Raw genomic sequence first — 115,343 nt, 5'->3', positions numbered from 1 at the left:
CAGCGAGTCGAGCGCGTACTCGATCGTGGGGCGCCCGTCGAGGGTGATCCGGCCCTCCTGCGGGTCGTGGTGGCGCAGGAGCAGGGCCAGCAGTGTGGATTTGCCCGCGCCGGACGGGCCGACGATCGCGGTCGTCCGTCCCGCCTGCGCGGTGAACGAGACGCCGTCCAGGGCCGAGGACGGCGCGCCGTCGTAGGCGAACCGCACGTGCTGGAAGCGCAGTTCGGGCGGCGCTTGCCGGGGCGCGGGGGCCGTTCCGGTGTCGGGGACCGCCGGCTCGGTCGTGCGCAGGGCCGCGAGCCCGTCGGCGGCCGAGACTCCGAGGTATCCGGCGTGCCACTCGCGGGCGAGGTCGCGGACGGGGCGGAAGCACTCCGAGGCCAGCAGTAGCACCAGATACGTGCCGGTCGCCGTGGTGGATCCGCTGACGGCCGACCAGCACGCCAGGAGGGCTGCGGCGGCGGTGCCGCCCTGGATGGCGAGGTCGGTGATGCCGGTGTCGACCAGGGACACCCGCAGTTTGGCGACGGTCGCCCGGTGCAGCGCCGCGGACCGCTCCTCCAGGCGCGAACGGGTACGGCCGACCGCACCGGCGGCACGCAGCGCCGGCATGCCCTGGAGCGCCTCCAGGTAGTCGGCGCCCAGTCCTTCGTAGGTGTCCCAGTGCTCCTTGCCGCGGGCGGCGAGGAGCCGGTCCCAGGCGCGCGGCCCGGCCAGGGCGAGGAGCAGGGCGGGGACGAGGCCGAGCAGGGCCCACGGTTCGACCACGGCCAGGGCGGCCAGGACGAGGGGCGGCACGGTGAGGGTGATCAGGAGCTGGGGCAGGTAGCGGGAGACGTAGGCGTCGACGCCCTCCACCCCGTCGACGAGAGTGGTGCGGACGGCTCCGGCGCGTGCGGTGGTCAGGTGAGCGGGCCCCAGCCGGCCCAGGTGGGCCAGGAGTTCGTCCCGCACGGCGACCCTGACCCGGGCTCCGGCACGGGTGGCGGTGCGTCGCTGCCACAGGGTGAGACCGGCGCGGGCGGTGACGACGGCGAGCACGGCGGCCAGCAGCCACGGGAGCCGGCCGGTGTCTCCGCGGGCCAGGCCGGCGAGGGCGAGGGCCAGCAGTGCGGCCTGTGCCAGGTGGGTGAGGGTGACGGCGCCCTGCAGGAGGGTGGCCGTGAGCAGGGGGCGCCGTGCCCGCCGGGCGGCGCGGCGCAGCTCGGGGTGGACGATCACGTGGTGTTCTCCTCGTCGGCGTGACGGATACCGAGGGCCAGGGCGTGGACGACCCAGTCCCGGTCCGGCGCGGCTCCGAGGGCGGCCCCGAGGTCCGCCTGCTGCCAGGAGCCGACGGGCCGGGCCGCCAGCCCGTGGCGTCGGGCGGTGACCTGGGCCAGGTGGACGGCGAAGCCCGCCCGCAGGTGGGCGCGGCGGATGTGTGCGGCGTCGGCGTCCGTGGGGCAGCCGTGGCCGAGCAGAACGGCGCCCGCGTCCGCGATCCACGCCTGGCCCGCGGCCCAGGCGGCGAGCGTCTGGCGGGCCTCCCCTGCCGCGTACCGCCGCAGGGTCGTGCCGTCGGGTGCCAGTTCCATGAGGCCGGGTCGGGGCGGGCCGACCGCGGCGCACCAGCGCAACAGGTCGCCGTTGCCGGCCCGTTCGGCGGTGGCCAGGACTGCCCGCAGTGCGCCGTGGGAGGGGGCGCCCGGCAACGGCGGTGGGGTACTGCGGCGGGCCAGTAGTTCGGCCGGGGTGGGCGTACCCCCGGACGGTTCCGGGACGTGGGGACTGTCTGCCGGGTGCATCGGGCTCCGCCCGTCGGGCGGCGGGATGCGCACGACGGCCAAGGGATTCTCGGTGAGTCCGTCCAGCCGTGCCTCGGGCTCGCCCGCGCCCAGTGCGCGGGCCGCCAGGAACAGCGCCGCGGCGGCGTGCCCGGTGTCCAGCAACAGAAGGGGCCAGGCTCGGTGGCCGTAGTGGGAGGCCGTGCGCCGTGCGGTGACGGAGAGTTCGGCCGTCACGCCTGGCGGCGTGTCGTCGGAAGGCAGACCAACGCGGTGGACGCGGTGGCGCAGCGGGTCGTAGCCGTAGCGGCCGGGCGGCAGGGAGCAGCCGGCGCCCACGACCAGTTCGGCGTCCACCGGGTGCAGCGCACCCGCGGAGGGCGCGGGCCTGAGGCGTCCGGAGGCGTCCGAGGCCGCCAGGGACAGACGCAGCAGGGCCTGCAGATCGAGGTCCGCCGGGCCTGCCTCCGGAATCGGAAGCGGCGGCCCCGGCCAGGGCCGGACGGCTGTCCCGGCGGGCGTGTCGGGGCCGGGACGCTCCGGGGAGCGGGCGCGGGCGAGGGCGGCGGCGAGTTCCACAGGGCGGTCCTCGCGGAGGTCTTCCACGGCGGCCCTCACATGTGCGGCGGAGGCGCCAGCGTGAAGTCCTCCGGCGCGCTCGGCGCGGTCGTGCGCCATCCGCGCGCGACGGCGGCCTCGGCGAGGCGCGGACAGCCGAAGTAGCCGAAGGCGGCGGGGGCGTTGGGCAGGAGCCCGGAGACGAGGATCCGGGCGACGCGCAGCGATGTCTCGGTCACGTCCTCGGTGGTGAGGTCGAAGGTCATGACGCGGTGACCGCCTGCGCGCAGCGTGCTCTCCAGCCGCTCCCGGCTGCCGGGCTCGACCGCGTCGACGGACACGGTCCCGAGCGCGGGCGCGGTGAAGCGCCGGGCCTCGGCCGCCATCCGTTCGTCCAGCCACACCTGCACGTGCGCACCCAGGTCCCGCACGTGCTCGAACTGCTCGCCGCACACATCGAGATAGCGGCCGTCGGCCCGGTGCTCCAGGTACAGCCCGCGCGCCAGCAGCCCGGCCTCGACGGCCTGGAACACCCAGCCGTCGGAGGCGGTCAGGCCCTGGGTGAAGACCCAGGTGTGGACGGCTTCCAGGACGGCCTTGCGGGCGGCCTCGGCCGGGTCGTACTTGCAGGCGAACCCGGCGGCGTACAGGCCGAGGCGCGGGTCGTGCACGAGCGCGGCCATGCAGGGGGCGAACTCCGAGCGCATCTCCACTATGTGGACGTCGAGCGCGGAGCCGGCGAGGTCGTCGGCGAGGCCGGGCACGCTCGCCGGGTCGATGCCCCGGGTCGGGCCGTCCAGATGCCACCACAGTTCCAGGGCGTCGCGTTCGACGATCTCCAGCAGGCCGCGTTCGACGGCGTCGTCGAGGCCCTGTCCGGTGGCGATGCCCGCGTAGTTGAGGTGATGGGTGCGGGGCAGCTCGCGCAATGCGCCCTGGCGCCAGTTGAGGTGGGTGAGCGCGATGGGCGCCCAGACCTCCGCCGTCCGTCCGCCGGGCAGCTGCTCGGTTCCGCGCGTCCACAGGGCCGGGGTCTGGGGGGTGAGGGGTCGGTAGGGGAACTTCTCGCGGGCGTACTGCCAGTCGGCGTACGTGGGCAGGTCGCCGGGGCCGTAGAGCCGCAGGCCCTTCTCGGTCAGTTCGGCGGCGGTGGCGCGCACGGGGGCGTCGGGGTGGCCGGGGGGCGGCACGCGGTTGCCGCAGTACCGCTCTATCCCCTCGGCTATCGCGGCGACGCGGGCTTGCTCGGGGTCGCCGAAGGTGGTGCCGAGGGAGACGCGGTCGGCGGGCCACAGGCCGTGTCTGCGGGCGTCGGATATCTCGGCCGTGAGCGCGGTGTAGCGGGGTGGGGCGCCCGCGGGGTGTTCGACGGGCTTGACCTTGCGGACGATGCCGCAGACGGGGTCGACGAGTGCTTCCAGCGGCAGCGTCGTCATCTCAGGATCTCCTCGGCGGGATCGACGGGGGTGGGGCGGGACGGGAGCACGGGCAGTCTCAGCACCACGCTGTCCGCATCGACCTCCCGTCGGGAGGCGTGCAGCCGGCCGGCCGTCACGGGGTCTTCCCCGGTGTGGGGGTTGCGGGCGTGGGCCGGGAAATGGTGCCCGGCGATCTCCAGGCGCAGCCGAGTGCCGGCCCGCAGCCGACGCGCGACCCGGCCGAGGCCGATGGTGAACTCGGCCTCACTACCGGCCGGTTCGGCATGTCGGACGACGCCGACGGCGAGCCGCTCGGCGCTCCCTTCCGGCGTGAGCGCGACGAGCCGGGCGGCCCAGTCGGCGGACGGGCTGTGAGCCGTGGCCCGCAGGTGCACGCTCACGGGGCCGACCACGTCGAGCGGACGCGGCAGCGGCGGCGTGACCAGCAGGCAGCGGTCGGGCGGGCCGTCGGTGGGGACGGTCAGGTCGTCGGAACGGACGGGCCTGCCGGGGTCGGCGGTGAAGACGGAGCCGCGCAACAGTCGCGTGCGTGGTGTGCGCGGTTCGCCCTCGGTGCGGGCGGACAGCCACAGGTCGGCGCCGCCCAGCCCCTGGGCGCCATGGTGGCCGGGGGCGAGTTCGCCGGTCAGGGCGCGGCGGGCCCAGCGCACGTACAGCTCGCCGAGGTTCAGCCGGTGGGCCGGGCCGGAGTCGGGACCGGGCGCGGTGACGAGACCGTGCCTCCAGGGGCCCAGCAGCATCCGGGCCGAGGGTCCGCCCCAGGAATGCCACAGCGCGACGGTCTCCTCGGTGAAGTGGTCATGGTGGCCGCCCACCGCGAGCAGGGGCACGGCGGCGTGCGCCGCCCGCGATACGAGACGGCCGCGGTCGCGGTGCCGCCACAGGCCCGCCCAGGAGGGCAGGCCGCGGCCCAGCCGCTCGGGGAGGGCGCTCAGTGGCAGGTGGGTGAGCAGTCCCGGGTCAGCGGAGAGGGCCTTGTCCAGCGCGCTCTCGTCGGAGTCTCGCCGGTCACCGTGGGCGGCCCACCATCCGGCGCGGGACAGCAGCCGCTCCACTCCGGACGCCTCGCGCGCGGTCTCCGCGGACCCGAGGGCGGGCACGGCCGCGATGACGGCATCGGGCCGGACGTCCTCGGGCACGTCGAGGGCGAGGACGAGGGCACAGTGGGCCGCGTATGAGGCTCCGACGGCCACCAGCCTTCCGTCGCTCCAAGGCTGCCGCCGGATCCAGCGCACGGTCGCCGCTCCGTCGGCGGCCTCGTCCGCGTACGGGTGCCACTCCCCCGGCGACGCGAACCGGCCCCGTACGTCCTGGACAACGGCGGCGAACCCGCGACGGGCCCAGCCGCGCGCCTCGGCACTGTGCCGGGTCCGGTCGTAAGGGGTGCGCACCAGGACGGCCGGAAAGGGGCCTTCGCCGGCCGGGAGTCGGACGTCCGTGGCGAGTTCCCCCACAGCCGTACTGAACGCCGTCATCCGTCCTTCTTCGGCATCGGTGCGACGTCGGGCACCGGGAGGACGGGGTGCTCGGTGACGGTCAGCGTGCGCAGGTCCACCCGTCGGAGGCGGCGCCGCGCCGGGAGGCCGGCCGCAGCGGGGGCGTCGGTGGCCCACCGGCTGAGATCGTCCGAGAGCAGTGCCGTGAGCAGCGTTGCGGCGGGCACGGCGAGCCGGACCGGTGCACCGGAGGTACGCGGTCCGCTCCAGTACGCGGCCAGTTCGCGGTGAGCGGGCGTGGCGGCGAGCCGACGGGACCGGACGTGCGCCGAGGTGACGTCTCCAGGAGCGGCGGCCACCGGCTCGACATACGCCTGCCAGCCCTCGCGGTGGCAGCGCAGCCACGCGACGCCGTGCTCGGGCAAACGGTCGGCGGCGTCCCACAACCCGTCCGGCACGGGCCCGTCCAGGCACCACACGACCGCGGAGGGGTTTCCGTCGAGCAGGTCCTCGATACCCACCGGTGATCTGTCGGAGGCGGTCACGGCCGAAGTCGTGCGCGGCCGCGCGCCCAGGGCGGCCAGTTGCACGGCGAGCGGTTCGGTCAGCACCGGGTCGCCGAGGATCCGGATGTCCCGGCGAGCGGCGGGCCACGGCGAGTGCCGCGGCCCTTCCGCCAGATAGCCGGCCGCCTCGAACGCCCGCACCACGCGCTCCAGTCCCCCGTCCACCGGGGCTGTGGTCCCGCCCGTGAGAAGGGAGAGCAGGGCGTCCTCGTCCGCGTCTGCTGTCCTGACGCTGAAGAACTCCCCTTCCGGGGTGCGGACGGCGAGCCCTCGCCCGGGCACAGCGACGACCTCGGCACCGGGGACTAGTCGGCTGCGGGACACGGCGTTCCTCCTGTCGGCGGGACCTGGGACGGGCGTGGGCCCGCCCGGAAGGCATCGGGCGGGCCCACGGTCGAGGGCGGTGAGGCCCTTGCTTACTCCTCGGTGTCCTCGAAGGGGTTCTCGACGAGCGCGTTGGAGTGGGAGGCCGAGTCGTGAGCCAGCTGTCCCGGGTCGGCGATCGGCGCGAAGACCTGCTCGTTGTCCATGAACTCTCCTTCATCAGCAGGGAGATACGGCGTTCGGATGAGCGCCGTGACCACAATCTAATGAATCTGATTTTCATATTCTAGAGCGGAGAGAGGGTGATCTGGATAACACACCGGCCAGCCCCCCTCGGGGTCCCGGCCGACCCGGCCGGCCACCTTCAGCACGTCCGCCAGCAACCCCGGTGTCACGACCTCCTTCGGCGTTCCGTCGGCCACCACACGGCCATCGCGCAGGGCGACGACGCGTTCGGCGAACCGGGCCGCGTGGGCCAGGTCGTGCAGCACCATCACCACGGTGAGCCCGCGTTCCTCGCGCAGGCGCACCACGGTCTGCAGCACGTCGAGCTGGTGGTGCAAATCCAGGTAGGTGGTCGGCTCGTCGAGCAGCAGCACGCGCGTGTCCTGGGCGAGCGCCATCGCGAGCCGCACCCGCTGCCGCTCGCCCCCGGACAGCGCGTCGACGTCGCGGTCGGCCCAGTCCTCCACCCCGACGTCCTTCAGCGCCCGGTGCACGACGGGGTCGTCGCCCTCGCGCAGCATGCCCAGAGGGCCGCGTGCCGCGTAGCGCCCCTGCCGGACGAGGTGACTCACCGTCATGCCCGGGACGGCCGGAGCGGACTGGTGCAGCAGCGCCACTCTCCGGGCCGTGGCGCGCCTCGAGAGCCGGGCGAGGTCGTCCCCGCCGAGCCGAACGCTCCCCTCATCCGGTTGCAGCAGCCCGGCGGCCAGCCGCAGCAGGGTCGACTTGCCGCAGCCGTTCAGGCCGATGAGGGCGGTCAGTTCGCCCGGCCGGACGGTCAGGTCGACGCCCCGCAGCACGGGTCGTCCGGGGTAGCCGAAGTGGACCCCCTCGACGTGGATCCCCACGGACTCGGTCATGCTCTGTCCTCAATTCGACGTCAGAACGTACGGCTCGGCGTGCGGCGCACGACGACCAGCAGCAACGCGGCGCCGAGGCACGCGGTGAGCGCCCCGACCGGCAGCGTGAGCCGTCCCGAGTCGAGCGCCGCCGCCACCAGCCGTGAGGACAACTGCGCGGCCGCGTCCGCCCCGCACACCACGACCGCGCCCGTCAGGGCGGCGCCGGGAAGGCTCCGGCGCAGGTCCGCGCCGAAGACGGCCACAGCCAGATGCGGGACGAGCAACCCGATGAAGCCCAGCGCCCCGACGGCTGCCACCGCGCCCGCCGTCAGCGCCACCGCGCACAGCAGGGCCAGGGTCCGGGTCCGGCGGGCGGCCAGGCCGGCGGCCAGGGCGATGTCGTCCCCGCAGCGCAGCAGGGTCAACGGCCCGGCCAGCAGCCAGGCCGCGACCCCCCAGACGAGCGCCCAGGGCCACAGCAGGTGCCAGTGCTGCCACACCCGGCCCTCCGTGGTGCCCACCAGCCACTGCACCACGCTGCCGAGTTCACCCGGCTCCACCAGCAGCACCATGGCGGTGAGCCCGCCGAGCACCGCCGACACCAGCACCCCGTGCACGGCGGTCTGCGCGGGATCACCGCGCCCGCGGCCGGCGAGCAGCCACAGGAGCGCCGCTCCGGCACACCCACCCGTGCACGCGGCGAGGACCACGGCCAGGGGCGAATCCCACCCGGCGAGTCCCAGGGCGGTCGCGGTGACGGCACCGAGCACCGCCCCCGGGGTCACGCCCGTCACCTCCGGCCCGGCCAGGGGATTACGCAGGGCAGACTGCAGGACCAGCCCAGCCACGGCCAGGCAGGCGCCCGCGCCGAGGGCCACCAGCAGCCTCGGCAGGCGCAGTTCGAACAGGATGTGGCGTTCCGTCGCGTCACCGCCCCCGTTGAGGACGTCCCAGACCACACCGGGGGACATGCCGCGCCCGGCCACCACTTCCACTCCGGCGCAGACGACGGCCAGTGCCGCGAGCGCCGCGAAACGCCGGGTCACCGTACGTCCTCCGCACTGGTTGTCCTGAGAGGTGGCGAGGAGGTATCGCCGGGCCCGCCGCACCCGGGGTCGTCCCGGCGAAGGTGATGCGATGCCCTGGCGTGAGGGACTTCGTCCGCCGGACCGGAAGCCGTCTTCCGCGGTCCGGGCAGCGGTTCGCGCGGCGCGGCCGGAGCGGCCGGTCCCCGCCGGACCGCACGGCGACGGCCACCCGACCGCATCAGCGCGACGCCGGCCGGCACCCCCAGCAGAGCCGTCCAAGCACCGGCAGGCGTCTCCACGGGTGCCAGTGCCAGTCTGGCCGGGACATCGGCGACCACCACGACGACAGCGCCCCACGCCGCGGACCATGGGAGCCAGCGCACCGCTCCGGCCGCGGGATCGAACCAGCGGCTCAGGTGTGGGGCGAGGAACCCCACCCATGCGACGGGCCCGCACACGGCCGTCACCGGGGCGATCAGCACCACGGCGATGGCCAGCGCGGCCAGCCGGGCGCGCTGAGCTCGCACACCCAGCGCCTCGGCGTCCTCATCTCCCAGCCGCAGCACCGACAGCACCGGCGCGCACAGCACGAGGGCGGGCACGGCGACGAGCAGCCACGGCCACAGGCCCGTCACGTCGTCCCACGTCCGGGCGGAGAGGGAACCGAGCAGATAGCGGTAGATCAGCTGGAGGTCGAGCTGGTCGGCCATGACCATCAGGACGAGCAGCGCGGCCTGCAGCGCGGCCGCCACCGCTGCGCCGGTCAGCAGCACCGCGGACGGACTGCGGCCGAGCCCGGCGACGAGCAGCGTGAGCCCGCCGCCGAGCGCGGCCCCGCCGATGGCCAGCAGCGGCTGGACGGCGGCGGGCAGCGAGAGGGTCAGCACCAGCGGCGCGGCCACCCCGAGCGCGGCCCCGGACGACACGCCCAGCATCTCCGGCACCGCCAGGGGATTGCGCAGCGCCTCCTGGAGCACCAGTCCGGCCGCCCCCAGACAGGCTCCGGCGACCAACGCCAGCAGCAGGCGGGGCACGCGGAGTTCGCTCACGACGATCCCGGCGAGGGTGGTGTCCCCGCCCATCACCGCGGCGAACAGCCGGTGCGGGGGGACGTTGGGCGTGCCGAGACTGAGCGCGCAGACCGAGGAGACGGCCAGCAACACGACCACCAGAAGCGGTTGCCACCTCCGCGCACCGCGCGACGGCCGCTCTCCGCCCGCCGCGGCGCGATCGGCCGCGGCGGGCACCGGGAGGGGCTTCCTCACCGCAGCGCGGCCGTGGCCTCGTCGAGGACGATGCCCAGCGAGCGGGTGCCGCGCCCCTTGGCCCACACCTCTGAGTTCACCTCGTGGACGTCACCGTTCTTCACGGCCGGGATCTTGCCCCAGAGCGGGTTCTCGGCCAGCTTCTCCGACAGCTTTCCGTCCGCGTCGCCGAAGCTCAGCGTCTCGACGAACAGCACGTCGACGTCCTGGGCGAGGATCTCTTCGAGGCTGTAACTGCCCTCCACACCGCGGGACTTCCACGGGTAGTCGGCGATCTTGGGGAACAGGCTGGCGGCCACGTCACCTTCCGGCGTCGCCACGCCGAAGTTCTCATCACTGCCGTAGATGATGAGCGCGGTCTTCTCGCTCGGGGCCTTCTCGGCCTCGGCGAGCTTCGTCCGGAAGGACTTTTCCGCCTTCTCCCCCTGGGCGGTGCGGCCGGTGAGCGCGGCGGTGTCGCGCAGGTAGCCCACGCTGTCCTGCCACGTCTCGGGCTGCATGGCCCAGAACGTGGTCGCTCCCTTGAGCGCCGGAGCGAGCTTGCCGTGGGTGTCCCCGAGGCCGATCACGAGATCGGGCTTGTGGGAAAGGATCGCTTCCACCTCGGGGGCGATGAATCCGCCCGGGATGACGTCCACCTCCTTGGCCTTCTGCTCCCCCAGGAAGTCCGGGTGGGCGAGCAACGCGCTGTTGCTGGCCGTCGGCACGATGCCCAGTTCCGTCAGGATGTCGTCGCACAGGGCGAAGAGGCAGACGATCCGCTCGGGCTCCTTCTTCAAGGAGACCTTGACGCCGTTGGTGTCGGTCAACTCCGTCGACGCCTTGATGGGTTCGACGGTCACCTCCGTCTTCGCCGCGGGCTTGGCCTTGTCGCCCGCGGGTTCTTCGGAGGACGAACCGCAGCCGACCAGGACGGAACCCACCGCCGCTGCGGCGATCCAACTGCGAACAAATCTCGACGATGAGCGCAGCATCGATGCCCTCGCTTCTTTTCAGGTACCGGGAACGCACCGAAGATACATGATAATCGTTTTCACCAGACCGGTTTCTGGAGGACTCATGCCTGCTGCCACACCCGTCCTGCTCGTCTCCGACCATGTGGCCGGAGCCGTACACCTGCTGACCGTGCCGGACGGCGCCGCAGTAGGACGCCTCACCGGCCGTCATCTCTCCGAGCACGCCGGGTTCCTGGCACTCCCGGGAGGGCGGGTGGCCTGCGTCGACGACCGTCGCGGGGAACTGCTGGTGCTCGATCCCTTCGCCGAGAAGCTCGTGGAGCGTGCGATCTCGGTCGCAGTGCCGGCCGAGCACCTCGCCTGCGACCCGTCCGGCCACCGACTGGCCGTCACCACCGGCCTCGGCAAGAACAGCGAACCGTGGACGGACCTGCTGACGGTCCTCGACCTGGCCACCGGGGAAGCCGCGCGGGTACGCACGCGCGTCGGCGAACCGGGCGTGACGGTCCTGGGCGAAGGCGACCCGCTGGTCGTACTGCGGCACCGGGAGCCCGGTGCGCTGGCGGTTCACCGGTTCATGGATCTCCTCGCGGCTCCGCCCGGCTGCCCTCCGGTCACACCTCACGCGCTCCTGCCGCTGCCGGACGACGGACACGGGGACGCACAAGCACCCGGCTCGGAGCGCGTGTTCGCAGCCACGAGCGAAGGAGTGCACCGGGCCCGGAGGAAGGGCGGCGCGCTCGCCGCCGAGGCGATCATCCCCTGGGGATCGCCGGCCCGGGGCTGGTACCTCCGGCTCGACACCCGCCGACAGGCGCTGTGGACCACACTGCGCGGCGGCGACCCGGACCCGCTGCGATGGCCGGATTGGACCAACCAGGCATGGCACCACGACCTGACAACCGGCCGCACCGTACTCACGGACCTCGGTCCCGGGCTCGTCTTCCGGCTGGCCCTCGCCCGGCGCCACACCGCCTTCACCCGTGTCCACCCCGACGGCGACGAACTGATCCTTGTCGGCGCCGACGGCGTCGTGCGCCGCTGTCCCCTGCCGGCCATGGACGGCGCTCCGCGTCGCGGTGGCACCCCTTGGGAAGGCGTCCAACGCCGAGCGGTGGCCGCCTCACCGGGCTCCGACTGGATCGCCGTCACCCGGGGCGGCCACGGCGAGGTGCACATCATCGACGCGGAGACAGGCCACGAGGCGACCCGTCCGCGGCTGACCACACCTCTGCATCACGGCGGCCACATGACACTGCGCGTCCGGAACGACGGTGCCGACGGCGATCCCGTGGGGCGGTGACGGCCTGTGCGGGCCGGCACACTCCGGGCGGCGGGAACGGCCGCCGCCCGCAGGGGCGTTGCCCGTTGCCCGATACCGCGCCACACGTACGTCCGTACGCCGCTTCTCCTGTCGTGGCCGGCTGCCGAGTCCGGTCCCGCGGGGCGGGTGTTAGCGGTGTGCCCTCGCCGCCGCGGCGCGAAGGCCACGGCTGCGAGGGGACGTGGCGGAGTCAGTGTCCGGCGACGACGCCCGACAGCTCGTTGGTGCTCTCCGGCAGGGTGACAGAGGTGATCTTCTTCCCCTTCTCCAGGTCGATCGCGTGCAGCACCTTCTTGCTGGGCTCGGAGACGTACGCGACGTGCCCGCGGACGAACAAGGTGGGCCGGGGCTGCTGCCAGTCCAGCGGCTCCTGCCACTTGCCCACGGCGGGGATCTTCTTCTCGATCTTGCCGGTGTTCTGGTCGATGACGTGGAGGGCGCCGTCGGTGCCGAGGACCAGGGCCTCGCCGTGCGGGCCGCGAGCCAGCGAACGGAAGGAGTAGCTGACGCCCAGGTCGACCAGACGCAGCTTCTTCTTGTCGGTGTCGATGAGCGAGATGCGGGTGGGCCGCTCCAGCTCGGCCTCGGGGTCGGTCTTGTAGTCACCCAGCAGGATCGGTGAGGCGTCGCTGCCGGCCTGGTTGCCGATGCGGCCGTAGTCGTCGGGGGCGTCGATCTTGGTGAACTTGCCGTCCTTGTAGATCAGGATGCCGTCCTCGCAGCCGATGCCGATGGCCTCGTTCTTGGCGGCGGCCTCGCCGTGGACACCGGGGCAGTCCTCGTTGCGCCCGATCTCCTTGTTGTTCTTGTCCAGCACCAGCGCGCCGGTGCGCTTCTCCTCGGTACCCAGGGTGCTCACGAGTGTGCCGTCGGCCAGTTCGATGGCTACACCGTGATGCGGCTCGGCAGAGGTGTAGGTGCGCCCTTCCGGCTTCTTGCCCGTGCTCAGGGCGGTGGGATCGAAGACGTTGACCTCTCCGGTGCCGTCGGTGAAGAGCACGGTCTGTCCGGCGTGACGGACTACGTGGCCAGGCTTGGCGCCCTTGTACTCGATGTCGGTGAGGGTCTGGTCGGTGGCGTCCAGGACACGGAATCCACTGTCGGTGGAGACGACGACGTGGTCCTCGTCGCCTGCGGGGTTGACCCGGTTGAAGCCGGGCAGGTCGATCGTCTTGGCGAGCTTCAGGCTCTCGCCGTCGAGGATGTACAGGCCGCCGTCGAAGGTGGCGACCAGCGGATCCTTGACCGCCACGGCGGGCGTGGCGCTCGTGGTTCCGTCGGACTTGGTATCGGTGGAGGAAGAGCCCTCTCCGCCGCAGGCGGTCAGAACCGAGGAGACCGCCAAGGCCAGTGCCGCGCCGGTAAGGGCTCTGCCGCGTATCGACTTGTTCATCAGTGTGTTCCTTTCTGCACCGCGCGGTGGCGGTATGAGGGGTATGGCGTGTGGCGCCCGATGACCGGTGTGCCGGGAGGCTCGAAGGGTCAGTCGCCGGTCAGGCCGGTGACCATGGCGGTGGTGTTGGCGTGCATCATCCGCAGGTAGGTGTCGGCGCCCTCGCCCTTCGCCGTCAGGGACTCCGAGTAGAGCTCGACGACGCGAACACCGCCGCCCATCTCCGTCCGCAGTACCTCGGCGAGCCGCTGGGGCTGGGAGGAGTCGGCGAAGACGGTGCGTACGCCTGCTCTCTTCATCGCCTCGGTGAGGGAGCGCAGATCCGAGGAGCTGGGAGAGGCCAGCGTGGTGCCGCTGGGAATGACCGCTCCGATCACCTGGAAGCCGAAGCGGTCGGCGAGGTAGCCGAAGACGTGGTGGTTGGTGACCAGGGCCCGCTTGTCTGAGGGAACGCGGCCGAAGGACTTCTCCATCCAGGTGGTGAGGCCGGTGAGTTGCTTCGCGTAGCGGTCGGCGTTGGCGCGTATCGTTCCGGACTCCACGCCGTCGACGTGCTCGATGACCTGGTCGGCTATCAGGCCGGTGACCTTGCGCATCCGGTCGGGGTCTGTCCAGAAGTGCGGGTCGGGTTGCCCTTTCTCGCCCTCGGGGCCGCCGTCGTCGGCCGCGTGGAAGGTGAGCGGGTCGGCCGCCTCGCCGGCCGCGAAGGTGGCGACACCGGACTCGCGGGCGGCGTCCACGTGCCGCAGTACGTTCTCCTCCAGCCCCAGGCCGTTGTAGACGACCAGGTCGGCCTGCTCCAGCTCGGCGGCCTGCACCGCCGACAGACCGAAGGAGTGCGGGTCGGCGTTGGGCTTCATCAGGACGGTGACGTCGGCCTCGTCGCCGACGATCTCGCGGGTGACGTCGCCGAGGATGTTGGTCGTGACGACGATGCTGGTCCGGTCATCGCCGGTGGTGCATGCGGTGGCGGTCGCGGCTGTCACGAGGGCGAGCAGGCCCGCGATCAGGTGCCGCAGGCGTGCGATGCCCACCGTCGCGCGCTGCTTCACCTGGGTTCGGCTCATCGTCCGGTCTCCGCCATGAGGACGGGCTTGACGTCCAGGTCGAAGGAGCGCGCGATGCGCAGTCCGTCGTTGTAGTCGATCTCGAACACCTTCTTGCCCTCAGGGTCGTTGACGTAGGCGCGGCTGCGGTCGACCTCGATGAGGGGGGACCTGCCGCCTGCGCCGGCCCGTTTCCCTTCCGTCAGCAGCGACTTGGTCCGTGCAGTCTGCTTTCCGGTTGCGATGTCATAGCCGTGCACCGAGCCGTCGTTCTCCAGAACGAGCAGCGGGGAGCCCTCTCCGGCTGTGTTGGCCGCGACGACCGGTCCGGTGTCCACCCGCTTCCAGGTCCGCTCGGCGACGTCGAGGACCCAGACCGCGTCGTCTCCGGCCGGGGCGGTGAGGGTGTCGCTGCCGGGTCGATGGCGGAAGGCGGTGGCTCGTTCCTGCGCCGGGACGTCCCGCCCGTAGGGGATCTCCTCGGCGGTGAAGGCGCCGTCCTGCGCCCGGACGAGCAGGGCGCCGCCGACGCAGCCGAGGATCACGCCGCGTCGGGTGACGGCGTCTCCTCGCGGCTCTTCGCACGTCACGTCCGGGGAGGCGACGCGCTCGCCCTTGCGGTCGAGGACGACGAGTTCGGTGGTGCCACCCTTGTTCTCGAAGGCGAGCAGGTGTTCCTCGTACGGCACGACGGCACCGGTGTAAGTGCCCGGCAGCGTCTGGGGAGATGTGATCTCCCCCTTCTCCAGCCTGCTGCGGTCGTACAGGACGGTGCGGCCGTTCTCGTCGGTCACCGCGGTCACGGCGACGTCACTGCGTACCTGGGCTCGGCTGCTCGCAGGGAGTTCACCCACGTCCCGTGTCGCCGCGCTGTAGTAGTGGACGTGATCTCCGTGGTCCACCATCCAGGCGCCGCTGTCGAGCACATGCGTGCCGCCGGGCGCCTGGAGGTAGCCGAACCTGCCGTCCGTACCCAGCCGAACGGCGCCCTTCACCTGGGCCGTCCTGTGGACCTTGCCGGTGACGAGGTCGAGAATCCTGGTGCTTCCGCTGTCGGGGTCGTTGAGGAGGAGCCGGGCTTGCTGCTCGGCGGCCTCCTGGGCGCCCTCGACGTACCCGTGCGGAACGGCGGACGGGGAACTCGCGGCGGGTCGTGCGGCGTTGCTCTTCTCCCCCGCGCAACTCGTGGTGAGCAGCGCGGTGAGCACCAGTGCGGCCGATGCCCACGGAGAGACGTTTCTGCGGACGGTCATGACGATCGCCTCTGGCTTCTTTCAGTTGACTTCGAGTACAGGGGCTGGGGCGTGGGCGTGGCGCGTACGGCGGTCACGCAGCCCGGACAGCACGTGGGAGAGGAAGAAGAGGCTCACCGCGAGGGCCGAGACGGTCGCTCCGGCTGCGGTGCTCAGATGCCAGGACACCAGCAAGCCGCCGAATGTGGCCAAGGCGCCGAGCAGGGCGGCGAGCACCATGACCCCGCGCACGGAGCGGGCCCAGGGCAGGGCGGCCGCCGGCGGTGCGATGAGCAGTCCGAGGACGAGCAGCGTTCCGACGATGTGGAACGAGGCGACGATCGCCAGACCGAGCAGGCCGAGGAGCACGGCGTGGGCCACGCGCGGGCGCAGCCCCAGGGTGTGGGCCTTGCGCGAGTCGAACGCCAGGGCCAGGAAGGCACGGTGACCGAGCACCGACACCACCAGCGCGGCGAGCAACGCCGCCGCGAGCACCAGGAGGTCCTGCTGCCTGACAGCGAGGACGTCACCGAAGAGAAAGCCGGTCAGGTCGACCGCGAAGGACTGCGAGCGCGACACGATGATCACGCCGAGCGAGAGCATGCCGACGAACAGCAGCCCGATGCCGGTGTCCTGCGACAGCCTCGGCGTACGGCCGAGCGCGGTGACACCGGCCGTCAGGACGGCGGCACTGACCACCGCGCCCACCATCAGGTTCCCCCCGAGGAGCGCGGCCACCGCGACGCCCGGAAGCAGCCCGTGGGACATGGCGTCACCGAGGAAGGCCATCCCCCTCAGCACCACCCAGGTGCCCGCCAGCGCACAGATCGCGGACACGAGCATCCCGCCCCAGAGAGCCCGCTGCACGAAGGTCACCTCGAACGGGACCGTCAACCACTCCATGAGGCAGGACACTACAATGAAAACCATGTTCAAAAAACCGTGCCCCTCTCCCGCCCCTCCCCTCGAGCGGACTGCTCACCTCCGCTTCTCGGGGCTGTGCGCCGGCTATCCAGGGCGCCCAGTACTCCATCAAGTCAGTGCGGAAATAACCGAGTTGACCACGACGGCGCTAGTCGGCCCGAACGGCAGCGGCAAGTCGACCCTGCTCGGTGTGCTCGCCGGTGTGATCAAGCCGACATCCGGCGATCTCCTCCGCACCGGCGATCGACCGCCCGCCTTCGTACCGCAGCGCGGAGCAGTCGGCGACACCCTCCCGCTCACCGTTCGGCAAACCGTGGAGATGGGGCGCTGGGGCGAGCGCGGGCCGTGGCGCCGGCTGACCGCACGGGACCACGCGACCGTGGACGCGGCGCTCGACCGGCTCGGCATCGGCGACCTCGCCTCACGTCAACTGGGCGAACTGTCGGGCGGGCAGCGTCAACGTGCGCTCATCGCCCAGGGTCTGGCACAGGAGTCGGACCTGCTGCTCCTCGACGAGCCGACCACCGGCCTGGACCCGGAGGCGAGGGAGCGGATCGGGGCGCTGCTGACGGCGCTCGTCGCCGACGGCGTGACGGTCGTCCAGGCAACGCACGACCTGGAGGTCGCGCGCGCGGCGCACACCTGCCTCCTGCTCCAGGACGGCCGCCTCGTCGGGCAGGGACGTCCGGACCAGGTCCTGACCACGTCGGCGCTGGCCCAGGTCTGGCAAGCGCTCTGAGGAGCACAGCACAGCAACCGCGAAGGCCCTGCCACGATGGCCAACCGGCGCCTGGGAGGCCGAGGTGTTCGCCTGGCGCAGCATGCCCGGCCCTGAGCGACCGCCTGCCCGGCAGGCGCCACGCAGCGCGAACCGATCTGCCTTCACAGGCAGTCGGATGGGCCGTCGAGGAGTTCCCCCAGAGCGCGAAGCAGGAGCGCGGCCTGCGACTGCCAGGTCCGCCGCGATCCGGGCGGCACCGCCACATGCCCTCGGTCGTGGCCGTCCACGCCCGCCTGACCGTGAACAGCCCGCGCACGGGAACCTGGTGCAGCCCTCTCCGCCTTCCGGACCGGAACCAGGCATTGCTTCAGACCCCCACCAAGGAGGTCGCCAGGCCATCAACCCGGGACGCCCCGCGTCCGATGCTGACCGTTTGCTGACCCGCTGCGCCCGATCAAACCTCCGTCCTGCACAAACGCCCAGGTACTAGATCTTGGACTTGAACATGGTGCGCAGCATGGTGGACTCCTGGAAGACGGCTCCCTGCCTGCTTTTTGCAGGTCAAGGGCGGTCTTGACTCTACAACTGGCACGCGCCGGACTCGAAGATTGTGAGGAACATCGCTTCACTCTGACGCGAAGGCTCCCTGCCTGGGCTTCCGCGCCACCCGCGTCACTGTGATGCCACCACCCCCGGCGCCTGTTCGGACGACCGCCTCGGAATGCTCGGGGACTCATGCTGATCATATGCTGATTTAACTGACGGATCGTGAGGCTCATGCAGGTACGGCGCCCCATGCGGTTCCACCCGCTCGCCAGCACGGCCTCCAGGGCGAGCGCCGACCGACCCTGTCGGGCCAGGCGCTTCGAGAGAGCGTCCAGGAAACCCGGACGCCCGCGGGTTTCACGTTGCCAAAGGCGCTGGGTGGTCGAGCGGAGTATCGGTTGGATCGTGATGCACCGTCGTCTCGCCCGCGACTACGAGACCCTCACCGCCCGCTCCGAAGCCATGATCCACATTGCCATGACTGACCTGATGGCCCGCCGCCTCGCCGGCGAGACCACCCTCTCCTGGCGCGACCCGACGTCACGTGATGAGCAACGGGAGAACACGACTCTAAGGCGTCCAAGTTGGATTTAGGGTGGTTTGGCCTGCTGGGGCCATGCGGCCGCTCGACGTCTTCGGGGGTGCGGGGTTCGTAGAAGGTACCGTCGCGGAGCATGGCGAACAGGACGCTGATGCGTTAGCGAGCGAGGCGGAGGAGGGCTTGGGGGGGGGCTTTGCCGCGGGCGCGTAGCTCGTCGTAGTAGGCGCAGGAGGCCGGGTCGGCGTTCATGCAGGCGAAGGCGGACAGGAATATGGCCCGTTTAAGCTGCCGGTTGCCGCCTCGGGTGCGTGTTCACCATGGATCGAGGTTCCCGACGACCTCATGGTGGGGGCGAGTCCGGCGTAGGAGGCGAGGTGGACGGCAGTAGTGAAGCTGGTGCCGTCGCAGACGGTGACCAGCAGGACTGCGGCGGTCCTGACGCCGACGCCGGGCATCGATGTCAGGACCGAGGGAAGAGGGTGGGCACGACCCGGGCGAGCGCGGCTTCGCCAGCGACAACTACGCGGGGGCGCACCCCGAGATCCTTGCGGCGATCGCCCTGGCCAACGGCGGCCACCAGGTCAGCTACGGCGCCGACGTCTACACCGAGCGCCTCCAGGAAGTGGTGCGCGGCCACTTCGGCCCCACCGCGCACACGTACCCGGTCTTCAACGGCACCGGCGCGAACGTGGTCGCGCTGCAGACCATGCTCGACCGCTGGGACGCCGTGGTCTGCGCCGAGTCGGCCCACATCAACGTCGACGAGGGTGGGGCGCCCGAGAAGGTCGCCGGGATCAAACTCCTTACGGTGCCCGCATGGGACGGCAAGCTCACCCCTGAGCTGATCGACCGCCAGGCATGGGGCTTCGAGGACGAGCACCGGGCCCGGCCCAAGGTCGTCTCGATCGCCCAGTCCACCGAGCTCGGTACCTGCTACAGGCCGGACGAGATCCGTGCGATCTGCGACCACGCGCACGACCTCGGCATGCTCGTCTACCTGGATGGCGCCCGGCTCGCCAACGCCGCCGCCACCCTCGGCGTGTCCCTGCGTGAGATGACCACCGACGCCGGCGTGGACGTCCTCTCGCTGGACGGCACCAAGAACGGGCTGCTCTTCGGCGAGGCGGTGATCGTGCTCAACGAGGACGCGGTGCGCGGCATGGCCCACTTGCGCAAGACGAGCATGCAGCTGGGGTCCAAGATGCGTTTCATGTCGGTGCAGTTCGAGGCACTGCTGGGCGGCGACCTCTGGCTGCGCTCGGCGGCCCGCTCCAACGCGATGACCCAGCGGCTGTACGAGGCGGTGCGCGAGCTGCCGGGCCTGGAGATCTCTCGCCCGGTGCAGGCCAACCAGATCTTCGCCGTCCTGCCGCCGGCCGTCACCGAGCGTCTCCAGAAGCGTTTCCGCTTCTACACCTGGGACGAGCAGGCCGGCGAGGTCCGCTGGATGACCTCCTTCGACACCACCGAGGGCGACGTGGACGCGTTCGCGGCGGCGATCGCGGAGGAGCTGGCGGCGGAGCGAGGCCAAGGGACGGCGGGCGCGCTGACCATGGCCGAGCGCGAGGAACTGGTGCAACTGCGCCGTAAGGTCCGCGAGATGGAAGAGACGATCGAAGTGCTGGGGAAAGAGCCTGCCTTCTCCGCGAACCGCAAGACGAAGTAGCCGGCGGCGGAGCCTGGGAGGTCAGGCGAGCGCCCTGACCTCCGGGCAGGAGAGCACGAAGAGGTCGTCCAGTACGAGGTCCCACTGCTCGGCAGCATGCACGTACTCGCCCCTCGGCACAGACGGTGATCGGCTCGACGTGTTCAACGTCGTTGTTGCCCTTGCCCTTTGACCAAGAGGGCCGGGCGGGCGCCGAGCACCCACCCGGCAGGGACCGCCCCGGGGTAGGCCATCGGCGCGCTCATGGGTGCCCGCGTCGAAGATGGGCCCCTCCGGACCGGCGAGGACGAGGGTCGAGAAGTCCGGCGGGTCGTCGGCGCTGCCGGCGCCCTGCCACCAGACCGCTGGCCATTCGCCGTCCGCGTTCGTCGGTGCATCGAAGAGACGGTGCCAAGGGGGTCTCCTCCTGATTCCTGTCGGCGCCCGCTCCGTGGGCCACCTGCACTGCATCGTCCCCTTGTACGTGACCCCCGCCTCCCGGCCCGTTCGGGGCGGGAGGCGGGACGGCGGCCGACGGCGCGGCGGCGTGCCGTTGCCCGTCCCCGTCGCGCCGGCATGGCGACCTCGGCGCGGATTCCGTGGCCCAGAGGATCGCCCGAGGCGCCTACGCGCCCACGGCCCTCATGACACGTCGTCCTTCTGTCCGTGACGGGCGGGTCAGCCGTGCGCGACGACGGCGACGGGGGCGACGGCGTGATGCATGACCGCGTGAGCGACGGACCCGATGTGCACGCCCAGCGGATTGCGGCGACGACGCCTGCCGACAACGACGAGGGAGGCGTCGCGGGAGGCGTCGACGAGGAGGTTCGCGGCGCTGCCGGGGCGGGAGACCTCGGTGACCTCGACGTCCGGGTACTTCTGGCGCCAGGGCCGCAGCGCCTCGGTGAGCGCGGTGGCCTCGGCTCGGGCGAACTCCTCGTGCGTCTCGAAGCCCGCTCCCATGGTGTAGACGGCGTAGGGCGACAGGTCCCAGCCGTGTACCGCGGTCAGCGGGGCCTGGCGGCACCTGGCCTCCTCGAAGGCGAAGTCGAGCACGGTCTCGTCGGGACTGTCGGCGTCCAGGCCCAGGACCACGGGCCGGAACGCGGTGGCGGCGGACGGGATGCCGGCGGAATCCCTGACGTGTTCGTCCACGGCCTGCTCCCCGGCGCGCACGAGCACCACGGCCGTCTCGGTGCGGGCGACCACGCTCTGCCCTATGGACCCCACCAGGAAGCCTCCGAGGCCGCTCAGGGCACGGGAGCCGAGGACCAGCAGTTCCGCGTCGCCCGCCGCCTCCACGAGGGCGTCGGTCCGCGAGCCGGTCAGCTGCTCGATGCCCACTTCGACATCCGGGTGGCGCAGCCGCAGGCCCTCGGCGGCCTCTCGCGGAATCCGCTCGGTCCAGTGCTGGTGAGTCTCCGCGCCGAGGAGCGGAGCCTGCGCCATGCGTGCGGGTACCGGTTGCCACACGTGAACCAGCTTCACCGCCAGCCCTCGCAGGGCGGCCTCGCGGGCGGCCCAATCGGCTGCGGCCCGGCTCTCCAGCGAGCCATCCAGTCCCACGATGATCGTACCGGGCATGTAGCCCACCTCCTGTGTCGGGTATCTGCTATGACCTTGTCGTTCAGCGGCTTCCGGGGGCAGGGGCCGATGGGCTCGAACGGGGGCCGAACGGCCCCATCGGCAGGTCGGCTCCAGGGCGGGGAGGACAACTCCCGTGAGTACGGCGCCCCTCGGCGTCCGCGTCCCGAGGTGGCTGGCCTCGGTGGCGGTAACCGTGCCCTTACGGCACAGTCCCGACATCTCCTCGAACAGGCGAGTCGCCGCTTTCGGGTGACGGGGCCGCCGTGGCCCGCGGGCTTCGGCCCATCGGCCCGACGGGGCTCGAGAGCGGGGCCGTCCGGTCGACCGCGCGTGTCCGAGACCGTCACGTTCTCACCGACGGGCAGGGCACATCCCACTCGAGGGAGGGTGAGGACGGCGGCCAGACAGATCCACAGGGTGCGGTTGTGCAACTGGTGGCGTCCGAGGACGGGGCCGTCCTCGCTGCGCGCGGCCAGGGCGTTGCAGAGTTGGAAGAGGACGAACGTGGTGAAGGCCATGGTGGCGGCGGTCGCGGTGTCGGTGAGGTGGTGGGCGCCGGCGAAGACGGCAAGGGTGCCGGCGGCCATGACCGCGCCGGAGCGGGTGATGGCGGCCAGGCGGCGGGTGGAGCTCAGACGGACTTGCCGCTCCATCCCCCAGCCGGTTCGTGCGGTGCTCCGGGGCTGGTGCAGGTCGTGGCCGTCGGCCGCCCGGATGCCGGTGCCTCTGGAGAGGGCGTCGGTGGGGATGCCGTTCCCGGCGAGGATCACGCGGGCGTTCTCGGAGCGGAGCCGGAGGCCCACACCATCAGGACGTCGCCGCGGTCGGCGGGTGCCCGGATGTCAGGCAGGGCCCGCCGGATCAGGTCGGGGGATGTTGAACGCCCCGGGCAGGTGGTCCCCGGCGCATTCTCCCCGTGCGTCGGCGGTCGCGAGTGTCGTGGGCGTGGTCATGGCGGGTGTCATCCTTGTCGCGGTCGGCGGGCTCTCTCACGGGATCGACCCTCCGGTCCTGCTCGGCTGTTCCGCCTCCAAGTCGAGTTCGAGTGCCGGACGGTGACGGGGCCCGGTGAGCTCGCAGCGAACGTCGACCACGCCCTCGACCGAGCGCACCAGCCGCTCGGCCAGCGGGACGACCGACGTGTCGCGGACCCGACCGACGAGTCTGTCCGGATGCTCGACGTACGCGCCACCGGTGTCGCACCGGACCGCCCAGCGCCGCGTCCGGAGCCTGAGCCAGGGTGTTCGTCACCGTGCAGAACGGCCAGCCGTTCCGTGGGCAGGGTGGAGAAGCAGTGGCGTCTGCGTACCGCGTGACCGGGATCCACGAGAAGTGGTTCTCCTTCCCTCCCTTCCGCCTCTTCACCACCTGACCCTCGCGGTGCATGAGCGCTGTGCGGTGCCGTCTCCGTAGTCCGGGTCCGCGCGATGGGGCCGAACGACCCGGCGACGGGACCCGGGCGACCCGTGTCACAGCACCCAGCTTCCGTTCAGGCTGAGAGCAACTACGAGCCACAGGACGCGAAAAGGATCGGACGATGACCACCACCATGACCGCGGGCCGACCGGTTCCGGGTCATCCGCAGCGGCACCGTCACGCTCGACTCGCGGGTTCCCGGCCGCCGGGCCGCCGCCATCGAGTCGGTGAGTCACGCGGAACTCCTCAGCTGATCCTGGCGCTTTCCGCCGTACCAGTGGCAGCGGGGCGCTGAGCCCGGTGAGGGCCTGGGAGTTGGACGCGGAGGCCGTACGGGCCATGTGCGCTCGCGAGATCCGAAGTTCGGGCGTGCCGTCGCCGTTTGGGTCGGCTCCGTGTCGCCCACCGCTTGCATGCGGCTCGCATTCGCCTGCTCGATCTTTACGCGCCCTACGGCAGCGGGCACCGGGTGTACCCGGAGCCCGAAGGCGTCACCGAAACCGTCGTCGGCACACCCGGCGCATCGAGGAGGAACCTCATGTCACATGGTCCGCATCTCGTGAGCGATGTCATGACGCACACCGTCGTGGCCGTGGGCCGCGGCGCCTCGTTCAAAGAGATCGTCGAGCTCATGCAGCAGTGGAAGATCAGTGCCCTGCCCGTCCTGGAGGGCGAGGGACGTGTCGTCGGTGTGGTGTCGGAGGCAGATCTGTTGCCCAAGGAAGAGTTTCGTGACAGCGACCCCGACCGCTTCACGCAGTTGAGGCGGCTGCCCGACCTGGCCAAAGCGGGCGCACTGACTGCGGGCGAGCTGATGAGTACACCGGCCGTCACCGTCCGCGCCGACGCCACGCTGGCGGAAGCCGCCCGGGTCATGGCACAGCGGCGGGTCAAGCGGCTGCCCGTCACCACCGCCGAGGGACTCCTCGAAGGCGTGATCAGTCGCGCCGATCTCCTGAAGGTCTTCCTTCGGTCCGACGAGGAGCTCGCCGACGAGATTCGCCGGGAGATCGTCTCCCCCCTCTTCGCCGCCTCCTCGCAACCAATCCAGGTCCGCGTTTCCGGCGGCAGGGTGACGCTCAGCGGCCGTCTGCGGGACACCTCGTTGGTGCCCATGGCCGCCCGGCTGGTCCGCGCGGTCGAGGGGGTGGTCGATGTCGAGTTCGATCCGCCGAACGGCGACGTGGTGCGTCGGGCGGACTGACACGCCGGGCAGGGGACGGGTCGTGCGCGCCTTCGGATCAAGCAGATCCGAAGGCGCGTCGCGAGTGCTGCCGTCAGCCGGAAGCCGCCTGCTGCCTTCTGTCAGCGTTCCTTCGTCGACGGTGGTGTCGACCACCTTGTCGAAGCCGACGGCGGCATATCAGCTCCGTGAAGAGTGCCCCCGCCGACCGGCACCCGGCCGGTGACCAGCTCCGGCTCAATGCGCACGAAGGCCTCCACGGGCCAGGGCACCCAGGACCGGGGCCCGATGACCGGGTAGGCAGCACCTCGGCCGTGATCCCCGCCGTCCGCAGCACATCCGCCACGGTCTGGGCGATCCTTTCCGTCGAGCCGTTGGTCGCCCCGTGGGCGACCGACACCCTCTGCTCCACGGTGGTCCGCCTCCTTTCACAGACGCCGCAGCCAGTCGTCCGCGACGCCGCCGGGAACGCGCGTGTCGTCCCGGAACTCGGAGTCGTCGAAGCGGTGGGTGAGCCTGTCCACGACGTCGACGACTCCGTCGGTCCTGCGGGTCATGGTCACGGCGATCTCGGTCTCGCTCTTTCGCTCCATCTGGCCTTCCAGCGTGACGACTCCCTCCGTCACGGCGACATCGATGCTGCCGTTGACCAGCCACAGTCCGCGCTCCAGCACCTCGCGGATCACTTCCTCTCGGATCTCCGCGTCGGGGCGCAGGAAGGTCTGCAGCAGGTCGTGCCGGGTGACGATGCCCACCAGGCGGTCGTCCTCGTCGAGTACCGGGAGCCGGTTCACGCGGTGCTCGACCATAGTGCGGGCAGCCTCGACGACGGTGTCCTCGGCGTGCACGCTGACGGCGGGAGCGGTCATCAGGCGGCCGGCGGTGCGCGCCCGGGCCTTGGCCGCCCGCCGGCGGGCGCGGGGTGTCAGCGGTGCGACGCGGAACCGCGGGGGCGACTCGTAGGCGAGCGGCGTCGCGGCCTGGTGGAGCATCAGATCCGTCTCGGAGACGACGCCGATGACGTGCTGGTCGTCGTCCACCACGGGCAGTCCGCTGACGCGGTGTTCCGAGAGCAGCCTGGCGACGGCCTTGAAGGGGGTGCCGTACTCGGCGCGGATCACCTCGGTGGTCATCACGGAGCCGACCTTCTGGTTCCTCATGTCTGTTCCTCCTCAGCGCAGTCGGCGCAGATAGGGGTCCTGCGGCCGGCGGGGCAGCAGGCGTATCCGCGCGTCGAGAACGGTGACCCCGCCGGGTGTGGCGAGGACCGGGTTGAAGTCGGCCTCGGCGAGCTGCGGCTGGTCCATGGCCATCCGGGACAGCCGGTGGAGTACCTGTTCCAGTCCCTCCAGGTCGACGGGGCCGCCGCCTTGCGTGCCGAAGAGCAGGGGGGCGCAGCGCGGGGCGGTGATCAGGTCGTGCACGTCCTGACCGGTGAGCGGGGCGAGACGGGCGGCGTGGTCGGCGAGCACCTCCGTCGCCGTGCCTCCCAGGCCGAAGACGACGAGCGGGCCGAAGACGCCGTCCTGGACGACGCCGGCGAACAACTCGGTGCCGCGGGGGGCGAGCGGCTGGACGACGACTCCGGTCATGAGTCCTTCGAAGCGGGTTCGCAGGTCCTGGAAGGCCATGCGTACCTGGGCCTCGTCGCGCAGGTCGAGGTGGACGGCGTGCTGGAGGCTCTTGTGCACGAGTCCGGGCCAGTGTGCCTTGAGGACCACTCGGCCGTCGGTGCCGCGCAGGCGTTCGGCGGCGCGTACGGCGTCGTCCTCGGTCTCGGCCCAGGCCCAGGGCTGCTGGGGGATGCCGTAGCAGGAGAGGAGTTCGGCGCAGGAGCGCGGGTCCAGCCAGCCTCCGTCCGGCTGCTGGGCGAGGAAGTCGTCCGCCACGGCGTGCGCACGGGAGGTGTCGATGTCGACCAGGTCCGGCACGGCGCCGACGGGCCGGGCGAGCCAGGCCGCCCGTCGGGCGGCGTGGGCCAGCGCCCGTGCCGCCGCCTGCGGTTCGGCGTACGAGGGGATCGCCTCACCGTCGGTGACGGGCAGGAGGGTGACCGGCAAGGCCTGTTCCAGGCGTACGACGATGACGGGCTTGGCCCGGCGGCCGGGCCCCCGGGTGACGGCTCGGGCCAGGTCGTCACCCGTCGCCGCCGCGACCGCGGTGGGGACGAGGGCCACCAGGACCGCGTCGACGGTCGGGTGACCCACGAGCCGCTCGACGCAGGTGCTCAACGCGTCCTCGGTCACGGCGGCGGTGGCGTCCACGGGGTTGCCGGCGCTCGCTCCGGCGGGCAGCGCGGCGAGCAGGTCGTCGGCCAGTTCGGGGCTGGGTGGGTTGAGGGTCAGGCCGGCTTCGGCGCAGGCGTCGGCGGCCAGGACTCCCGCGCCGCCGGCGTTGGTGATCACGGCGACGCGGGTGCCGGCCGGCAGTGGCTGTGCGTGCAACAGGGCCACCGCTTCCAGCAGCTCGCCGACGGAGCGGGTCGCGGTGATGCCGGCCTGGGTGAACAGTGCCTGGCGGGTCATCGTGCCGGATGCCGCGGCGGCGGTGTGCGAGGCGGCGGCGCGGCGGCCGGCGTCGGTGCGTCCGGCGTCGACGGTCAGCACCGGCATGCGCCGCGTGACACGCCGGGCGGTGCGGGAGAAGGCCCGCGGGTTGCCGAAGGACTCCAGGTGGAGCAGGGCGAGGTCGGTGCGGCCGTCGCTCTCCCACCACTGGAGCAGGTCGTTGCCGCTGACGTCGTACTTGTCGCCGAGCGAGGCGAACGTGGAGACGCCGATGCCCAGCCGGGACACTCCCTCCAGCAGGGCGATGCCGACACCGCCGGACTGTACGGCGACCCCTGCGGTCCCGGCACGCGGGTGTGCGGCGGCGAAGGTGGCGTCGAACCGGTACCCGGGGGCGGTGTTGGCCACGCCGAGACAGTTGGGGCCGACCAGGCGCATCCCATGGGCCCGGCAGGCGGTGAGCAGGGCCCCGGACTGCTCCGTGTCCAGTCCGGCGGAGACCACGACGAGGGCGCGTACGCCCGCTTTTCCGCACTCCTCGGCGACGGCCGGCACGGTCTCGGCCGGGCTCGCCACGACGACCAGGTCAGGGGCGACGGGAAGGGCGCCGACGGAGGGGTAGGACGGTACCCCGAGGATCGCCATGGCGGCCGGGTTCACCGCGAACAGGCGGCCCGTGAAGCCGTCCCCGTGGAGGTGGTGCAGCAGGGCGCGTCCCACCGAACCGGGCCGGCGGCCGGCCCCGACGACGGCGATGGACCGCGGCCTCAGCAACGGCTCCAGGCTGGCCACATCGGCGGCCCGTCCCCGGGCCTCCGAGGCCGTCAGGTAGGTCTCGTCGAGGTGCAGGTCGATGACGCAGTGCACCTCGGGGCCGTCGAACCGCCGGGTCGCGGCGAGGCCGAGGTCGGCGAAGAGCCGCAGCACCTCGTGGTTTTCGCCGAGGGCGTCGGCGGTGAAGGCGATGATCCCGTCGGCCCGGGCGGCCGAGACGAGGTGCTCTACGAGCAGGGTTCCCACGCCGCGGTGGTGCAGGCCGTCGGCGACCGCGACGGCGAGTTCGGCGGTGTCCGGCGCGTCGTCGTCGGCGTGGTACTCGACGAGGCCGAGGACCTGTCCCGCGCGTTCGGCGAGCAGGGCCCGATGCCCGCGCCGGGCGGGCGCGCACACGGTGTCCGCGGCCAGGCCGGCCGAGCGGGCGCCGGCGGAGAAGAAGCGCAGGCGGCGGTTGTCCGGGGACATCTCCGTGTAGAGCCCTTCCAGTTGGTCGTGGTCCCCGGGCTCGACGGCGCGGATACGAACGGTGGTGCCGTCCTTGAGCAGCGCGTGAACCGCGGGGCGGTGGGACGTGTCGTCCTTCATGGCGGTTCTCCTCCGAGCCGCTCGGGTCTTCTGATGTGTCGAGCATCTGTCGCGCCGGTGGTCACGCCCAGGGACCGACCGGCGGTACTCGGTGGGCCGGTCGGCCCCCGGTCCCACACCGGTCGTCCCGCGCGCGGCAACCCGGGACCGTCACGCCGTGTCGGGTGCGACCGCGACCGGGCAGGCGGAGTGGTGCAGGAGCGTGTGGGCGCCCCGGCCGAGGTGGTGCCCGAACTGCCCGGGACGCCGTCGGCCGACGACCAGCAGGTCCGCCTCGTGCGAGGCGGTCAGCAGCACGCGGCGGGCGGCTCCCTCGACCGTGTGCCGACGCAGGCGCACGTCCGCTGGGGCGTCGGCGAGCGCGGCCTTCAGTTCCTTGGCCGCCTGTTCCTCGTGCACACGCTCGGGCGTGCCGGCGAGCAGCGGGTGGTCGGCCATGTCGTGGGTGGGGCATCGCCATGCCCGTACCGCGTCCAGGGCGGCCCCGCGCCGCCGGGCCTCCTCGTCGGCGAAGCGCACCGACGCCGTGGGCGCGTCGGCCACGCCGACGACGATGCGACCGTGTCGGCCGTCGGCGGCCCGGTTGGCGTGGTTTCCGCGGATCACGATGACCGGGCAGTCCGCCGCGGTGGCCACGGTCAGGCTGACGCAGCCGAGCAGGAGGTCGGCGAGTTCGCCGTGCCCGCGGGTGCCCACGATCACGGCGGAGGCGCTGCGGGCCTCGCGCAGGAGGACGTACTCCGGTTCTTCGGCCGGCGCTTCGGTGGTGAAGGCGAGGTCCGGGTGGTGACGACGGGCCCGGTGGGTGGCGACGACGAGGATGTCGTCGGAGGTCACGCGACCGGACGGCTTGCCGAGCTCTCGGGCGAGCGCGGCGCCCTTGCAGCGGTAGGCGTGGACGATCCGCAGGGGTACTCCGTGCAGGGCGGCCCGTCGGCCGCCCGGTCGACGGCCCTGAGGCTCGACTCGGAGCCGTCGACCGGGCGGCCGACGGGCAGGTACATCGTTCTCAGCCTCCCGCGTTGAGATCGAACACGATCCGGGCCTTGACCTGGCCGCCGAGGACCTCGTCGATGCAGTCGTTGACGGCGGCGAGCGGGCGGGTCTCCCGGATGACCTTCGTGCGACCCTCGGCGTGCAGCTGGAAGACCTCGGCGAGGTCCTGCCGGGTGCCGACGATGGAACCGATGACCGAGGTGCCGTTGAGGACGGTGTCGAAGATCGGGACCTGGAGGGTGCCGTGGGCCGGCAGGGCCACCATGACGAGCCTCCCGCCGCGCCGCAGACCGGAGTTGACGGCCTGGAAAGCAGCCGGGTTCACCGCAAGGGCGAGGGCCGCATGGGCTCCACCGTGCCGCTTCAGCTCGGCGCCGACGTCCTGGGTGCGGGCGTCGATGACGATGTCGGCACCGAGTTCCCGGGCGAGTTGCAGCTTGTCGTCGGTGACGTCGATCGCGGCGACCCGCGCTCCGGCGATCTTCGCGTACTGCACCGCGAGGTGCCCCAGTCCGCCCACGCCCGAGATCGCGACGAGCTGGGCGGGCCTGACGTCCGCGACCTTCAGCGCCTTGTAGGTGGTGACGCCCGCGCAGGTGAGCGGGGCGGCGTCGAGGGCGCTGACGCCCTCGGGCACCGGCTGGGCGAAGTCGGCCCAGGCCAGCATCTTCTCGGCGTACCCGCCGTCGCAGCCGTACCCGGTGTTGATCTGGCTCTCGCACAGGGTCTCCCAGCCGGACCGGCAATGCTCGCACCGTCCGCACGCCTTGCCGAGCCAGGGCACGGCGACGCGGTCCCCGACGGCGAGGTGGGTCACGTCGGCGCCGAGCTTCTCGACGATGCCGACGCCCTCGTGGCCGGGGACGAACGGCGGGGTGGGCTTGACCGGCCAGTCGCCACGCGCGGCGTGGATGTCGGTGTGGCACAGGCCCGACGCCTCGATACGCACGCGGACCTGGCCGGTGCCGGGCTCGGGGTCGGGGCGCTCCTCGATGACCAAAGGTGCCCCGAACTCCTTGACGACCGCTGCTTTCATGGTGCTTTCTCCTTCGGTGCCAGCCGGGTCACTCGTGCGCGACGACGGCGACGGGGTGGGTGGTGTGGTGCACGACCGCGTGTGCGACGGCGCCGATGTGCACACCGAACGGACTGCGGCGGACACGGCGGCCGACGACGAGGGAGGCGTCGCGGGCCGCGTCGACGAGGTGGTTCGCGGGGCTGCCGAGCCGGGACGCCGAGGTCACCTCGACGTCCGGTTACTTCTCCCGCCGGGGCGGCAGCGCCTCGGTGAGCGCTTCGGCCTGGGCTTGGGCGAGGTCCTCACGCTGGTCGTAACCGGCGGCCAGGGCGTAGGCGTAGGAGGCCGGCAGGTTCCAGACCGGGAGGGCGGGTCAGCGGGGCCCACCGGCGCCGCGCCTCCTCGAAGCCGACGGTGAGGACGGTCTCGTGCGCGCGAACCCAGCACCAGCATTTCTGCGTCACGGGCGGCGTCGAGCAGAATCTCGGCCGGAGCCCCGGTCCGCCGCTCGGGCGCGGTTACGGCGGAACGACGGCAGGTGGAAACCCGAACTACGGTGCGTGGGCCGGTGCACGGCCATGACAGTGCCTCCTTCAGGGAAGATCCGGTCGGTTCCTGACACCCCTCACTCTCCCGCTCCCCGCCACCCCGCACCCGACGCCGAAGGTCCACACCCCAGGGACTCAACGGCCCCAATCCACAGGGACCTTCGGCCACCACCGGACGAACGAACAGCCCACCTGTACGCGGCGGTGTCTCACCAACCGCCTACAGGTGGGCTGAGGGTCGGACAGGGAGAAGCCCTCCTGAGGGCGTTCGCTGTCCTGAGCAGTCCTTCCTCGGTCAATCGTGCGAGATCACCGCCACGGGAGCGGCGGCATGATGCAGCAGCGCCTGGGTCACCGGACCGATATGAGCGCCGACCGTCGCCCGACGAATCTGCCTGCCCACCACCACGAGAGCGGCGTCGGAGGAGGCGTCGACCAGGTGGCGCCCGGCACCACCGATCGTGGCCTGCGCGTGGACCTCCACGGCGGGGTACCTCTCCTGCCACGGTCGCAGGACGTCGGACAGTTCGCTCCGTACCTGCTTGACCATGCCGTCGTTCAGGTCGGGCATGAGCGCGCCGCCGTAGTAGTAGGGCGGCAGCGTCCAGCCGTGAATGATCCGTAGGGGTGCGGCGCGCCGGGAAGCCGCGTCGAACGCGAAGTCGATCACTGCGTCGTTGGGCTTGTGCAGGTCCAGTCCCAGGACGACGTCACGGTGGCCGGTGACGGCGGAGACTTCGCGTGCCGAGGTCTCCGGAGGCGCCTCCTCCTCGCCGTGCTCGGCAGCGCGGACGAGGACGACGGGCCGCTCGCACGAGGCCAGGACGGCATGGGAGACGGAACCCAGCAGGAACCCCGCCGCCTTGCTCAGTCCGCGGGAGCCCAGTACCAGCAGCTCGGCGTCCTCGCCGGCCTTCAGCAGAGCCGGGACGGGCAGACCGGGGATCTCGTCCGTGTCGATCCGCAGCCCGGGACGGGCTTCGCCGACGCGGGACCGCGCCTGGGCCAGCAGGCGCTGTGCCGATGCCCGCTGGAGGTCGCTCGGCGGCACCGGCACACCGAGCCCGGTCGCCGGTGCGAAGGCGGGGGCTTGCCACTCCCACGCGGTCACGATCCTCAGGGGCAGGCCCCTGAGCTGTGCCTCGCGCGCGGCCCAGTCTGCGGCAGCCAGGCTCGCCGGCGAGCCGTCCAGTCCGACGGTGATGGTGCGGGTCATGGAAGTCCTCCTTCAGGCTGCTCAAGTCTTGGTCCCGTCAGGCGGTGACAGCAGGGGCCACTGGTCCTTGGTCGGAAGCCGACCGTCCCGGCCCCCGGCTCTCCGGTTCGCCGTCCGCTGCCCTTTATCCGAGGGCGAGTTCGGGTCGTACGAGCGTCCCCGACGAGCCGTGGGCGATGGCGTACGCGGCATCGAGGGCTCCGATCGCGGCCAGGCCACCGGTCCGTTCCACGAACCGGGCAGCGGCCTCGGTCTTGGGCTTCATCGAACCCTCGGGGAAGGTCCTGTCCCGAAGTTGCGCGGGAGTCACGTCGAGCACGGGCTGCTGGCGAGGCGTGCCGAAGTCGACGTACACGTTCGGGACGTCGGTGAGGATGAGCAGAAGATCCGCCTTGAGTTCCTCGGCCAGGAGGGCGGCCGTGAGGTCCTTGTCGACGACGGCTTCGACCCCGGTCAGCTCGCCGGTGTCGCGATCGGCCGTGACGGGGACGCCTCCGCCGCCGGCGCAGACGACCAGCGTTCCGCTGCTCAGCAGGGCGCGGACGGTGTCCGTCTCCACGATGGCCTCGGGCGCCGGGGACGGGACGACGCGGCGCCATCCCGTGGTGTCCTTGGCGATGTGCCAGCCGCGCTTGCGGGCGAGTACGTGCGCCACCTCCCGCGAGTAGACCTGGCCGACGAACTTGGTGGGCCGCTCGAAGGCCGGGTCGCCCGCACGGACCACGGTGTGGGTGACGAGGGCGGCGACCTGCCGTCCGGGAAGGGCACCTCGCAGGGCCCGGGCGAGCAAAGACCCGATCATGCCTTGCGTCTGAGCACCCAGGACGTCCAGCGGGTAGGGAGTGGACAGGGCGGGATCGGCGGCGCTTTCGACGGCCAGCAGGCCGATCTGGGGGCCGTTGCCGTGCGTGATGACGAGTTCGTTGTCACGGGCGAGTGCGGCGAGGGCGGTGACGGCCCTGTCGATGTTGGCCTGCTGCACCGCGGCGTCGGGGCGTTCGCCCCGGTGCAGAAGTGCGTTGCCGCCGAGGGCGACGACGATACGCATGGCTCAGTCCTCCAGGGTGGCGACGAGTACGGCCTTGATGGTGTGCAGCCGGTTCTCGGCCTGGTCGAAGACAAGGGAGGCGGGCGAGGAGAACACGTCGTCGGTGACTTCGAGTCCGTCCAGCCCGTAGGCGTCGAACAGTTGCCTGCCCAGACGGGTGCTGCGGTCGTGCAGGGACGGCAGGCAGTGCATGAACTTGGTGTCCGGGTTGCCGGTCGCCGCCATCGTCTTGTCGTCGACGCGGTAGGGCAGCAGCAGTTCGACGCGCTCCCGCCAGGTTTCTGTGGGTTCGCCCATGGACACCCACACGTCGGTGTGGAGGAAGTCGGCGCGGTGGACGGCTTCCTCCACATCCTCGGTCAGGGTGATGCGTGCCCCGCTGACGGCGGCGAGGGAGCGGCACGCGGTGACGAGGCCGGATTCGGGCCACAGCGCGCTGGGGGCGGCGATTCTCACGTCCATGCCGAGCAGGGCGCCCATGGACAGCAGGGAGTTGCCCATGTTGTTGCGGGCGTCCCCGAGGTAGCAGTAGCTGATCTCCGCCAAGGGCTTCGAACTCCTTTCGCGCATGGTGAAGACGTCGCAGAGGCTTTGGGTGGGGTGGGTGGTGTCGGTCAGCCCGTTGAAGACCGGCACGCCGGAGTATTCGGCGAGGTCGGTGACGACCGACTGGCCAGAGCCTCGGTACTCGATGCCGTGGAACATGCGGCCGAGGACGCGGGCGGTGTCCGCGACGGACTCCTTCGCGCCGAGATGGGTGTCCCCGGGGCCGAGGTAGGTGGTGGCGGCCCCCTGGTCGGCTGCGGCGGCCTCGAAGGCGCAGCGAGTACGGGTGGAGGTCTTCTCGAAGATCAGGGCCAGGTGCCGGCCGGTCAGGCGCGGCCGTTCCGTGCCCAGGCGCCGGGCCGCCTTGAGGTCGGCGGCGAGGTCCAGGAGATGACTGATCTCCGGTGCGGTGAAGTCGAGCTCGCTCAGGTAGGAGCGGCCTCGTAGGTCGATGCTCATGGCGGTTCCTCGTGGATGGCGGTCAGACGACCGGGTCGCGTTCGATGGGGCAGCTCATGCAGCGGGGGCCGCCCCGGCCGCGGCCGAGCTCGGCGCCGGCGATGGTGATCACTTCGATGCCCTGCTTGCGCAGGTAGGTGTTGGTGGTCACGTTGCGCTCGTAGCCGACGACGACACCGGGGGCCACGGCGAGGAAGTTGCTGCCGTCGTCCCACTGTTCGCGCTCGGCCGCGCGCACGTCCTGCGGTGCGGACAACATGCGGACCTTGTCCAGGTCGAGGGCCTCGGCCAGGGCAGTGGCGAGGTCGGACTCGGGAATGACGTCGAAGCCGCAGGCACGATCGGTGCTGGGCAGCAAGGACCAGGAGCGCAGGGAGTCGGCCAGGCCCGGATAGATGGCGAAGGCGTCCCGGTCGACCATGGTCAGGACGGTGTCCAGGTGCATGTACGCCCGTGCTGCGGGGAGCTGGACGGCCAGCAAGCGCCTGGCTGTGCCCTCGGCGAAGAGGCGGGTGGCGAGGGCCTCGACGGCTTGGGGGGTGGTGCGTTCACCCATGCCGACCATGACCGTGCCGTTGCCCAGGACGTGGACGTCACCGCCTTCCAGGGTGCCCGGGCCGCCGGGGGCCGAGGACTCCTCCAGGATCGGGCTGGTGGCGGACTCGGCGAACAGCGGGTGGAAGCGGTAGACGGCCGCAGCGTGCAGGCTTTCCCGGCGCCGAGCGCGTTTCGCCATGGGGTTGACGGAGAGCCGGTCGTAGATCCAGCAGGAGTTGTCACGTGGGAACAGATGGTTGGGCAGCGGGGTGAGGGCGAAGTCCTCCTCACCGAGTGCGCTCCAGAACAGGCTGTTCGGAGTGGTCAGCGGCAGGTCGTCCTTGAGCAGGCCGCCGATCAGGTAGCCGGCGAGTGTCTCACCGTCGAGATCGGCACACAGGTGCCGTATCGGCTCCGCGAGGGCGGGGCCGACGGCGCCCGGCGTGATGATCCGGTCCAGGAGCCAGGTGCGGGCCGCGGCCGTGTCGAGGACCTCGGCGAGCAGGTCGGCGAAGTAGTGGACGCGTACGCCCTGGTCCCGCAGGGCCTGGGCGAAGGCGTCGTGCTCTTCGCGGGCGCGCTTGGCCCACAGGATGTCGTCGAACAGCAGGGCGTCGACGTTGCGAGGGGTCAAGCGGGAGAGTTCGAGTCCAGGCCGGTGCAGGATGACCTGGCGAAGTCGGCCGACCTCGGAATCGACGTGGAAGACGGTCATGGTCGCAAGCTCCAGGGAGGGAGGGGTGACGAGTGGTCAGTGCTTGTCGCGCCGGGCGCTTCCACGGAAGCGAACGACCGTCGTCCGGCGGCCGGGAAGGCGAGCGGCCGCTGTCTCCGGTGCACGTGGGTCAGGAAGGACGGTCACGGCCGAGCCGGACGAGCTGTCGGACGCCGTCGGCGTGGGTTCGTCGGACGCTTCACCTTGGCGGGTCCGCTTGAGCCAGACGTACACCGGCAGGCCGAGCAACAGCACGAACAGGCCGTAATAGACCGTCTGGTAGCCGCTGCCCTGAATCGACCAGTAGGAGAAGGCCATGGCGAGTGCGGCCACGGTGACATCCCGGACCAGTCGGCCGAGAGTGAGGCCGTCCCGGCCACGGATCAGGACCCAGTACAACTGTGCGGCGGCGGAGAACAGGTACGGGATCACCGCGGTGAACACACTCAGCAGGACGATCTTGGTGAAGACGTCGTCGAAGCGTGTGTAGCTGAACACCGTGATCAGGGAGGCGAGCACGGTCGAGACGACGATGCCGAAGACCGGTACTCCGCCGGTGCCTCGCGTCCTGGCGAAGGCACCGGGGAAGAGTCCGTCACGGGCGGCCGCGTACGGCATCTCCGCGCAGAGCATCGTCCAGCCGTTGAGTGCGCCGATGCCGGAGACGATGGCAGCCACGGCCACGGTGTTACCCGCCCAGGTGCCGCCGAAGATGCTGTTGGCGGCGTCGGTGAACGGTGCGGTGGACGAGCCCAGCGCGCCGTGCGAGACAGTACCGAAGACGGCGAGCGTGCCCAGGATGTAGATGACCGCGCAGGCCAGCGTTCCGTAGACGGTTGCACGGGGCACGTTGCGCCCGGGCTCCCGTACCCGCCCGGCGACCACAGAGGCTGCCTCCAGCCCGAGGTAGCTGAAGAGGGCGATGGCCGCGGCCGCTGAGATCGCCCCCAGCGTGGACTGCCCGCTGGCATTGAAGGGACCGAAGTTGTCCGGGTCGACGAACAACAGCCCGATGGTGGCCATGAAGATCAGCGGTACGAACTTCACCACCGTCGTGATCACCTGGAAGGCGCCCGTGTTCCGCACGCCGGTGAGGTTGACGGCTGCGGGGATCCACAGTCCCACCAAGGCGATCAGCACCGAACCGCTCACCCGGTGACCGGTGTTGACGAACACTTCGACGTACCCGACCCACGCCACCACGATCGCCGCGTTTCCGGCCCACGCGGTGATCCAATACGACCAGGCGTTGAGGAACCCGGCGAATTCCCCGAACGCTTCCCGGGCGTAGACGTAAGGTCCGCCACTGGACGAGGTGCGCCTGGACAGCGCTCCGAACGTCAGCGCCAGCGCCAAGGCGCCGAGCGTCACCGCCACGAAGGCCACGAGGGAGATCGGCCCGTACGGCGCGAGTGCGGACGGAAGCGCGAAAACCCCGGTTCCGATGATGCTGCCGATCACCAGGGCGGTGGCTGCGGGCAAACCGAGCGAGGACTTGGCACTGGGCAGGCGATCTGTACCTGTCCCACCCGGGGATTCGGGTTCTCTTGAAGTCGAGGGCATGGCAGCACTCCTGGTTCCGGCCGTTTCAGCAGGCGAGTCGGTCTGTGAGTGATCCTGCTGCGGCGGGAGCGTGCCGATCAGTGGCTACCGGTCCATCGAGGAAGGCCGATGGTCCCTGTGATCGCTTCCGACCGGCCCACGACACCGCGGTACCACCCGGGAACGCCCGCTCCTCTCGCGAGGCGTTGAGGGCTCGCCTGACACCCGCATCGACTGAACGCCTGAGGCGTTCAATCGCGTCGTCCTGCGTGTCGAAACCGCCCTCCTCGACCTGCTTCGCCCAGCGGCAAGGTCGTCGTCACGCCCGGCACCTGACGCCCACCCGACTCACCCGACTCACCCGTGTAGGAGACGACCTCGGTGATCCCCGACGACGATCCGTCCCGCTCGCTGACCGTGGCGAACCCCGACGACCCTGGCACGACGTACATCTCACTGGTGGGCAACACCTACGGCATGCTGGTCACCGGCGAGCAGACCAACGGCCGATACTGCCTGATCGACATGCATGTCCCCGACGGCGGAGGCCCGCCGCCGCACCGGCACGACTTCGAGGAGATGTTCACCATCCTCGAAGGCGAGATCGAGTTCACCTTCCGCGGCGAAAAGCACACCGTACAGGCCGGGTCCACGATCAACATCCCGGCCGACGCACCGCACAGCTTCCGCAACGCTTCGGGCGCGCCGGCCCGCATGCTGTGCATGTGCACCCCCGCCGGACAGGACGAGTACTCCATGCGCATCGGCGATATCGTCGCGGGCAAGGATGCGCCGCCGCCGCAGCTGTCGGAGAGCGAACTCGCGCAGCGCCGCCGCCGCGCGGCAGAGTTGGCCTCGACCTACCGGAGCGAGTTCCTGTAGCTCGTCGGACCGGCAGGCCCCGCACCGGTCTGCCGTGGGCAAACTCGCCCTGACCTTGGAGATCGTCAAGCCGGCACGGAACATCCCCGATGCCTGGACTTCCGTGCGAGCGGGCTGTGATGACGTACCTGCCGACGCGCCAGGTACGTTCAGGGCACAGGATGACGGACTGCGCGCACCCGCACGGCAGGCGACAGCAGCGAGGACACACCCCTCCGCTGACCGAGACCGAACAGAAGAGACCCTGTTCGTCGGCGAGTTCGGTGAAGGCGACGAACTCGGTGGTGCACACCGGCGTGAAGTCCGCCGGGTGGTTGAAGAGCACCAGGCACCGTCCGGCGCAGCCGGCGAGCCGGACGGGGTCCCTCCCTGTCGATCGCGGATTCGGATACCCCGAGCCGCGAGCACGGGAACAACGCGGCCTTGCGCGACGCTTCCACTTATACCTCGTCGGGTATTACAGGCCCCGGGAAGACACCCGCCGGGAACCGTCACCTTCCCGGCACAGGAGCGTGAGAACGATGGCGACGACAGGACCAGACGGACCTGACGGCCTCCCCACGAGCGAGGGCGGCTCTCTCGTGACCACCTGCGGGCGCAGGATCGCCGTGCGATGCCTACGGCTCGCACCCGCGGACCGGCCCATCACCCGGGTCACCCTGGCCGTGGGCCGGGACCAGGGGGGCGAACCGGGAGTGTGGGCGGCACTCACCCCTGGCGAGGCGCGTGACCTGGCCCGCCTGCTCCTCCTGCACGCGAGCCTGGGCGAGCACGGTTCCGAGCCCGCCGGCCCCTCGCGCAGGAACTCTGCCTCCCTCTGACTTCGACACCGGTCACTCCATTGGTTCGACGGGGCACTTGAGCAGCAAGTCCGCGACGTCGATCACGATGCGGCCGCCGTCGAAGCGCTCCAGCGCATGGTGCAGGCCGACGGCTCCGGGAAGGCCGTAGCTGACAAAAGATACCCAGCAGGGTATGTCGGCACGGCCGTCTGCACGAGGGCCGAACGGCCCCTGCCGCACCCCGTCGGCCCCTCGACCCGCCGTGCCGTCCGCTGTCGACTGGAATCCGGCAGCAGTCGGCACAAGCGAGAAGGGCCCGGCCATGACCGCCAGCACGCAGCAGAACCTCGACACCAACCGGCCGCAGGAGGCGGACGTGCAGCGTTTCGAGGTCTCCCACGTCGATCAGGACGCCTACACCGTGGACATCCGCGGCCACCGTCTCCAGGTCGACCAGCCCACCGAGACGGGCGGCACGGACACCGGACCCACCCCCACCGAGCTGTTCGCCGCCTCCCTGGCCACCTGCGTCGCTTTCTACGCGGGCCGCTACCTCCACCGGCACGGCCTGCACCGCACCGGCCTGCGGGTCCGTACGGAGTTCACCATGGCCACCGACCGGCCTGCCCGGGTCGCCTCCCTGCGCGTCGTGGTCGTGCCGCCGCCGGGTCTTACCGAGCAGCGCCGGGCTGCCCTGCTGGCCGTGGCCTCGCACTGCACGGTGCACAACACCCTCCACGAGCCGCCCGAGGTCGCCATCGAGCTGGAGCCATGAGCGCCTGCCTTCGTCGAGGACTTCATCCGCGAGCAGGCTCTGCCGGCCTACGGCAACGCGCACACGGTGGCTCCAGCACCGGTCTGCGGGCGACCCGCCTGCGCGAGGACGCCCGCCGGATCATCCGCGACGCGAGGGGCGGCGCCGAGGACGACCTCGTGGAGGCACTGCCCCGCCCGCTACCGCGGCCTGCGAAAGACCCACCTCGAGCACGTCTTCGCTGCTGTCGCGCCACACCTGATCCGCCTCGACGCCTGGTGGAGCGGGCATCCTTTGGACCGCACCCGCGTCAGCCACCTCGCCCGGCTCGACCCTTCCCTCGCCGCGTGGCCGCCCCCTGGCTCTGCTCACGAAGTCCGAACCGTCACACGGCATCATGCAGGCATGATCACCATTCACCTGAAGTACGAGATCGACGCTGACAAGCTTGAGGACTTCGAGGAGTACGGTCGCCGCTGGGTCCGGCTCGTCAACCGTTTCGGCGGGACGCACCACGGCTACTTCCTGCCGAGTGAGGGCGACAGCGACATCGCCTACGCGCTCTTCTCCTTTCCCAGCCTGGCCGCGTACGAGCAGTACCGCACGGACAGCATGTCCGACGCGGAGTGCCAGGAAGCGTTCGCGCTGGCTCGTGACACCCGCTGCATCAAGCGGTACGAGCGCCGCTTCCTCCGGCCGCTCGACGGCCTGTCCTAGACCGCCGGGACGTGCCTGGCGCGACCCTGCCGCGCGGCGGTGCGCAGCGCTGCGACGGCTGTGGTGGTCGGGTTCGCGGTCTCGGTGTGACGGGTCGCGGCGAACAGGAGGCGCAGGATCGGGCGGTCCTCGATGGGCGCCGTGCGGATTCCGGGTGTGGCCGGGTCGATGGCAGTCCGGGGGACGAGCGCGGTGGCGAGGCCGGACCGTGCGAGGGCGAGCTGCGCGGCGATGTCGGCGGTGCAGCAGGGTGGGGCGCCGCGCAGGAGCATCACCGACTACGCGGCGGCAGTGGCGGCAGTATGCTGCCGCGAATCCGAGGCTCGCCCGCCGGGCCCGCCGCCACCGCGCAGCCGGCCGCACCCCGTGCCACGCGCGTGCTGGACGAAACCGCTCACTGTGGCGTCTACGCGGGGCTGGCCCTGCTCATCGGCATCGCCGTGTTCGTCCTGGCCTGCCTGCGGTCGTAAGTCGGTGGTGTGGATGGCGGCCCAGGCGCTGCGCATGCAGGAATCGCCGGGAGGCCGCGACGAAGGAGCAGTACAAAGCCGGGAAGGGAGTTGACGTCCGGCAGGAGCCGCGTCGCCCGGGCCGTGCGCATCTCGGGGGTGACGACTCGAGCGCAGGGGGACTGGCCGGCCGCCGTAGCCCGCACTCTGCGGGCAGCCAGACGGCCGCCGCCGGGGGCGGCCGTCTGCGGGCCTGAAGACGGCGATCACGCCGGCAGGGCGAAGGTCTGCGCAGGGTGGTTGAAGCGCATCTTTACCCTGTGCAAAGATGCGGGAATGGAAGCGCTGCTGGCGCTGCCTGGTGCGCCGGGAAGTCTGGTCGGCAACTGTCGCCGAGCCGATCCGGAAAGCCGATGCCACCATCTCAGCCCAACCCGCAGGACGACGAGACAGTGGATGCCGCACTGGCGGACGGCGATGAGCCGCCCCTGCCACAAGAGCCCCAGGCGGCGGCTTCGTCCTCGAGACTGTCCGTCCGCCGGAAGAGCGGAGGACGCCTTCCGCCGCGACTGGAGCTGCACCTCGCGGGAGAGCTCGACGCCGACACCGCGCATGCCCTCCGAGAGCATCTTGCCGTACTCGCCGCCCACTCCACCGGCGGCTTGCTGGTGCTGAACCTGTCGGGCATCACCTTCTGCGACTACCCGGGTCTGTACACCCTGCTGAGTATTCGCCGGACTCTGCCCCTGGCCGATATCGACGTGCAGTTCACCCGAGCCAGCGGGGTGCTCCGGGCCACTGCGGAGCGGGCGGGTCTGACCACTCAGCTTGCCTTGGGGAGCGCGTCCTGAGGGCGGGCCCGTAACCGCCTCCGGAGTGGGCGGAAGCCCACGCACTCGATGTTCTCGTCACCAACACCCGGTTCGGCCCGCTGACGGAGGCGAACTTCTCCTGACATGCGGCTCATCCGCGCTCACGTGACGCCGGAGATGGTCTTGCATGGGGTGGGACCTGCCGGTGCGCGGCGGGGGTGCCGTCGCCGTTCCCTCGACAACGGCAGCGCCTCGTCGTGTTCGCGGAGAAGGCGGATGGGCCGGCACCCTCCGGCCACCCGCTCGGCCGCCGGCAGCGTCCGGCGCGTGGTGCCGGATGTGGTGTCAGCGCTCCAGGGGGTGGCTGGACTCCGGTTCCTTCAGGTACTCGGGGCAGTCAGGGGTGTGGCAGGGGCCCGGACCCCACACGGGCACGAAGACTCCCAAGGTCTTGTGCCGTCTCTTGACGATCATCCGCAGAGGCCGCTTGCAGACCGGGCACACAATCGCCCCCTGAGGGCCGGTCTCATGCTCCCGTTTACTCATTCTTTAACTATAGTTTGTCCGGTTATGGAAGGGGATACGTCACCTCCTCAGTCATCATCCCGGCGTTCAGAGTGCTCCTCAGGGCTGTCGCGCCGTTCCCGCTCCGCCCGCGGAGAGCTGACGGTCCCGGGGGTCTTGGTGGCCATGTCTGACTGTGGGGCGGCGGCCGACTGGGGCGGGAGGGGTCTCCGCATGCTGAGGACGACGGATGCGGCCAGCACGACGACGATGACAGCGAGACTGATCAGTGAGGGGATTTCCGGGACGCTGGGGCTGATCGTCTTGTGGGCGGCTTGGAGGACCAGCTTGACGCCGATGAAGCCGAGGATGACCGCCAGGCCCATGTTCAGGTAGTGGAAGCGGTCCAGCAGGCCCGAGAGCAGAAAGTACAGGGCCCGCAGACCCAGAATGGCGAATGCGTTGCTGGTATAGACGATGAAGAGGTCGTCGCTGACGGCTAGCACAGCAGGGACGCTGTCGACAGCGAAGACCAGGTCGGCAGCCTCGATCGCGGCGACCACCGCAAGGAGCGGGGTGGCCACGCGCTTGCCGGCCTCCTTGACGAAGAACTTCATGCCCGCGTACTCGTCCCGAACCGGGACGACCTTGCGGAGGATCCGCAGGGCGAAGCTCTTGCCGGGGTCGAAGCCCTCCTCCTCGCCCTTCAGGAGCTTGTAGGTGCTGTAGAAGAGCACCGCCGCGAAGGCGAAGAGCACCGCGGTGAAGCGGCTGACCACGGCGACACCCAGAGTGAGGAAGACTCCGCGGAAGACGAGAGCGCCCATGACGCCGAAGAAGAGGACACGGTGCTGGTAGGCACGGGGCACCCTGAAGTAGGCGAAGATCACGGCGAAGACGAAGAGATTGTCCACCGACAGGCTCTTCTCCAGCAGCCACGCGGTGGTGTACTCGGTACCGGCCGTCGTACCCAGGACAAGGAAGACGACCGCACCGAAGACCAGTGCAAGTCCCACCCACACGCCGCTCCAGGCGGCGGCCTCCTTGAAGCCGATGACATGTTCCGTGCGGTGGGCAAGCAGGTCCACCGCCAGCGACACCACCACCGTCGCGGCGAACGCCACCCACAGCCAGAGCGGGACCTCCAACACACCGGTCACCCTCTCCACGGCCCGCACCGCCGCAGGCCCTCATACAGGAGTCTCCGGCATCTCACCGCGCCGGGCGACCTCAGCAATCGACAAAAGCCCAGCCCCACCGCGTGAGGCTGGGCGAAAAGAACAGCCTGACCTGACCTGGCCTGCTATTCGGTGCGCAGGCCCGTGGCGGCTGGGCCCTGGCGGCCCAGCCGGCGGGCAGGAGCGCGCCCAGGGTGGCGATGAGCAGGCCGGGAGGGCGGCCATGACCGAGCTGCGTCACGTCATGGGACTGCTCACCATGGCGGACGACGACAAGGGGACGGACAACGCCGCGGACCCGGCCGATGCGGCGGCGGAGCTGGCCCCGCAACCCGGCCTGGACCAGCTGGAAACACTGGTCGGACGGGTCCGGGACACCGGAGCGCCCGTCGGCCTGACCGTGACCGGCCCGCCCCGTCCCCTCCCGCCGGGCCTCGAACTCGCCGCCTACCGCGTGGTACAGGAAGCCCTGACCAATACCGTGAAGCACGCGTCCGGCGCCACCGCCGCCGTGACCGTCGAGTACCGCCCGGAACGGCTCCGGGTGGAAGTCACCGACACCGGTGGACACCCGGGCGCGGGCGTGACCGCCGGAGCCGGCCGGGGCCTGATCGGATTGCGCGAGCGCCTCGCCGTCTACGACGGAACCCTGAACACCGGCCGACGCCTGACCGGCGGCTACCGTGTGGAGGCCCTGATCCCCTTGGAGACACCGTGACCGAGCCGCTGCGTGTGCTCCTCGCCGACGACCAGACCCTGGTCCGCACCGGGTTCCGGTTGATCCTCGGCGCCGACGGCATCGACGTCGTCGCCGAGGCGACCGACGGGACCGAAGCGGTCGAAGCGGTCCGCCGCACACGTCCCGACGTGGTGCTGATGGACGTCCGGATGCCCGAGATGGACGGCCTGGAGGCCACTCGCCGTATCCTCACCGGCGCCCCCGGCGAACCCCGCGTCATCATCCTGACCACCTTCGACCTGGACCGGTACGTCTACGCGGCGCTGTCCGCCGGGGCCAGCGGCTTCCTCCTCAAGGACGTCACCCCCGAGCATCTGACCGCGGCCGTCCGCACGGTCCGTACCGGCGACGCTCTCCTCGCGCCCGCCATCACCCGCCGCCTCGTGCAACGGTTCACCCGACCCGGCAGCGACACCGCCGCCCTCCACCGCGACCTCGCCTCGCTCACCCCACGCGAACTGGAGGTCCTCGGCCTGCTGGCCCGAGGGCTGAGCAACGCCGAACTCGCCACCCGCCTCCACCTGGCCGAGACGACCGTCAAGACGCACGTCGCCCGCATCCTCGCCAAACTCGGGCTCCGCGACCGTGTCCAGGCCGTCATCGTCGCCTACGAGACAGGGCTGGTCAGCGCCGGCGCACGCGAGACCGCCGAGCAGTCCACCGAGCAGACGTAGACCGAAGCCATGCTGTGAGCCTGGCCGAGCCGGTGGGTGCCTGCGCGGTGTGATCGGCCATGGCAGCTGAGGCGGTCAGCGAGCGCCTACGCGCGGGCGGCCCTGGCACCGGGGAGGACGTTCGCCGGATACCAGGGCCGACCAGTGGCCGGAGCCGATCGCTGCGTGCCCGGCCCGCCGTTGGACGGTCGCCACCGGGCGCGGTCGAGCTCCTGGTCAGGTGAACGGGATGGTGAGGACCGAGCCCGTGCCCACCTGGAGGGTGGACGGGCCGTTGCCCAGGGCGCTCCAGACCTCCACGCGGACGGTGCCGCCGGTCAGGTCGCCCAGGGTGCCCGAGGCGGAGTGCAGACCCTGCCGGGCCGACGAGTAGTCCTCCCAGCCGGGAATCGGGTCGGTGGCGAAGTAGCGGAACGTTTCGACGCGGTCGAACGTGCCGTCACCGGTCAGGTCGTACGACACCCGGGCCTGCTGGGCGTGTCCGACGGAGCCACCCGCGTCCACCTTGAACGTGAAGGCCGTGCCGGAGCCCGGCTTCAGGGCGCCCTTGACGTTCTTCACCTCGTAGACGAGCGGGTCCTTCGGGGTGCCGTCGTTGTTCGTGCCGCCGGCGGACGGGACGGTGTCGGAGGAGCCCGTCGCGGCCGCCTCGCTGGTGAGAGTGCCGCCCGGCCGGGGGTAGAAGGTGTCGCCCGTGACGTACGGCGGAGGGGCGTCCCCGGTGGTGGTGACGGTCGCGGTGCCACTGGCCGGACCGACCTGGCCTGCCGTGTCGCGGGCCTTGACGCTGTAGCTGTACTCGGTGCCGGGGGTCAGTCCGGTGTCGGTGTACGCGGTCTCGGTGACCGTGGCGACCTTCGTGGTGCCGCGCAGGACGTCGTAGTTCTTGACGCCCTTGTCGTCGGTCGCGGCGGCCCAGGTCAGTTTGACGGAGGTGTCGGTGACGTCGGTCGCGGCCGGGGTGCCGGGTGCGGTGGGCTTCTCGTCGGCCGGGGGCGGTTCCTCAGCGCCGCCCGCGGCGCCGCAGAGCGTCCCGAGGCGGGTGTCGTCGCCCGCTCCGGACGCCGTCGACTTCGCCGGGACGTTCAGCACGGCGCCGTCGGAGAAGAGCACCGAGCACTCCTCTGCTCCGTAGTTGTGCGCCGCGTACGTCCTGGTGCCGTTCTTGTCGAAGGCGACGGCCGTCGGCATGTTGGCCGTGACGGTCATGTCCGGCGCACCGAGGGAGTTCAGCGTGCCGACCCAGTGATAGGTGTGGGCCTTGGTCTCGCCGTCCTCGGGAACGTAGCCACCGTTCCCCTGGTTCCAGGCCGCCATGGCCCTGTCCGGGTCGTACAGCGCCTGGACCTGCCAGAAGATGTCCCGCCACTCGACGGCCGGGCCGCCGTTCTCCCTCTCCATCTCGGCCACACTGCGGCGGAGCATGTCCTTCTCCCTGGCCAGGTGCAGCGAACCGCCGCTCACGGGAAGGAAGTTGATGCCGTGGATCTCCTCGGGGTTGGCGGTCCACCAGGTCGCGTAGGCGCCGCCGCTGCTCCAGACCATGCCGACGACGTCGTGGGTGAACTCCTCGGGGTAGACCTCCTGGTCGGCGTCGAACCAGTACTGCGCGATCGACTCGGACTCGGTCGTCAGCATGTAGACGCCCTGGTCGCGCAGCGCCTTGTCGCCCAGGGCGGAGCCCCACATGATCAGGCCCGCGCTGAGGTTGATCGACTCCGAGGACGACTCCTGGTTGTTGCCCGCGGCGAAGGCCTCGTGGCCGGCGGCCCAGCTGTGGCCCGCGTAGACGTCGAAACCGCGCAGGAACGGGTACGTGGTGTCGTCCCGGGCCGGGTTGGCCGCGTCCTTGACGAGTTCCTCGACCATGCCGCCCCACTCGGAGTCGGCGGCCCACTGCGGGTCGTACTGCGCCACGATCGCCGCGGCCAGCACGTAGTACGAGTAGTGGAAGTGGTGGTCGTTCAGCTCCTGGTCGCTGCCGTACGAGGCGGGGTAGCCGATGAGGGTGCGCCAGTCCTTGTCGTAGGAGAACTCGGATGGGCCGCCGACGGTGAACCACTCCTCCATACGGGCCTTGATGAGCTGGAGGAGCTTGTCGCGGTCGGCCGTCTCGCCGATCTGGTCGGCGATCGGCACGAGCTGGGCGAGCTTGCCGAGGGCTTTGCCCGTCCAGTAGGTGTCGACGGCACCGCTGAACGGATCGCCCTGCGTCAGCACGTCGTTGATGTACGTCTTGAGCTTCGCCTTGTCGACGCCGGGGGCGCTCGGCAGCCCCGGCAGGACGCCGTTCACCTTCTGCGTGGTGGTGAACGAGGTGCCCTCGCGGACCTTCATCTCGCCGCGCGACGAGACGTAGCGGTAGTCGGTCAACGGGTCGGAGGTGTGCAGCCACTGGTGGCGGTAGAGCGCCTGGAGGGTGCCGGTCTCCTCGCCCTCCTGCGCCTCGGTGGTCAGCGTGTAGGTCGCCTTGACCTCGCCGTCGCCTTCTCGGTAGTCCCAGTCGACCTCGGAGCCGGTCACGAAGCTGAAGGCGTACTTCTCGTAATCGGCGAGCGCCTCCTTGGCGGGGAGGACCGCCAGGGAGAAGTAGTCCTTGGCGCCGAGGTCGGCGCGGATGTCGTTGCCGGAGACGGTCCAGTCGCTGCCGCTCGGGGCGAACAGCGCGTAGTGGTGGCCGGAGATGGTGACGCCGAGAACGTTGCCCTGGTCGGCGAAGACGGTCGGCGGGGCCGTGGCGTTGATCCGTGCCGCGCCGCCGGTGCCTTCCGCGTAGACGTACGGCAGGCCGTGGCCGATGGTCGCCCGCAGGGTGCGCGCACCGTCGTTCCAGTACGGGGTGACGGTCCAGTCGCTCCACCCGTCCGCCTTGGCGTCGGGCGAGTTGAGACCGGCGAGACCGAGGGTGAGGTCTGCCTTGTGGGCGAACTCGTACTGGCGGCCGCCGCCGACGATCTGGGGGGTGGTCGGGTAGCCGACCTCCAGTCCGCCGGAGACCGCCTTGTAGGTGAGGGGGTGTCCGTACATGTTCTCCGACCAGGGATTGCCGGCGAACCGCTGGAAGATCAGCGAGGACCACCAGTCGTTGGTCGGCACGGGCTTGTCCGCCACGGCGGGCGTGACCTTGGGCTTGACGGCCTGGCCGCCGCTGTCGGACGGGCCCTGTCTCCCGGCCGGCCGAACGTCGCTGTAGCTCCCCTTGCCGACCTCGATGGTGGCGGCGGAGGCGACACCGCTGCCGACGGTGGCCGCCAGCCCCGTGGCAGCAAGGGCGGCCGCCGACAGCAGCGCCAGATGTCTGTGGAATCTCATGCGCAACCCCTTTGAGAGCGCTCTCAAGACGCCGTCAACGTAGGCTCGTGACCGCGAACGGTCAACACTTCAAGCCAACATCGGTTCCTGGCGCGCACTCCGCGACAGCCGCGTCCCGCGCTCGGGGCAGGGATCCTCGTAGGAGTCCGAGACGGCTACGACCGTGTCGCACCGGTGCCGCACGCGGTCGGTGCCGGGGGTGTCGTAGGGGTCGACCGACGTGCGGTGCCAGGCGGCCTGGGACGGGGTAGTGCCCGCCTCGATGCCTGAGCACACGGACAACTGACGGCCAGTCAGCTTCCGGACCAGGGCACGGATCTCCACCCAAGGTGACCGCCGTTCCTCGCGGTGCGGTCAGGCGCCCTCACCCGTGTCGCACAGGTCCACGCCCAAGACCTCATTGCCCATGGTGCCGTACCCAGGGAAGGTGATCAGGGCTCCCGGAGGCGCCAGGCGGCAGGGGACGTCGGTGCCGTCGCGGTACACGACCTTCACGGTGTGGGTGTCGAAGCAGTCGCTGGTGACGAGCGTGTAGCGCCAGCTCGCGCTGAACCGCACACAGTCGGGTGCGGCGAGCGGGTTTCCGGCATCCGTCCGGGATTCGGCGTGAGCCGCCGCGCCGGATGTCGTCACGGCCAGAACCATCGCACAGAACACGAAAGTCGAACGCACAAACCGCTGCATCGCACTGCTTCCCTTCAATGGGTGAACGGTCGTCCTCAGCGTATGCGCGGATCGGAGCGCCCTGAAAAGTTTTGCGGCAATTTTCAGATCTTTGCAGTACAGCTTTCAATGACCCGAGGCTCGACCCCCGTGCACATAAACAGCCAGCTCAGCAGCGTGGGCCGACGGATGTTCCTGCGAGTGAAGCGACAGGACTTACTCCTGTCATGGGACTTCGCCGCCGTCAGGGCGCGGCGTCGAGCAGACCGAAAGAGAACCCCTCCTTCGAGTCTGCAAGATGTTGCTGAAAGTTTTCAACTCACGGCGTCATCCTCGTCCAGCCGATCACCCATCGAGCAGTACGGGCCGTCAGCCATTGAGTCGCCAGATGGCGAAGTTGAGGGACGCCGCGTACAGCACCCACAGCGCGCAAGGGACGAGGAGGAGCGAGGCAGCCCGGCTGCTGCGCCGGAAGAGCAGGAGTTGCGCACTCCAGAAGACGACCTCCGCCCTGGTCTCCGCCAGTGACCGGCGGCGCAGCACGAGCCAGGCGGAGACGGCGCTGGTGGCGTACAGCACCGTCCAGACCGGGCCGAACAGCCAGGAGGGCGGGGCCCACACGGGACGGTCGAGTGAGCGGTACGTGCTTCCGGCGTCCGACGCCGCGTCCACCTCAAAGACCCAGGATGCGTATGACGAAGAACGCGGCGACGAGCAGGCAACCGATCACGATCAGGGACAGCCAGACGCGCGGGTGCTCCCAGACGACACCGTCCGGCCGTTCCGGGTGGGCCTCGGCCGTCGATCCCTCCACGGGAGGCGTCTCTCCGGGCGGGGGCAGTGGCTCGGTCATGGTCACACCTCCGGATGTCGGTCGGCCCGTCTCACGGAGCCCTCCGGCTGCTCCTGGCGTATCGCGGGAGAACGGGTGGGCGCCGGGGGGACGAACTGCTCTGTACGGTTGCTTCGGTCCCGCCGCCGCGATCGGATGCACCGGGCGGCGCCCGGCCGGTTCGCGTGCGCCGGCGCGTTCAGTCGGTCTCCCGTGCGTACAGGACCGAACCGAACCGGCGCGACACGTCCTGCCGCGCCTCCCCCGGCGGTGTGGGGGCCGCTGCCAGGAGTTCCCGGGCCAGATCCCGGACCTTGCGGTTGGTGTCCTGGGACCGGCGGCGCAGCAGACGCAAGGCGACGTCGGCGTCCACGCCGTACTGGGCCATCAGGATGCCTCGCGCCAGATCGATGTCCTGCTGGCTGACCCTGGCCCTGGTGACGTCGCTCTCCGCGAGATCCCGGGCGTGGGAGACCAGGGACTCGGTCACGTCGATGACGAAACCTCGCAGCGTCACCACGCTGCCGCGGTCGTCCGTCCGGCCGTCGGCCACCAGCACGACGGCGTGCTCCGCACCTGAGGTGTCCATGACGCGGTGGTAGCAGCCGAACGGTCTGCCGTCCGCGCGCACGGCCGCCAGCGCGTTCTCCACCCGCTCGAGGTCGTCGGGATGCCAGTGCTCGCGGAACAGCGCGCTCGTCGGTACCACCGAGTCCGGGGCGTGGCCGAGCAGACGGTACAGCTCGTCGGACCACCACCAGGTGTCCTCCGGCACGCGGTAGACGAACACTCCGGTCAGGGTGTCGGCCTCGTCGCCACTGACACCGGCTACCTGTTGCACGGCCGTCCTCCCGTCCGGACGCCCCTGCCTTCACGACGGGGTACCTGCGCTTTTCATTCTAGTGACAGAGCGGTTCTCCCCTCCCCGTGGCGGGCGGGAGCAGCGGGCCCTCCGACGGCCTCCGGTGCCACCGGTGCCGGCGCTCGCCGGACTCCCTCGGGCGCTCAGCCGCGGCGTGGTGCCGGTTCGCCCGCGGTGATGACGTGCGCCGCCTGGTCGTCCTCCACGTCCCGGCCGCCCGCGAAGCCGCGGACGTCCACGGCCACGATCCGGACGATCCCGGCCGCGGTGGACCGCGGCGGTGCCGCGGCGAGCGCCTTGGCCAGACGGGTCTCGCCGTACTGCTCGGCACCGGCGGCACGGCACTCGGTGATGCCGTCGGTGTACAGGAGGAGACTCGCGCCGGGGCGGAGTGTGAGACGGCGGGCCTTGAGCCCGGGCGGGATGCCGACGCCGAGCAGCCCGCCGGCCGCCTCCACCGTGCCGACCGCGTGCTGGTCGTCCAGCAGCAGGGGCGGTGTGTGGCCGGCGCGGACGAGGTGGACGGCGAGGCCGTCGGCGACCGGTTCCAGGTGGCCGTAGCCGAGGGTCATACCGTTGTCCCGGTGGTGGTCGCGGTCGTGCAGCGCCTTGTCGACGGCCCGGACGACGTCGACGGGGTCGTCGAGCAGTGCCGCGACGGCGCGGGCGGTGTGGCGGACCAGGGCGGTCGTGGTGGCGGCCTTGGCCCCGCGTCCGCAGACATCGCCCAGGATGAACGCCCACGTGGGCCGGATCTCCTGGAGGCGTGAGCCGGGCCCGTCGGCCGGTCACGCGTGCCGTGTGACGGCGCGCGAGGATGTGAGGGTCAGGAGGTGCATGCGTCGGGCTTCCGGGCACCAGCAGGGGATGGGGAGGGCGGATCGCCGCGCGCGGGCCGCACGATTCGGCGGACACCGGGAGCGAGGAAGCGCATGGCCGGACAGGACGACGCGGGGCACAGACCCCCGCCCCGCACCGACGTCTTCTCCGCCGACGACGCGGTCGGCGCGGATCTCGCCGCGGTGGACTGGTCCGCCACTCCCCTGGGCCCGCCCGGCACCTGGCCGCAGAGCCTGAGGACGGCCGTGAGCACCCTGCTGTCGTCCCGTTTCTCGATGTGGATGGCGTGGGGGCCGGACCTGACGTTCTTCTGCAACGACGCCTACCGCCGCGACACGCTCGGGCGCAAGTACCCCTGGGCGCTCGGCCGTCCCGCCCGTGAGGTGTGGGCCGAGGTCTGGGACGACGCCAGGCCCCGCATCGACACCGTGCTGACCACGGGACGGGCCACCTGGGACGAGGGTCTGCTGCTGTTCCTGGAGCGGTCGGGATACCCGGAGGAGACGTATCACACCTTCTCCTACAGCCCGCTGCGGGACGATCGCGGCGCGGTCGTGGGGATGCTGTGCGTGGTCAGCGAGGAGACCACGCGGGTCGTCGGTGACCGGCGGATGGCCACGCTGCGCGATCTGGGCTCCGACCCCAGCGTGGCGCGTACCGAGCAGGAGATGCTGGACTTCGCCGCCCGGCAGCTCGAGCGCAATCCCCGGGACCTGCCGTTCACCTGTACCTACCTGTTCCAGGACGACGGCTCGGCGCGCCTGTCCGTCGCCACGGGTATCGCCGCCGGCCACCCGGCCGCGCCCGCGGTCGTACGGTGCGACGATCCCGGCGCCGCGTGGCCGGCCGGACGGCTGGCCCGGGGCGAGCACGTGCTCGTGGACCTGGCCGGCCCCGCGTTCGACGACCTGCCCGCCGGTGCCTGGCCACGGCCCCCTGCCCAGGCGCTGGTGGTGCCGCTGCTGCGCCAGGGCGACTCGCCGTACGGGTTCCTCGTGGCAGGGCTCAATCGGTACCGTCCGCCGGACGACACCCACCGCGGCTTCGTCGAACTGGTCGCCGGTCATGTGGCGGCCGGCATCGGCAGCGCACGCAGTTACGCGGCGCAGCAGCGCCGGGCCGAGGAGCTGGCCGAGCTGGACCGGGCGAAGACGGCGTTCTTCTCCAACATCAGCCACGAGTTCCGCACTCCTCTCACCCTGATCATGGGGCCGGTGCAGGAGCTGCTCACCCGGTGGGGCGACGACCCGGGGCTGCGGGAGGAGCTGCAGGCCATCCGCCGCAACGGGCTGCGGATGGGCAAGCTCGTCAACGCGCTGCTGGACTTCTCCCGCATCGAGGCGGGCCGCATGCGGGCGGCGTACGAGCCGGTCGACCTGGCCGCCGTCACCGCGGAGCTGGCGAGCGTCTTCCGCTCCGCCATCGACAAGGCGGGGCTGGCCTTCGAGGTGGACTGCCCGCCGCTGGACCGGCCCGTGCATCTGGACCGCGGCATGTGGGAGAAGGTGATGCTGAATCTGCTCAGCAACGCGCTGAAGTTCACCTTCGAGGGCACGATCCGCGTCGCGGTACGCGCGGTGGACGGCCAGGCCCGGGTCACCGTGTCCGACACCGGCATCGGGGTGCCCGCCGAGGAGATGCCGAGGCTGTTCGAGCGGTTCCACCGGATCGAGAGCACCCGCTCCAGGTCCAACGAGGGCAGCGGCATCGGCCTCGCCCTCGTCAAGGAGCTGGTCGGCCTGCACGGCGGGACGGTCACCGCGGACAGCGCCGAGGGGCGGGGCACCACGTTCACCGTCCGGTTGCCCTTCGGTACCGCGCATCCGCCCGCCGACGGCGTGGCCGCCACCACCGCAGCGGCCCCCGTCTCGGCCGCGGACCCGTATGTGCAGGAGGCGCTCCGCTGGCTGCCGGACGCCTCCTCCGCGGTGACGGCCGTGACGCAGGCGCCCGAGGGCGCTCCCGCGGCCGTGGGCGCCGCGCGGGTGGTGGTCGCCGACGACAACGCCGACATGCGCGAGTACCTGCAGCGCCTGCTGACGGGTGCCGGGTACCGGGTCGCCGCCGTCACCGACGGGATGAGCGCCCTGGACGCCGTGCGGGCCGACCCGCCCGACCTCGTGGTCAGTGACGTGATGATGCCGGGTCTGGACGGACTGGCGCTGGTCGCGGCGCTCCGCTCCGACCCGCGCACGGCGTCGATTCCCGTGGTGCTGCTGTCGGCCCGCGCCGGTCAGGAGGCTTCCATCGAGGGGTTGCAGGCGGGCGCCGACGACTATCTCGTGAAGCCGTTCGCCGCCGCCGAGCTGCTGGCCCGGGTCCGCGCGAACGTGGAACTGGCGCGGCTGCGCACGCATCATCTGCGGTGGCGCAACGCCCTGATCGACTCGCTCCAGGAGGCGTTCTTCGTCTGCGACGAGGAAGGGGCGGTCATCGAGATCAACTCGGCGTTCACCGAGATGCTCGGTTACCCGCCCGAGGGGCTGCCGTACCGGCCCGTGCATCCCTGGTGGCCCGAAGCGGACACCGATCCGGAGGCGTACCGGCAGGCAGGGGTGGCCTTCGACCGGCTGACGAGCGGTTCGCGTGAGACCCGCACCATCCCCGTGCGGCACCGTGACGGTCATCGGCTGTGGGTGAGCGCCACGTTCAACACGGCCGAGGACCCCGACACCGGGCGCCGGATGACCGTGGGCACCTTCCGGGACGTGACCGCGGAGCACTACGCCGTCCAGCGGGAGACCGCCCTGGCGGCCCTGAGTACGCGCCTGTCGGAGGCGGCCGGACTGTCCGCAGCACTCGCCGGCGCGCTGCGCGGGCTCAAGGAGCTGTGGCGGGCACGGAGCGTGCTGGCCGGCGTGTTCGGCCAGGGCGGCGAACCGGTCGTGACCGCCACCGAGCCGTCCCTGACGTGGCCGGACCTGCCCGCGGAGCGCCGGCGCTTCCTCGAGGAACTGCGGCGGCAGCCCACACTGACCCCGGTCGTCACCGAGGGCGGGGCCGGCATCCTCCTCGGACATCCCGACGGTCCGCTGGCGCTCTGGGTGGACCTGGGCGAGCGGCGGCCCTTCACCGGCGAGGACCAGCTGCTGCTGACCCTGCTGGCCGGGCACCTCTCCCAAGGGCTGGTCCGCGTCCACCGGATCGACCAGCAGCGCGAGACGGCCATCGCCCTGCAGCGCGCCATCCTGGGCCCGGCCGATCTCCCCGCGGGCTTCGCCGTGCGCTACGAGCCCGCCACCCGGCCCCTCGAGGTGGGCGGCGACTGGTACGACACGGTGAGCCTGCCCGACGGCCGTATCGGCATCGTCGTCGGCGACTGCGTCGGCCACGGCCTGGAGGCGGCCAGCGTCATGGGACAGCTGCGCAGCGCGTGCCGGGCGCTGCTGCTGCGCGAGCCGGACCCGGCTCGCGCCCTGATGGCGCTGGACCAGTTCGCCGCGGGCATTTCCGGCGCCGTGTGCACGACCGTGTTCTGCGGTGTCCTGGAGCCGGACACCGGGCGGCTGGTCTATTCGAGTGCGGGCCACCCGCCGGGGATCCTCTCCCTTCCCGACGGCACCGTCCGGCTGCTGGAGGAGGGCCGCGCCCTGCCGCTGGCGGTCCGTCCCGGGCGGGCGCGGCCGGAGGGGGCGTGCACGGTGCCGGGTCGGGCCACCTTGCTGCTGTACACGGACGGCCTCGTCGAGCGCCGTCGCCGCTCCCTGGCCGTCGGCATGGAAGAGGCCGGCCGGGCGGTGCGGGAGGGGCGGGACGCCGGGGTGGAGGAGCTGGCCACGCGGATCATGAGGAGCCTCGAGCCCGAGGGTGGGTACTCCGATGACGTGGCTCTTCTGCTGTACCGCCGCCCCGCGCCGCTGGAGGTGACGTTCCCCGCCGAGTCCGCGCAGCTCGCCGTGGTGCGCAGGGCCCTGCGGGACTGGCTGGACCAGTGCGGGGTCCCCCGGCACACGGTCCAGAACGTCCTGGTCGCGGTGGGTGAGGCGTGCGCCAACGCCATTGAGCACGGGCACCGCGACCGGCCCGGCGGGACCATCCGCATGAGCGCCCGGGCCCACACCCACGATCTGTGTGTCACCGTCACCGACACCGGCCGCTGGAAGGAGCCGCGGCCCGAGCTGAACCGGCACCGCGGCCGCGGCGTGCAGCTGATGCGGGCACTGATGCAGCAGGTCACCATCACTCCGGGCCCGGACGGCACCGTCGTCGACATGCACACGAGGACCACCTGATGACCAGTCCGCTCACCCTGACCCCCACGCGGCGCGCCGACGGCACCTGCGTCCTGACGGTCGTCGGTGAGATCGATCAGAGCAATGCCGATGATCTGGCAGCCGCCCTGGACGATGCCGGCGGGAGTGTCGTCGTGGACCTGACGGGAGTCGGGTATCTCGACAGCGCGGGCCTGAATGTGCTGTTCGCCCGCAGCGCCGGTGGTCTGGAACTGATCGTGCCGCCTCTGCTGACGCCGGTGCTGACCGTCTCGGGCCTCGCCGAGCTGGTCCCGGTGCACGGTCCGGAGGGCGCGGCGCCCGACGCACCTTCGGGGTGACGGCGGTGAGGTGTACGGACGCGGTGAGGTCAGGCTGTCGTGGCCGGGCCGGGCTTGAGCGACATGACGGTGTCGAGTCCGAGGATGGTGAACATGCGGAGCAGGCCGTCGTGGAGTCCGGTGACACCGAGGGAGCCGCCGGCCCCGTCCAGCCGCTGGTACCAGCCCACCAGAGCGCTCACACCGGTGGAGTCCATGTGCAGGGTGTGCGTCGCGTCCAGAACCAGGTGGCGGCACCCTGAGTCGATGAGTGCGTCCACTGCTGTCACGACCGAGGGCGTGGTGTACAGGTCGACATCCTCGGGCAGTTGCGCCACGACGCGGTCGCCCTCGCGCTCGATGATGTGCAGCACCTCCATGCCTCCCCATCTGTGCGATGCCCGGCACTCCTGTGCCCAGGCTACCCGGTGCTCCCTGCGGCCGGAGAAGGACGGGCCGGGACGGCTGCCCACAGCTCTCATTTAGGTTAGGCTTACTTAAGTTACTTCCCCGGCCCGTGCCTGTCCGGCCTCGTGATGAATCGGAGCGACCGCGTGACCGTGACAGCCGCCCGAGCAGGGGATCCGTCCGTCCAGGCGCTTCGCCGGCCCGGGGAACCGCGGGGCGGTGTGGTCGTCGTCAAGTTCGGCGGCAACGCCATGGTGGACGCGAGGCTTCAGCTGACCTTCGCCCAGGACGTCGTCGAGTTGTGGCATGCGGGCCTGCGCCCCGTCGTCGTGCACGGTGGCGGGCCGCAGATCAGCGCGATGCTGGACCGGCTCGGCCTGGAGACCCGCTTCGCGGCGGGGCTGCGGGTGACCACACCCGAGACGATGGACGTGGTGCGCATGGTGCTGGCGGGGCGCGTCCAGCGGGAGCTGGTCGGGCACATCAACGCCCACGGCCCCTTCGCGGTGGGCCTGACCGGGGAGGACGCGCACACCATGACGGCCGTGCGGCGGCCGGCCCGGGTGGACGGCCGGGCGGTGGACATCGGCCTCGTCGGCGACGTCGTGGACGTCAACCCGTCCATGGTGCGTGCACTGTTGGAGCAGGACCACATCCCCGTCGTCTCCCCCGTGGCGCGCGGCACGGACGGGCAGGTCTACAACGTCAACGCCGATCTCGCGGCGGCGGCCCTCGCCGTCGCTCTCGACGCCGAGCGGCTGGTGATGCTCACCGACGTCGAGGGGCTGTACGCGGACTGGCCGCACAGCACCGAGGTGATCGGGCGTCTGACGGCCCGTGCGCTGGACGGGCTGCTGTCCGGGCTGGCGAGCGGGATGCTGCCGAAGATGGAGGGCTGCCTGCGGGCCGTCCGCGGCGGGGTGCGCACGGCGCATGTGGTGGACGGCCGCGAGCCGCACGCGGTGCTGCGCAGTGTGCTCGGCGAGACCAGCCCGGGCACCACCGTGGTTCCCGACGCGGTCACCACGTCCTGACCAGGACGCGCGCGTTGCGCCGCGGGTCCAGGGACGTTGCCCAGGGCCGCGGCGCACGGTGCGCGGCCGTGGGCGTGAAGCCGTAGCGGAGGAACAGCCCGGCGCCCCCGGTGGTCGCCGTGAACACGGCGTCGAGCGACTGCGCGCGGGCCGTGGCGAGCACCGCGCGTAACAGCCCGGCGCCCGCTCCGCTCCCCTGCCGGTGCGCGGCCACGCAGAAGTTGTAGACGACGCCCGCGCAGCCCTCATCCGCGTGCGCAGGGTAGGCGCGCAGGCCCACGCAGCCGTCGAGAGTGCCGTCAGGGGCCCCCAGCACCAGGAAGTCGGCCGCGTGGGCGGCGTAGAGGGAGGCGGGGCGTTCGCGCAGCGCGCCCGAGCGCACGAAGGGCCGGGACAGGGCGGCGAGGGCGCCGGCCTCGCCCGGGCGGGCGGTGCGCACGACGGGCGTCGGTGCGCCAAGGGCGCGCGGCGGCGCGGCAGGGCGCTGCGTGGCCGTGGTCAAGGGGTTCCTTCCTCGGTTCCGGACCGGGGATCAAGCGCGCGGACGGCTCGGGCGGCCGGCCACGTACGTCTCCACGACCTCGATGTCGCCGATGCGCGAGGTGCCGACGCTCCGGGGGTCGTCGCCGAGGACGACCAGGTCGGCGTGTTTGCCCGGGGTGAGGCTGCCCAGGCGGTCCTCCCAGTGGCAGGCGCGGGCGCCGGCGACGGTGTAGGCGTGCAGGGCCTGGTCGACGGTGAGGGCCTCGTCCGGGCCGATGAGCTGTCCGGAGGCGGCGGCGCGCTCGACCATGAACTGGACGGCGCGCAGGGGCGATCCGTCGGCGACCGGCCGGTCGGAGCTGCCCACCAGGGGAATGCCGTGGTCCAGGAAGGCCCGGCCCCGGTACATCCAGGGCGCCCGCTCCTTGCCCATGATCGAGGCGTAGTCGTCGCCGAAGCAGCGCAGGAAGCCGGGCTGGACGACCGCGCTGACGCCGAGTCGCGCGAAGCGCGGGAGCTGGTCGGGCCGGATCAGCCCGGCGTGTTCGATGCGGTGGCGTGCCTCGGGGCGGGGCCGGATCCGGTGGGCGCGCTCGATCGCGTCCAGGGCGAGGTCGGCCGCGCGGTCGCCGATCGCGTGCACGGCCAGCTGCCAGCCGGCGAGGTGGCCGTCCACGATGAGGCCGGTGAGCACGTCCGGGTCGTCCTGCAACTGCCCGCCGTGGTCAAGCCCTTCGTACGGGCTGGTCAGGGCGGCCGTTCGGGCCATCATGCCGCCGTCGGTGTAGACCTTCAGCGCGCCCACGGACAGCCGGTCGTCGCCGAACCCGGTGCGCAGGCCGAGGTCGAGGGCCCTCGGGATGCCGTCGGCCTCGTGGGCGGCGACCGGGCGCAGCCGGTCCGCGGAGACCATGAGCTGTACGCGCAGCGCCAACAGCCCTTTTTCCAGGGCGAGTTGATAGGCACCGAGTTCGACGGGGCTGTGGCCGAAGAGGGTGCCGCCGATGCCCGCTTCGGCGCAGGCGGTGACGCCCTCGGCCAGGCAGGTGCGGGCCGCGCGGCCGATCGCCTCGGCCAGGTCCTCCTGGGAGTGCGGCAGGCGCAGGGCGCGGGCGGCGCCCATGGCCTGCTCGGCGAGGAAGCCGTTGTCGTGCGGGATGTCCGCGGGGAGCAGGTCCAGGACGGCGGTGTTGACGACGCAGCCGTGCCCGGAGTCGTGCAGCAGGTAGAGCTTGCGTCCGTCGCTGACCCGGTCGAGGTCGGCGGCGGTGAGGTGGCGGCCCAGGGCCCGCTGGTCGTAGCCGGCGATGCTCACCCAGTCGCCGGGGGCGCGGGTGCGGGCGACGGCCTCGGCCACCACCGCGAGCACGTCGTCGACGCGGGTGCGGCCCGCGATGCTCAAAGTGGTCTGCTTGAACCCGGTCCAGGCGAGGTGGACATGGGCGTCGATGAATCCCGGCAGCACGGTGGCGCCCTGCAGGTCGACGACCTCCCGGGCGGGCAGGGAGGTCACGGCCTCGTCGAGGCCGGCGATCCGTCCCTGCCAGATGCCCAGGTCATGAGCGACCGGGTGGTCCGGATCCATGGTGAGGAAACGGGCGTTGGTCAGCCTGGTGCACAGCATCGGTGGGGTCAGACGTCCTGGGATGCGGCGAGGGACCGGGGGCGCAGGTCCGTCCAGTGGGTCTCGACGTACTCCAGGCAGGCCTCGCGGGTGGTCTCGGCGAGGGCGATCGTCCATCCCCCGGGCACCTCGGCGAAGGACGGCCACAGGGAGTGCTGGCCCTCGTCGTTCACCAGGACCAGGAAACGGCCTTCGTTGTCGTCGAAGGGATTGGTGCTCATGCGCGGTGCCTCCTCGGAGGGCCAAGATTAGGTTAGGCTCGCCTAATTGACGGGAGCTTAGCCTTTGCCCCTTCCCTCTCACAAGGAGACGTTCATGCGCGTGGCCGCGGTCGGCGGGGAGGACGCGTTCGCCGGGTTCGGGCTGCCGGGGGCGCCCGGCAGCGCCGCCTTCTGGACCGCCGTGGGGGCGCCCTCGTCGGTGCCCGCCGAGGGCGGCGGTTGGGTGACCCTGTTCCTGTGGCGCGGGTCGTCGCCGGTGACCATCGAGTTCGAGAGCTGGTCGGAGCCGGTTGCCCTGCGCCGCTGGAAGGACACGGACTGCTGGTACGCCGAGGTGCGCATGCCCGCGCGGCTGCGGGTGACGTATCGGTTCGTGGCGGGGGACGCGTTCCATGCCGACCCGTTCAACCCGGCCGGCGCGGGCGGTGACCGGTCCGTCGTCGCGACGCCGGACGCCCCGGAGCAGCCGTACTGGCCCGTCGTCGGGCCCGACGCGGTGCTGCCGGTGCCGCGTGCGCGGATTCGCTGGGCGAGTGAGCGGCTGGGTGGGCGGCGTACGGTGCGGATTCATCCGGCGGGGGGTGGTGGGCCGGTGGTGCTGCTGCTCGACGGGGACGACTGGCTGTATCTGCATCCGGCCGTGACCGCGTTCGACGCGGCCGTGGCGGCAGGCGAGGTGCCGCCGGTCACGCTGGTCTTTCTGCCCGCCAAGGACCGGGAGGCCGAGTTCGCGTGCCGGCCCGAGCTCTGGGAGGCGGTGCGGGACGAACTGCTGCCGCTGGTGGCGGAGTCGGGCGTGCCCGCCGACCTGGAGCGGCTGGTGGTCGCCGGGCAGAGCCTCGGCGGTCTGAGTGCGGTGTACGCGGCGCTGGAGTTTCCCGAGTTGGTGTCGCGGGTCGCCTGTCAGTCGGGGTCGTTCTGGTGGACTCCGGATGCCCTGGGGTGGGCCGATCCGTTGGGGGGCCCGGTCGGGGGTGTCATCGCCGAGCGGCTGCGGAAAGGTGCGGTTCTGTCGGGGCTGCGGGTCGCGTTCGACGTCGGGGAGCACGAGGACCGGATGCTGCCCCATGGTGAGGTGACCGAGGGGTTGGTGGAGCGGGCCGGGGCGACCGTGCGGGTGTCCCGGTCCGCGTCGGGGCATGACCGGGCCGGGTGGCGGCATGCGCTGCTCAGGGATGTGGCGTGGGCGCTGCGCGACTAGGGGCTTCTGATGGATCTCCGTGGAAGAAGGAGCGGCGTTCGGTGCGTGCTCTCGGCGTGCCGGGCGGAAGGCTTCGTAGCGGAGCTACTAGGCCTTTTGTCCGGTGCGGCGAGAGTGCGTGCCGGGCGTCGCGACGCCGCGGAGATCCATCAGAAGCCCCCTAGCGCCGTCGCCGTCCGCGGGTGCTCGGGAGCTTGTCGCGCCCACGCGGCGGAGCCGCACATCGACTCAGCCCCGCGCCCCCACGACAGGTCAGCGTGCCACCGCCGAGCAGTAGTCCTGGTCCCTTGCCAGGAGGGTGCGGTGCGTGCCCTCCGCCGTGATCGTGCCGTCGTCCAGGACCAGGACCCGGTCCGCCGCGTCCAGGAACGCCGGGCTGCTGGTGATCACGATCGTCGTGCGGCCCCGGCGCAGCTTCGCCACGTTGCGGGCGATCAGTTGTTCCGTGACCGCGTCCACCGCTGTCGTCGGATCGTGCAGGACGAGGACGTCGGTGTCGGCGGCCAAAGCGCGGGCCAGGGAGAGGCGTTGGCGCTGGCCGCCGGAGAGGTTGGCGCCGCGGTCGCGGACGCCGTAGTCGAGGCCCTCGCGGTGCAGGGCGACGACGTCGGTCAGCATGGAGGCCTCGACCGCGCCGGGGACCGTCCGGCTGGTGCCCGACGGGTCGATGTTCGTGCGGAGGGTGCCCGCGAAGATCTCCCCGTCGTACGGGTTGACCAGCAGGTGTTCGCGGACCGCCTCGACGGAGAGGTCCGCCAGGTCCTTGTCGCCGATCCGTACCGTTCCCTCGTACGCGGTGGGCGGGACACGCACGGCCAGGACGGCGGCGAGGTCGGCCGCCGCGCGGGGCTGGTAGGGGGCGATGGCGACGAACTCGCCCGCCTTCACCTGGAACTTCAGATCGGTCAGGGTGCCGTGGCGGACGCAGTCGATCTCCAGGTCGCCGCCCGCTGAGGGGCGTTCGGAGCCCGGGGTCGTCACGGGCGGGGCCGACAGCACCAGCGCCATGCGCTCGGCCGAGGCACGCGCGATCATCACGTACTTGGGCATCTCCGAGAACAGCTTGAGCGGTTCCATGATGAACTGCGCCAGGCCCACGGCCATGACGAGTTCCCCGATGGTGATCCGGCCCTCGAACGCCAGCCAGCCCGCCGTCAGGGTCACCGCGCCGGCGAGCACCGCGTTGAGGGCCAGCGCGGTGCCCGCGTAGGCACCGTTCACCTTGGCGACGGTGATCGACTGGTGCTTCGCCTCCGTGCTGACCTCCCGGTAGGACCGGAACGCCGCGTGGTTGCCGCCGAAGCCGTGCAGCGGACGCAGGCCGGTGATCAGGTCGGCGACCTTCGCACCCGCCCGCGCCACCCGGGCCTGCTGCTCCTGGGTGCTGCTGCCGATCCGCTTGGACATCACGCTGAGGATCGACAGGATCGCGACGGTGCCCACGATCACCAGCAGACCGAGCCGGATGTCGGCCAGTCCCAGCGCGACCGCCGCGACCAGCACCGCGACCAGGGAGCTGATCAGCAGCGGCACCACCTCGATGATGTCGGCGGTCTGGTCGGCGTCCTCGGTGGCGATGGTGAGCACCTCGCCGGACTTGAGGTCGACGTCCCTGGCCACGGGCTGCAGGCCGCAGGCGGCGACCTTCACCCGCCAGCGGTGCGCCTCGGTCGTGTTGGCCTTCTGCAGGATCCGCATGCCGAACCGCCACGACAGCGACACCGTCGTGATGATCACGGCCAGCGCGCCGATCGACAGGGCGAGCGCCTGGAGGCTGCGGCCGTCCCGCATCGTGTGCTCGACGATCAGGCCGAGCGCGATGGGGAAGGCCGTCTCACCGGCCTGGTAGAGGCCCATGAGGAGGGTGCCCCAGGCCATGGCGCCGATGTTGCGGCGCAGGGCCGTCCGGAGGATGGCGGCCCCGTGGCGGGGCCGCTGCGTGTCAGTTGTCATCGAGGTGGCGGGCAATCGCTTCCGGGGTTCGCAGGGTGAACAGATCGCGGATCGTGATCACGGGACCGTACTCGCGGCGGAGCAGCCCGACGAGCCGTACCGCCAGCATGGAGTGTCCTCCCAGGGACACGAAGTCGCTCACCGCGCTCACCTCGTCGTCGTCGAGATCCAGTGCCTCGGCGAAGTACTCGCACACCACGGTCTCGGTCTCGGTCTGCGGGCCCCGCTCCCCCGCCGTGGTCAGCGCGCCCAGCGGCTTGGCCTCGGGCAGTGCCTTGGTGTCAGCCTTCCCGTTCACCGTCAGCGGGATGCCGTCGACCTGCGCGTAGTGCGTGGGCCGCAGGAAGTCCGGCAGCCCGGCGCCCACGTCGGCGGCGACGGCCGCGAGTTCCGCCCCCTCCAGGACCAGATAGGCGGCCAGCCGGTAGGCGCCGTCGACCTGCGGGTCGGGCTGGGCGACCGCGGCGGCGAACCGCACCGCCGGGTGCGCCGCGAACACCGCCTCGACCTCGCCGAGTTCGACCCGGTGGCCGCGGATCTTGACCTGCTGGTCGGTGCGGCCCAGGTACATCAGGTTGCCGTCCGGCCGGCGCACCACCAGGTCGCCGGTGCGGTACATGCGCTCGCCGGGCGCGCCGAACGGACAGGCGACGAAGCGGTGCGCGGTCTGGGCGGGCTGCCCGAGGTAGCCGCGCGCGATGCCGATGCCCGACACGTACAGCTCGCCGGGCACCCCGTCCGGCAGCGGCCGCAGCCACGGATCCAGGACGTACACGTCCGTGTTGTCGATGGCCACGCCCACCACCGGGTCCTCGCACTCGAAGGTGCCGACGCCCAGGGTGTTGATGGTGTACTCGGTGGGCCCGTACAGGTTGTAGCCGACCGTGCCCTCGGTCTCGGCGAGCCGCTGCCACAGCGTCGGTGTGACGGCCTCGCCGCCCAGCAGCACCAGCGCCGGCCGCCGTGCCGGGTTGTCGAGCAGGCCCTCGGCCACCAGTTGCTGCGCGTAGGTCGGGGTCACGTTGACGACGTCGATCCCGTGCTCCAGGCAGTACGCGACCAGCCGGGGCGCGTCCCGGCGCAACTCCTCGTCGCAGATGTGCACTTCATGGCCGTCGGCGAGCCACAGCAGCTCCTCCCACGACATGTCGAACGCGAACGACACGGTGTGCGCGATCCGGAAAACGCGGTGGCCGTGCTCCGCCAGCACGGGCTCGAAGACGCGGCGCTGATGGTTGATCAGCATGTTGGTGAGCCCGGCGTACTCGGTCACCACGCCCTTGGGCTTCCCGGTCGAGCCGGAGGTGTAGATCGTGTACGCGGGGTGGCGCAGCCGGTCCGGGTCGTCCGGCGCGAACGTCCGGTACGGCTCGGCATCCGGGAGCGGCCGGTCGAGTTCGATCAGCTCGCCGGTCAGCCGAGGCGACACGGCGCTCACGGTGAGGATCACGTCCGGCCCGGCGTCCTCGACGATGGCGGCGATCCGCTCGTCCGGGTGGTCCAGCTCCAGCGGCACATACGCGGCGCCGACCCGCAGAACGGCGAACAGCGCCACGATCCAGTCGAGGGAGCGCGGGATGGCGAGGCCCACGGTGGTCTCCGGCCCGATGCCGCGCGCGGCGAGCACGCCCGCCACGACCCGGCTGCGGTCGCGGAGTTCGGCGAACGTCATCGTCGAGCCGTGGGCGACCAGCGCCACCCGCTGCGGGTCGCGGTCGGCCGCCCGGTCGAACCGGTCGACGACGGTGTCCGTGCCGACGTCGGTGCGTTCGCCCGGCTCGGGTACCGGCCCCAGCCCTCGCAGTGCGCCGACCGGCCCGGTCGCCCGGGCCAGGTCCCCGAGCACGCTCAGGTAGTCGTCGAGGAGACGGCGGGCGTTCCCGGTGTCGCCGTCGCGGTACTCCAGTTTGACGGTGAGCCGCTCCCCGGGCGTGACGACCCAGGTGAACGGATAGTGGGTGGAGTCGTCGGCCTTGACCGAGGTGATGCCGTGCCGGGCGTTCATCTCGGCGAACGCGTCCATGTCCAGGAAGTTCTGGAGCACGAACAGGTTGTCGAACAGGGTGTCGTGGCCGCTGGCCCGCTGGATCTCGCCGAGCCCGAGACGCTCGTGCTCCATCGCCTCGACCCGGGCCGCCTGGACGGTCGACAGGTAGGCGCGGACCGTGTCGTCCGGGCGGGCCCGGGTCCACATCGGCACGGTGTTGAGCAGCACGCCGACGATGCCGGACAGCCCCTCGCCCTCGCGGCCGGAGACGGTCACGCCGAACACGGCGTCGCCGCGGCCGGTGTGCGCGCCGAGCAGCAGGCCGAACGCGCCGGTCAGCACCGAGTTCAGGGTGACGCCGTGCACCCGGGCCGCCTCCCGCACCAGGTCGGACTGTTCGGCGGTCAGCGTGTGCACGAGCGCGCTCGGCAGGTCGTCCGTGAAGGACGGCGCCGGTCCGGCGAGCAGGGTGGGGCCGGGGAGGCCGGCCAGGTGGTCCGCCCAGAAGCGCTCCGACACCGCCGCGTCCCTGGCGTCGAGCGCCCGGGCGTACTCCTCGAAACTCGGCGTGGCGGGCGTCGCTTCGAGTGGCCGGCCCGCGAGGACGGCACGGTAGGCGTCGAAGAGGTCCCGCAGGACGATCTCCCGGGACCAGCCGTCCCACAGCAGCAGGTGGTAGCTGAGCAGCAGCCCGTCCCGCTCGTCGGGCAGGTGCACGACGGTCAGCCGGATCAGCGGCGGCTCGCCCGGGTCGAAGCCGGTGTCCCGGTCCCGGGTGCGCAGGGCGTCGACCTCCGCGTCCGTCGCCAGGGCGACCGTACGGACGTCGACGCGCCGGCCGGCCTTGAGGACCTGCACCGGGTTCCCGTCGTCGTCGGTGCTGAAGCCGGCGCCGACCACCGGGTGCCGCGCGATCACATGCGCCATCGCCTCGGCCAGCGCGTCGGTGTCCAGGCGCCGGTCGAAGGTGAACCAGTTCTGCGCCACGTAGTGTCCGGCCGAACCCGCCATCTGGGCCTGGAAGAACAGGCCGCGCTGGAGCGGGGTGACCGGTGCGGTGCGCTCGGCCGTCGTCGCGGCGTCCGCGAGGTGCTGGAGTGCGCTGCGCCAGTGCTCGGTGATCGCGTCGGGGATGCTCTCGGCGAGGACGAACTCGGCGAGCAGGCTTCCGGTGACCTCGTCGGTCCACGCGTTGACCTCGACGGCGTACGGGCTGCCCTGGTCGCCGCCGGTGAGGTGCAGCGCCTGGGACTCGCTGCCCCGGCCGAGGTAGTTGAACAGCACCTGCGGGCGGGCGGTCAGCAGCGGGGCCGTCTGCGGGTTGAGGTACCGGAGCCGGCCGTAGGCGACGTGTCCGTCCTCGTCCGGCTGGCGCTCGGCGACCTCGCGTGCGGCCGCGACGGGGTCGGTGTGCGGGGTGAGCCGTACGGGCGCGACGGAGGTGAACCAGCCGACCGTACGGGTGTAGTCGTGCTGTTCGAGGACCGGGACCCGGCCGTGCCGCTCCAGGTCGATCGCGAGGTCGGTGGGCGCCGGCTGGATCCGGGTCAGCGCGGTGCGCAGGGCGCCGCACAGCAGCTCGGTGAGACCGACGCCGAGTGCGGCGGGGGCGGTGCGGGTGACGCTGTCGCTCACGTCCGGGGCGACTACCACCGTCGTCTTGCGCAACGCCCCCGTACGCGGGAGCAGTTCGGGAGCCTGGAGGGTGGTGACCCAGCGGCCGAGGTCGGCGGGGTCCTGGGTCGCACGGAGCGTCAGGGCTTCGGCGTACTCGGCGTACGAGGTGGTCGGCGGGGCGAGGGGCTCGCCGCGCAGGGCCGTGGCCAGGTCGTCGAGCAGGATCAGCCAGGAGACCGCGTCGACGGCCAAGTGGTGCACGGTGGCGACCAGGGTGCGGCTCGACTCCAGCCACGCGAAGGCGACCACGTCCCCGGACGCGGGGTCGAGGCGTCCGGCGGCCTCGTTCGCGACGGCTGTCGCGTCGGTGGTGTCCGGGCGTGCGACGGTGACTTCGCGGGCGGGGTCGGTGCGGAGGGTCCACACGCCGTGTTCGGTCCCCAACCGCAGTCGGAGGGAGGGGTGTGCCGCGACCACGGCGTTCGCGGCGCGCACGGCGTCAGTGAAGCCCGTGCCTTCGGGGGCCACCAGTGTCCTGGCCTGGGCGAAGCGGGTGAGGGAGCCGCCGAGTTCGCGTTGGCGGAGGATGATCGGGGTGGGCGGCAGGGGGCCGTCCCCGCGGCGGGTTGCCGCCGGTGCGGACCGGTGCGTACTTGTTGCGAGGTGTTCGGCCAGGGCGCGGGGCGTCTTGAGCAGGAAGACGTCCCGCGGGGTGATGGGCAGGCCCAGTGTCCTGGCCCTGTTCACGACCGTGATGGCGATGATGCTGTCGCCTCCGGCGCGGAAGAAGTCGGTGTCGGCGGTCATGTCCGCGCCGGGCAGTGTCTGAGTGAAGATCTCGACCAGCGTGGCGAGCGCTGAGTGTTCGCCTGCGGGTGCATCGTGGCTGGTCGCGCCCCGCGGCGGAGCCGCAGATCGATACAGCCCCGCGCCCCTGAAGGGGCGCTCCGCCAAGGCCTTTCGATCCAGCTTGCCGTTGATCGTCAGCGGGAGGGCGTCGATCGGGAGCACCCGACCCGGGACCATGTGGACGGGGAGTTTCTTGCACAACTGGCCCTCGACATCACCCGGCACGCTGCCCACCACGTGCGCCACCAAGTGGTCGCCGCTCTCCGCCACCGTCACGGCCACGTCGGTCACGCCGTCGAGGGCCCTGATCGCGGCCTCCACCTCGCCCAACTCAATGCGGAATCCCTTGAGTTGCACCTGATCGTCCGCACGGCCGGTGAAGACCAGCTCGCCGTCGAGGGTGCGGATGGCGAGGTCGCCCGTGTGGTACATGCGGGAGCCGTCGGCCGTGAACGGGTTCGCCACGAAGCGGCCCGCGGTGAGCCCGGGCCTGCCCAGGTAGCCGAGCGACACCTGGTCGCCGGCGACGTAGATGGCGCCCTCCCGGCCCGGCGGCACCGGGCGGAGCCGGTCGTCGAGCAGGTAGGTGACCAGGCCGGGGATCGGGCCGCCGATGGGGCTGACGGCGTCGCCGGGGCCGAAGTCCTCGTCGTTCAGCACCCGGTGGGTGACGTGGACGGTGGTCTCGGTGATGCCGTACATGTTGACCAGCTCGGGGGCAGCCGTGCCGTGCCGCTCGACCCAGCCGCGCAGCCGCCCGAGGTCCAGTGCCTCGCCGCCGAAGATGATCCGGCGCAGTGCGGGCAGCGGTTCGCCGGCGAGCCGGTCGGCCTCGATGAACTGGTAGAAGGCCGACGGGGTCTGGTTGAGCACGGTCACTCCGCGCTCACGGACCAGCCGGTGGAAGTCGACCGGGGAGCGTGTCAGCCCGTAGTCGGGCACCAGCAGTTCACCGCCGTGGGCCAGTGCGCCCCACAGCTCCCAGACGGCGAAGTCGAAGGAGAAGGAGTGGAACTGGACCCAGACGTCGTCCGGGCCGAAGTCCATGTCGGGCCGGGTGTGGGTGAGCAGCGACACCACGCTGGAGTGCGGGACGACGACGCCCTTGGGGCGGCCCGTGGATCCGGAGGTGTAGATCACGTAGGCGGGGGTGTGCCGGTCGGGCTCGGGACCGGGCTCCGTGCGGGCGGCCGGGGGCTCTTCGCCCTGCACCAGCACACGGGCCGGCACACCCGCCCGCGCCAGGAGGTGCGTGAAGCGGTCGCGCTGGTCACGGTCCACGAGGACGACCTGCGGGGCGGCGTCGGCGAGGACGTACTCCAGCCGTTCGTCCGGGTACGCCAGGTCCAGCGGGACGTACGCCCCGCCCGCGCTGACGATCGCGACCAGGGCGACGACCTGCTCCAGGGAGCGCGGGACGGCCACGGCGACCCGCCGGCCCGGGCCGACCCCGGCCGCGCGCAGGGCGGAGGCCAGGTCGTTCTTCGCGGCGGACAGTTCGCCGTAGGTCAGGGACCGGGTGGCGCCGTCGAGGCCGCACTGGGTGACGGCTGTGGCCGCCGGGTCGCGGCGGGCGGCGGTGTCGAACAGTCCGCCGAGGGTGGCCGGGGTGATCGGGGCGGGGCGCCGCTCCCTCTCGGGCGTCAGGTCGTCGACCAGTGTGTCCGGGTGGGTGAGCAGGCCGTTCAGGGTCCGGGTGAACGTGCGCAGGATCGCCCGGGCGGTCGTCTCGCGCAGCAGGTCACCGTCGTAGATGAGGTTGAAGCGCGGCCGGCCGTCGGGGGTGCGCTCGGCGACCAGCGTCAGCGGGTAGTGCGGGGCGCCCTCGTTGACGAGGCCGGTGACGGTCAGCGTGTCGCCGGGGCGCCGGAGCGAGGCCACGTCGGTGGCCACGTCGAACACCACGAGGGTGTCGAAGAGGGAACCGGCGCCGGCCTGGCGGCCGATACGCGCCAGGGAGACATGCTGGTGCGGCAGGACCGCGCTCTGGTGGTCGCGCACCGAGCCGAGCAGGTCGCCGGCCGTGGTCCCGGAGGTCCAACGGGCGCGTACGGGGATGGTGTTGATGAACAGGCCGACCATGTCCCCGATACCGGGCACATCGGCGTCGCGGCCGGAGACCGTGGAGCCGAACACCACGTCCCTGCCGTGCAGGAGACCGCCCAGGGTGACGGCCCAGGCGCTGTGCACGGCGACGCTCAGCGGCACGCCGGCCGCTCGGACGGCGGCGTCGATGTCGCCCTCGGGTTCCACGGCGGTGTCGGCGAACCGGTCGGAGGGGGTGTGCCCCCCGGCGACCAGCGACGGGCCGGGCAGCTCGGCGAGTTCCTCGCGCCACACCCGGTCGCTCTCGGCGGCGTCGCGTCCGGCGAGCCAGTGCACGTAGTCGGCGAAGCCTCCCAGCGGGTGGACGGTGCCCGGCGCGTGGTACTCGGCCAGCAGCGCACGGAGCATCGGCGGCACCGACCAGCCGTCGGCGATGATGTGGTGCACCGTCTGCACCAGGACGTTCCGCTCGGGGCCGGAGCGGATGAGCGTGTACCGCATCAGCGGGCCGGTGGCCAGGTCGAAGCCGGTACGGCGGTCCCGTTCGGCGAGGACGCGTATCTCCTCGTCGGTGATGCCGGGTCGGTCCAGCGTGGTGAAGGGTGCCTCGACGCCGTTCTCCAGGACGGAGACCACCCGGCCGTCGGAGAGGGACGTGAAGCGCGCGGCCAGGTTCGGGAACAGGGTGAGCAGCCGGGTGGCCGCCGCCGCGAGCCGGTCGGCGTCCACCTCGCCGCCCAGCGTGAGCAGTTGCTGTTCGACGTAGGCGCCCACGGAGTCGTCGTCGAAGACCGAGTGGAAGTAGAGGCCTTCCTGGAGCGGCGTCAGCGGCAGGATGTCCCGCAGCGCCGGGCCGTCCAGGGTGTCGACGTCGGCCTGGGTGAGCGCTACCAGGGGGAAGTCGCTGGGCGAGTGGCCGCCCTGGTCGAGGGCGGCGAGTCCGGCCAGGGCCGTGCGGAAGTAGTCGCCGAGGGTGGTGATGTCGGCGTCGGTGAACATGCCGTCGGGCCAGGAGATGGTGGTGACCAGCTCGTAGGCGCCGGTGGCGGAGGGTTCGGCGATCGCGTTGAACTCCAGGGCCCGCGGCAGGCGCATCCGCGGGTCGCGCTTCTCGCCCAGCTGGCCGGTGGTGCCCGCGAGTTGCCAGTCGCCGGGGGCGCCGGCGGCGAAGCGGCCCAGGTAGTTGAAGAGCACCTGGGGTGCGGGAGCGTCGAACTCACTGTGGGTGAGGTAGCGCAGGGCGCCGTAGGAGACGCCGTTGTCCGGTACCCGGGCGAGGTCCTCCTTGACCGCCTTGAGGGCGGCGGTCAGGTACGCCGGGGTGGTGAAGTCGGACGCCGTGCCGGGGTCCACGGTCACCGGGAAGAGGGTGGTGAACCAGCCCACGGTGCGCGACAGTTCCGGCTCGAAGCCGGCGGAACCGGCGACGAACCGGCTTTCGCGGCCGTGGCCTTCGAGTTCGATGTGGGCGAAGGTCTGGTCCTGGCCGAGGTCGCGGCGCCGGCGGGCGAGCGCGACGGCGAGCGCGGTGAGCAGGACGTCGTTGACGCCGGCGTGGAACTTCGCGGGGATCTCGCCGAGCAGCGCGGCCGTGATCTCCGGACCGACCGTGACGGTCCGCAGGCGTTCGTTCGCGACGGTGTGGGCCTCGGACAGGGGGCGGCGGGCCAGCGGCTGGTCCTCGCCGGGCAGGGGGCGCCGGTAGCAGGAGCTGTCGGCGTCGAACGCGGCGCGTTCCAGCAGCTGGGTCCAGCGGCGGAACGACGTGCCCACCGCGGGGAGTTCGATGGGCTCGCCCGAAGCGAACTGCCGCCAGGCGGTGGCCAGGTCCTCCATCAGGACGCGCCAGGAGACGCCGTCGATGACCACGTGGTGGGCGACGAGGACGAGTTGGCGTGCCCCGGGGCGCCAGACGGCCCGGAGCATCACGCCGCCCGAGGGATCCAGTCCGTCGGTGGCGAGGGCGACGCACTCGTCGAGCGGCCGGTCGCTCTGCTGCCAGCCGGGCACGGCCCGGTCCGCCTCGGGGATGTCGAAGCTCCAGCGGCTGCCGCGCACCAGCTTGGCGCGGAGCATGTCGTGCCGGGTCACGAGGGCGGTGAGGACGGCGTCGAGGGCGTCGGCGGTCAGCTCCGCGGGGGTGTTCAGGACGACCGACTGGACGAAGCCGTCGATGGCGTCCGTGGTCTCGCCGAGCCACTGCACGACGGGCGGGCCCACGACGGTGCCGGTGGCGACATCGGCGTGGTCCACGGTGGAGACGTCCTCGCGGCTCGCGACCGCGGCCAGCGCTCCCACGGTGCTGTGGGTGAAGATCTGCCGCGCCGTGACGTGCAGGCCCCGCTCGCGCAGCGCGCTCAGCAGGGAGATCGCCAGGATGCTGTCGCCGCCGAGCTGGAAGAAGTCCTGGTCGACGCCGACCTCTTCGAGGCGCAGCACCTCCGCGACGGCGGCGCACACCGCGCGTTCGTCGTCGGTGGCGGGGCGGACGAGGGCGCCGGTCTCGATGGTGGGCTCGGGCAGCGCGTTCCGGTCGAGCTTGCCGTTGGCGGTGAGCGGGAACTCCTCCAGCACGACGATGTGGGCGGGCACCATGTACTCGACCATGTGCGCGCCGGCCCATGCCTTGACCTCGTCCGCCCGCAGCTCCTCGCTGCCGGCGGCGGGTATGACGTAGCCGATGAGGTAGGTGCCGCCGGCCGCGTTCTTCCTCGCGACGACGCAGGTGTGCCGTACGCGGGGGTGTTCGGCGAGTCCGGCCTCGACGTCCTCGATCTCCAGCCGCATGCCGCGGATCTTGATCTGGTTGTCGGCGCGGCCGAGGAAGTCCAGCGATCCGTCGGGGGCGAAGCGGGCGAGGTCGCCGGTGCGGTAGAGGCGTGAGCCGTCGTTCGCGAAGGGGTTGGCGACGAAGCGGGAAGCGGTCAGGCCGGGGGCGCCCACGTAGCCGCGGCCCAGGAGGAAGCCGCCGACGTAGAGTTCACCGCCGACACCGACGGGGACCGGGCGCAGTTCCTCGTCCAGGACGTAGAGCTGGGTGTTGGGGTTGGCCTTGCCGATGGACGTCGACAGGCGTTCGGCGGCGCCCCGGTAGATGACGTGCGAGACGCCGATGGTCGTCTCGGCGGGGCCGTAGCCGTGGTACATGGGGATGTTGTCGAGCTTGGTGCGGAACCGCTCGTACAGCTCCGGGGTGAGCACCTCCCCGCCGCACCACACGTGCCGCAGGCTGTCCAGGCGGCCGGAGTCGCCGGCCATCTCCAGCAGCACGTCCAGCATGGACGACACCAGGTACGTGAAGGTGACGCGCTGTTCAGCGATGACGCTCAGCAGGTGGTGCGGGTCGCGTTCGCCGCCGGGCCGCAGGACGACGAGCCGGCCGCCGGAGACCAGCGGCAGGAAGATCTCGTTGATGGAGATGTCGAAGGACAGCGGCGCCTTGAACAGTGAGGCGTCGTCGTGGCCGAAGCCGAGGATCTCGTTCACCTGCCACAGCAGGCGCTCGCTGATCGCCTCGTGCCGGATCATCGCGCCCTTGGGGCGCCCGGTGGAACCGGACGTGAAGATCACGTAGGCCAGCGCGTCGCCGAGGACGGTGGCGTCGGGCCCCTGTTCCGGGTACGAGCCGTACTGCCAGTGGCCCAAGTCGACGGCCACGGCGTCCGGTTCGGCCGGGTCGTGCTCGCCCGAGGCGTTGAGCTGGACGACGACCCGGGCGTCCTCGATGACGACGGCCCGGCGCGCGGCGGGCCACTGCGGATCGAGGGGTACGAAGGCGCACCCCGCCTGGAGCACGGCGAGCAGCCCGATGACCATGTCGGCGGAGCGGGTCAGGGAGATCCCGACGACCTGTTCGGAGCCGAGTCCGCGTGCGAGCAGGTGGTGGGCCAACTGGCCGGACAGTTCGGCTGCTTGACGGTAGGTCAGTGACCGGTGCTCGTCGACGACGGCTGTGGCGTCCGGTCTGGCGCTCGCCTGCTCGCGGAACATCTCGACGATGGTGGGGCGGACCCGGTCGGCCCGGTTGTCGTTCCACCCGGCCAGGGTCGCGAGTCTGGCCGCGACGCTGGACGGTCCGATGGTGCCGAGCGGCCGGTCCGGGAAGTCGGCCAGGTCGTCCAGGGCGAGCTGGGCGTCCTCGGGTGTGACGCCGTCGGGGACGGTGATGCCGCGGCCGTCCGGGGTGACGTCCCAACCGCCGGGCGCGGCACCGCCGTTGTCGACCCAGCCGAGGACGTCGGCGAAGAGCGTGCCGGGGGCGAGGTCGATGCCCTCGGGGCTTCGACCCGTCGCCCAGTACGACAGGCCGATGGCGCAGGCCTCGGTGATGGTCCTGTCCGGGTAGTCGCCGATCCGCCGGCGCACATCGGCCAGGCGCGTGGGAGAGAGCAGTGCGAGACGAGCGCGCGGTTCCATCATCGAAGACTCAGCGTCCCTTCCAGAATGTGGAGTTAGGCTAACCTAAATAAGGGTTACCTAACTACCCTCTCGCCAGGCCCGCCACAGTCGCGCGTACCGTCCGCCCAGGGCCACCAGTTCCTCGTGTGTCCCCTGCTCCACGACGCGTCCCGCGTCGAGCACGGCGATCCGGTCCGCGGCCATCGCCTGGGTCAGCCGGTGCGCCACGAACAGCGTGGTACGGCCCGCGCACGCGGCCAGTACGGCCCGTTCCAGCTCGGCGGCGCCCTCGCTGCCGGCCTCCGCGGTCGACTCGTCGAGCACCACCACCGGCGCCCGGCCCAGCACCAGCCGCGCCAGGGCGATCTGGGCGACCTTGGTGACGTCCAAGCGCTCACCGCCCTCGCCGACCGGGGTGTTCAGCCCGTCGGGCAGCGCGGCGACCCAGCCCTCGGCGCCGACGGTGCGCAGCGCGTCCATCAGCTCGGTGTCGGTCGCCCCCGGCGCGGACAGCCGCAGGTCGTCGGCGAGCGGGCCGGAGAACACGTGCGTCTCCTGCGTCAGGATGCTCACCAGGGCCCGCGCCCCGGCCTCGTCCAGGCCGGCGAGATCGGTCGTCCCGATGCGCACCGACCCGGCCTGCGGGGTGCCGATGCCGGCGATCAGCGCGGCGAGCGTCGTCTTGCCCGCGCCCGTGGCGCCCACCAGGGCGAGCGATCCACCGGCCGGGATCGTCAGGTCGACGTCCCGCAGCACCGGCTCCTCGGAGCCGGGGTAACGGAACGTCAGCCCCTCGACCGTCACCGGGTGCGCCCCGGCCCGGGCCACCGTGACGGACTCGTCGCCGACCAGCCGCTCCTCGGCGGACTCCCCCAGCACCCCGACCAGGCGGGTCAGGCTCGCGCCCGACTTCTGCGCCTCGTCGAAGGTGAACATGATGGCGCCCAGCGGGGTGAACAGCCGGTGGAACAGCAGCGGGGCCGCCGACACCTCGCCCAGGCTGGCCGCGTCGGCCTCCAGCAGGGCGTACCCCACCACGAGGATCAGGACCAGGCCGATGAACTCGGCGCGGTTCTCCCGGCCGACGAACCGGCCGAAGAACCGGAACACCTCGATACCGAGCTCGCGCACCCGCCACGACTCGGTGGTGACCTTCTCGCGGAAGGCGCCCTCCAGGCGGTAGGCGCGGACCGTGTCGATGCCGTTCAGGCCGCTGATGAACGCCTGGGCCCGGTCGGCCTGGGCCACCCGCTGCTTCCGGTAGAGGGGGGCGGACCGGGGCAGGTACCAGCGCAGTGCCAGCGCGTACGCGGGCAGCGCGGCGGCGCCGGCCAGGCCGAGCCGCCAGTCCAGTCCGAACATGCCGAGGGTGGCGATGACGACCAGCACGCCCGCCGAGAACACCGTGGGGACGGCCGTGCGGATGCCCTTGGAGATGACGGCCACGTCGTCACCGACCCGGGAGAGCACGTCTCCCCGGCCGACCTGCTCGATCCGTGCGCTCGGCATGCCGAGCACCGCCCGGACGGCGCCTTCGCGCAGCCGCGCGAGCAGATCCGCACCCAGCCGTCCGATCAGGTACGTCGACACCGCGGTGGCCGCCGCGCCGAGCAGCGCGGCGGCACCGATCAGCACCCCGATCGTGACCAGGACCGAACGGTCCTCGCCCCCGACGACCCCGTCGACCACCCGGCCGAGCAGGAGCACCGGGAGCACCTGGAGCGCCGCCCCCGCGACCGTGGTGAGCACGGTCGCGGTCGTCAGCCCGGGCATTGTGCGGCAGTGTGCCGCGACCCAGCGGGCGGCCTCGCGTCCGGTCGTCGTGCGCAGGGTCGCCGGGGCGACGCGCGTGTCGGTGGTGCTCACTCCCTACTCGACCGACTTGACGAGCTCGTCGATCGCGTACGGCATGGACAGCAGGGTGCCCTGGGAGATGGCCGCGCCGACCGCGGGTCCCTCACTGTCGAGCAGGTAGGACACGTTGCCCTTCTTCACCGCGTCGAGGTTGGCGAACAGCTTGAACTTCTTGAGCGCCTCGGTGTCGGCCTTGTCGTTGATGACGAAGATGTGGTCGACGTCGACGAGGTCGATGCGCTCCGGCGAGAGCGTGGTGTAGAAGTTGCCGCCCGCGACCTTGTCGATCTCGGTCTGGTACTTGTAGCCGATGCCCGTGACGAGCCGGCCGCGCACGTCGGTGGAGGTGAAGGGTGCCACCGAGTCCTTGTACCAGGACAGCGCGACGGCGGTCTCCTTGCCGAGCTCGGGGTGCGCCTTCTTGGCCGCGTCGAGCTGCCCCTGGATGTCGTCGACCATCTTCTGGCCCTCATCGGCCTTGCCGAGGGCCTTGGCGATGTGCAGGGCGTTGTCCTGCCAGGGCGCGCTGAAGGGCTCCTTCTCGCCCTTGGTGCGGGCCACCGTCGGGGCGATCTTGGAGAGCTTGTCGTAGGCGGCCTGGTCGATCTCGGAGTAGACCGCGACGATCAGGTCGGGGCGAAGGGCCGCGATCTTCTCGTAGTTGGGGCCGGAGTCGCCGTTCTTCATGACGACCTCGGGCTTGGTGTCGCCCCACTTGTCCTTCACCCAGGGCCACTGGGTGTTGATGTCGGGGCTCTTGCCGGGCGGGTTGGGGTACTGGTCGACCATGCCGACGGGCTTGATCCCGAAGGCCAGGACGGTCTGGTCGTCGGTGTAGCCGACGGAGACGACCCGCTGGGGCGCCTTCTCGACCTCGGTGGATCCGAACGCATGCTCCACGGTGACCGGGAACGCGCCGGCGGCCGCGGCCTGAGTGCCCTCGCTCTTGTCGTCCGCCGTGCCGGAACCGCATCCCGCGAGGAGCCCGACGCCGAGGGTGGCCGCGGACAGAATCGCCGCCAGCCGCCGCCATGGCCTACCGGGCGTCGTTCGATGGAGGAGCATCCAAGACCCCTTGCTTTCGCGCTAGTTCGCTGCACCCTCGCCTAAGGGCAGCCAAACCTTACCGCGAGAGAATGAGGTAAGCCTAGCCTTACTAAGACTCCCGTGTCGGGAGGTGTCCCGGCTGCACATGGGTCCGCCCGATCGGCACGATGAGCGGCCGGTCACCGACCGGGTCGTCGATCACCCGGGCGCGCAACCCGAAGGCCTCGTCCAGCAGTTCGGCGGTGATGACATCGCGCGGATGCCCCTGCGCCAGGATCGAACCCTCCCGCATCACCACGAGGTTGTCGCTGTACCGCGTGGCCAGGTTGAGGTCGTGCAGCACCATGACGACGGTGCAGCCGGACTCGTGCAGGTCGTCCACCAGATCGAGGACGTCGACGGCGTGTGCCAGGTCCAGATAGGTCGTCGGCTCGTCCAGCAGCAGCAGATCGGTACCCTGAGCCAGCGTCATGGAGATCCAGACGCGCTGCCGTTGACCACCGGACAGCGCGTCGACCGGGCGGTCGGCGAGGTCGGACACCCCGGTCATGGCGAGCGCGCGCTCCACCACCTCGGCGTCGTCCGAGGACCATTGCCGCAGCCAGCTCTGGTGCGGGTGACGGCCCCTGGCGACCAGGTCGGCGACCGTCAGCCCCTCCGGCGCGACCGGCGCCTGCGGCAGCAGACCGAGCTTCTTCGCGACATCCCGGGTCCGGAGCCTGCCGATGTCCTCGCCGTCCAGGACGACCGACCCCCGGGACGGCTTGAGCAGCCGCGACAGCGTCCGCAACAGGGTCGACTTCCCGCAGCCGTTGGGGCCGATGATCGTGGTGATCACGCCGGGCGGTATCGCCACGTCGAGCTCGTCGATGACGACCCGGCCCCCGTAGCCCACCGTGACGCCTCGGGCTGCCAGCCGCGAGGTCTCGCCGACCGCGGCCTCGGTGACGGACTGTGCGACCACGGGTCCCCCCTTGCTTAGGTTCACCTGACTCTTGTACATCTACCGGAGGTTCGCCCGCACCAGCAGATAGACGAGGAAGGGCCCGCCGATCGCGGCGGTGACCACGCCGACCGGGAGCGAGACCGGCAGCGCCGTGCGCGCGATGAGGTCCGAGCCGATCAGCAGCAGCGCGCCCACCAGGCCCGAAGCCGCCATCGGCGGTGTGGGGCAGCGCGCCAGACGCATCGCCACCTGCGGAGCCACCAGCGCGACGAACGGCACCGGGCCCGCCGCGCTCACCGCCACACCGGCCAGCAGCACCGCGCACAGCAGCAGAACCGCCCGCACCCTCGCGTACCGGACGCCCAGGCCAGCGGCGACCTCGTCACCGAAGTGCATCGGCCTGAACTGGAAGGCGACGCAGGAGACGACGGCCAGGAGGACCAGCCCGCACCACAGGGCCGTCCAGACCTCGCCCCACGAGCTGTCCTCCAGCGAGCCGACCAGCCACACCTGGGCCCGGGCGACGTCCCTGATGTCGGCCGTGACAAGCAGCCAGGTCGTGATGGCCTCCATCACGGCGCTCACCGAGATGCCGATGAGGATGAGCCGGAAGCCGTCGACCCCGCGCCGCCACGCCAGGAAGTACACCAGCAGACCCGTGCCGAGCCCGCCCGCGAGCGCCGCGGCCGAGAGGCCGACGGAGTTGACGATCGCCGCGGCGGTCCCGCCCGAGACCGTCACCAGGAACACCGCGACCGCACTGGCGCCCTGGGTGATCCCCAGTACGTCCGGGCTGGCCAGGGGATTGCGCGCGATGGACTGCGTGATCGCCCCGGCCACCCCGAGCGCGATGCCCACGACCAGCCCGGCCAGGGCGCGCGGCATCCGCAGGTCCATGATGACGAACTGGTCGACCTGCTCGCCCCGTCCGAAGATCGTGGCGATCACCTGCGGGAGGCCTACGGGGAAGTCCCCGACGCCGATGGACACGCAGAACACCAGGAAGGTCGCCGCCGCGAGCAGCAGCGTGACGCACACGAGCCAGGGCCGCCAGACGAACGACACCCGGCCGAGCCGCACACCCGGCGGCAGGGCCGGCTTCACATCGGTCACGTTCATGCTTTTCTGAACTTTCCGCGCCACACGAGAACCGCGAAGAAGGGGGCGCCGAGGAGCGCCACGAGGACTCCGGCGTCCAACTCGCCCGGCCGCACCACCAGTCGGCCGACGATGTCGCAGAGCAGCAGCACCACGGCCCCGAGCAGACCGGCGTACGGCGCCAGCCAGCGGTAGTCCGGCCCGGTCAGGTACCGGGCCACGTGGGCCACCATGAGCCCGAGGAAGGCGATGGGTCCGCACGCGGCCGTCGCCGCGCCCGCCAGCAGCGTGATGGCGGTGATGCCGACGGTCCGGCTCAGCGCGATGTTCACGCCCAGCCCCCGGGCCACGTCGTCGCCCAGGTTGAGCAGGTTGAGGGAGGGCAGCGTGGTCAGGGCCGGCACCAGCCCGGCGCCGATGAACGCGGTCACCGGCCAGATGACGTCGAATCCGGCACCGGCGAGGGAGCCCGCGTTCCAGAACCGCAGGGCGTTCAGCGCCGCCTGGTCCGACAGTGCGACGGCGGTGGTCATCGCCGCGAGGAACACCGTGACGCCCTGGCCGGCCAGGGCGAGGGTCAGCGGATTGCCCGCCCCGCGCCCGATGCTCGCCAGCGCGAACACCACGACACCCGCGACGGCCGCCCCGGCGAAGGCGAACCAGACGTACTGGAAGGGGTTGCCGAGCCCGAACACGGAGATCGCCACCACGACCGCGAACGAGGCGCCGGAGTTCACGCCGAGCAGGCCCGTGTCGGCGATCGGGTTGCGCGTGAACCCCTGGATCAGCGCACCGCCGACGCCGAGGGCGATGCCCGCGACGATCCCGAGGACCGTACGGGGCACCCGTACGGTCTCGACGATGAGCCTGATCTCCGTGAGCCGCTGGTCGCGGTCCGGGGCGCCGAACAGCCCGTGCCACACCTCGGTGGGGCTGAGCGCGCGTGCGCCGACGGCCAGCGACAGGACCGCGGCGATCACGAGGACCGCCAGGAGGGTGCCCAGGCCCACGACCCGTCGCCGGCGGGTCTGTGTCGAGCCCCTGGTCGCGGGGCGCTCCACTGCCGCAGTCGTGCCCATGTCGACGTACGTTATCCCGTGCGCTGTCGGCGACTTGGCGTTCGGGCCGAACTGCCCGCTCGTCAACGGGTGGTGCTGCCGGAGCCGTCGGCGAGGGTCCGGGCGTCGGCGGCGGGCCCGGAGGTGCCACGGCCGAGCAGCGAGTCGAGTATCTCGCCCACCCTGATGGCGGTGTTGGAGAGCAGCGACGAGGTGATGCCGTGTGTGTGCTCCGTGCCGCCCTGCAGGTAGATGCCGCACCGCAGGGCGGGGTCGGTGGCGATGCGCCAGTCGCGCTCGACCCGGACGCGGCCCTCGTCGTCGCGGAGGCAGCTGTCGGCGACCTCGCCGAGCAGGCTGGTGGGGTCGGCGGGGCTGTAGCCGGTGGCGAGGACCACGACGTCCGCGTCCAGGTCGGTCTCCTCGCCGGTGACCAGGGACGTCACGGTGGCGCGGACGCTGGACGGGGTCTCCTTGACGCCGGTGAGGCGGGAGACGTTGAGGAAGCGCAGGCGTTCGGTGCCGAGGACCTTCTCCTGGTACGACTGCCGGTAGAGGTCGTCGATGAGTTCGATGTCCACCACGGAGTAGTTGGTGTTGCCGTGGTAGTCCATCAGCCGGCGCTTGACGTCCTCGGGCGCGGCGAAGTACTCGTCGACGGCCTGGGGGTCGAAGATCCGGTTGGCGAAGCTGCTGTCGTCGGCGGGGCTGTAGCCGTAGCGGGAGAAGACGGCGCAGACCTCGGCCCCGGGGAAGCGACGGTGCAGGTAGGCGACGTTCTCGGCGGCGCTCTGACCGGCGCCCACGACGACGAACCGGGAGGGCGAGGTGCCCTCCAACTCATCCACTTTGGCGAGCAGTTCGGAGTTGTGCCAGACGCGTTCGCCGCGCTCCACACCCTCGGGCATGAGGGGGCGCAGGCCGGTGCCGAGGACGAGGTTGCGGGCCCGGTGGACCTCGAGGCCGCCGCCGGAACGGACGGTCACCTCCAGGTGCTCCACGACGCCGTCCCGGGTCACGGGCGCGACGCCGACGACCTCGTGGCCGTAGGAGACCATGTCGTCGACCTGGGCCGCGGCCCACTCGAAGTAGTCGTGGAACTCCACGCGCAGCGGGAACAGGTTCTTGTGGTTGATGAAGTCGATCAGCCGGCCCTTGCTCTGCAGGTAGCAGAGGAAGCTGTACTCGCTGGCCGGGTTCCGCAGCGTCACCAGGTCCTTGAGAAAGGAGACCTGCATGGTGGCGTCGTCGATGAGCATGCCGCGGTGCCAGCCGAAGCGGGGCTGCTGCTCGAAGAAGTGAGCGGTGACCGCCTCCTGCCTGCCGACGCGGGTGTTGTGCTCGCGGAGCGCGATCGCCATGGCCACATTGGACGGCCCGAAGCCGATGCCGATCAGGTCGTGGACCAGTGGGGCGTCACCAGGAAGAACCTGCGACATGTCACTCCCATCGTGCGGGGCAGCCGCGTGTCAGGTGTGGAGGGAAGGAAAGGCGGGCATGCCAACGAAGCGGCACCCCAATGAACTTAGGTGAGCCTAAGCTAAACCCGTCGAGGTGTCGACAGGTCAAAACGGACACCGCGCGGATCGGATTCCGCCAACTGACCGACTCTGCACCCCCGTTGCGAGCTAAGGTAAGCCTTGCTTTACTTGCGTCGGCCAACACCTTGCTCTGAGGAGGAACCCCATGCGGGTCGTCATGTTCGGTTACCAGACCTGGGGCCATCGCACCCTGCAAGCCCTCCTGGAGTCCGAGCACGACGTGGTGCTGGTCGTGACCCACCCCAAGAGCGAGCACGCCTACGAGAAGATCTGGAGCGACTCCGTCGCCGACCTCGCCGAGGAGCACGGCGTCCCGGTGCTGATCCGCAACCGCCCTGACGACGACGAGCTGTTCGAGCGCCTCAAGGAGGCCGACCCGGACATCATCGTGGCCAACAACTGGCGTACCTGGATCCCCCCGCGCATCTTCGGCCTGCCGCGCCACGGCACGCTCAACGTGCACGACTCGCTGCTGCCGAAGTACGCCGGGTTCTCCCCGCTGATCTGGGCGCTCATCAACGGCGAGCCCGAAGTGGGCGTCACGGCGCACATGATGAACGACGAGCTCGACGCCGGCGACATCGTCCGGCAGGAGGCGGTGCCGGTCGGCCCGGCGGACACCGCGACCGACCTCTTCCACAAGACCGTCGACCTCATCGCCCCGGTCACCATCGGCGCGCTCGGCCTGATCGCCTCCGGGCAGACCGAGTTCACCCGGCAGGACCGCTCCCAGGCGTCCTTCTTCCACAAGCGGGCCGACGAGGACAGCCGCATCGACTGGAGCTGGCCGGCGGAGGACCTGGAGCGCCTGGTGCGCGCCCAGTCCGAGCCGTACCCCAGCGCCTACACCTTCCACAAGGGCAAGCGCCTCGACGTCCTGGCCTCGTTCGTCTCCGAGGGCCGCTACGGCGGCACGCCCGGCCGCATCTTCTACCGCGAGGGCGACGGCGTGGTGATCGTCGCCGGCGCCGACGCCCGCACCGGACGCAACCGCGGCCTGGCCATCACACGCGTACGGACCGAGGACGGCCGGGAGTTGCCCGCTGCCGAGTACTTCACCTCTATGGGCGGCTACCTCACCGTCCGCCCCTGACGTGCCGGCCCCGGTACGGTCCCGGGGCCGGCCGACATCGTGGCCGCGCGGACCCGGTCAGCGCGGCGACGATCGCGTGGCATCCGACCGTCCGGACGCCGGTCGCCCCCCCTCGGTCCGCAGCCCGAGGGCGTGTCGCCGGCTCAGGCCCGCCACCCGTAGCGGCGTTCGGGCCGGCCGGCGACGCCGTAGCGCAGGGACACCTCCGCGCTGCCCGTGCCGTGGAAGTACTCCAGGTAGCGGCGGGCGCTCACCCGGGACACGCCGGTGACGGCGGCGCACTCGGTGGCGGACAGGGTGCCGTCCGCCTCCCGCAGGGCCCGCTCGACGAGTTCGGCGGTCTCCACACTCATGCCCTTGGGCAGGGTGTGGGCCGGTGCGGGGACGAACGCGCCGGCCAGGACCCGGTCCACGTCCGCCTGGCCCCGGACCACCGTCGTGAGCATCCGGCCCCGCTGGGCGGCGTAGCGCTCCAGCCGGGGGCGCAAGTCCTCGAACCCGAAGGGCTTGAGGAGGTAGTCGACCACGCCGCGGCGGACCGCGCCGCGCACGGTGTCGGTCTCCGTCGCCGCACTGATGACCATGACGTCGCAGTCGTGGCCGGCGGTGCGCAGCCGGGGAATGACGTCGAGCCCGAAGAGGTCGGGCAGGTACAGGTCGAGCAGGATGAGGTCGGGGCGCAGTTCGTCGACCGCCTCGATGGCCTGTCCGCCCGTGTGGGCCGTGCCGACGACGCGGAACGGCTCGACGCGTTCGACGAACGCACGGTGGACTCTGGCCACCATGAAGTCGTCGTCGACCACGAGGACGTCGATCGCGCCCGCCTTGTCGCTTGCCTCGGTCATGGGGCCGCTCCTTCCGCCACCGCGGGGGTGAGGTGGCCGACGGTCATGCGTGCGGTGAACACAGCCCCTTCGGGGGTGTTGGCCACCGAGATCTCTCTCCCGTGCCGTTCGCAGACCAGCTTGGTCAGGGCCAGTCCGATGCCGCGCTCGCCCTCCCGCGCGGCCTTGGTGGTGAAGCCGTGGGAGAAGACCTCGCGGGCCAGTTCCGGAGCCACACCCGGCCCGGAGTCGCGGACCACGATCTCCACGCTGGAGGCGTCCTGCCGCAGCGCCACCTCCACCCAGGCGTCGTCCCGGGCGGCTGCGGCGTCGACGGCGTTGTCCACCAGGTTGCCCACCACGGTCGCCACGTCGGCCGCGTCCTCCGGGGCCAGCCGCTCCAGCGCGGTGTCGTCCGAGATCCGCAGGCTGACCTTGCGTTCCGCCGCGAGGGACGCCTTCGCCATCAGCAGCGCGGCGACCGCGGTGTCCCGGACGCGGCGGCTGAGGGTGACGTCCAGGGACTGGCGGTGCCGGCTCAGCGCGCGGATGTAGCTGACGACTTCGTCCTGCTCGCCGATCTGGATCAGCCCGGAGATGGTGTGCAGCTGGTTGGCGAATTCGTGCGCCTGCGCGCGCAGCAGTTCGGAGGAGCTGCGGAAGGAGCCGATCTCCCGTTCCAGCCGGGCGAGTTCGGTGCGGTCGCGCAGGGTGGTGACCGAGCCGAGGGGGCGGCCGTCCTTGGTGACGGTCATCCGGTTCATCACCAGAACCCGGCCGTGGCGGACGACGACCTCGTCGCGCTCGCCGGCGGCGGTGCCGGACAGCACGTCGCGCAGCCGCCCGTCGATGCCGAGGCCCTCCAGGCTCTGGCCGACGCAGTCCTCGGGCAGGTCGAGCAGACGGCGGCCCATGTCGTTGACGAGGGTGAGCCGGTGCTGCGGGTCCAGGGCGATCACGCCCTCGGCGATCCCGTACAGCATCGCCTCCCGGTGCTCGGCGAGCCCGGCGATCTCGCCCGGCTCCAGCCCGAGGGTCTGCCGTTTCACCCGCCGCGCGAGCAGCCAGGAGCCGGCCACGCCGAGTCCGCTGGCGATGCCCAGATAGGCGAGCAGGTAGGAGGACGCGCCGCTGAGCCGCTGCCACACCGTCGGGTCGGCCTCGCCGATCATCACCGTGCCGAGGATCCGGCCCAGGTTCTCCTCGGTGGCTCCGAGGACGGGCACCTGGGCGGCCAGCTCGCGGTTGCCGTCGCGGGTGAGCCGGCCGGACCAGCCGCGCCCACGGGCGGTGCCCGGCCCCAGCCGCATCCGCTCGCCGACGACCGTGGGATCCGTGGAGCTGACGATCCACCCGGCTCCGTCGGCCACTGTCACCGACGTCACCCCGGACTGCTCCTGCGTGGCGAGCACCAGCGGGGCGAGCGCCTCCCCGGGCGCGGGGCGCACCAGCTGGCTGCGCACCAGCGGGTTGGCGGCCAGTTGCTCGGCGAGCGCGCTCACCCGGCGTCCCTCGACGCGGTTGAAGGTGGCCTGCGACTGGGCGAGGGAGACCGCGGCGACAGCCAGCAGCACCACCACGACGATGGCGAGCTGGAGCACCAGCATCTCGCCCGCGAGCGAATGGCGACGAAAGGTGGCGACCACGACGAGCTCAATCTCCGGTGCCGCCACCAGGGGGCGGCTCATGTGCCGAGTCGCACCATCATGACGTCCGCCGGCATCAGCGACAAGGAGTCGTCCGGGCCGGGCCCGCTCCCGTCACTGCCGGCCGGGCCGGGGGCCGATGCCCCGCAGCTCCCTGATCGTGCCGCCGAGCTTCGCGCGGAAGGACTCCAGCAGCGCCGGCTTCACGCTGACCACCCAGCGCGTGCCGACGAGGTACTTGCCTCCGTAGACACGCGCCTCCTCCAGCCAGGTCTCCTTGAACCTCTCCTCGGGGAAGGTGGTGATGAGGTAGTCGGCCTTCTTGGTGCGGCACAGGCCCTGGCGCAGTTCGTCGGCGTCGATGCGGATCTTCGCCTTGCAGCCGGTCAGCCCGGCGATCACCTCCACCTTGGCCGGTGCGACGACCCCGGCGGCGGGAGCGGCGGTCACACTCGGCGCCGCCTTGCCGCCGCCGGCGCTCTCGGTGTCGTCACCGCCGCCGCAGGCCGTGACGAGGGGAAGCACGGCCAGGGCTCCGGCCGCCGCGACGGCGCGCGGCCAGTGGGCGCGGGACGGGCTCCGGCGGGTGGATCGTTCGAGCGGTTGCTGCTGGGACACGACGCCTCTCCGGGTGCGGGCCTTCGGCCTGTCGGCAGGAGTACCGGACAGGAGTACGCACAGGTCCGGGCAGGCGTTCACGCCTCTACGCGGCCTCCTCCACCGCGGCATCCCGCGTCCTGTCGGCCGGCCCGCCGAACTGGGTGCGGTACAGCTCGGCGTACCGCTGCCCCGCCTCCAGGAGTTCCTCGTGCGTGCCCCGTTCCACGATCCGGCCGGCCTCGACGACCAGGATCTGGTCCGCCGCGCGGACGGTGGAGAGGCGGTGGGCGATCACGACGGCGGTGCGGCCTTCGAGGGCTTCGGCGAGGGCTTCCTGGACGGCGGCCTCGGAGGTGTTGTCGAGGTGGGCGGTGGCCTCGTCGAGGATGACGACGCGCTGGCGGGCCAGCAGCAGCCGGGCGATGGTCATGCGCTGGCGTTCGCCGCCGGAGAGGCGGTAGCCGCGCTCGCCGACCACGGTGTCGAGGCCGTCGGGCAGGGACCGTACGAGGTCGTCGAGGCGGGCCCGGCGCAGCGCGTCCCACAGGTCGTCCTCACCGGCCTCGGGGCGGGCGAGCAGGAGGTTGGCGCGGACGGTGTCGTGGAAGAGGTGGCCGTCCTGGGTGACCATGCCCAGGGTCTGCCGCAGGGACCGCGCCGTGAGGTCGCGGACGTCGACGCCGCCGATGCGCACGCTTCCCTCGTCGGTGTCGTACAGGCGCGGCATCAGCTGCGCGATGGTCGACTTGCCCGCGCCGGAGGAGCCGACGAGGGCCACGGTCTGCCCGGGTTCGGCGCGGAAGGACAGGCCGTGCAGGACCTCGTCGCCGCCCCGCTTGTCCAGGGACGCGACCTCCTCCAGGGAGGCCAGGGAGACCTTGTCGGCAGCGGGGTAACCGAAGCGGACGTGGTCGAACTCGACCGCCACGGGCCCGTCGGGCACCGGGCGCGCGTCCGGCTTCTCCTCAATGAGGGGCCTGAGGTCGAGCACCTCGAAGACCCGCTCGAAGCTGACCAGGGCGCTCATCACCTCGACGCGCGCCCCCGCGAGCGCCGTCAGCGGCGCGTAGAGCCGGGTCAGGAGCAGCGCGAGCGACACCACCGCGCCCGGTTCCAGGGCGCCGCGCAGGGCGAACCAGCCGCCGAGGCCGTAGACCAGGGCCAGGGCGAGGGCGGACACCAGGGTGAGGGCGGTGATGAAGGCGGCCTGGGCGGTCGCCGTGCGGATCCCGATGTCCGCGACCCGGCGGGCCCGTTCGGCGAACTCCCGCGACTCCTCCTCGGGACGCCCGAAGAGCTTGACCAGGGTGGCGCCGGGTGCGGAGAACCGCTCGGTCATGCGGGTGCCCATCGCCGCGTTCAGCGTGGCCGCCTCCCGCTGCATCCGGGCCATCCGGCTGCCCATACGCCGGGCCGGGATCACGAACACCGGCAGCAGCACCAGCGCCAGCAGGGTGATCTGCCAGGACAGCGTGAGCATCACCGCGAGGGTGAGCAGCAGCGTGACGAGGTTGCTGACCACTCCGGAGAGGGTGTTGCTGAACGCGCGCTGGGCGCCGATGACGTCGTTGTTGAGCCGGGAGACGAGGGCGCCCGTACGAGTGCGTGTGAAGAACGCGACCGGCATGCGCTGCACATGGTCGAAGACGGCGGTCCGCAGATCGAGGATGAGATGCTCCCCGAGCGTCGCCGACAGCCTCCGGCCGAGGATGCCCAGCGCCGCCTCCGCCACCGCGATCAGCGCGATGAGCAGGGCCAGGCGTACGACCCTGCCCTCGTCGCCGTCCGACACGATCGTGTCCACGACCCACCCGGCGAGGACGGGCGTCGCCACGGCCAGCAGGGCGGTGCCCACGCCGAGCAGGACGAAGAGGGCGATGCGGCGCCGGTGCGGGCGGGCGAACGCGCCGATGCGGCGCAGGGTCGTCAAGGCGAAGGGGCGGCGCTCCTGTTCGGCGTTCATGACGCTGTGCAGCTGTGTCCACGCTGTGGTCTCCATGCTCATGGAAGCGACCGTAGAACCTCAAGCATTCTTGAGGTCAAGAAGCTCGCACATTGCCCCGACATCCCGCACAATCAGCCCGATCCCCCGCTTCTCCGTCCCTCCGCGCAAAGGCCCCGATGACGCTCCCCACACAGCCGCTTCCCGCGCGCAATCCCCAGTCTCCGCTCCCGCAACCCGCAGTTGGCACGGCCTGGACAGCCTCGGGAGACGTGACAGCGGTACAACTCCCCGAACTCCGCCCGGGACGACTCCCCCGTCGCGTCCCGGTCCGCCGCCTGCGACAGATCCTGTGTCTGCTCCCGCTCCTGCTCGTCACCGTGGTCGCGGTGCGGCACCGGTCGGTGCTGGCCGCCGGTTTCGCGCATCTGGGCACCGCCGAGTGGCCCTGGCTGCTGGCCGCGGCCGGCGCGACCTGTCTGACCTGGGTCGCCGCCGCCTGCACCCGGCAGGGCGCGGTCGTCGAGCGGCTGCCCCGGCGACGGCTGCTGGCCACGCAGTTCGCGGCGGGCGCGGCCAACCACCTGCTGCCGACCGGGCTGGGCGCGAGCGCGGTCAACCTGCGGTTCATGACGGTGTGCGGGCTGCCGCTCGCCCGCTCCTCGGCCGCTCTCGGCCTGTACCTGCTCGCCGAGAGTGTCGGCCGGGTGGTGCTGCTGGGCGTCCTGTTCGTCGCGTTCCCCGACGCGCTGAGCCTCGGCACACTGGTGCCGGAGACGGCCTTCGGCCCGCTGCTGGCCGGCGCCGCGGTGGTGCTCGTGATCGCCGCGACCGTGCTCGTCCTCGTGCGCCGGCTGCGCTCGGCCCTGGTGTCCTTCCTGCGTACGGCGCTCGGTGAGGCGCGCTCGGTGCACACCCGCCCGGCGCGGGCCCTGGCGCTGTGGGGCGGGTCCTTCGCCTTCCCGGCGCTGCAGGCGTCCGTACTGGTGCTGGTGGGGCGGGCGCTGGGGCTGGACGTCCCGGCCGCGCACATGGCGGTGGCCTACCTGGCGGCGACGGTCGCCGTCGCGCTGGTGCCCACACCGGGCGGGATCGGCTCGGTGGAGGCGGCGCTGGTCGTGGCGCTGGTGGCGGCGGGCGGCCCGGCCGCGGTGGCCACCGCCGTGGTCCTGGCCTTCCGGGTCATCACCGTCTGGCTGCCGCTGGTGCCGGGTGCGCTGACGCTGGCGGCACTGGTGCGGCTGAAGGTGATCTGACCCGGGCGTGACAGTGCGTCATGTGCAGTAACTCACCCTCCGCTCACCCGCGTCCGCGGTACGGAACCCCGCGCGGGATACGGCAGGATGAACGATCGTGCCGACCGCAGGTCAGGGTGGTCGGGCACCTTCGAACATCCCGGAAGACGAGCAGGTGACGACGTGACGAGACTTCACATCCGGCCGTTGGCGGCGGCGTTCGCCGCGGTTCCCCGCCTGGGAGGTGACCGGTGAACCGGGCGCTCACCGTGGACGATCTGCTGTTCGCCGGCATCGCCCTCGCCTCGGGCCTGGTGGCGGCGTTCGCGCTGCGCATCGTGCTGCGCTGGCTGGGCGGGCACGCCGACCGCACCCGCTGGAGCGGGGACGACGTCATCGTGCACGCGCTGCGGGCCGTGGTGCCCTGGGCCGCGGTCGTGGGCGGCGTGGCGGGCGCGGCGGCGGTGCTGCCGCTGACCCGCGCGGTGCAGCACACCACCAACCAGGTGCTCACCGTGCTGCTCATCTTCGTCGCGACGGTGTCGGCGGCCCGGGTGGTGACCGGGCTGGTGCGCACGTTCACCCAGTCCCGTTCCGGGGTCGCCGGTTCGGCCACGATCTTCGTCAACATCACCCGGATCCTGGTCCTGGCGATCGGCTTCCTGGTGGTGCTCCAGACCCTGGGCATCTCCATAGCGCCGCTGCTCACCGCCCTGGGTGTCGGCGGTCTGGCGGTAGCGCTGGCGCTGCAGGACACCCTCGCCAACCTCTTCGCGGGCATCCACATCCTCGCGTCCAAGACCGTCCAGCCCGGTGACTACATCCGGCTCAGCAGCGGCGAGGAGGGCTACGTCGAGGACATCAACTGGCGGCAGACGACGATCCGCAACCTGTCCAACAACCTCATCGTGCTCCCCAACGGTCAGCTCGCGCAGGCGAACATGACCAACTTCATGCGCCCCGAGGAGCAGCTGACCATCCTGGTCCAGGTCGGGGTGGCCTACGACAGCGACCTGGAGCACGTGGAGCGCGTGACCAACGAGGTCATCGCCGAGACCATGACCGAGGTCGAGGGCGCCGTGCCGGACCACGAGCCGATCATCCGGTTCCACACCTTCGGCGACTCCCGCATCGGCTTCACCGTCATCCTGGGCGTCGGCGAGTTCAGCGATCAGTACCGGATCAAGCACGAGTTCATCAAGCGCCTGCACAAGCGCTACCGCGCGGAGGGCATCCGCATCCCCGCCCCGGCCCGCACGGTGGCGCTCCAGCAGGGCGCGGTCGCCATCCCGCAGCAGCGGACCGGCGAGATCGAGCCGAGCGGACTGAGTCACGCCCGGCTCGACTAGGTCGTTACAGCGTCGCGGAGTTCTCGTGGCGGTGGCTGTCCCTCCGGTCGCGCGGCGCCGAGAGGGACGCCTTCGCCGGCGTCACGGTCCAGTCCGGGTGACCCGGCATCCGAGGCGTCTTCGTGCCGTACAGCCACTCCCGCAGGAAGCCGCTGAGGTCCTGGCCGGAGACCTCCGAGGCGACGGCGATGTAGTCCTGCGTGGAGGCCGAGGAGTCGCGGTACCGCTCCAGGAACGCGCGCTCCAGGGCGGTGAAGGCCGCCTCGCCGACCTGCTGCCGCAGCGCGTACAGCACGAGCACGCCGCCCAGGTAGCGCTGGCCGTCGAACAGGTTGGCCGCGTTGGGCGCCGCGACCGGCCCGGAGTCGCGACGCCACTGGTCGCCCTGGGCGTAGGTGTGCTTCATGCGGGCTTCCAGCGTGGTCATGCCCAGGGAGTCGGCCCAGCCGCGCTCGTAGCGGTACAGCAGCCCGTAGAAGTCGGCGTGGCCCTCGTTCAGCCACAGGTCGGCCCAGGTGGCGGGGCTGACGCTGTTGCCGAAGTAGGAGTGGACCAGCTCGTGCATCATGTGCGAGCCGATCTTGCTCTCCTCCTGGAGGAGGTAGTTCGGCTTGTAGAGCGTGAGGGTCTGGGTCTCCAGGCCGGTGAAGTCGAAGGCGTCCGAGGCGTCGTTGTTGCAGGGCAGCAGGCCGTACGTCTCGAAGGGGTACGCGCCGAGCCGCTGCTCGACCCACGCCACCAGGGCCGGGGTGAGCGCCAGGGCCGGTTCCAGGGCGGCGGCCCGGGCGACGGGGACGACGTCCCGCAGCGGCAGGCCGTGCGGGCCCCGCCGGTCCTTGATCACGTAGTCGCCGACGGTGATCTGCACCACCTCGGTGGCGATCGGCGAGCGGGAGCGGTACGTGTACGCGGTCCGGCCGCCGGACAGCTGCTCGGTGCGCTCGAGCCGGCCGCTGGCGACGCCCCGCAGTCCGGCGGGCACGGTGAGGCGGAAGGTGAAATCGGCCTTGTCGGAGGGGTGGTCGTTGCAGGGGAAGACGGTGTGCGCCAAGTCCGGCTGGCAGCACACCGCGAACCCGTCGGGGGTGGCCACCCAGCCGCCGGCGGGCGGCGGGGTCCGGCGCGGGTCGGCGCCGTAGGCCACGGACACCGTGGCCCGGGCCTTCGCCGCGAGCGGACGGGCGGGGGTGATCCGCAGCTTCTCGGCCACCTGCTCGAAGGCGGCCGTGCGGCCGTCGACCCGGACGGAGCGTATGTCCAGGCCGCGCGCGTCCAGGGAGAGGCGGCTCAGGGCCTGGGTGGTGCGGATGGTCAGGGTCGCGGTGGCCTCGACGAGCCTGGTCGTGGCGTCGTACGCGAAGTCGAGGTGGTAGGCCGAGACGCGGTATCCGTCGTTGCCGAGGGCGGGGTAGACGGGGTCACCGAGGGTCTCGGGGCCCGGGGTGGCACCGGTCCTGCCGGCCGCCTGGGCCGGGATCCCCGTGGTCAGTACCGCCGCCGTGCCGATCAGGGCGGCCGCGGGGGCCGTCACTCTGGTGCGATATCTCATGGTCCGCTTTCGCTCGGACGGCCGGGTGGTCAGGTCCGGCCGTGGCTTGGAGTGAGTGATCTCTCTCCAGGACTCGGGAAGGGGGCGATCGGTTGCACGAAACTGGTCGCGGACCCCTGTCGAGACGAGGTCGATCACGAGATATCTTGATGTCGAGCAATGTTGCAGACGTGGAGCGGAGCACCCGGTGACTGACTCGACCATCATCTATACGCACACTGACGAGGCCCCCGCCCTGGCGACGTATTCCTTCCTGCCGGTGGTCCGGGCGTACGCGTCGCAGGCGGGTGTCGCCGTGGAGACCCGCGACATCTCGCTGGCCGGACGCATCATCGCCCTGTTCCCGGAGTACCTGACCGAGGACCAGCGCATCCCGGACGCCCTCGCGGAGCTCGGCGAGCTGGCCAAGACGCCCGCCGCCAACATCATCAAGCTGCCGAACATCTCGGCGTCCATCCCGCAGCTCAAGGCCGCCGTCGCCGAGCTGCAGGGCCAGGGCTACGCGCTGCCGGACTACCCGGACGACCCGAAGACCGACGAGGAGCGCGAGATCCGCGCCCGCTACGACAAGGTCAAGGGTTCCGCCGTGAACCCGGTCCTGCGTGAGGGCAACTCCGACCGGCGCGCCCCCGCCTCGGTCAAGAACTACGCCAAGTCCCACCCGCACCGCATGGGCGCCTGGACCTCCGAGTCCAAGACCAACGTGGCGACCATGGGGCAGAACGACTTCCGCTCCACCGAGAAGTCCGTCGTGATCGCCGAGGACGGCGCGCTGCGCATCGAGCTCGTCGGCGACGACGGCACCACCACGGTGCTGCGCGAGTCCGTACCCGTCCTCGCCGGCGAGGTCGTCGACGCCTCCGTGATGCGGGTCGCCGCGCTGCGCGAGTTCCTGACCGCGCAGGTCGCCAAGGCCAAGGCCGAGGGCGTGCTGTTCTCGGTGCACCTGAAGGCGACGATGATGAAGGTCTCCGACCCGATCGTCTTCGGCCACGTGGTGCGCGCCTTCTTCCCGAAGACGTTCGCGCAGTACGGCGACAAGCTCGCGGCGGCCGGCCTGACCCCGAACGACGGTCTGGGCGGCATCTGGAAGGGCCTGGACGCCCTGCCGGAGGGCGCCGAGATCAAGGCCTCCTTCGACGCCGAGCTCGCCGAGGGCCCGGAGCTGGCCATGGTCGACTCCGACAAGGGCATCACGAACCTGCACGTCCCCTCGGACGTCATCGTGGACGCCTCCATGCCGGCCATGATCCGCACCTCCGGCCACATGTGGGGCCCGGACGGCAATGAGCACGACACCCTCGCGGTCCTGCCGGACTCCTCCTACGCGGGCGTCTACCAGGCCGTGATCGAGGACTGCCGGGCCAACGGCGCCTTCGACCCGTCGACCATGGGCACGGTGCCGAACGTCGGCCTGATGGCGCAGAAGGCCGAGGAGTACGGCAGCCACGACAAGACCTTCGAGGTCCCCACGACGGGCACCGTCCGCCTGGTCGACGGCAACGGCACCGCGCTCATCGAGCAGGCCGTCTCGGCCGGCGACATCTTCCGCGCCTGCCAGACCAAGGACGCCCCGATCCGGGACTGGGTGAAGCTGGCCGTCACCCGCGCCCGCGCCACCGGCGACCCGGCGGTGTTCTGGCTGGACGAGACCCGCGCGCACGACGCCAACCTGATCGCCAAGGTCAACACCTACCTCGCCGAGCACGACACCGAGGGCCTGGACATCCGGATCCTCAACCCGGTAGAGGCGACGAAGCTGTCGGTGGAGCGCATCCGCCGCGGCGAGAACACGATCTCGGTCACCGGCAACGTCCTGCGTGACTACCTGACCGACCTGTTCCCGATCCTGGAGCTGGGCACCAGCGCCAAGATGCTGTCGGTCGTCCCGCTGATGGCGGGCGGCGGCCTGTTCGAGACGGGTGCGGGCGGCTCGGCGCCGAAGCACGTGCAGCAGCTGGTGAAGGAGAACTACCTGCGCTGGGACTCCCTGGGTGAGTTCTTCGCCCTGGTGCCGTCCTTCGAGCAGCTCGCGAAGGTGGCGGGCAACGCCCGCGCCCAGGTCCTGGCCGACACCCTCGACCGCGCCACGGCGACCTTCCTCAACGAGGACAAGTCCCCGACCCGTCGCGTCGGCGGCATCGACAACCGCGGCAGCCACTTCTACCTGTCCCTGTACTGGGCGCAGGAGCTGGCCGGGCAGACCGACGACGCGGACCTGGCGAAGGCCTTCGCCCCGCTCGCCGAGACGCTCGCCGCGAACGAGCAGAAGATCGTCGACGAGCTGATCGGCGCCCAGGGCAAGCCGGTCGACATCGGCGGCTACTACCAGCCCGACCCGGCGAAGGCCGCGGCGGCCATGCGCCCGTCCACCACGTGGAACGAGGCCCTGGCCTCCCTGAGCTGACGCCCCGGCCTTCATCGGCCCCCGACTCCGCCCCGGCCGGCACAGCGCCCGGCCGGGGCGGAGCCGTGTGTGCGCCCCTCCCCCGGCCCTCACCACTCCCGCGTGGCGATCAGCTCCTCCACGTCCGCGTCCGGGAAGCCGTACGCACGCGCGAGGAAGGCGAAGTCCTCGGCTATCTCCTCCCGGGCCACCGTCTCGATCTCGCTGTCCGCGGCCTCGAACGCGGCCTCCAGGTCGTTGAACTCCTCGGTGGCCGCGTGGGTCAGGACGTACAGCCCGTCGAGGCCGGCGGGCCGCTCCCGCTCGATGCGCTCGCACAGGGCGAGCAGGATCGCGCGGCCGCGGTCCACCACGTGGTCCGGGTAGTAGTCGTCCTCGTACAGCGCCCGGAGGAACGGATGGGTGCTCACCTGCTCGTTGCTGATCGGCATGACGTCCTCGGCCTCTATGGTCCGGCGATGTGGCACCTTGATCCTGCCGGACGCCACTGACAACGCCCCTGGAGCCGCCTCGTGACCGCTGCCCCGCCGCCCTTCGAGCTGCTGCCCGGGGCCGGACGGTCCCCGGTGCTCCTTCATGTGCCGCACTCCGCGCGGGAGATACCGGACGCCGTGCGGGCGGGGATCGTGCCGGCCGGTGAGGAGCTGGCGCGGGAGCTGGACCACATCACGGACGCGTACACGGACCGGATCGCCGAGGCGGCGGCCGGGCTGGCGGGTGTCACGCCGTGGCGGTTCGTCAATCGGCTGTCCCGGCTGGTCGTCGATCCGGAGCGGTTTCCGGACGGGCGGGAGGAGATGCTGGCCGTCGGGATGGGGGCGGTGTACACGCGGACCACGCACGGCGATGTGCTGCGCCCCGACGACGTCGATGCCGGGCCGCTGGTCGAGCGGTACTTCGAGCCGTACGCGCGGGCGATGACGCGGGCCGTGGCGGACCGGCTGGACGCCGCCGGCCGGGCCGTGATCATCGACGTGCACTCCTACCCGAGCCGGAGGCTGCCGTACGAGCTGCACGGGGAGGGGCCCCGCCCGGCGGTCTGCCTCGGTACCGACTCCTTTCACACGCCCCCCGCGCTGCTGGACGCCGCCCGGGAGGCGTTCGGGGAGACGGAGCTCGACACCCCGTTCGGCGGGACCTACGTCCCCCTGGAGTTCTACGGGAAGCGGCCCGAGGTGAGCGCGCTGATGGTGGAGATCCGCCGCGACACCTATATGACCGAGCCGGGCGGCCCCGCCGGCCCCGGGCTGGAGCGACTCGCGGCCGCGCTGGCCGGCCTCGTCGACGCGGTGTCCCACTGAAGAACCGTCTGACCAGGTTCACGACCTGGTGACTAGGCCCGCAGCCACTCCGTCACCACCACGTCCCCACCGGTCCGCAACCGCAGGGCGAACGGGCCGGACAGCGGCACGTCACCGGTGAAGCGGCCCAGGTCGTCGGCCGTGAGCGGGGAACCGGGCCGCGGCCCGCCGAGGACCTCGATGCGGGCCGGCTGCGGCGGCAGCACCTGCCCCATCAGCCCCTGCGCCGTCACCTCGACGTCGACGGTCACCTCGCCCGCCCGGAAGGTCAGCATCCGGGGCGTGTCGGTGACGCCCCTGACCGGGAGGGCGTCGACCAGCGAGTCGAAGGTCAGCTCGGCCACACGCGCGTCGAGGTCGTGCAGCGCGTAGGCGTCGACCGCGATCTGCTGGAGCTCCGGCGGCACCGGGTCGAGGACGGCGGCGGCCTGCCGCAGCTCCTCCTCCAGCAACCCGGCGCCGAACTCCTCGTCGCCCCAGTCCACTTCGCCGAACAGGTCGTCGTCGTGCAGGTCGCCGTTCATGTCGCTCACATCGCCCCCCGTGCCTCGAGCCGGGCCCGCAGCCGCCGCAGACAGCGCTGGCGCAGCGGCCCGATGCTGCCCACCGCGATCCCCAGCGCGGCGGACACGTCCTGGTAGCTGGGCGGCGGCGTGGCCATCAGCACGCGCAGCAACTGCCTGCACCGCTCGCCCAGTTCCTCGAACTCCTGCCACAGCCGCCGTACGCGTTCGCTCTGCGCGGCGGCCTCCTCGGAGTCCAGCAGCGACTGTTCCGGCGTGCCGTCCTCGCTGACCCGGTCCAGCAGCTGCGGATCGTCCGTCAGGGTCAACCGCTGGGAACTCTTGATGACCTTCAGGCACTCGTGGCGTGCGGTGCTGGCCAGCCACGCACCCGCCTTGCCGGGCTCGCGGATCCGCCCGAGGTGCTGCGCGAAGCGGAACCAGGCCGTCTGGTACACCTCGTGGGCGTCGGCGTCGGAGAGCCGGTGGGCTCGGACGACGGACCAGACCAGCGGGCTCAGCCCTTCCACGAGCGCCTTCCAGGCCGCCGCGTCACCGTCGGCGGCTGCCTGGACGAGCGCGCCGGCATCAGTACGGTCCACGGCAGCCCCACCCCTCGAGTACGGCACGTCATCGTACGCCGTGGAGGGGGCGGCTTCGGCCCTCACAGCCCGGCGCCGAGGCGCACGACCGGGACCGGGCGCCAGGTAGGCGGACGCAGCGCCGGGACGTGTGCGCCGCGCACTTCCGCGAACTCCGCGTTGGCGGCGAGGAGTTGCTTCCGGGCCGCGCGCGGGTCGGTCTCCTTGTGCGCCGTCATGTGGGCGGCGACCAGGCCGGCGGTGACAGGGGTGGCGAAGGATGTGCCGCTCCACTGCGCGTACCCCTCGAACATCACCTGGTCCGGCTTGGCGGCGTTGCCCTCGTCGCTCAGCACGCCGCTGTGGCGCGGGTGCTGGCAGGTGCAGCCGTAGGAGAAGCCGTAGCGGCAGGCGTCGTACGTGGAGTGCTGGTACACGTACGGAACGGGCGAGTCGAAGCCGGTGAGGACGCTGGTGAGGCGCTCGCCGGGGGCGTAGACCTTCACCCAGGGGCCGTGGTTGGTGAAGCAGGCGCCGAACTCGCCGTCGCTGCGCAGGGCTCCGACCGACAGCACGGAGTCCTCCCAGCCGGGCAGATCGGCGTAGGCGGCGGGCCAGAACGGCGCGGCGCTGCCGTTGTTGCCGGCGGCGGCGATCAGCAGGGTGCGCTGCTCGCGCAGTTCCCTCATGAAGTTCTCGACGCCGAGCAGTCCGTCGCTGCGGCCGTTGGAGGTGCCGGCGGAGAGGCTGAGGACATCGGGCCAGCCGCCTGCGTCGACGGCCTCGAAGAGCTTCTCGCCGAACTCGGACTCCAGGATGGCGCCGGCGTCGTTGAGGGTGCCGCGGACGGTGATGTCGGTGTTGGGCGCGACAGCGGCGACGAGCCCGGCGATGAACGTGCCGTGGCCGACGTACTGCTGGAGGATCCCCTGGTCGTCGCACTCCTGGAGCTGGGCGTCGCCGCCGGTGTGGGCCAGCAGGCCGCAGGAGCGGTAGTCGTGCATGAGGCCGGTGTCGACGACGAGGACGCCGACGGCGGTGTCCGGGTCGTGGGGCGTGTCGGCGGCGGCCGGGTTGGGCGGCTCGCTGAGCGGGGCCGGGACGGGTTCGTCGCCCGGGCAGGCGTTGACCGCGATGTGCACCACGTGGTTGCGGGCGACCATCCGGTGCCCGGCCCGGGACTCGTGCTCCCGCACGGAGCGCAGGGCGTGGGCGACGGTGCGGTCGGCGTCCCGGCCGCCCTCGCCGGGGTCGCCGACGCGGATCCGGGTGATGCCGCTGCGGTTGGTCTGCGGTCCCGCCCGGCGGACCTGCTCCTGGTCGAGGTCGGGTGCCGCCGTGAAATGCGCCCGTACCGTGTCCTCGACGATCCGCGCCTGCTCACCGTCCCGGACGAGGACCACGCCCTTCTCGTACATGAACTCCGCCGAGTCGTCCGGGCCCATCGCCAGGGGGACGTCCGGCATCGAGCGCTGGATCTGGTCGAACTGCTCGTGGAAGCGCTGCGGTGACATGGCGGGTCCTCCCGTTGGTGCGACGGCGTCGGCCGGTGCCGTTGAGCGGTCGTCAACAAGAGCCGCCGGGCCGTCCCTTGATACAGCTCCACACCTGTGAGGTGCGCTCCTGGGCCACTACCATCCGAGGAGTGACAGCGGGAAGCGACTCGGTTACGGAACTGCTGCCGATGGTGTTCGCCGACCCGGGCGAGGCTCTCACGAGGGCCCGGGCGCTGCTCGACGCCGGTCCCTCCCCGCTGGACGCCTCCGTCGCCCACCAGGTGATCGGCATCTGGCAGCGGGACTTCGGCGATCTGCGGCTCGCGCTGCACCATCTGCGGCGTGCCCGGGCGTGCGCGGCGCGCGCCGACTCGGCCGACCGGGAGGCGGACGTGCTGGCCACGCTGGGCGTGGCGCTGGTGCACGCGGGCCGCACCCGGGAGGGCCTGGCGGCGTTCGAGCGGGGTGTGGCGCGCGGCGGCGGGCACACCAGGGCGCGGGTGCTGTACCGGCGGGCGTATGTGTGGTGGGTGCTCGGTCACCATCGCGAGGCGCTGGAGGACGTGCGCCGGGCGGTGCCCGTGCTGCGGCAGGCGGACGACGTGATCTGGACGGCGCGGGCGCTGACCCTGAGGGCCACCGTGCATCTGGCGCTGGGGTCGGTGGAGCGGGCCGAGGCGGACTTCACCGCGGCCGAGGCACTGTGGGACACCACCGGCCAGGAGCACGACAAGGCCGACGCGGTGGAGAGCCGGGGCCTGGCCGCGTTCCGGTCCGGGGACGTGCCGGCGGCGCTGCGGCTGCTGGACGAGGCGGAGGAGCGCTACGCCCGGCTCGGCACGCCGACGTTCATGCTGAACATCCGGCGCTGCGAGGTGCTGATGGCCGCCGGGCTGGCACCGGAGGCGCTGGCCGAGGCCGACGCGGCGATCGGGAAGCTGGACGGGATCGGCGGGCAGTCCACCCGTAAGGCGGAACTGCTGCTGGCGGCCGCACGGGCCGCACGGCTGGCGGGCGATCCGCACACGGCGATCGCCCGCGCGGCCCTCGCGGTACGGCTGTTCGCCGGGCAGCGGCGCACCTGGTGGGAGACGCACGCCCGGCTGGTGCTGATCGAGGCGCGGCACGCGGCCGGGCGCGGCTCGGGACGGCTGGTCGCCGATGCCGCCGCGGTGGCCGGGACGCTGGCGTCCTTCGGCGCCCCGGCCGCGCCGGAGGCCTCGCTGCTCGCGGGCCGGATCGCGCTGGACCTGGGCTGGACTGCGGACGCGGAGCGGCACTTGGCCGTGGCCGCGCGCAGCCGGCGCAGTGGTCCGCCGCTGGCGCGGATGACGGGGTGGGCGGCGCAGGCGCTGCGGGCACAGGCCGCCGGGTCGGCGCGGGGGGTGCTGGAGGCCTGCCGGCGGGGCCTGGACGTCCTCGACGACCACCGGATGACGCTGGGCGCCTCGGAGTTGCGGGCCCGTGCCACCGAACAGGGCGCGGAACTCGCCGCGTTGGCGCAGCAGGCCAGTCTGGTCTCCGGCGGGCCGCGGCGGCTGCTGGTGTGGAGCGAGCGCTGGCGGGCCACCGTGCTGTCCACAGCGCCGACCCGGCCGCCCGCCGACCCGGAACTGCTCAGCGGCATGACCGCCTTCCGCGAGATCGCCTCGCGTGCGGAGGCCGCCCGGATGGAGGGCCGGCCGGTTCCGGCGCTGGAGCGCGAACAGCGGCGCCTGGAGCGGGAGATCCGCTCCAGGACCCTGCACATGCGGGGCGAGGCGCCCGGGGCCGGGGACCGGTTCGACGTGGGCCGGCTGCTGGAGCACCTGGGCGACGAGGTCCTGCTGGTGGAACTCGCCGTCCTCGACGGCCGGGTGCAGGTCCTGCTGTGCGGGCGGGGGCGGGTGCGCCGGTTCGAGGCCGGGCTGCTCGCCGAGGCGGAGACCGAGGCCGAGCACGTCCAGGCCGGGCTGCGGCGGCTGGCCCACCCCGGGGCGGAGGCCCGGCTTCCGGTGGTGGAGGCGGCGGGGCGCCGACTGGAGGAACTGCTGCTCGGACCGGCCGCGGCGCACCTGGGCGGCGGCCCGGTCGTGATCGTGCCGCCGGGGCGGCTGCACCGGGTGCCGTGGTCGCTGCTGCCGTCGCTGCGGGAACGGGTGCTCAGCGTGTCGCCGTCGGCCGGCAGCTGGCTGCGGGCCTGGGAGACCGCGCCGCCGCCGGAGGGCTGCCATGTGCTGGTGCGCGGCCCGGGCCTGGCGACGGGCGGCGCCGAGGTGCCCGAACTGGCGGCCCGGTACGGCTGTGCGACGGTCCTGGAGGAGGACGAGGCACGGGTGCCGCGGGTGCTGGAGGAGCTGGACGGGACGGCGCTGGCACACATCGCCGCGCACGGCACGTTCCGCGCGGACAGCCCGCTGTTCTCCTCCCTGCGGATGGCCGACGGGCCGATCGTCGTGCACGACTTCGAGCGGCTGGACCGCAGCCCCTATCGGATCATCCTGTCCTGCTGCGACACCGCGCGCCTCGCCTCGGTCGGTGCGGACGAACTGCTCGGCCTGGTGACGGCGTTGCTGCCGCTCGGCACGGCCGGGGTGGTGGCGTGCAGCGCGCCCGTGAACGACGCCGCGGTGGTGCCGCTGATGCTCGCGCTGCACAAGGGCCTCGATGCCGGCCTGTCCCTGGCGGAGGCGCTGCGTGACGCCCGGGCCGCCCTGCCGGGCGACGCGCTGCACCAGGCCACGGGGTGGGCGTTCTCGGCGTTCGGGGCGGCCTGACCCGTCCCCTGTTCGGGTCAGGCCGCCGGTCCTGGTGCCGGCTCAGGCCGGCTGGGCTTCCGGCGCCTGAGCGAGCCACGGCAGGGCGCCGCGGTCGCTCGCGCCGAGCCGGGCGTAGGCGCTGTACAGGTGGTTGCCGACGGTGCGGACGGACAGGGTGAGGCGTTCGGCGATCTGCCGGTTGGTCAGGCCGGCCGCGGCGAGGGCGACGATCTGCCGCTGCCGGGCGGTGAGTTCACCGAGGACCAGCCCGGACAGCGCGGGGGTACGGGCGCCCTGGCAGCGCCGGGCCAGGGCGACGGCCCGGGTGCGGGAGTGCCGGGCGGCGCGCGGGTCGCGGTGGGCGGGTACGGCCTGGGCATGCGCCTCCGCGGCGAACAGCAGGAAGCCCCGCCGCTCCAGTTCCCCGGCCACCTCGTCCAGGTCCGGGCCGTCGGCGCGGGTGAGCGCGTCGGCGTGCCGGGCGAAGACGCCGCTGAGCCGGTCGATGACCTTCTCGGGGGCGCCGAAGCGGACGGCGTCGTAGGGGTCGGTGAGGGCCTCCAGGTCCGGATCCAGGTCACCCCGGCTGTCCACCGCCGCCGCGGCGCGGTCGAGTTCGGCCCGGCAGGGCGCGTTCCCGGGGTCGCCTCGCAGGCCTTCCCGCGCCCAGGCCGCCGCTTCCCTCACCTCCCCGCGCAGCCGCGCGAACCGGGCGCGCAGCGCGGCGTACCCGGCCGGCAGCGGGCCGCCCTCGGCGACCAGCCACTCCCCGACCGGTGTGGCCGTCGCCCGTACGTCGGCCTGGTCGATCCGGTGGGCCAGGGCGGCCGACTCGGCGTCGAGGGCGGCGGCGTACACGTCCGGCGTCCGGGCCAGCCGGCGTGCCCGCAGCCGGCCCGTCGCGGCCCGGAGCACCCACCCGTACAGAGGGTGGGCGAGACGGACGGCACCGCGGTCGTCGACCTCGATCAGGCCGTCGGACTCCAGCGCTTCGAGGGCGCCGAGGTCCAGGTCGTCCAGGTTCGGGGGCAGGGGTTCGGCGAAGGCGAGGCGGTCGAGGGCCTCGCGTTCGCGAGGGCAGGTCCGGCCTAGGACGGGGGCGGTGCGCTCGCGCACGGCCGCGGTCAGCGGGACCTGGCCCCGCCAGGCCCGTTCGCCGGTGTCCGGGACGGGGGTCAGCAGCCCGCGGACCGCCCCCAGCAGGTCGCGCAGCAGCCGCAGGTCGCCCTGGCTCAGGTGGCGCAGCCGGTTCACGGTGAGCGCGTCGAGAGGGCCGGCGCCGGCCGTGAGCAGCCGGCCGGTCTCCTCCTCGGGCAGCGGCTCCAGCGCGAGGCGCGGCAGGAGCTCACCGGTCCACAGCCGGGAGATGGCGCCGGGCACGGGGGTGCCGTCCGTGGCGACGACCAGCAGCCGGGTGCGCCCGTGCACGGCGAGCTGATGGACCAGGGCGGCGGAGGCGTCGTCGAGAAGGTGCGCGTCGTCCACCAGCAGGGTGCGGACCCCGGACAGCATCCGGACGGCGCGGTGCAACGTGACCGACTCGGGCAGCAGATGGGCGAACGCGGCGAAGGCGATGGTCCGGCTCTCGGGCGTACCGGCCGCCCGTGCGCAGTCGGTGCCGCGGATCGCCTCGGTGACGAGGCGGGTCTTGCCGCAGCCCGCAGGGCCCGTCACCACGATGCCGCGCCGCACGCCGGTCAGGGACCGGCGGACCAGCTCCAGTTCGTCCTCCCGCCCGGCCAGCGGCCAGGGCAGCTCCAGCGTCGTCGCGTCCCTCTCGTAAGTCATCACACAGACATGAGCGCGGCTACTCAACCTTGATACAGGGCGACTTGAGTAGCCCCCGACTCAGGCGCCCGGGGCGGTCGGCAGGGCAGGCTGTGGCCCATGACCGCACGCTACTGCTCGCTGGCACGGACGCCGGCGCCCGCCTTCGCACCGGGGCTGGCGGCCGAGCGGCTGAACGCGCTCGCGAGCGGACGGCGGATGTGGGTCAACGGCACCGTTGTGCACTACTGGTTCTTCGACGGTGACACCGACGCGTCCGTCATCCCCGTGCCGGGGAGGGGGATGACGCGACGGGTGTCGTGGGCCGGCGCCGAGGAGCAGCGGGACGTGGTGCGGGCGGGCTTCCGGGAGTGGCAGGACCTCGGCATCGGGATCGCCTTCGCCGAGGTCGACGACCGCTCGGAGGCCGAACTGCGCATCGGGTTCCAGGCCGGTGACGGCTCCTGGTCGGCGGTGGGCCGGGACGCGCTGCTCGCCGGCCGGCAGGAACGCACCATGAACTTCGGCTGGGACCTGACCGCGCCCGGGGAGCGCTGGACGGCCCTGCACCAGATCGGGCACGCGCTCGGCATGCTGCACGAGCACCAGAGCCCGTTCGCGGGCATCCACTGGGACGACGAGGCCGTCTACGCCGAACTGGCGGGCCCGCCCCACCACTGGAGCCGGGAGCGGACGCACTACAACATCCTGCGCAAGCTCGGCCCGGACGAGGTCAACGGCTCCGTCTGGGACCCGCAGTCGATCATGGAGTTCCCGTTCCCGCCGGGGCTGATCCTGGAACCGGAGCAGTACCGCGGGGGCCTGAACCCGCCCGGCACCCTGTCCGCCGCCGACAAGGAGTCCGTGCTGCGCTGGTATCCGCCGGCGCATCCGCAGGGTTCGCCCGCGCTGGTGCCGTTCCGCTCGGCCCCGCTCGGTCTCGGCCCGGGCGAGCAGGCGGACTTCGTGATCGACCCGCCGGAGACCCGCACGTACACGCTGGGCACGTTCGGCGACTGCGACGCCGTCGTCGTGCTCTTCGAGGAGCGGGACGGGGAATTCCGCTACCTCGCCGGCCGGGACGACGGGGGAACTCCGCACAACGCCACGATCGACGCCCGGCTCGTCAAGGGCCGGCGCTACACCGTCCGCGTACGCCTGTACTCCGCCTGGGGTTGCGGCGGAACGGCGGTGATGTGCTGGTGACGGCACACATCCGCCGCGCGGACATCTGAGCCACAGTCCGGCACCGGGGGAGCGGTCGAGGACGTCGCCCATGGGGGTGGGTGACGTCCTCGACCACGCCATGTGCCGGGGACCGGGGGGGCCGCCGGCTCCAGCGAGCCGGCCTACGCCGAACTCGTCGCCGGGCCGCGCACGTTGGTCCCCGTCGACCGCCCGGGCAGTTTCAGCGGCAGCAGCGCGGAGGCGTTCGGGGCCATGGCGCTGTCCCGGCCGCGCTCCGCGCGCGGTCTCGCCCTGTCCATGGCCCACGAGATGCAGCACAGCAAGTTCGCCGCCGTACTGCACCTGTTCGACCTGTTCGAGCCGGGCGGCGAGGAGCGCTAGTACGCGCCGTGGCGTCCCGATCCCCGTCCCCTGCTCGGTCTCTTCCACGGGGCTTACGCACACCTGGGCGTGGCGGACTTCTGGAACCGGCGCCGTGCCGTGGAGCAGGATCCCGCCGAACTCCTCTTGGCTCAGGCCCAGTTGGCGCTGGCGGGCGGGCGCCCGGGAGGCCACGGAGGTCCTGCTGGCGTCCGGCCGCCTCACCGCCCTGGGGCAGCACTTCGCGCAGACGATGCTGAGCACGCTCGACGGCCTGTGCCGGCTTCCACTCCCGGCCGAGTCCCGCCGCCGGGGCCTGGCCCTGGCCGCCGAGCACCGCGCGGAGTGGGTCCGCAGGAACGGCGTGCCGCAGGCCCTGCTGATCTGAACGCGCCCGGGCCCGGCCGCCGGCCGTTGAGTCGCTGTTCGTCTCCCGGCGGTGGACCATGGAGGCAGAGCAGCAGGGGGCCTCTCGCAGGAGACGCCGGTGGAGGACACAGACGTACTGATCGTCGGCGCGGGACCGGTCGGGCTGACCGCGGCGGCGGAGCTGCGGCGGCAGGGGGCCACCTGCCGGATCATCGACAGGCTGCCGGCCCGCCTGCCGTACGCCAAGGCGGTGGGCGTCCAGCCGCGGACGCTGGAGGTCTGGGACCGGATGGGCATGGTGCGCGCCGCGCTGGAGGCCGCCGTGCCGATGCGCGGGCAGCTGATGTACGCCGACGGCGTCGAGCAGGCGCGCTTCGAACTGCGGCTGCCGCCGGAGGTCCCGTACGCCTTCGCGGCCCTGCCTCAGTACGAGACGGAGCGGATCATCGAGGAGCACCTCGCCCGCTTCGGCACCGGGATCGAACGGGGCACCGAGCTGCTGGGGTTCACGCAGGACGAGGACAGGGTCGTGAGCCGCATCGTCACGGCGTCCGGTGCGCAGGAGGAGCTGCGGTCGCGCTTCCTGGTCGGCTGCGACGGGGCGCACAGCACCGTCCGCAAGGGACTCGGGCTCACCTTCGAGGGGGGCGCGTTCCCGGAGGAGTACATGCTCGCCGACGTGGAGGTGGACTGGAGCCTGCCGGAGGGCTACGGAGTGCGGGCCCTGCACCACGACGCCGACGGCCGCGTGGACGATGTCCTGGTCTGCATCCCGCTGCCAGGAGACCGCCGGTACCGCATGTCGATGCTGGTGCCGCCCGAGCTCTCGACGAAGGGCGGATCCGCCGCCCGGGGCGAGAGGGCCCATGGCCTGGAGGGCGGGCGTGCGCCCCGCCTCGAGCACATCCAGGCGGTCGTCGACCGGTTGTCGCCGGAGCCCGCCACCGCCTCCACCATGCGGTGGTCGTCGGTGTTCCGCATCAGTCACCGTCTCGTCGACCGGTACGCGGTGGGCCGGGTCTTCGTCGCCGGGGACGCCGCGCACATCCACCCGCCGACCGGCGCGCAGGGCATGAACACGGGTATCCAGGACGCGTTCAACCTGGCGTGGAAGCTGGCCCTCGCCCTGGACGGGAGCGCCCATCCCCGGCTGCTCGACAGCTATGACGCCGAACGCCGCCCGGTCGGCGAGGAGGTGGTCGGACGCACGGTCCGGCACGCCACCGAGGGCGGCGTCCCGGCCCCGAAGGACGACATGACGACGGTGATACTGCGCGAGGCACAGTTGCTCGTCGCCTACCCGGACAGCCCCCTGACCGCGACGAACGGCGCGGGCCCCGGCGACCGGGCCGCACCCGGCCCGGGTCCGGGCGAACGGGCTCCCGACTGCCGCGGACTCACCACCGGCCTGGCCGTGACGCCCCTGCGCCTCTACGACCTGCTGCGCGACCGCGGGCACGTCCTGGTCCTCTACGCCGACTCGGCCGACGCGCTCACCGCGTGCCACGAGGCCGCCGCCACCGCCGGCCGGCTGACGGGCGGCAGGGTGCCCGCGTTCGTCGTCGCCGGGGACGACGACCAGGTGCCGGCCGTCCACGCCCCCGGCGGCGCGAACGGCCGGCACCTGCCCGTGTTCCGGGACGAGGCAGGAGAGTTCGAGCGACTGTACGGCGCCAAGGGTGCGACGGCCTTCCTCATCCGCCCGGACGGCTACCTCACCGCCCGTCTGGCACGGCTCACGCCCGCGGAGACGGAGCCCGCACTGGCCGACGCACTCGGGCGGGTCTTCCGCCTGTGACACCACCGAGCGATCGAGAGGCCGCACCGTGCCTGCGAACGCAAACGGGTGGGTGGCAGCTGCCACCCACCCGATACGTCGGCGCGCCCGCGAAGCTTCTCAGGACTGCGGACGGCTGCCGTGGTTCGCGCCGTTCTTGCGGCGGGCCTTCTTCTTGCGACGTCGCTTCGAGGACATCGAACCTCCACTTTTCGGCTTTCGGTCACTGTCCACCGGATTGTCGCGTCCGGTGACTACAGAGCCACTTTCCAGCCGACGCGACGGCAAACACACACGATGCGGATGCACACGGGTGGCCTACATCACGGTGGTGTCCCGGCTCGGCCGCGTGGCACCTCGTCAGTCCGCCCGCGCCGGATGCGTGAGGTTCGCCCCGTTCGCCGGGTCGAACACGTGGGCCTTGGCCATGTCGACCCGCAGCTCCAGCGGTGCTCCCTCGCGGGCACGCGTGGCGGCGTCCAGGCGGGCCACGAGTTGACTGGTGTCGGCGCCGGTGTCGCGCAGGCCCGAGTCCTTGGCGAGTTCCTCCAGTTCGGTGGTCGTCGCGGGCCCGCCCTCCGCGGCGAAGTAGACATACGCGTCGGAGCCCAGCGACTCCAGTACCTCCACGGTGGCGGTGAAGACCGGGCCCGTCCGGTCCCGGTCATGTGACAGGGCCACGTCCTCGAACGCCTCCGGTCGCAGCCCGATGATGACCTCGCGGGGCGCGTTCTGGCGTTCCAGCGCCTGCCGCGTACGGTCGTCGAGGGGCAGGTCGCCCAGGGGCGAGCGCAGGGCACCGCCCTCCAGAGTGGCGTTCAGGAAGTTCATCGCCGGGGAGCCGATGAAGCCCGCGACGAAGATGTTGCGCGGCAGGTCGTACAGCTCGGCCGGTGTGCCGATCTGCTGGACCAGGCCCTGTCTCATGACCACGACGCGGTCGCCCAGCGTCATGGCCTCGGTCTGGTCGTGGGTGACGTACACGGTGGTCGTGCCGAGGCTCCGCTGCAGCCGGGAGATCTGGGTGCGCATCTGGACCCGGAGTTTGGCGTCCAGGTTGGACAGTGGCTCGTCCATCAGGAACGCCTTGGGGTCACGGACGATCGCCCGTCCCATGGCCACCCGCTGGCGCTGACCGCCCGAGAGGTTGGCGGGCTTGCGGTCCAGGTGCTCGGTGAGGTCGAGGATCCCGGCGGCGTGCGTCACCTTGGCGTCGATGGTGTCCTTGTCCACCTTGGCCAGGCGCAGCGGGAAGCCCATGTTCTCCCGGACGCTCATGTGCGGATACAGGGCGTAGCTCTGGAACACCATGGCGACGTCGCGTTCCTTGGGAGCCAGGTCGTTGACGACGCGGTCTCCGATGCGCAGGGTGCCCTCCGTGATGTCCTCGAGTCCGGCGATCATGTTCAGGGTGGTGGACTTGCCGCATCCCGACGGACCGACCAGGATCACGAACTCGCCGTCGGCGATCTCGAGGTCCACGTCCTTCACGGCGAGGGAACCGTCGGGAAAGCGCTTGGTGACTCCCTCAAGGATGATCTCGGCCATGGATGGTGCCTCCTTGCCTTCCCCGTTCAGCCCTTGACTGCCCCGGAGGTCAGTCCGGCGACGATCCGCCGCTGGAAGAGCAGGACGAAAACGATGATCGGGATGGTGATGACCACAGCGGCGGCGGCGATCGACCCTGTGGGCTGCTGGAACTGGGAGCTCCCGGTGAAGAACGCGATCGCGGCGGGCACGGTGCGCGCGGACTCGGTGGACGTCAGCGAGATCGCGAACAGGAAGTCGTTCCAGCAGAAGATGAACACGAGAATGGCCGTGGTGAACACGCCCGGCGCGGCCAGCGGCGCGATGACCAGCCGAAAGGCCTGCGCGGGCGTCGCCCCGTCGACCTTGGCGGCCTTCTCCAGATCCCAGGGGATCTCCCGGAAGAACGCCGACAGGGTGTAGATCGCGAGCGGCAGGGAGAAGGTCATGTACGGGATGATCAGCCCGATCCAGGTGTCGAAGATCCCGATGATCCGCTCGATGTTGAACAGCGGTGACACCAGGGAGATCGGCGGGAACATGGCGATCAGCAGTGACATGCCGATGAGTACCCGCTTGCCGGGGAACCGCAGCCGGGCCACCGCGTAGGCGGCCATGGTGCCCAGGGCCACCGCGATCACCGTGGCGATCAGGGCGATGCCGATCGAGTTGATCAGCGCACGGGTGAACTCGGCGGTCTCGAAGATGCCCCGGTAGTTCTCCCAGGTCCAGTCCCGGGGGATGTAGTCACCGTCCGTCAGGGTGCCGGGGTCCTTGAACGACAGCGCGGCGATCCACCACACCGGGAACAGGGCGTACAGCACCACCACCACGTTCAGGACGCCCCATCGGGCGGCATGTGTCTTTCCCACAGCGGCCATCAGCGCTTCACCTCCGCGCCGGGTGCGGCGGCGCCGAACAGTTTGACGAAGGTGAAGGCGATGATCCCGACGCAGATGAAGATCAGGACCGAGATCGCCGACCCGATGCCCAGGTTCAGCGCGGTGAACAGGTTGTCGTACCCGAGGATCGACAGCGAGCCGGTCCCGTGGGCGCCCGCGGTCAGGATGTAGATGTTGTCGAAGATCCGGAACGCGTCCAGTGTGCGGAAGAGCAGGGCCACCAGGACGGCCGGCTTCATCAGCGGCAGGATGACCTTGGTGAAGCGCTGCCAGGCGGTGGCACCGTCCACCATGGCCGCCTTCAGGGTCTCCTCGGGGACCAGCGCGAGGCCCGCGAGCAGCAGCAGGGCCATGAACGGCGTCGTCTTCCACACCTCGGCGAGGATGATCAGCCAGAGGGCGGGCCACTGCTCGGTCAGCGGAGCCTCTCCACTGGGCAGCAACTCGGCGAGGTATCCGAGGTCCGGGGTCCAGGCGTACTGCCAGGAGAAGGCGGCGACCACGGTGACGATGCCGTACGGGACGAGGACCGACGTGCGGACGGCGCCGCGCCAGAAGATCGTGCGGTGCATGACCAGGGCGAGCCCCATTCCGAGGACCAGTTCGATCGCCACGGACACCGCGGTGATGAACAGCGTGACCCAGAAGGCGTCCCACCAGAACGGAGAGGACAGCACCGCCCCGTAGTTGCTCAGGCCCACGAACTCCGCCTGTCCGGGGAAGCGCAGGTCGTACCGCTGGAGGGACAGGTAGACGGCGTACCCGATGGGGTAGGCGGTCACGGCGATCATGACGACGACGGCGGGCGCGCAGAGCAGCCAGCCGAGCCGCCGCTCCTGCCGGGCTCCCGCCGACAGCGCCGCCTGGTCCGGCCCCTTCTGCTCCGTCTCCGCTTCGGGGGGCGGTGGGGGTCCGGCGGGTTGCGCCCGCGTGCTCATCTCGGGCCGCCCGGGGACGAGGCCCGCGCGCTGCGGCGCCGGGCGGCGAAGTGGTGCGGGAGGTGGTGGTTCACGGGATCACACCCTCGGATCGCAGGGCATCGTCGATCTGCTCCCTGATGGTGTTGACGGAGCTCTCCGGTTTGATCCCGGACGGCGGGGACAGCGTGTGGGAGACCGCGATCGACACGTTCTGGTAGACCGGAGTGATCGGGCGCACGCTCGCCGACTCCAGGGCGGCCAGCACCTCCGCGGAGAAGGGGTACTCCTTCATGAACGCCGGCTCGTCGTAGAGGGCGCGCAGGGTGGGCGGCAGACCGCCCTCGAGCGCGGCGGTGAGCTGGTTCTCCCGGTTGCGCAGGCACAGCGCCGCCTCGAAGGCCAAGTCGGGGTGGCGCGAGTAGGCGCTCACCGCCAGGTCGATGCCGCCGATGGTGGGCCGTGCCCGGCGGTTCGCGTCGACCCGGGGGTACGGCGCCCAGCGGAAGTTCTTGAACAGCTCGGGGTTGTTCGCCTTCATCGACGGATAGACGAACGGGTAGTTGAGCTCGAACGCCGCCACCCCCGACTCCATGGCGAGCCGGTTCTGGTCCTCCATCTGGTTGGACAGGGAGGGGTCCGCGGCCGGGGAGTTCGCCAGCTCACGCATGATCCCCGCGGCCCGCACAGCGGGAGGACCGAGGGAGGGCTCGGTCGCGCTCGCGTTGAGGATGGAGCCGCCGGCACTGTTGATGAGCGTGTTGAACCAGACGGTCAGGCCCTCGTACTGGGCGCCCTGGATCTCGACGAAGTGCGGTTTGCCCTGCCGGGCGAGGGCGCCGGCCATGTCCAGCATCTCGGCCCAGGTCCGGGGCGGTGTGGGCACCAGGTCCTTGCGGTACCACAGGAGCTGGGTGTTGGTGTTGTACGGGACGGCGTACAACTTGCCCTTCCAGGTCGAGGTCTGCAGCGGTACGCGCAGAGTGCCCTCGACGGCCTGCCGCTTCGCCGCTCCCGTCCATTCCCGGATCCAGCGCGCCTCGGCGAACTCCGCCGCCCAGGTGACGTCCAGGCCCAGGATGTCGAGCGAGTCGTCCTCGGCGGCGAGTCTGCGGACAAGCTGCTGACGCTGGCCGTCGGCGGCGCGCGGGAGCTTGTTGTAGCTGATCCTGTAGCGGCCGCCCGACGCCTGGCTGCACCGGTCGGCCGCCTTCTGCAGCGCACCGGAGTCGTCGGGGAAGTTGTACCAGTTGAGGGTGGGCGTACCGGAGCCTTCGTCACTGCCACAGGCGGCGAGCACCGATGCCAGCAACGGCAGTACGGCGAACGCCCGCAGCCATCGCGTCCCTCTGGGATGTCCCCTCGCGTGCACGCGCTCCACACCTCGCTTCCGGACGGTGGCACGGGCTCGGGCCTTGCAGTGTTTACCTCCCGGCGAACACTAGAGACCACTCAAGGCGACATCAAGGACATATGGCATCGAATAACCCATTAGGCGGCTCTGGGACAGATGCGGCGGGAACGACAAAGAGGCCACTTCCGTCAACCGGAAATGACCTCCGACCTGCTACTACGCTGGTCGGGACGACAGGATTTGAACCTGCGACCCCTTGACCCCCAGTCAAGTGCGCTACCAAGCTGCGCCACGTCCCGATGCGTCTCGCGCGGGTGAACCGCGTGATCACGCAGGTCAACCCTACCGCATGCGGACTCGGCCGCCGGCCCGTGCCGGCGGCCGATCCGGGCCCCGGTCCAGCCCGCGAGGCCCACCGTCGAGACGGCGACGGCGAGGACGGCCCACCAGGGGAGGTTCGCCTTGGTCGCGTGGCAGGCGCAGGCCGCCACGGCCAGGAGTGCCGTGACGGCACCTCCGGCCGGTCCGGTCCGCCGGGCGGCTCGTCGCCGCGTCTCGTCCACGTCCTGCTCCCCCTTCGCCCGCACGTGCGCGCCCGGGCATCTCGACTCCCGGGCATATGCCGCAAACAATACGCGAATCGGCGGGAACTCCCGACCAGGGCATAGGGGTTGAGACGGACACCAGAAGCCCGGGCGCGGATGTAGGCCGAACCCGCTGGACCGGGACGACGCAGTGTCCGCCCGGCCCGGCCGGCACCCCACACTCTGTCGAGGCCGCTTCCCCGTTCAGCGCGGCTAGGGTCGCCGCATGACGCACAGCTTCGTACTGCACATCCCCGACACTGAGCTCGAACCCGAGCCCCTCGCGCCCGAGCAGATCGTCTCCGGGACGCCCGAGGTGACCGGGAAGGTGGTCTGGGAGTCGGAGGACGGCCGTCAGGTGCGGGGCGTCTGGCAGATCACGCCCGGCGTGGTCACGGACACCGAGGCCGACGAACTGTTCGTCGTGATCAGCGGGTCGGCGACGATCGAGGTCGAGGGCGGGCCGACGCTGACGGTCGGCCCCGGCGACATGGCCGTCCTGCGCGAGGGCGACCGCACGACGTGGACGGTGCACGAGACCCTGCGCAAGGCGTACGCGATCAACCTCTGAGCGGGACGGACGCGGTCAGCGGGTGGGTGCGGGCGCCGTCGACCCGCGGATCTCCAGGGTGGGCACGGCGAGTTGGACGCGGCCCGGTCCGCCGGCGCCCTCGAAGCGCTCCAGGAGGCAGCGGGCCGCGCGGCGGCCGACCTCGTGGCTCGTGTTGTCGACCGTCGTGAGCCACACGTGCCGCAGCCGGGCGATGCTCGTGTTGTCGTAGCCGACGACGGACACGTCGCGCGGCACGCGCAGCCCCAGTTCCTCGGCCGCCGAGAGCACGCCGATGGCGGCGATGTCGTTGACGGCGAAGACGGCCGTGGGCCGCTCGGGGCGGCTGAGCAGCCGGACGGTCGTGCGGTAGCCGCCCTCCTCCGTCATGTCGCTCGGCTCGACCACCACCTGCTCCGCGAGGCCGTGCCGGCGCATCGTCGCCTCGAAGCTCCGGCGCCGCAGCTCGCCCACCGCGCCGTAGCCCGCGATGTGCGCGATACGGCGGTGCCCGAGGCCGATCAGATGCTCGGTGACCAGCCGGGCGCCCTGCTCGTCGTCGCCCGCCACGACGTCGACGCCCGGCGGCGCCGGTTCTCGGGAGCCGGCCAGCACCACCGGGATCCGCTCGGCCACCGCGCCGAGGGCCGCCGGGTCCGGCAGCGTGCCGACCACGACCAGGCCGTCGACGCGCAGTTCCAGCAGCGGGTCGGCCGGGTCCTGGCCGGTGCGGCGGTTGAGGCGGGCGTCGGCGAGCAGCATGTGCAGGCCGTTGGCGTGCAGCAGGGAGTTCAGGCCGTCGAGCAGGTCGACGAACCAGGGGTTGCGCAGGTCGTTCAGGAGGACGCCGACCGTGCGGGTGCGCTGCTCGCTGAGACTGCGGGCTGCGGCGTTGGGCCGGTAGCCGAGCTCCTGGGCGGCCCGGAGCACGGCGTCCCGCTTCTCGGGGCGCACCTGGTCGGAGCCGCGCAGCACGAGGGAGACCAGCGACTTGGAGACACCGGCCCGCTCGGCCACGTCCCGGATCGTCGGCGGTCTCATGGGTTGGACCGTTCCATGGGGCGCCACGACTTGTCAAAGGGTTGACAGCGTCGGCGGACCCCGCTCAGGGTGGCCTGGACAGGTTCTGGAACGGTCCAAAGAGGGGCTCTCATGGTGGACACGCTCGGCGTCGCCGTCATCGGATTCGGCTGGATGGGGCGGGTGCACGCCCAGGCCTACGCGCGCGTGCGGCACCACTATCCGCAACTGCCCCTCGTTCCGGAGCTGGTGACGGTCGCGGAGGAGGTGCCCGGCCGGGCGGAGGAGGCAGCCGCGCAGTTCGGGTTCGCCTCGACGACCCGGGACTGGCGTGAGGTGGCCGCCGACCCCCGGGTCAAGGCGGTCAGCATCACCGCGCCGAACTTCCTGCACCGCGAGATCGGCGTCGCCATGGCCGAGGCGGGCAAGCACATCTGGATCGAGAAGCCGGTGGGTCTGACCGCCGAGGACGCCGGCGCGGTGGCGGACGCGGTGGCCGAGGCGGGCGTGCAGGGCGCCGTCGGCTTCAACTACCGCAACGCGCCCGCCGTCGAGGCGGCCCGCGAGCTGATCGCCTCCGGGGAGATCGGCACGGTCACCCATGCCCGCATCCGGCTGTTCAGCGACTACGCGGCCCATCCCGAGTCCGCGCTGACCTGGCGCTACGAGCGGGAGCGGGGCGGCAGCGGGGTGCTGGGCGACCTGGCGTCGCACGGCGTGGACCTGGCCCGTCATCTGCTCGGCGACATCACGTCCCTGACGGCCGACACGGCGATCTTCCTCCCGGAGCGGGCCCGCCCGACGGGCGCCACGGCGGGCCACAGCCGCGCCGCCGGAGGTGAACTCGGCCCGGTCGAGAACGAGGACTACGTCAACTGCCTGCTGCGCTTCGCCTCCGGGGCGCGCGGCGTCCTGGAGGCCTGCCGGGTCTCGGTCGGCGAGCAGAACAACTACGGCTTCGAGGTGCACGGCACCAAGGGCGCCGTGTTCTGGGACTTCCGCCGCATGAACGAACTGGGCGTCAGCCGCGGCACGACCTACCAGGACCAGTCCGTCACCACGGTCTACGTCGGCCCGGGCCACGGCGAGTTCGCCGCGTTCCAGCCGGGCGCCGCGAACGCCATGGGCTACGACGACCTGAAGGTCATCGAGGCGTACCGCTTCCTGACGTCGGTCGCCGAAGGCACGGCGCACGGAGCCACGCTCACGGATGCCGTGCACAGCGCGGACGCACTGGACGCGATGGCGCGCTCGGCGCGCAGCGGTACGTGGGCGGACCTGCGCGGGCCGGCATGAGGCCGCGCCCCGTCCGGCTGAGGGGTGTGTGACGCCGGCCCTCGGGCGGACCTGCGCGGGCCCGGCATGAGGCCGCGCCCCGTCCGGCCGAGGGGTGTGTGACGCCGGCCCTCAGCCGCGGCTCTGGAGCCGCCGGCCCAGGTAGACCTTCGCCGGGACGAGCACGAGCCACAGCCACATGATCCCGGTACCGGTCACGAACACCAGCGGGACGGTGGCGAGGAAGACCACCACGATCGTGGCGCTGTCGAGGAGGTAGAGCGTGCTCGCCGCCTCGGAGGGCCTGTCGTGCCGCAGCCAGGGGCGCCTGGCCAGCACGGCGGCCACCGCCAGGTGGGAGGCGCCGAGCGCGGCCACCGCCCCCGCGTAGACGGCGACCGACACGGGCTGGTCCCCGTAATCGGCGAGCAGCCGGGTCGGGAACGGGACGAGCGCCGCGACGCCGAGGCCGACCATCGAGATGCTGATCACCTGACCGTCGATCTCCCGGACCTCCTGGAAGATCCGGCGGTGGTCGCGCCAGTAGCTCCCCAGCACCCAGACGCTCAGCGCGTAGGCCCCGAGGTCCGGGAGCAGCTCACGCAGGGCCGCGCGGTAGGCGGCGGGATCGAGCTCCCGGGGCACGGAGAGGTCCAGGACGAGCAGCGTGATGGCGATGGCGAACACGCCGTCGACCAGGGTCACCAGCCGCTCAGGTCCGCCGTCCGGGCGCGAGGTCCACATGGGCCCGACAGTAGGGGCCGGGGCGGGGTTCCTCCCGGACCCACGCCCGGCCATGACTCCGGCTCACACCCCTGCCACCTGCGGCGGCATGTTGTACGGCGTCACCACCTGGATCGCCGACGGCAGGGTGGGGCCCGCCGGCGGCAGGGCGCCGTGCGCCCGCATGACGGTGTGGCAGGCCTCGCGCACGTCCTGACGGAGGTCGTGGTGGAGCACGGCGGACAGGCGGTGCTCGCGCAGCAGGCGGGTGTTGTCGTGGTCGAGGTCGTGCGCGACGAACACCGCGCAGTCGCGGCCGAGGTCGTCGAAGGCCTTCAGCGTGGCGATGTTGCCGCCGCCGATCGAGTAGACCGCGCGGATGTCCGGGTCGCGTTCCAGGGCGGCCCGGACGAGGTCGTACTGGGTGGCGTCCAGGCCCTGCCCCTCCGCGATCTCGACGAGCGTGCGCTCGGGGTGCCGGGCGCGCATGGCGCTGCGGAAGCCCATCTCGCGCTCCTCCTCGTTGCGGAAGAAGCCGCTGCTGAGGCTGGTGAGGATGTTGCCCGGGCGCTCCCCCAGCCACTGGCCCATCAGGTACGCGGCCGTCGCGCCGGCCGCCCGGTCGTCTATGCCGACGTAGGCGAGGCGGGCGCTGCCGGGCAGGTCGGTCACCAGGGTGACGACCGGGATGCCGGCGGCTTCGAGCCTGCCGACCGCGGCGGTGATCTCGGGGACGTCCGGGGCCTTGAGGATCACGCCCTGCGAGCCGCGCCGGGCTATCCGGTCCAGGATCCGCACCAGCTCGGCGACCGGGCCGGTCTCGCGGAAGTGGAAGCGGGAGCGCAGCACCGCCGGGTGCAGGGCCGGCAGCTCGGCCTCCAGGGCGGCGCGGATCGCGGTGGTGAAGCGCTCGGGCGCCTGCATCACGATGTCGACCATGAACGCCCGCCCGACGAGCCGCACCTGGGTGCGCTGCCGGTCCAGGTCGGCGATGGCCTGGCGCACCTCCCGGGCCGTGCTCTCGCGCACCCCTCCCCTGCCGTTCAGCACCCGGTCGACGGTCGCCTCGCTCAGGCCCGCCTGACGTGCGATCTCCCGGATCGGGAACGGGTGTCCCATGCGCCGGCTCCTTGAGGGGTTTTTGATGGCTCGCTGCTGGTTGTTCGAGGGGTTTGTACTGACAAGAATGACAGGGCTGCGTCGCTCCGTGACCCCGAAGGGACGACGATGTCCTTCACCTCCCTACACCGCCGCGCCTGGCTGTCCGAGCAGGACTGCGATCTCGACGCGTTCCGCGCGCTGGTCGAGCAGGCGACCGACCCCGTCGACTATCCGCACGCCTCCGCCGTCGAGCGGAACGTGCCCGTTTACGACTGCGGCCTGCTCGAAGGCGACCGGGTGGTGCAGGCCGAG

90 protein-coding genes, 1 tRNA gene and 7 pseudogenes (2 of these 98 only partly in view) are annotated in these 115,343 nt (G+C 71.8%); 30 read left to right on the top strand and 68 right to left on the bottom strand.

Going from position 1 to position 115,343, the window contains the following annotated elements; translation table 11 throughout:
- From G3I77_RS08395 to G3I77_RS08350, 10 genes are all read right to left on the bottom strand, one after another.
- On the bottom strand, window positions 1–1,221 hold the 5' portion of the coding sequence (locus G3I77_RS08395; RefSeq protein WP_248501982.1) for an ABC transporter ATP-binding protein. 519 nt of this gene lie to the left of the window's left edge; 1,221 of the gene's 1,740 nt are visible here — the first part of the coding sequence; the start codon lies at window positions 1,219–1,221; the stop codon falls past the left edge of the window.
- Window positions 1,218–2,372 (bottom strand): SagB/ThcOx family dehydrogenase, encoded by a 1,155-nt coding sequence (locus G3I77_RS08390; RefSeq protein WP_230222475.1) that lies wholly within the window; start codon window positions 2,370–2,372, stop codon window positions 1,218–1,220. The genes G3I77_RS08395 and G3I77_RS08390 overlap by 4 nt, the downstream gene beginning before the upstream one ends.
- Window positions 2,373–2,380: 8 nt before the next feature.
- Window positions 2,381–3,760, bottom strand: a complete 1,380-nt coding sequence (locus G3I77_RS08385; RefSeq protein WP_248501981.1) for a YcaO-like family protein — start codon at window positions 3,758–3,760, stop codon at window positions 2,381–2,383.
- Window positions 3,757–5,238 carry a CocE/NonD family hydrolase gene (locus tag G3I77_RS08380; protein ID WP_248501980.1) on the bottom strand — a complete coding sequence of 494 codons (1,482 nt, stop codon included), beginning with the start codon at window positions 5,236–5,238 and terminating at the stop codon, window positions 3,757–3,759. Before G3I77_RS08380 ends, G3I77_RS08385 begins: the two co-directional genes overlap by 4 nt.
- Entirely contained in the window at window positions 5,235–6,089 is an 855-nt protein-coding gene (locus G3I77_RS08375) for a hypothetical protein (RefSeq protein WP_248501979.1), read from the bottom strand. The genes G3I77_RS08380 and G3I77_RS08375 overlap by 4 nt, the downstream gene beginning before the upstream one ends.
- A 92-nt stretch (window positions 6,090–6,181) precedes the next feature.
- A complete protein-coding gene (gene amiA / locus G3I77_RS08370) occupies window positions 6,182–6,295 on the bottom strand; it encodes a streptamidine family RiPP (protein ID WP_241270818.1) in 114 nt (37 codons plus the stop codon).
- A gap of 57 nt (window positions 6,296–6,352) precedes the next feature.
- Window positions 6,353–7,174 (bottom strand): ABC transporter ATP-binding protein, encoded by an 822-nt coding sequence (locus tag G3I77_RS08365; protein ID WP_230222471.1) that lies wholly within the window; start codon window positions 7,172–7,174, stop codon window positions 6,353–6,355.
- 20 nt (window positions 7,175–7,194) lie between these two features.
- On the bottom strand, window positions 7,195–8,202 hold the full coding sequence (locus G3I77_RS08360; protein WP_248501978.1) for an iron ABC transporter permease: 1,008 nt from the start codon (window positions 8,200–8,202) through the stop codon (window positions 7,195–7,197).
- Window positions 8,199–9,353, bottom strand: coding sequence for a FecCD family ABC transporter permease (locus tag G3I77_RS08355; RefSeq protein ID WP_374385367.1), 1,155 nt, complete (start codon window positions 9,351–9,353; stop codon window positions 8,199–8,201). The genes G3I77_RS08360 and G3I77_RS08355 overlap by 4 nt, the downstream gene beginning before the upstream one ends.
- A 92-nt stretch (window positions 9,354–9,445) precedes the next feature.
- Window positions 9,446–10,423, bottom strand: a complete 978-nt coding sequence (locus G3I77_RS08350; protein WP_248501977.1) for an ABC transporter substrate-binding protein — start codon at window positions 10,421–10,423, stop codon at window positions 9,446–9,448.
- 85 nt (window positions 10,424–10,508) lie between these two features.
- Here G3I77_RS08350 and G3I77_RS08345 point away from each other — a divergent pair, with 85 nt between their 5' ends.
- Window positions 10,509–11,708 carry a hypothetical protein gene (locus G3I77_RS08345; protein WP_248501976.1) on the top strand — a complete coding sequence of 400 codons (1,200 nt, stop codon included), beginning with the start codon at window positions 10,509–10,511 and terminating at the stop codon, window positions 11,706–11,708.
- A 211-nt stretch (window positions 11,709–11,919) separates the two neighbouring features.
- On the opposite strand, the gene aztD is transcribed toward G3I77_RS08345, so the two are convergent.
- The 4 genes from aztD to aztB form a co-directional block, all read right to left on the bottom strand.
- Window positions 11,920–13,122 carry a zinc metallochaperone AztD gene (gene aztD / locus G3I77_RS08340; protein WP_248501975.1) on the bottom strand — a complete coding sequence of 401 codons (1,203 nt, stop codon included), beginning with the start codon at window positions 13,120–13,122 and terminating at the stop codon, window positions 11,920–11,922.
- Window positions 13,123–13,211: 89 nt separating this feature from the next.
- Window positions 13,212–14,189: a zinc ABC transporter substrate-binding protein AztC gene (gene aztC / locus G3I77_RS08335; protein WP_248501974.1), complete on the bottom strand. Its 978-nt coding sequence runs from the start codon at window positions 14,187–14,189 to the stop codon at window positions 13,212–13,214.
- Complete coding sequence (locus G3I77_RS08330; protein ID WP_248501973.1) at window positions 14,186–15,421, bottom strand: hypothetical protein; 1,236 nt, start codon at window positions 15,419–15,421, stop codon at window positions 14,186–14,188. The genes aztC and G3I77_RS08330 overlap by 4 nt, the downstream gene beginning before the upstream one ends.
- A 21-nt stretch (window positions 15,422–15,442) precedes the next feature.
- The gene (gene aztB, locus G3I77_RS08325; RefSeq protein WP_248501972.1) at window positions 15,443–16,303 is read right to left on the bottom strand and encodes a zinc ABC transporter permease AztB; all 861 of its coding nucleotides are present in this window, start codon (window positions 16,301–16,303) and stop codon (window positions 15,443–15,445) included.
- A gap of 16 nt (window positions 16,304–16,319) precedes the next feature.
- Between aztB and aztA the strand changes: the two genes are divergently transcribed.
- Both aztA and G3I77_RS08315 read left to right on the top strand, forming a co-directional pair.
- Window positions 16,320–17,063 (top strand): zinc ABC transporter ATP-binding protein AztA, encoded by a 744-nt coding sequence (aztA, locus tag G3I77_RS08320; protein WP_248501971.1) that lies wholly within the window; start codon window positions 16,320–16,322, stop codon window positions 17,061–17,063.
- Between the two features lie 865 nt (window positions 17,064–17,928).
- Window positions 17,929–18,122: pseudogene (locus G3I77_RS08315) on the top strand (transposase); the annotation flags it as partial.
- Here the strand turns inward: G3I77_RS08315 and G3I77_RS08310 are convergent.
- A pseudogene (locus G3I77_RS08310) lies at window positions 18,034–18,617 on the bottom strand (transposase); the annotation flags it as partial. The pseudogenes G3I77_RS08315 and G3I77_RS08310 overlap by 89 nt on opposite strands.
- Between G3I77_RS08310 and G3I77_RS08305 the strand changes: the two are divergent.
- Window positions 18,590–19,798 carry a low specificity L-threonine aldolase gene (locus tag G3I77_RS08305; RefSeq protein ID WP_248501970.1) on the top strand — a complete coding sequence of 403 codons (1,209 nt, stop codon included), beginning with the start codon at window positions 18,590–18,592 and terminating at the stop codon, window positions 19,796–19,798. The pseudogene G3I77_RS08310 and the gene G3I77_RS08305 sit on opposite strands and share 28 nt — an antisense overlap.
- 657 nt (window positions 19,799–20,455) lie before the next feature.
- Here the strand turns inward: G3I77_RS08305 and G3I77_RS08300 are convergent.
- Window positions 20,456–21,361 (bottom strand): universal stress protein, encoded by a 906-nt coding sequence (locus G3I77_RS08300; RefSeq protein ID WP_248501969.1) that lies wholly within the window; start codon window positions 21,359–21,361, stop codon window positions 20,456–20,458.
- Window positions 21,262–22,017, bottom strand: coding sequence for a cation transporting ATPase C-terminal domain-containing protein (locus G3I77_RS08295; protein WP_374385381.1), 756 nt, complete (start codon window positions 22,015–22,017; stop codon window positions 21,262–21,264). The genes G3I77_RS08300 and G3I77_RS08295 overlap by 100 nt, the downstream gene beginning before the upstream one ends.
- 903 nt (window positions 22,018–22,920) lie before the next feature.
- Here G3I77_RS08295 and G3I77_RS08285 point away from each other — a divergent pair.
- Window positions 22,921–23,243: pseudogene (locus G3I77_RS08285) on the top strand (hypothetical protein); the annotation flags it as partial.
- A gap of 75 nt (window positions 23,244–23,318) precedes the next feature.
- Entirely contained in the window at window positions 23,319–23,984 is a 666-nt protein-coding gene (locus tag G3I77_RS08280) for a CBS domain-containing protein (protein ID WP_248502624.1), read from the top strand.
- Between the two features lie 101 nt (window positions 23,985–24,085).
- On the opposite strand, the pseudogene G3I77_RS08275 reads toward G3I77_RS08280, so the two are convergent.
- From G3I77_RS08275 to G3I77_RS08225, 11 genes and pseudogenes are all read right to left on the bottom strand, one after another.
- A pseudogene (locus G3I77_RS08275) lies at window positions 24,086–24,253 on the bottom strand (pyridoxamine 5'-phosphate oxidase family protein); the annotation flags it as partial.
- 138 nt (window positions 24,254–24,391) lie between these two features.
- A complete protein-coding gene (locus G3I77_RS08270) occupies window positions 24,392–25,123 on the bottom strand; it encodes a CBS domain-containing protein (RefSeq protein WP_248501968.1) in 732 nt (243 codons plus the stop codon).
- Between the two features lie 12 nt (window positions 25,124–25,135).
- Window positions 25,136–27,832, bottom strand: coding sequence for a GNAT family N-acetyltransferase (locus G3I77_RS08265; protein WP_248501967.1), 2,697 nt, complete (start codon window positions 27,830–27,832; stop codon window positions 25,136–25,138).
- 150 nt (window positions 27,833–27,982) lie between these two features.
- Window positions 27,983–28,836: pseudogene (locus tag G3I77_RS08260) on the bottom strand (universal stress protein).
- Window positions 28,837–28,841: 5 nt separating this feature from the next.
- Window positions 28,842–29,864 carry an alcohol dehydrogenase AdhP gene (adhP, locus tag G3I77_RS08255; protein ID WP_248501966.1) on the bottom strand — a complete coding sequence of 341 codons (1,023 nt, stop codon included), beginning with the start codon at window positions 29,862–29,864 and terminating at the stop codon, window positions 28,842–28,844.
- A gap of 28 nt (window positions 29,865–29,892) precedes the next feature.
- Window positions 29,893–30,072: a universal stress protein gene (locus G3I77_RS41120; protein ID WP_374385366.1), complete on the bottom strand. Its 180-nt coding sequence runs from the start codon at window positions 30,070–30,072 to the stop codon at window positions 29,893–29,895.
- A gap of 617 nt (window positions 30,073–30,689) precedes the next feature.
- Window positions 30,690–31,610, bottom strand: coding sequence for a universal stress protein (locus G3I77_RS08245; protein WP_248501965.1), 921 nt, complete (start codon window positions 31,608–31,610; stop codon window positions 30,690–30,692).
- 124 nt (window positions 31,611–31,734) lie between these two features.
- Window positions 31,735–32,658 carry a carbamate kinase gene (locus G3I77_RS08240; protein WP_248501964.1) on the bottom strand — a complete coding sequence of 308 codons (924 nt, stop codon included), beginning with the start codon at window positions 32,656–32,658 and terminating at the stop codon, window positions 31,735–31,737.
- A gap of 3 nt (window positions 32,659–32,661) precedes the next feature.
- Window positions 32,662–33,663 carry an ornithine carbamoyltransferase gene (argF, locus tag G3I77_RS08235; RefSeq protein WP_248501963.1) on the bottom strand — a complete coding sequence of 334 codons (1,002 nt, stop codon included), beginning with the start codon at window positions 33,661–33,663 and terminating at the stop codon, window positions 32,662–32,664.
- Between the two features lie 22 nt (window positions 33,664–33,685).
- Window positions 33,686–34,915 (bottom strand): arginine deiminase, encoded by a 1,230-nt coding sequence (locus tag G3I77_RS08230; RefSeq protein ID WP_248501962.1) that lies wholly within the window; start codon window positions 34,913–34,915, stop codon window positions 33,686–33,688.
- Between the two features lie 36 nt (window positions 34,916–34,951).
- A complete protein-coding gene (locus G3I77_RS08225) occupies window positions 34,952–36,376 on the bottom strand; it encodes an amino acid permease (RefSeq protein WP_248502622.1) in 1,425 nt (474 codons plus the stop codon).
- Window positions 36,377–36,838: 462 nt separating this feature from the next.
- On the opposite strand from G3I77_RS08225, the gene G3I77_RS08220 reads away from it, so the two are divergent.
- Entirely contained in the window at window positions 36,839–37,339 is a 501-nt protein-coding gene (locus G3I77_RS08220) for a cupin domain-containing protein (RefSeq protein WP_248501961.1), read from the top strand.
- An 833-nt stretch (window positions 37,340–38,172) separates the two neighbouring features.
- On the opposite strand, the gene G3I77_RS08215 is transcribed toward G3I77_RS08220, so the two are convergent.
- Window positions 38,173–38,457 (bottom strand): hypothetical protein, encoded by a 285-nt coding sequence (locus tag G3I77_RS08215; RefSeq protein ID WP_248501960.1) that lies wholly within the window; start codon window positions 38,455–38,457, stop codon window positions 38,173–38,175.
- Between G3I77_RS08215 and G3I77_RS40615 the strand changes: the two genes are divergently transcribed.
- Both G3I77_RS40615 and G3I77_RS08205 read left to right on the top strand, forming a co-directional pair.
- The gene (locus tag G3I77_RS40615) at window positions 38,444–38,896 is read left to right on the top strand and encodes an OsmC family protein (RefSeq protein WP_282572658.1); all 453 of its coding nucleotides are present in this window, start codon (window positions 38,444–38,446) and stop codon (window positions 38,894–38,896) included. The two genes, G3I77_RS08215 and G3I77_RS40615, sit on opposite strands and share 14 nt — an antisense overlap.
- 384 nt (window positions 38,897–39,280) lie before the next feature.
- Window positions 39,281–39,592: an NIPSNAP family protein gene (locus G3I77_RS08205; RefSeq protein WP_248501959.1), complete on the top strand. Its 312-nt coding sequence runs from the start codon at window positions 39,281–39,283 to the stop codon at window positions 39,590–39,592.
- Here the strand turns inward: G3I77_RS08205 and G3I77_RS08200 are convergent.
- On the bottom strand, window positions 39,589–39,864 hold the full coding sequence (locus G3I77_RS08200) for a LysR substrate-binding domain-containing protein (protein WP_248501958.1): 276 nt from the start codon (window positions 39,862–39,864) through the stop codon (window positions 39,589–39,591). The two genes, G3I77_RS08205 and G3I77_RS08200, sit on opposite strands and share 4 nt — an antisense overlap.
- 30 nt (window positions 39,865–39,894) lie before the next feature.
- On the opposite strand from G3I77_RS08200, the gene G3I77_RS08195 reads away from it, so the two are divergent.
- Window positions 39,895–40,062 carry a hypothetical protein gene (locus G3I77_RS08195; RefSeq protein WP_248501957.1) on the top strand — a complete coding sequence of 56 codons (168 nt, stop codon included), beginning with the start codon at window positions 39,895–39,897 and terminating at the stop codon, window positions 40,060–40,062.
- A 392-nt stretch (window positions 40,063–40,454) separates the two neighbouring features.
- Entirely contained in the window at window positions 40,455–40,892 is a 438-nt protein-coding gene (locus G3I77_RS08190) for an STAS domain-containing protein (protein WP_248501956.1), read from the top strand.
- A 554-nt stretch (window positions 40,893–41,446) separates the two neighbouring features.
- Here G3I77_RS08190 and G3I77_RS08185 read toward each other — a convergent pair.
- Window positions 41,447–42,508 (bottom strand): TerC family protein, encoded by a 1,062-nt coding sequence (locus G3I77_RS08185; protein ID WP_248501955.1) that lies wholly within the window; start codon window positions 42,506–42,508, stop codon window positions 41,447–41,449.
- Between the two features lie 229 nt (window positions 42,509–42,737).
- On the opposite strand from G3I77_RS08185, the pseudogene G3I77_RS08180 reads away from it, so the two are divergent.
- Window positions 42,738–43,253, top strand: a pseudogene (locus G3I77_RS08180) (sensor histidine kinase); the annotation flags it as partial.
- Window positions 43,250–43,948: a response regulator transcription factor gene (locus G3I77_RS08175; RefSeq protein ID WP_248501954.1), complete on the top strand. Its 699-nt coding sequence runs from the start codon at window positions 43,250–43,252 to the stop codon at window positions 43,946–43,948. The pseudogene G3I77_RS08180 and the gene G3I77_RS08175, both read left to right, overlap by 4 nt.
- 216 nt (window positions 43,949–44,164) lie before the next feature.
- On the opposite strand, the gene G3I77_RS08170 is transcribed toward G3I77_RS08175, so the two are convergent.
- The 6 genes from G3I77_RS08170 to G3I77_RS08145 form a co-directional block, all read right to left on the bottom strand.
- Entirely contained in the window at window positions 44,165–47,260 is a 3,096-nt protein-coding gene (locus G3I77_RS08170; RefSeq protein WP_248501953.1) for a glycosyl hydrolase, read from the bottom strand.
- Window positions 47,261–47,614: 354 nt separating this feature from the next.
- Window positions 47,615–47,893 carry an alpha-amylase gene (locus G3I77_RS08165; protein WP_248501952.1) on the bottom strand — a complete coding sequence of 93 codons (279 nt, stop codon included), beginning with the start codon at window positions 47,891–47,893 and terminating at the stop codon, window positions 47,615–47,617.
- Between the two features lie 399 nt (window positions 47,894–48,292).
- Window positions 48,293–48,595: a TspO/MBR family protein gene (locus G3I77_RS08160; protein ID WP_248501951.1), complete on the bottom strand. Its 303-nt coding sequence runs from the start codon at window positions 48,593–48,595 to the stop codon at window positions 48,293–48,295.
- 1 nt (window position 48,596) lies between these two features.
- Entirely contained in the window at window positions 48,597–48,776 is a 180-nt protein-coding gene (locus tag G3I77_RS08155) for a DUF6480 family protein (RefSeq protein ID WP_248501950.1), read from the bottom strand.
- A gap of 178 nt (window positions 48,777–48,954) precedes the next feature.
- Entirely contained in the window at window positions 48,955–49,596 is a 642-nt protein-coding gene (locus G3I77_RS08150) for a PAS and ANTAR domain-containing protein (RefSeq protein WP_248501949.1), read from the bottom strand.
- Between the two features lie 164 nt (window positions 49,597–49,760).
- The gene (locus tag G3I77_RS08145) at window positions 49,761–50,348 is read right to left on the bottom strand and encodes a PP2C family protein-serine/threonine phosphatase (protein WP_248502618.1); all 588 of its coding nucleotides are present in this window, start codon (window positions 50,346–50,348) and stop codon (window positions 49,761–49,763) included.
- Window positions 50,349–50,549: 201 nt separating this feature from the next.
- Here G3I77_RS08145 and G3I77_RS08140 point away from each other — a divergent pair, with 201 nt between their 5' ends.
- Together G3I77_RS08140 and G3I77_RS08135 are read left to right on the top strand one after the other, a co-directional pair.
- Window positions 50,550–54,689: a SpoIIE family protein phosphatase gene (locus G3I77_RS08140; RefSeq protein WP_248501948.1), complete on the top strand. Its 4,140-nt coding sequence runs from the start codon at window positions 50,550–50,552 to the stop codon at window positions 54,687–54,689.
- Window positions 54,689–55,009, top strand: coding sequence for an STAS domain-containing protein (locus G3I77_RS08135; protein WP_248501947.1), 321 nt, complete (start codon window positions 54,689–54,691; stop codon window positions 55,007–55,009). Before G3I77_RS08140 ends, G3I77_RS08135 begins: the two co-directional genes overlap by 1 nt.
- Before the next feature lie 29 nt (window positions 55,010–55,038).
- Here the strand turns inward: G3I77_RS08135 and G3I77_RS08130 are convergent, their stop codons facing one another.
- On the bottom strand, window positions 55,039–55,368 hold the full coding sequence (locus G3I77_RS08130; RefSeq protein WP_248501946.1) for an STAS domain-containing protein: 330 nt from the start codon (window positions 55,366–55,368) through the stop codon (window positions 55,039–55,041).
- A 174-nt stretch (window positions 55,369–55,542) separates the two neighbouring features.
- Between G3I77_RS08130 and argB the strand changes: the two genes are divergently transcribed.
- Entirely contained in the window at window positions 55,543–56,430 is an 888-nt protein-coding gene (argB, locus tag G3I77_RS08125) for an acetylglutamate kinase (protein WP_374385364.1), read from the top strand.
- Here argB and G3I77_RS08120 read toward each other — a convergent pair.
- Genes G3I77_RS08120 through G3I77_RS08110 form a run of 3 tightly spaced genes read right to left on the bottom strand, consistent with a single transcriptional unit; the run spans window position 56,417 to window position 58,758 of the window.
- Window positions 56,417–56,932: a GNAT family N-acetyltransferase gene (locus G3I77_RS08120; protein ID WP_282572655.1), complete on the bottom strand. Its 516-nt coding sequence runs from the start codon at window positions 56,930–56,932 to the stop codon at window positions 56,417–56,419. The genes argB and G3I77_RS08120 overlap by 14 nt on opposite strands.
- A gap of 30 nt (window positions 56,933–56,962) precedes the next feature.
- Window positions 56,963–58,537: an amidohydrolase gene (locus tag G3I77_RS08115; protein ID WP_248501945.1), complete on the bottom strand. Its 1,575-nt coding sequence runs from the start codon at window positions 58,535–58,537 to the stop codon at window positions 56,963–56,965.
- Between the two features lie 8 nt (window positions 58,538–58,545).
- Window positions 58,546–58,758, bottom strand: a complete 213-nt coding sequence (locus tag G3I77_RS08110) for an MbtH family protein (RefSeq protein ID WP_248501944.1) — start codon at window positions 58,756–58,758, stop codon at window positions 58,546–58,548.
- 94 nt (window positions 58,759–58,852) lie between these two features.
- Between G3I77_RS08110 and G3I77_RS08105 the strand changes: the two genes are divergently transcribed.
- On the top strand, window positions 58,853–59,959 hold the full coding sequence (locus tag G3I77_RS08105; RefSeq protein ID WP_248501943.1) for an alpha/beta hydrolase-fold protein: 1,107 nt from the start codon (window positions 58,853–58,855) through the stop codon (window positions 59,957–59,959).
- A 252-nt stretch (window positions 59,960–60,211) separates the two neighbouring features.
- Here G3I77_RS08105 and G3I77_RS08100 read toward each other — a convergent pair whose 3' ends face one another.
- From G3I77_RS08100 to G3I77_RS08065, 8 genes are all read right to left on the bottom strand, one after another.
- Window positions 60,212–61,912 carry an ABC transporter ATP-binding protein gene (locus G3I77_RS08100; protein ID WP_248501942.1) on the bottom strand — a complete coding sequence of 567 codons (1,701 nt, stop codon included), beginning with the start codon at window positions 61,910–61,912 and terminating at the stop codon, window positions 60,212–60,214.
- Entirely contained in the window at window positions 61,902–72,830 is a 10,929-nt protein-coding gene (locus G3I77_RS08095; RefSeq protein WP_248501941.1) for a non-ribosomal peptide synthetase, read from the bottom strand. Before G3I77_RS08095 ends, G3I77_RS08100 begins: the two co-directional genes overlap by 11 nt.
- A gap of 57 nt (window positions 72,831–72,887) precedes the next feature.
- Window positions 72,888–74,675 carry an ABC transporter ATP-binding protein gene (locus tag G3I77_RS08090; RefSeq protein ID WP_248501940.1) on the bottom strand — a complete coding sequence of 596 codons (1,788 nt, stop codon included), beginning with the start codon at window positions 74,673–74,675 and terminating at the stop codon, window positions 72,888–72,890.
- A gap of 3 nt (window positions 74,676–74,678) precedes the next feature.
- Window positions 74,679–75,728, bottom strand: a complete 1,050-nt coding sequence (locus G3I77_RS08085; RefSeq protein WP_248501939.1) for an iron-siderophore ABC transporter substrate-binding protein — start codon at window positions 75,726–75,728, stop codon at window positions 74,679–74,681.
- Between the two features lie 91 nt (window positions 75,729–75,819).
- Window positions 75,820–76,674, bottom strand: coding sequence for an ABC transporter ATP-binding protein (locus tag G3I77_RS08080; protein WP_248501938.1), 855 nt, complete (start codon window positions 76,672–76,674; stop codon window positions 75,820–75,822).
- A gap of 39 nt (window positions 76,675–76,713) precedes the next feature.
- A complete protein-coding gene (locus G3I77_RS08075; RefSeq protein WP_248501937.1) occupies window positions 76,714–77,775 on the bottom strand; it encodes an iron chelate uptake ABC transporter family permease subunit in 1,062 nt (353 codons plus the stop codon).
- Entirely contained in the window at window positions 77,772–78,833 is a 1,062-nt protein-coding gene (locus G3I77_RS08070) for an iron ABC transporter permease (protein WP_248501936.1), read from the bottom strand. Before G3I77_RS08070 ends, G3I77_RS08075 begins: the two co-directional genes overlap by 4 nt.
- A 62-nt stretch (window positions 78,834–78,895) precedes the next feature.
- A complete protein-coding gene (locus G3I77_RS08065) occupies window positions 78,896–80,251 on the bottom strand; it encodes a lysine N(6)-hydroxylase/L-ornithine N(5)-oxygenase family protein (protein WP_248501935.1) in 1,356 nt (451 codons plus the stop codon).
- Between the two features lie 247 nt (window positions 80,252–80,498).
- Here G3I77_RS08065 and G3I77_RS08060 point away from each other — a divergent pair, with 247 nt between their 5' ends.
- Complete coding sequence (locus tag G3I77_RS08060; RefSeq protein WP_248501934.1) at window positions 80,499–81,446, top strand: methionyl-tRNA formyltransferase; 948 nt, start codon at window positions 80,499–80,501, stop codon at window positions 81,444–81,446.
- Between the two features lie 143 nt (window positions 81,447–81,589).
- Here the strand turns inward: G3I77_RS08060 and G3I77_RS08055 are convergent, their stop codons facing one another.
- From G3I77_RS08055 to G3I77_RS08040, 4 genes are all read right to left on the bottom strand, one after another.
- Window positions 81,590–82,291 (bottom strand): response regulator, encoded by a 702-nt coding sequence (locus G3I77_RS08055; protein ID WP_248501933.1) that lies wholly within the window; start codon window positions 82,289–82,291, stop codon window positions 81,590–81,592.
- Entirely contained in the window at window positions 82,288–83,916 is a 1,629-nt protein-coding gene (locus G3I77_RS08050; RefSeq protein WP_248502611.1) for an ATP-binding protein, read from the bottom strand. The genes G3I77_RS08055 and G3I77_RS08050 overlap by 4 nt, the downstream gene beginning before the upstream one ends.
- A 114-nt stretch (window positions 83,917–84,030) precedes the next feature.
- Window positions 84,031–84,534 (bottom strand): hypothetical protein, encoded by a 504-nt coding sequence (locus G3I77_RS08045; RefSeq protein ID WP_248501931.1) that lies wholly within the window; start codon window positions 84,532–84,534, stop codon window positions 84,031–84,033.
- Between the two features lie 85 nt (window positions 84,535–84,619).
- Complete coding sequence (locus G3I77_RS08040; protein ID WP_248502609.1) at window positions 84,620–86,515, bottom strand: ABC transporter ATP-binding protein; 1,896 nt, start codon at window positions 86,513–86,515, stop codon at window positions 84,620–84,622.
- A 215-nt stretch (window positions 86,516–86,730) separates the two neighbouring features.
- Here G3I77_RS08040 and G3I77_RS08035 point away from each other — a divergent pair, with 215 nt between their 5' ends.
- Together G3I77_RS08035 and G3I77_RS08030 are read left to right on the top strand one after the other, a co-directional pair.
- Window positions 86,731–87,714: a YbhN family protein gene (locus tag G3I77_RS08035; RefSeq protein ID WP_374385363.1), complete on the top strand. Its 984-nt coding sequence runs from the start codon at window positions 86,731–86,733 to the stop codon at window positions 87,712–87,714.
- Window positions 87,715–87,944: 230 nt separating this feature from the next.
- On the top strand, window positions 87,945–89,042 hold the full coding sequence (locus tag G3I77_RS08030) for a mechanosensitive ion channel family protein (protein ID WP_248501929.1): 1,098 nt from the start codon (window positions 87,945–87,947) through the stop codon (window positions 89,040–89,042).
- Between the two features lie 4 nt (window positions 89,043–89,046).
- On the opposite strand, the gene G3I77_RS08025 is transcribed toward G3I77_RS08030, so the two are convergent.
- Window positions 89,047–90,591, bottom strand: a complete 1,545-nt coding sequence (locus G3I77_RS08025) for a M1 family metallopeptidase (RefSeq protein WP_248501927.1) — start codon at window positions 90,589–90,591, stop codon at window positions 89,047–89,049.
- 187 nt (window positions 90,592–90,778) lie between these two features.
- Here G3I77_RS08025 and G3I77_RS08020 point away from each other — a divergent pair, with 187 nt between their 5' ends.
- Entirely contained in the window at window positions 90,779–92,998 is a 2,220-nt protein-coding gene (locus G3I77_RS08020) for an NADP-dependent isocitrate dehydrogenase (RefSeq protein WP_248501925.1), read from the top strand.
- Between the two features lie 89 nt (window positions 92,999–93,087).
- Here G3I77_RS08020 and G3I77_RS08015 read toward each other — a convergent pair whose 3' ends face one another.
- The gene (locus tag G3I77_RS08015) at window positions 93,088–93,429 is read right to left on the bottom strand and encodes a DUF5713 family protein (RefSeq protein ID WP_248501924.1); all 342 of its coding nucleotides are present in this window, start codon (window positions 93,427–93,429) and stop codon (window positions 93,088–93,090) included.
- 81 nt (window positions 93,430–93,510) lie between these two features.
- Between G3I77_RS08015 and G3I77_RS08010 the strand changes: the two genes are divergently transcribed.
- On the top strand, window positions 93,511–94,299 hold the full coding sequence (locus tag G3I77_RS08010; RefSeq protein ID WP_248501922.1) for an N-formylglutamate amidohydrolase: 789 nt from the start codon (window positions 93,511–93,513) through the stop codon (window positions 94,297–94,299).
- A gap of 32 nt (window positions 94,300–94,331) precedes the next feature.
- Here G3I77_RS08010 and G3I77_RS08005 read toward each other — a convergent pair whose 3' ends face one another.
- The 3 genes from G3I77_RS08005 to G3I77_RS07995 all read right to left on the bottom strand — a co-directional run bounded on the left by G3I77_RS08005 (window position 94,332) and on the right by G3I77_RS07995 (window position 96,897).
- Complete coding sequence (locus G3I77_RS08005; RefSeq protein ID WP_248502605.1) at window positions 94,332–94,823, bottom strand: hypothetical protein; 492 nt, start codon at window positions 94,821–94,823, stop codon at window positions 94,332–94,334.
- 5 nt (window positions 94,824–94,828) lie between these two features.
- Window positions 94,829–95,404 (bottom strand): sigma-70 family RNA polymerase sigma factor, encoded by a 576-nt coding sequence (locus G3I77_RS08000; RefSeq protein WP_248501920.1) that lies wholly within the window; start codon window positions 95,402–95,404, stop codon window positions 94,829–94,831.
- Between the two features lie 62 nt (window positions 95,405–95,466).
- Window positions 95,467–96,897 carry a S8/S53 family peptidase gene (locus tag G3I77_RS07995; protein WP_248501918.1) on the bottom strand — a complete coding sequence of 477 codons (1,431 nt, stop codon included), beginning with the start codon at window positions 96,895–96,897 and terminating at the stop codon, window positions 95,467–95,469.
- A gap of 170 nt (window positions 96,898–97,067) precedes the next feature.
- Here G3I77_RS07995 and G3I77_RS07990 point away from each other — a divergent pair, with 170 nt between their 5' ends.
- The gene (locus tag G3I77_RS07990) at window positions 97,068–99,635 is read left to right on the top strand and encodes a CHAT domain-containing protein (RefSeq protein WP_248502604.1); all 2,568 of its coding nucleotides are present in this window, start codon (window positions 97,068–97,070) and stop codon (window positions 99,633–99,635) included.
- A 42-nt stretch (window positions 99,636–99,677) separates the two neighbouring features.
- On the opposite strand, the gene G3I77_RS07985 is transcribed toward G3I77_RS07990, so the two are convergent.
- The gene (locus G3I77_RS07985) at window positions 99,678–101,405 is read right to left on the bottom strand and encodes a LuxR family transcriptional regulator (RefSeq protein ID WP_248501917.1); all 1,728 of its coding nucleotides are present in this window, start codon (window positions 101,403–101,405) and stop codon (window positions 99,678–99,680) included.
- A 99-nt stretch (window positions 101,406–101,504) separates the two neighbouring features.
- On the opposite strand from G3I77_RS07985, the gene G3I77_RS07980 reads away from it, so the two are divergent.
- The 4 genes and pseudogenes from G3I77_RS07980 to G3I77_RS07965 all read left to right on the top strand — a co-directional run bounded on the left by G3I77_RS07980 (window position 101,505) and on the right by G3I77_RS07965 (window position 105,099).
- Window positions 101,505–102,590, top strand: a complete 1,086-nt coding sequence (locus G3I77_RS07980; protein WP_248501916.1) for a M12 family metallopeptidase — start codon at window positions 101,505–101,507, stop codon at window positions 102,588–102,590.
- A 102-nt stretch (window positions 102,591–102,692) separates the two neighbouring features.
- Window positions 102,693–103,043 (top strand): annotated as a pseudogene (locus tag G3I77_RS07975) (HEXXH motif-containing putative peptide modification protein); the annotation flags it as partial.
- 4 nt (window positions 103,044–103,047) lie between these two features.
- Window positions 103,048–103,320 (top strand): hypothetical protein, encoded by a 273-nt coding sequence (locus G3I77_RS07970; protein WP_248501915.1) that lies wholly within the window; start codon window positions 103,048–103,050, stop codon window positions 103,318–103,320.
- Between the two features lie 99 nt (window positions 103,321–103,419).
- Complete coding sequence (locus G3I77_RS07965) at window positions 103,420–105,099, top strand: FAD-dependent monooxygenase (RefSeq protein WP_248501914.1); 1,680 nt, start codon at window positions 103,420–103,422, stop codon at window positions 105,097–105,099.
- 99 nt (window positions 105,100–105,198) lie between these two features.
- Here the strand turns inward: G3I77_RS07965 and G3I77_RS41115 are convergent, their stop codons facing one another.
- From G3I77_RS41115 to G3I77_RS07940, 6 genes are all read right to left on the bottom strand, one after another.
- The gene (locus tag G3I77_RS41115) at window positions 105,199–105,276 is read right to left on the bottom strand and encodes a 50S ribosomal protein bL37 (protein WP_370443954.1); all 78 of its coding nucleotides are present in this window, start codon (window positions 105,274–105,276) and stop codon (window positions 105,199–105,201) included.
- Window positions 105,277–105,438: 162 nt separating this feature from the next.
- A complete protein-coding gene (locus G3I77_RS07960; RefSeq protein ID WP_248501913.1) occupies window positions 105,439–106,626 on the bottom strand; it encodes an ABC transporter ATP-binding protein in 1,188 nt (395 codons plus the stop codon).
- A 26-nt stretch (window positions 106,627–106,652) separates the two neighbouring features.
- The gene (locus G3I77_RS07955) at window positions 106,653–107,486 is read right to left on the bottom strand and encodes a carbohydrate ABC transporter permease (protein WP_142156932.1); all 834 of its coding nucleotides are present in this window, start codon (window positions 107,484–107,486) and stop codon (window positions 106,653–106,655) included.
- Window positions 107,486–108,445 (bottom strand): carbohydrate ABC transporter permease, encoded by a 960-nt coding sequence (locus G3I77_RS07950; protein WP_248501912.1) that lies wholly within the window; start codon window positions 108,443–108,445, stop codon window positions 107,486–107,488. Before G3I77_RS07950 ends, G3I77_RS07955 begins: the two co-directional genes overlap by 1 nt.
- A gap of 70 nt (window positions 108,446–108,515) precedes the next feature.
- The gene (locus tag G3I77_RS07945; RefSeq protein ID WP_248501911.1) at window positions 108,516–109,796 is read right to left on the bottom strand and encodes an ABC transporter substrate-binding protein; all 1,281 of its coding nucleotides are present in this window, start codon (window positions 109,794–109,796) and stop codon (window positions 108,516–108,518) included.
- Between the two features lie 204 nt (window positions 109,797–110,000).
- Window positions 110,001–110,077 (bottom strand) — tRNA-Pro (locus G3I77_RS07940).
- A 511-nt stretch (window positions 110,078–110,588) separates the two neighbouring features.
- Between G3I77_RS07940 and G3I77_RS07935 the strand changes: the two genes are divergently transcribed.
- Entirely contained in the window at window positions 110,589–110,933 is a 345-nt protein-coding gene (locus tag G3I77_RS07935; protein WP_248501910.1) for a cupin domain-containing protein, read from the top strand.
- A 15-nt stretch (window positions 110,934–110,948) separates the two neighbouring features.
- On the opposite strand, the gene G3I77_RS07930 is transcribed toward G3I77_RS07935, so the two are convergent.
- Window positions 110,949–111,953, bottom strand: a complete 1,005-nt coding sequence (locus G3I77_RS07930) for a LacI family DNA-binding transcriptional regulator (RefSeq protein WP_248501908.1) — start codon at window positions 111,951–111,953, stop codon at window positions 110,949–110,951.
- Window positions 111,954–112,064: 111 nt separating this feature from the next.
- On the opposite strand from G3I77_RS07930, the gene G3I77_RS07925 reads away from it, so the two are divergent.
- Window positions 112,065–113,228 (top strand): Gfo/Idh/MocA family protein, encoded by a 1,164-nt coding sequence (locus G3I77_RS07925; protein WP_248501907.1) that lies wholly within the window; start codon window positions 112,065–112,067, stop codon window positions 113,226–113,228.
- 111 nt (window positions 113,229–113,339) lie between these two features.
- On the opposite strand, the gene G3I77_RS07920 is transcribed toward G3I77_RS07925, so the two are convergent.
- Both G3I77_RS07920 and G3I77_RS07915 read right to left on the bottom strand, forming a co-directional pair.
- A complete protein-coding gene (locus G3I77_RS07920) occupies window positions 113,340–113,951 on the bottom strand; it encodes a TMEM175 family protein (RefSeq protein WP_248501906.1) in 612 nt (203 codons plus the stop codon).
- A gap of 63 nt (window positions 113,952–114,014) precedes the next feature.
- Window positions 114,015–115,049 (bottom strand): LacI family DNA-binding transcriptional regulator, encoded by a 1,035-nt coding sequence (locus tag G3I77_RS07915; protein ID WP_248501905.1) that lies wholly within the window; start codon window positions 115,047–115,049, stop codon window positions 114,015–114,017.
- 108 nt (window positions 115,050–115,157) lie between these two features.
- On the opposite strand from G3I77_RS07915, the gene G3I77_RS07910 reads away from it, so the two are divergent.
- Window positions 115,158–115,343: the start of a phytanoyl-CoA dioxygenase family protein gene (locus G3I77_RS07910; RefSeq protein WP_248501903.1), read on the top strand. Its footprint extends 972 nt past the window's final position; only the first 186 of its 1,158 coding nucleotides appear in the window; its start codon is at window positions 115,158–115,160; the stop codon falls past the right edge of the window.

It is taken from the genome of Streptomyces sp. D2-8 (assembly GCF_023184515.1).
In the GTDB taxonomy this organism is placed as follows: Bacteria; Actinomycetota; Actinomycetes; order Streptomycetales; family Streptomycetaceae; genus Streptomyces.
This window is presented reverse-complemented; position numbering and strand designations above follow the sequence as displayed.

What these genes read in the sequence shown, in the direction of transcription:
- G3I77_RS08385 (WP_248501981.1), bottom strand. Translation starts at nt 3,760, where the DNA reads ATGACGACGCTGCCGCTGGAAGCACTCGTCGACCCCGTCTGCGGCATC.
- G3I77_RS08380 (WP_248501980.1), bottom strand. Translation starts at nt 5,238, where the DNA reads ATGACGGCGTTCAGTACGGCTGTGGGGGAACTCGCCACGGACGTCCGA.
- amiA (WP_241270818.1), bottom strand. Translation starts at nt 6,295, where the DNA reads ATGGACAACGAGCAGGTCTTCGCGCCGATCGCCGACCCGGGACAGCTG.
- G3I77_RS08365 (WP_230222471.1), bottom strand. Translation starts at nt 7,174, where the DNA reads ATGACCGAGTCCGTGGGGATCCACGTCGAGGGGGTCCACTTCGGCTAC.
- G3I77_RS08350 (WP_248501977.1), bottom strand. Translation starts at nt 10,423, where the DNA reads ATGCTGCGCTCATCGTCGAGATTTGTTCGCAGTTGGATCGCCGCAGCG.
- G3I77_RS08345 (WP_248501976.1), top strand. Translation starts at nt 10,509, where the DNA reads ATGCCTGCTGCCACACCCGTCCTGCTCGTCTCCGACCATGTGGCCGGA.
- aztD (WP_248501975.1), bottom strand. Translation starts at nt 13,122, where the DNA reads ATGAACAAGTCGATACGCGGCAGAGCCCTTACCGGCGCGGCACTGGCC.
- aztC (WP_248501974.1), bottom strand. Translation starts at nt 14,189, where the DNA reads ATGAGCCGAACCCAGGTGAAGCAGCGCGCGACGGTGGGCATCGCACGC.
- G3I77_RS08330 (WP_248501973.1), bottom strand. Translation starts at nt 15,421, where the DNA reads ATGACCGTCCGCAGAAACGTCTCTCCGTGGGCATCGGCCGCACTGGTG.
- aztB (WP_248501972.1), bottom strand. Translation starts at nt 16,303, where the DNA reads ATGGAGTGGTTGACGGTCCCGTTCGAGGTGACCTTCGTGCAGCGGGCT.
- aztA (WP_248501971.1), top strand. Translation starts at nt 16,320, where the DNA reads ATGAAAACCATGTTCAAAAAACCGTGCCCCTCTCCCGCCCCTCCCCTC.
- G3I77_RS08305 (WP_248501970.1), top strand. Translation starts at nt 18,590, where the DNA reads ATGTCAGGACCGAGGGAAGAGGGTGGGCACGACCCGGGCGAGCGCGGC.
- G3I77_RS08300 (WP_248501969.1), bottom strand. Translation starts at nt 21,361, where the DNA reads ATGCCCGGTACGATCATCGTGGGACTGGATGGCTCGCTGGAGAGCCGG.
- G3I77_RS08295 (WP_374385381.1), bottom strand. Translation starts at nt 22,017, where the DNA reads ATGGAGCGGCAAGTCCGTCTGAGCTCCACCCGCCGCCTGGCCGCCATC.
- G3I77_RS08280 (WP_248502624.1), top strand. Translation starts at nt 23,319, where the DNA reads ATGTCACATGGTCCGCATCTCGTGAGCGATGTCATGACGCACACCGTC.
- G3I77_RS08270 (WP_248501968.1), bottom strand. Translation starts at nt 25,123, where the DNA reads ATGAGGAACCAGAAGGTCGGCTCCGTGATGACCACCGAGGTGATCCGC.
- G3I77_RS08265 (WP_248501967.1), bottom strand. Translation starts at nt 27,832, where the DNA reads ATGAAGGACGACACGTCCCACCGCCCCGCGGTTCACGCGCTGCTCAAG.
- adhP (WP_248501966.1), bottom strand. Translation starts at nt 29,864, where the DNA reads ATGAAAGCAGCGGTCGTCAAGGAGTTCGGGGCACCTTTGGTCATCGAG.
- G3I77_RS08245 (WP_248501965.1), bottom strand. Translation starts at nt 31,610, where the DNA reads ATGACCCGCACCATCACCGTCGGACTGGACGGCTCGCCGGCGAGCCTG.
- G3I77_RS08240 (WP_248501964.1), bottom strand. Translation starts at nt 32,658, where the DNA reads ATGCGTATCGTCGTCGCCCTCGGCGGCAACGCACTTCTGCACCGGGGC.
- argF (WP_248501963.1), bottom strand. Translation starts at nt 33,663, where the DNA reads ATGAGCATCGACCTACGAGGCCGCTCCTACCTGAGCGAGCTCGACTTC.
- G3I77_RS08230 (WP_248501962.1), bottom strand. Translation starts at nt 34,915, where the DNA reads ATGACCGTCTTCCACGTCGATTCCGAGGTCGGCCGACTTCGCCAGGTC.
- G3I77_RS40615 (WP_282572658.1), top strand. Translation starts at nt 38,444, where the DNA reads ATGACCGCCAGCACGCAGCAGAACCTCGACACCAACCGGCCGCAGGAG.
- G3I77_RS08205 (WP_248501959.1), top strand. Translation starts at nt 39,281, where the DNA reads ATGATCACCATTCACCTGAAGTACGAGATCGACGCTGACAAGCTTGAG.
- G3I77_RS08200 (WP_248501958.1), bottom strand. Translation starts at nt 39,864, where the DNA reads ATGCTCCTGCGCGGCGCCCCACCCTGCTGCACCGCCGACATCGCCGCG.
- G3I77_RS08195 (WP_248501957.1), top strand. Translation starts at nt 39,895, where the DNA reads ATGCTGCCGCGAATCCGAGGCTCGCCCGCCGGGCCCGCCGCCACCGCG.
- G3I77_RS08190 (WP_248501956.1), top strand. Translation starts at nt 40,455, where the DNA reads ATGCCACCATCTCAGCCCAACCCGCAGGACGACGAGACAGTGGATGCC.
- G3I77_RS08170 (WP_248501953.1), bottom strand. Translation starts at nt 47,260, where the DNA reads ATGAGATTCCACAGACATCTGGCGCTGCTGTCGGCGGCCGCCCTTGCT.
- G3I77_RS08155 (WP_248501950.1), bottom strand. Translation starts at nt 48,776, where the DNA reads ATGACCGAGCCACTGCCCCCGCCCGGAGAGACGCCTCCCGTGGAGGGA.
- G3I77_RS08140 (WP_248501948.1), top strand. Translation starts at nt 50,550, where the DNA reads ATGGCCGGACAGGACGACGCGGGGCACAGACCCCCGCCCCGCACCGAC.
- G3I77_RS08135 (WP_248501947.1), top strand. Translation starts at nt 54,689, where the DNA reads ATGACCAGTCCGCTCACCCTGACCCCCACGCGGCGCGCCGACGGCACC.
- G3I77_RS08130 (WP_248501946.1), bottom strand. Translation starts at nt 55,368, where the DNA reads ATGGAGGTGCTGCACATCATCGAGCGCGAGGGCGACCGCGTCGTGGCG.
- G3I77_RS08115 (WP_248501945.1), bottom strand. Translation starts at nt 58,537, where the DNA reads ATGCTGTGCACCAGGCTGACCAACGCCCGTTTCCTCACCATGGATCCG.
- G3I77_RS08110 (WP_248501944.1), bottom strand. Translation starts at nt 58,758, where the DNA reads ATGAGCACCAATCCCTTCGACGACAACGAAGGCCGTTTCCTGGTCCTG.
- G3I77_RS08105 (WP_248501943.1), top strand. Translation starts at nt 58,853, where the DNA reads ATGCGCGTGGCCGCGGTCGGCGGGGAGGACGCGTTCGCCGGGTTCGGG.
- G3I77_RS08100 (WP_248501942.1), bottom strand. Translation starts at nt 61,912, where the DNA reads ATGACAACTGACACGCAGCGGCCCCGCCACGGGGCCGCCATCCTCCGG.
- G3I77_RS08095 (WP_248501941.1), bottom strand. Translation starts at nt 72,830, where the DNA reads ATGATGGAACCGCGCGCTCGTCTCGCACTGCTCTCTCCCACGCGCCTG.
- G3I77_RS08085 (WP_248501939.1), bottom strand. Translation starts at nt 75,728, where the DNA reads ATGCTCCTCCATCGAACGACGCCCGGTAGGCCATGGCGGCGGCTGGCG.
- G3I77_RS08075 (WP_248501937.1), bottom strand. Translation starts at nt 77,775, where the DNA reads ATGAACGTGACCGATGTGAAGCCGGCCCTGCCGCCGGGTGTGCGGCTC.
- G3I77_RS08070 (WP_248501936.1), bottom strand. Translation starts at nt 78,833, where the DNA reads ATGGGCACGACTGCGGCAGTGGAGCGCCCCGCGACCAGGGGCTCGACA.
- G3I77_RS08065 (WP_248501935.1), bottom strand. Translation starts at nt 80,251, where the DNA reads ATGTCGCAGGTTCTTCCTGGTGACGCCCCACTGGTCCACGACCTGATC.
- G3I77_RS08060 (WP_248501934.1), top strand. Translation starts at nt 80,499, where the DNA reads ATGCGGGTCGTCATGTTCGGTTACCAGACCTGGGGCCATCGCACCCTG.
- G3I77_RS08055 (WP_248501933.1), bottom strand. Translation starts at nt 82,291, where the DNA reads ATGACCGAGGCAAGCGACAAGGCGGGCGCGATCGACGTCCTCGTGGTC.
- G3I77_RS08040 (WP_248502609.1), bottom strand. Translation starts at nt 86,515, where the DNA reads ATGGAGACCACAGCGTGGACACAGCTGCACAGCGTCATGAACGCCGAA.
- G3I77_RS08025 (WP_248501927.1), bottom strand. Translation starts at nt 90,591, where the DNA reads ATGAGATATCGCACCAGAGTGACGGCCCCCGCGGCCGCCCTGATCGGC.
- G3I77_RS08015 (WP_248501924.1), bottom strand. Translation starts at nt 93,429, where the DNA reads ATGCCGATCAGCAACGAGCAGGTGAGCACCCATCCGTTCCTCCGGGCG.
- G3I77_RS08005 (WP_248502605.1), bottom strand. Translation starts at nt 94,823, where the DNA reads ATGAACGGCGACCTGCACGACGACGACCTGTTCGGCGAAGTGGACTGG.
- G3I77_RS07995 (WP_248501918.1), bottom strand. Translation starts at nt 96,897, where the DNA reads ATGTCACCGCAGCGCTTCCACGAGCAGTTCGACCAGATCCAGCGCTCG.
- G3I77_RS07990 (WP_248502604.1), top strand. Translation starts at nt 97,068, where the DNA reads ATGGTGTTCGCCGACCCGGGCGAGGCTCTCACGAGGGCCCGGGCGCTG.
- G3I77_RS07985 (WP_248501917.1), bottom strand. Translation starts at nt 101,405, where the DNA reads ATGACTTACGAGAGGGACGCGACGACGCTGGAGCTGCCCTGGCCGCTG.
- G3I77_RS07980 (WP_248501916.1), top strand. Translation starts at nt 101,505, where the DNA reads ATGACCGCACGCTACTGCTCGCTGGCACGGACGCCGGCGCCCGCCTTC.
- G3I77_RS41115 (WP_370443954.1), bottom strand. Translation starts at nt 105,276, where the DNA reads ATGTCCTCGAAGCGACGTCGCAAGAAGAAGGCCCGCCGCAAGAACGGC.
- G3I77_RS07960 (WP_248501913.1), bottom strand. Translation starts at nt 106,626, where the DNA reads ATGGCCGAGATCATCCTTGAGGGAGTCACCAAGCGCTTTCCCGACGGT.
- G3I77_RS07955 (WP_142156932.1), bottom strand. Translation starts at nt 107,486, where the DNA reads ATGGCCGCTGTGGGAAAGACACATGCCGCCCGATGGGGCGTCCTGAAC.
- G3I77_RS07950 (WP_248501912.1), bottom strand. Translation starts at nt 108,445, where the DNA reads ATGAGCACGCGGGCGCAACCCGCCGGACCCCCACCGCCCCCCGAAGCG.
- G3I77_RS07935 (WP_248501910.1), top strand. Translation starts at nt 110,589, where the DNA reads ATGACGCACAGCTTCGTACTGCACATCCCCGACACTGAGCTCGAACCC.
- G3I77_RS07930 (WP_248501908.1), bottom strand. Translation starts at nt 111,953, where the DNA reads ATGAGACCGCCGACGATCCGGGACGTGGCCGAGCGGGCCGGTGTCTCC.
- G3I77_RS07925 (WP_248501907.1), top strand. Translation starts at nt 112,065, where the DNA reads ATGGTGGACACGCTCGGCGTCGCCGTCATCGGATTCGGCTGGATGGGG.
- G3I77_RS07920 (WP_248501906.1), bottom strand. Translation starts at nt 113,951, where the DNA reads ATGTGGACCTCGCGCCCGGACGGCGGACCTGAGCGGCTGGTGACCCTG.
- G3I77_RS07915 (WP_248501905.1), bottom strand. Translation starts at nt 115,049, where the DNA reads ATGGGACACCCGTTCCCGATCCGGGAGATCGCACGTCAGGCGGGCCTG.